The sequence below is a fragment of the Exiguobacterium sp. s166 genome (assembly GCF_018618855.1).
GTDB lineage: Bacteria > Bacillota > Bacilli > Exiguobacteriales > Exiguobacteriaceae > Exiguobacterium_A.
Window position 1 is genome coordinate 515,856 of the sequence record NZ_JACSMU010000002.1, and the last position, 115,343, is coordinate 631,198.

At 45.5% G+C, this 115,343-nt stretch carries 110 protein-coding genes (2 of these 110 cut by a window edge); 30 read left to right on the top strand and 80 right to left on the bottom strand.

The annotated features are described in order from the left end of the window. Nucleotides 1–595, top strand: the 3' portion of a protein-coding gene (locus KNP93_RS07030; RefSeq protein ID WP_131973216.1) for a PTS sugar transporter subunit IIC. Its footprint begins 467 nt before the window's first position; the window shows 595 of its 1,062 coding nt (coding positions 468–1,062); its start codon lies off the left edge, out of view; it ends in the stop codon at nucleotides 593–595. 49 nt (nucleotides 596–644) lie between these two features. Here KNP93_RS07030 and KNP93_RS07035 read toward each other — a convergent pair whose 3' ends face one another. From KNP93_RS07035 to KNP93_RS07045, 3 genes are all read right to left on the bottom strand, one after another. Next, nucleotides 645–1,271, bottom strand: coding sequence for an HAD family hydrolase (locus tag KNP93_RS07035; RefSeq protein WP_131973217.1), 627 nt, complete (start codon nucleotides 1,269–1,271; stop codon nucleotides 645–647). A gap of 12 nt (nucleotides 1,272–1,283) precedes the next feature. Next, on the bottom strand, nucleotides 1,284–1,868 hold the full coding sequence (locus tag KNP93_RS07040; RefSeq protein WP_131973218.1) for a DedA family protein: 585 nt from the start codon (nucleotides 1,866–1,868) through the stop codon (nucleotides 1,284–1,286). Nucleotides 1,869–2,012: 144 nt separating this feature from the next. Then, the gene (locus tag KNP93_RS07045) at nucleotides 2,013–2,447 is read right to left on the bottom strand and encodes a YkvA family protein (RefSeq protein WP_026829007.1); all 435 of its coding nucleotides are present in this window, start codon (nucleotides 2,445–2,447) and stop codon (nucleotides 2,013–2,015) included. Nucleotides 2,448–2,615: 168 nt separating this feature from the next. Between KNP93_RS07045 and KNP93_RS07050 the strand changes: the two genes are divergently transcribed. Beyond that, nucleotides 2,616–3,365: an SDR family NAD(P)-dependent oxidoreductase gene (locus tag KNP93_RS07050; RefSeq protein ID WP_131973219.1), complete on the top strand. Its 750-nt coding sequence runs from the start codon at nucleotides 2,616–2,618 to the stop codon at nucleotides 3,363–3,365. Nucleotides 3,366–3,684: 319 nt separating this feature from the next. Beyond that, complete coding sequence (locus KNP93_RS07055; RefSeq protein ID WP_131973220.1) at nucleotides 3,685–4,941, top strand: murein hydrolase activator EnvC family protein; 1,257 nt, start codon at nucleotides 3,685–3,687, stop codon at nucleotides 4,939–4,941. A gap of 65 nt (nucleotides 4,942–5,006) precedes the next feature. Here KNP93_RS07055 and KNP93_RS07060 read toward each other — a convergent pair whose 3' ends face one another. From KNP93_RS07060 to lepA, 15 genes are all read right to left on the bottom strand, one after another. Then, nucleotides 5,007–6,656 (bottom strand): methyl-accepting chemotaxis protein, encoded by a 1,650-nt coding sequence (locus KNP93_RS07060; RefSeq protein ID WP_214854110.1) that lies wholly within the window; start codon nucleotides 6,654–6,656, stop codon nucleotides 5,007–5,009. Next, a complete protein-coding gene (locus tag KNP93_RS07065) occupies nucleotides 6,653–7,630 on the bottom strand; it encodes a BMP family lipoprotein (RefSeq protein WP_214854113.1) in 978 nt (325 codons plus the stop codon). The genes KNP93_RS07060 and KNP93_RS07065 overlap by 4 nt, the downstream gene beginning before the upstream one ends. 156 nt (nucleotides 7,631–7,786) lie before the next feature. Then, a complete protein-coding gene (gene deoC / locus KNP93_RS07070; RefSeq protein WP_026829012.1) occupies nucleotides 7,787–8,452 on the bottom strand; it encodes a deoxyribose-phosphate aldolase in 666 nt (221 codons plus the stop codon). Nucleotides 8,453–8,528: 76 nt separating this feature from the next. After that, nucleotides 8,529–9,413 carry an EamA family transporter RarD gene (rarD, locus tag KNP93_RS07075; protein WP_131503934.1) on the bottom strand — a complete coding sequence of 295 codons (885 nt, stop codon included), beginning with the start codon at nucleotides 9,411–9,413 and terminating at the stop codon, nucleotides 8,529–8,531. A gap of 22 nt (nucleotides 9,414–9,435) precedes the next feature. Further along, nucleotides 9,436–10,311, bottom strand: a complete 876-nt coding sequence (gene rarD, locus KNP93_RS07080; RefSeq protein ID WP_214854116.1) for an EamA family transporter RarD — start codon at nucleotides 10,309–10,311, stop codon at nucleotides 9,436–9,438. 58 nt (nucleotides 10,312–10,369) lie between these two features. Then, entirely contained in the window at nucleotides 10,370–11,065 is a 696-nt protein-coding gene (gene rluF / locus KNP93_RS07085) for a 23S rRNA pseudouridine(2604) synthase RluF (protein WP_188005226.1), read from the bottom strand. Nucleotides 11,066–11,190: 125 nt separating this feature from the next. Next, nucleotides 11,191–12,525 carry a tRNA (N(6)-L-threonylcarbamoyladenosine(37)-C(2))-methylthiotransferase MtaB gene (mtaB, locus tag KNP93_RS07090; protein WP_131973224.1) on the bottom strand — a complete coding sequence of 445 codons (1,335 nt, stop codon included), beginning with the start codon at nucleotides 12,523–12,525 and terminating at the stop codon, nucleotides 11,191–11,193. Nucleotides 12,526–12,530: 5 nt separating this feature from the next. Continuing rightward, a complete protein-coding gene (locus tag KNP93_RS07095; protein ID WP_131973225.1) occupies nucleotides 12,531–13,277 on the bottom strand; it encodes a 16S rRNA (uracil(1498)-N(3))-methyltransferase in 747 nt (248 codons plus the stop codon). A 4-nt stretch (nucleotides 13,278–13,281) separates the two neighbouring features. After that, nucleotides 13,282–14,229, bottom strand: a complete 948-nt coding sequence (prmA, locus tag KNP93_RS07100; RefSeq protein WP_214854120.1) for a 50S ribosomal protein L11 methyltransferase — start codon at nucleotides 14,227–14,229, stop codon at nucleotides 13,282–13,284. A gap of 24 nt (nucleotides 14,230–14,253) precedes the next feature. Then, nucleotides 14,254–15,360: a molecular chaperone DnaJ gene (gene dnaJ / locus KNP93_RS07105; RefSeq protein WP_214854123.1), complete on the bottom strand. Its 1,107-nt coding sequence runs from the start codon at nucleotides 15,358–15,360 to the stop codon at nucleotides 14,254–14,256. Between the two features lie 133 nt (nucleotides 15,361–15,493). Next, nucleotides 15,494–17,320: a molecular chaperone DnaK gene (dnaK, locus tag KNP93_RS07110; RefSeq protein WP_131503928.1), complete on the bottom strand. Its 1,827-nt coding sequence runs from the start codon at nucleotides 17,318–17,320 to the stop codon at nucleotides 15,494–15,496. A 55-nt stretch (nucleotides 17,321–17,375) separates the two neighbouring features. Beyond that, nucleotides 17,376–17,942 carry a nucleotide exchange factor GrpE gene (gene grpE / locus KNP93_RS07115; RefSeq protein ID WP_131503927.1) on the bottom strand — a complete coding sequence of 189 codons (567 nt, stop codon included), beginning with the start codon at nucleotides 17,940–17,942 and terminating at the stop codon, nucleotides 17,376–17,378. A 24-nt stretch (nucleotides 17,943–17,966) separates the two neighbouring features. After that, on the bottom strand, nucleotides 17,967–19,004 hold the full coding sequence (hrcA, locus tag KNP93_RS07120; RefSeq protein WP_131973227.1) for a heat-inducible transcriptional repressor HrcA: 1,038 nt from the start codon (nucleotides 19,002–19,004) through the stop codon (nucleotides 17,967–17,969). A 317-nt stretch (nucleotides 19,005–19,321) separates the two neighbouring features. Continuing rightward, nucleotides 19,322–20,470 carry a radical SAM family heme chaperone HemW gene (hemW, locus tag KNP93_RS07125; protein WP_214854127.1) on the bottom strand — a complete coding sequence of 383 codons (1,149 nt, stop codon included), beginning with the start codon at nucleotides 20,468–20,470 and terminating at the stop codon, nucleotides 19,322–19,324. A gap of 67 nt (nucleotides 20,471–20,537) precedes the next feature. Then, complete coding sequence (gene lepA / locus KNP93_RS07130) at nucleotides 20,538–22,361, bottom strand: translation elongation factor 4 (protein ID WP_114596442.1); 1,824 nt, start codon at nucleotides 22,359–22,361, stop codon at nucleotides 20,538–20,540. A gap of 233 nt (nucleotides 22,362–22,594) precedes the next feature. Here lepA and rpsT point away from each other — a divergent pair, with 233 nt between their 5' ends. Next, nucleotides 22,595–22,855 carry a 30S ribosomal protein S20 gene (gene rpsT, locus KNP93_RS07135; protein ID WP_012369681.1) on the top strand — a complete coding sequence of 87 codons (261 nt, stop codon included), beginning with the start codon at nucleotides 22,595–22,597 and terminating at the stop codon, nucleotides 22,853–22,855. A 109-nt stretch (nucleotides 22,856–22,964) separates the two neighbouring features. Here rpsT and KNP93_RS07140 read toward each other — a convergent pair whose 3' ends face one another. Both KNP93_RS07140 and holA read right to left on the bottom strand, forming a co-directional pair. After that, entirely contained in the window at nucleotides 22,965–23,396 is a 432-nt protein-coding gene (locus KNP93_RS07140) for a GNAT family N-acetyltransferase (RefSeq protein ID WP_214854130.1), read from the bottom strand. Nucleotides 23,397–23,408: 12 nt separating this feature from the next. Continuing rightward, nucleotides 23,409–24,410 (bottom strand): DNA polymerase III subunit delta, encoded by a 1,002-nt coding sequence (holA, locus tag KNP93_RS07145; RefSeq protein ID WP_131503924.1) that lies wholly within the window; start codon nucleotides 24,408–24,410, stop codon nucleotides 23,409–23,411. A 102-nt stretch (nucleotides 24,411–24,512) separates the two neighbouring features. Here holA and KNP93_RS07150 point away from each other — a divergent pair, with 102 nt between their 5' ends. After that, entirely contained in the window at nucleotides 24,513–24,674 is a 162-nt protein-coding gene (locus tag KNP93_RS07150) for a YqzM family protein (protein ID WP_012369678.1), read from the top strand. Between the two features lie 35 nt (nucleotides 24,675–24,709). Here the strand turns inward: KNP93_RS07150 and KNP93_RS07155 are convergent, their stop codons facing one another. The 15 genes from KNP93_RS07155 to KNP93_RS07225 all read right to left on the bottom strand — a co-directional run bounded on the left by KNP93_RS07155 (nucleotide 24,710) and on the right by KNP93_RS07225 (nucleotide 37,059). Beyond that, complete coding sequence (locus tag KNP93_RS07155) at nucleotides 24,710–26,869, bottom strand: DNA internalization-related competence protein ComEC/Rec2 (protein WP_214854133.1); 2,160 nt, start codon at nucleotides 26,867–26,869, stop codon at nucleotides 24,710–24,712. Continuing rightward, nucleotides 26,869–27,486, bottom strand: a complete 618-nt coding sequence (locus tag KNP93_RS07160) for a helix-hairpin-helix domain-containing protein (RefSeq protein ID WP_131503922.1) — start codon at nucleotides 27,484–27,486, stop codon at nucleotides 26,869–26,871. Before KNP93_RS07160 ends, KNP93_RS07155 begins: the two co-directional genes overlap by 1 nt. A gap of 189 nt (nucleotides 27,487–27,675) precedes the next feature. Continuing rightward, nucleotides 27,676–28,404 carry a class I SAM-dependent DNA methyltransferase gene (locus tag KNP93_RS07165; RefSeq protein ID WP_131503921.1) on the bottom strand — a complete coding sequence of 243 codons (729 nt, stop codon included), beginning with the start codon at nucleotides 28,402–28,404 and terminating at the stop codon, nucleotides 27,676–27,678. Beyond that, nucleotides 28,404–28,751 (bottom strand): ribosome silencing factor, encoded by a 348-nt coding sequence (gene rsfS / locus KNP93_RS07170; protein ID WP_131503920.1) that lies wholly within the window; start codon nucleotides 28,749–28,751, stop codon nucleotides 28,404–28,406. The genes KNP93_RS07165 and rsfS overlap by 1 nt, the downstream gene beginning before the upstream one ends. Then, a complete protein-coding gene (yqeK, locus tag KNP93_RS07175; protein ID WP_131503919.1) occupies nucleotides 28,748–29,323 on the bottom strand; it encodes a bis(5'-nucleosyl)-tetraphosphatase (symmetrical) YqeK in 576 nt (191 codons plus the stop codon). The genes rsfS and yqeK overlap by 4 nt, the downstream gene beginning before the upstream one ends. After that, nucleotides 29,313–29,882: a nicotinate-nucleotide adenylyltransferase gene (gene nadD, locus KNP93_RS07180; protein WP_131503918.1), complete on the bottom strand. Its 570-nt coding sequence runs from the start codon at nucleotides 29,880–29,882 to the stop codon at nucleotides 29,313–29,315. The genes yqeK and nadD overlap by 11 nt, the downstream gene beginning before the upstream one ends. Beyond that, nucleotides 29,879–30,172 (bottom strand): ribosome assembly RNA-binding protein YhbY, encoded by a 294-nt coding sequence (gene yhbY, locus KNP93_RS07185; protein WP_012369671.1) that lies wholly within the window; start codon nucleotides 30,170–30,172, stop codon nucleotides 29,879–29,881. The genes nadD and yhbY overlap by 4 nt, the downstream gene beginning before the upstream one ends. Nucleotide 30,173: 1 nt before the next feature. Further along, nucleotides 30,174–30,959 carry a shikimate dehydrogenase gene (gene aroE, locus KNP93_RS07190; RefSeq protein WP_131973232.1) on the bottom strand — a complete coding sequence of 262 codons (786 nt, stop codon included), beginning with the start codon at nucleotides 30,957–30,959 and terminating at the stop codon, nucleotides 30,174–30,176. After that, nucleotides 30,959–32,065: a ribosome biogenesis GTPase YqeH gene (gene yqeH, locus KNP93_RS07195; RefSeq protein ID WP_026829033.1), complete on the bottom strand. Its 1,107-nt coding sequence runs from the start codon at nucleotides 32,063–32,065 to the stop codon at nucleotides 30,959–30,961. Before yqeH ends, aroE begins: the two co-directional genes overlap by 1 nt. 140 nt (nucleotides 32,066–32,205) lie before the next feature. After that, the gene (locus KNP93_RS07200) at nucleotides 32,206–32,790 is read right to left on the bottom strand and encodes a YqeG family HAD IIIA-type phosphatase (protein WP_012369668.1); all 585 of its coding nucleotides are present in this window, start codon (nucleotides 32,788–32,790) and stop codon (nucleotides 32,206–32,208) included. 151 nt (nucleotides 32,791–32,941) lie between these two features. Further along, complete coding sequence (locus KNP93_RS07205; RefSeq protein WP_012369667.1) at nucleotides 32,942–34,291, bottom strand: ArsB/NhaD family transporter; 1,350 nt, start codon at nucleotides 34,289–34,291, stop codon at nucleotides 32,942–32,944. Between the two features lie 56 nt (nucleotides 34,292–34,347). Beyond that, complete coding sequence (locus KNP93_RS07210) at nucleotides 34,348–35,127, bottom strand: phosphatidylserine decarboxylase (RefSeq protein ID WP_131973234.1); 780 nt, start codon at nucleotides 35,125–35,127, stop codon at nucleotides 34,348–34,350. After that, complete coding sequence (locus KNP93_RS07215) at nucleotides 35,120–35,611, bottom strand: thioredoxin family protein (RefSeq protein ID WP_131973235.1); 492 nt, start codon at nucleotides 35,609–35,611, stop codon at nucleotides 35,120–35,122. Before KNP93_RS07215 ends, KNP93_RS07210 begins: the two co-directional genes overlap by 8 nt. Nucleotides 35,612–35,623: 12 nt before the next feature. Then, entirely contained in the window at nucleotides 35,624–36,757 is a 1,134-nt protein-coding gene (gene iadA / locus KNP93_RS07220) for a beta-aspartyl-peptidase (protein ID WP_188005219.1), read from the bottom strand. Nucleotides 36,758–36,864: 107 nt separating this feature from the next. Continuing rightward, a complete protein-coding gene (locus tag KNP93_RS07225; protein WP_012369663.1) occupies nucleotides 36,865–37,059 on the bottom strand; it encodes a YjzD family protein in 195 nt (64 codons plus the stop codon). A gap of 193 nt (nucleotides 37,060–37,252) precedes the next feature. On the opposite strand from KNP93_RS07225, the gene KNP93_RS07230 reads away from it, so the two are divergent. Next, complete coding sequence (locus tag KNP93_RS07230; RefSeq protein ID WP_214854136.1) at nucleotides 37,253–38,062, top strand: Cof-type HAD-IIB family hydrolase; 810 nt, start codon at nucleotides 37,253–37,255, stop codon at nucleotides 38,060–38,062. Nucleotides 38,063–38,139: 77 nt separating this feature from the next. On the opposite strand, the gene KNP93_RS07235 is transcribed toward KNP93_RS07230, so the two are convergent. From KNP93_RS07235 to KNP93_RS07265, 7 genes are all read right to left on the bottom strand, one after another. Continuing rightward, complete coding sequence (locus KNP93_RS07235) at nucleotides 38,140–38,991, bottom strand: YitT family protein (protein WP_012369661.1); 852 nt, start codon at nucleotides 38,989–38,991, stop codon at nucleotides 38,140–38,142. Between the two features lie 220 nt (nucleotides 38,992–39,211). Next, nucleotides 39,212–41,512 carry a glycoside hydrolase family 65 protein gene (locus KNP93_RS07240; protein ID WP_214854138.1) on the bottom strand — a complete coding sequence of 767 codons (2,301 nt, stop codon included), beginning with the start codon at nucleotides 41,510–41,512 and terminating at the stop codon, nucleotides 39,212–39,214. Nucleotides 41,513–41,758: 246 nt separating this feature from the next. Continuing rightward, nucleotides 41,759–42,787 (bottom strand): LacI family DNA-binding transcriptional regulator, encoded by a 1,029-nt coding sequence (locus KNP93_RS07245; RefSeq protein WP_131973239.1) that lies wholly within the window; start codon nucleotides 42,785–42,787, stop codon nucleotides 41,759–41,761. A gap of 34 nt (nucleotides 42,788–42,821) precedes the next feature. Beyond that, a complete protein-coding gene (locus KNP93_RS07250; RefSeq protein ID WP_131503912.1) occupies nucleotides 42,822–44,351 on the bottom strand; it encodes an alpha-amylase family glycosyl hydrolase in 1,530 nt (509 codons plus the stop codon). Nucleotides 44,352–44,374: 23 nt separating this feature from the next. Then, nucleotides 44,375–45,208 carry a sugar ABC transporter permease gene (locus tag KNP93_RS07255; RefSeq protein ID WP_012369657.1) on the bottom strand — a complete coding sequence of 278 codons (834 nt, stop codon included), beginning with the start codon at nucleotides 45,206–45,208 and terminating at the stop codon, nucleotides 44,375–44,377. After that, complete coding sequence (locus KNP93_RS07260) at nucleotides 45,208–46,560, bottom strand: carbohydrate ABC transporter permease (RefSeq protein ID WP_131503911.1); 1,353 nt, start codon at nucleotides 46,558–46,560, stop codon at nucleotides 45,208–45,210. Before KNP93_RS07260 ends, KNP93_RS07255 begins: the two co-directional genes overlap by 1 nt. A gap of 115 nt (nucleotides 46,561–46,675) precedes the next feature. Then, nucleotides 46,676–47,935 (bottom strand): extracellular solute-binding protein, encoded by a 1,260-nt coding sequence (locus tag KNP93_RS07265; RefSeq protein ID WP_026829045.1) that lies wholly within the window; start codon nucleotides 47,933–47,935, stop codon nucleotides 46,676–46,678. Between the two features lie 477 nt (nucleotides 47,936–48,412). Here KNP93_RS07265 and KNP93_RS07270 point away from each other — a divergent pair, with 477 nt between their 5' ends. Both KNP93_RS07270 and KNP93_RS07275 read left to right on the top strand, forming a co-directional pair. Continuing rightward, nucleotides 48,413–50,200, top strand: a complete 1,788-nt coding sequence (locus KNP93_RS07270; protein ID WP_214854141.1) for a glycoside hydrolase family 13 protein — start codon at nucleotides 48,413–48,415, stop codon at nucleotides 50,198–50,200. 117 nt (nucleotides 50,201–50,317) lie between these two features. After that, complete coding sequence (locus KNP93_RS07275; RefSeq protein WP_214854144.1) at nucleotides 50,318–51,469, top strand: cation:proton antiporter; 1,152 nt, start codon at nucleotides 50,318–50,320, stop codon at nucleotides 51,467–51,469. A 59-nt stretch (nucleotides 51,470–51,528) separates the two neighbouring features. On the opposite strand, the gene KNP93_RS07280 is transcribed toward KNP93_RS07275, so the two are convergent. Next, nucleotides 51,529–52,302: an enoyl-CoA hydratase/isomerase family protein gene (locus tag KNP93_RS07280; RefSeq protein WP_131503908.1), complete on the bottom strand. Its 774-nt coding sequence runs from the start codon at nucleotides 52,300–52,302 to the stop codon at nucleotides 51,529–51,531. Between the two features lie 197 nt (nucleotides 52,303–52,499). On the opposite strand from KNP93_RS07280, the gene KNP93_RS07285 reads away from it, so the two are divergent. The 7 genes from KNP93_RS07285 (at nucleotide 52,500) to KNP93_RS07315 (ending at nucleotide 59,182) form a co-directional block, all read left to right on the top strand. Continuing rightward, complete coding sequence (locus tag KNP93_RS07285; RefSeq protein WP_131503907.1) at nucleotides 52,500–53,882, top strand: MATE family efflux transporter; 1,383 nt, start codon at nucleotides 52,500–52,502, stop codon at nucleotides 53,880–53,882. Next, nucleotides 53,842–54,309 carry a Cys-tRNA(Pro) deacylase gene (ybaK, locus tag KNP93_RS07290; RefSeq protein WP_131973242.1) on the top strand — a complete coding sequence of 156 codons (468 nt, stop codon included), beginning with the start codon at nucleotides 53,842–53,844 and terminating at the stop codon, nucleotides 54,307–54,309. Before KNP93_RS07285 ends, ybaK begins: the two co-directional genes overlap by 41 nt. Before the next feature lie 21 nt (nucleotides 54,310–54,330). Continuing rightward, entirely contained in the window at nucleotides 54,331–55,077 is a 747-nt protein-coding gene (gene pssA / locus KNP93_RS07295; RefSeq protein ID WP_012369649.1) for a CDP-diacylglycerol--serine O-phosphatidyltransferase, read from the top strand. 118 nt (nucleotides 55,078–55,195) lie between these two features. Next, entirely contained in the window at nucleotides 55,196–55,954 is a 759-nt protein-coding gene (locus tag KNP93_RS07300) for a carotenoid biosynthesis protein (protein ID WP_251138685.1), read from the top strand. After that, complete coding sequence (locus KNP93_RS07305; RefSeq protein WP_371819882.1) at nucleotides 55,914–56,621, top strand: lysophospholipid acyltransferase family protein; 708 nt, start codon at nucleotides 55,914–55,916, stop codon at nucleotides 56,619–56,621. The genes KNP93_RS07300 and KNP93_RS07305 overlap by 41 nt, the downstream gene beginning before the upstream one ends. Beyond that, on the top strand, nucleotides 56,618–57,694 hold the full coding sequence (locus KNP93_RS07310; RefSeq protein WP_131973243.1) for a glycosyltransferase family 2 protein: 1,077 nt from the start codon (nucleotides 56,618–56,620) through the stop codon (nucleotides 57,692–57,694). Before KNP93_RS07305 ends, KNP93_RS07310 begins: the two co-directional genes overlap by 4 nt. A gap of 15 nt (nucleotides 57,695–57,709) precedes the next feature. Then, nucleotides 57,710–59,182, top strand: a complete 1,473-nt coding sequence (locus tag KNP93_RS07315) for a phytoene desaturase family protein (RefSeq protein WP_131973244.1) — start codon at nucleotides 57,710–57,712, stop codon at nucleotides 59,180–59,182. Nucleotides 59,183–59,615: 433 nt separating this feature from the next. On the opposite strand, the gene KNP93_RS07320 is transcribed toward KNP93_RS07315, so the two are convergent. The 9 genes from KNP93_RS07320 to addB all read right to left on the bottom strand — a co-directional run bounded on the left by KNP93_RS07320 (nucleotide 59,616) and on the right by addB (nucleotide 75,115). After that, nucleotides 59,616–60,443 carry a phytoene/squalene synthase family protein gene (locus tag KNP93_RS07320; RefSeq protein ID WP_131503902.1) on the bottom strand — a complete coding sequence of 276 codons (828 nt, stop codon included), beginning with the start codon at nucleotides 60,441–60,443 and terminating at the stop codon, nucleotides 59,616–59,618. Next, entirely contained in the window at nucleotides 60,409–61,881 is a 1,473-nt protein-coding gene (locus KNP93_RS07325; protein ID WP_131503901.1) for a phytoene desaturase family protein, read from the bottom strand. The genes KNP93_RS07320 and KNP93_RS07325 overlap by 35 nt, the downstream gene beginning before the upstream one ends. Beyond that, complete coding sequence (locus KNP93_RS07330) at nucleotides 61,878–63,368, bottom strand: phytoene desaturase family protein (RefSeq protein WP_214854150.1); 1,491 nt, start codon at nucleotides 63,366–63,368, stop codon at nucleotides 61,878–61,880. The genes KNP93_RS07325 and KNP93_RS07330 overlap by 4 nt, the downstream gene beginning before the upstream one ends. Nucleotides 63,369–63,472: 104 nt before the next feature. After that, complete coding sequence (locus KNP93_RS07335; protein WP_214854166.1) at nucleotides 63,473–64,471, bottom strand: class I SAM-dependent methyltransferase; 999 nt, start codon at nucleotides 64,469–64,471, stop codon at nucleotides 63,473–63,475. 150 nt (nucleotides 64,472–64,621) lie between these two features. Next, a complete protein-coding gene (locus KNP93_RS07340) occupies nucleotides 64,622–65,002 on the bottom strand; it encodes a DUF1516 family protein (RefSeq protein ID WP_131503898.1) in 381 nt (126 codons plus the stop codon). A gap of 62 nt (nucleotides 65,003–65,064) precedes the next feature. After that, nucleotides 65,065–67,629: an ATP-binding protein gene (locus KNP93_RS07345; protein WP_131503896.1), complete on the bottom strand. Its 2,565-nt coding sequence runs from the start codon at nucleotides 67,627–67,629 to the stop codon at nucleotides 65,065–65,067. After that, nucleotides 67,610–67,987 carry a response regulator gene (locus tag KNP93_RS07350; RefSeq protein ID WP_012369636.1) on the bottom strand — a complete coding sequence of 126 codons (378 nt, stop codon included), beginning with the start codon at nucleotides 67,985–67,987 and terminating at the stop codon, nucleotides 67,610–67,612. The genes KNP93_RS07345 and KNP93_RS07350 overlap by 20 nt, the downstream gene beginning before the upstream one ends. A 148-nt stretch (nucleotides 67,988–68,135) precedes the next feature. Further along, complete coding sequence (gene addA / locus KNP93_RS07355) at nucleotides 68,136–71,687, bottom strand: helicase-exonuclease AddAB subunit AddA (RefSeq protein WP_214854180.1); 3,552 nt, start codon at nucleotides 71,685–71,687, stop codon at nucleotides 68,136–68,138. Beyond that, entirely contained in the window at nucleotides 71,684–75,115 is a 3,432-nt protein-coding gene (gene addB, locus KNP93_RS07360) for a helicase-exonuclease AddAB subunit AddB (RefSeq protein ID WP_214854183.1), read from the bottom strand. The genes addA and addB overlap by 4 nt, the downstream gene beginning before the upstream one ends. A gap of 340 nt (nucleotides 75,116–75,455) precedes the next feature. Between addB and KNP93_RS07365 the strand changes: the two genes are divergently transcribed. After that, nucleotides 75,456–75,836 carry a truncated hemoglobin gene (locus tag KNP93_RS07365; protein WP_188005207.1) on the top strand — a complete coding sequence of 127 codons (381 nt, stop codon included), beginning with the start codon at nucleotides 75,456–75,458 and terminating at the stop codon, nucleotides 75,834–75,836. Nucleotides 75,837–75,895: 59 nt separating this feature from the next. Then, entirely contained in the window at nucleotides 75,896–76,237 is a 342-nt protein-coding gene (locus KNP93_RS07370; RefSeq protein ID WP_014969716.1) for a hypothetical protein, read from the top strand. Between the two features lie 101 nt (nucleotides 76,238–76,338). Here the strand turns inward: KNP93_RS07370 and KNP93_RS07375 are convergent, their stop codons facing one another. From KNP93_RS07375 to KNP93_RS07440, 14 genes are all read right to left on the bottom strand, one after another. After that, complete coding sequence (locus KNP93_RS07375) at nucleotides 76,339–76,776, bottom strand: hypothetical protein (RefSeq protein ID WP_371819883.1); 438 nt, start codon at nucleotides 76,774–76,776, stop codon at nucleotides 76,339–76,341. Between the two features lie 76 nt (nucleotides 76,777–76,852). Beyond that, complete coding sequence (locus KNP93_RS07380; protein WP_131503890.1) at nucleotides 76,853–77,338, bottom strand: competence protein ComK; 486 nt, start codon at nucleotides 77,336–77,338, stop codon at nucleotides 76,853–76,855. 119 nt (nucleotides 77,339–77,457) lie between these two features. Further along, nucleotides 77,458–78,831: a sensor histidine kinase gene (locus KNP93_RS07385; RefSeq protein WP_214854186.1), complete on the bottom strand. Its 1,374-nt coding sequence runs from the start codon at nucleotides 78,829–78,831 to the stop codon at nucleotides 77,458–77,460. After that, entirely contained in the window at nucleotides 78,828–79,490 is a 663-nt protein-coding gene (locus tag KNP93_RS07390) for a response regulator transcription factor (protein WP_131503888.1), read from the bottom strand. The genes KNP93_RS07385 and KNP93_RS07390 overlap by 4 nt, the downstream gene beginning before the upstream one ends. A gap of 128 nt (nucleotides 79,491–79,618) precedes the next feature. Then, the gene (locus KNP93_RS07395; RefSeq protein ID WP_188005206.1) at nucleotides 79,619–79,774 is read right to left on the bottom strand and encodes a hypothetical protein; all 156 of its coding nucleotides are present in this window, start codon (nucleotides 79,772–79,774) and stop codon (nucleotides 79,619–79,621) included. 97 nt (nucleotides 79,775–79,871) lie between these two features. Beyond that, on the bottom strand, nucleotides 79,872–80,306 hold the full coding sequence (locus tag KNP93_RS07400) for a methylglyoxal synthase (protein WP_131503887.1): 435 nt from the start codon (nucleotides 80,304–80,306) through the stop codon (nucleotides 79,872–79,874). 76 nt (nucleotides 80,307–80,382) lie between these two features. Continuing rightward, the gene (locus tag KNP93_RS07405) at nucleotides 80,383–81,927 is read right to left on the bottom strand and encodes a fatty acid--CoA ligase family protein (RefSeq protein WP_131973285.1); all 1,545 of its coding nucleotides are present in this window, start codon (nucleotides 81,925–81,927) and stop codon (nucleotides 80,383–80,385) included. A gap of 125 nt (nucleotides 81,928–82,052) precedes the next feature. Then, nucleotides 82,053–82,940, bottom strand: coding sequence for an SDR family oxidoreductase (locus KNP93_RS07410; protein ID WP_131503886.1), 888 nt, complete (start codon nucleotides 82,938–82,940; stop codon nucleotides 82,053–82,055). A 51-nt stretch (nucleotides 82,941–82,991) separates the two neighbouring features. Beyond that, complete coding sequence (gene lplA, locus KNP93_RS07415) at nucleotides 82,992–83,981, bottom strand: lipoate--protein ligase (protein WP_131973253.1); 990 nt, start codon at nucleotides 83,979–83,981, stop codon at nucleotides 82,992–82,994. 30 nt (nucleotides 83,982–84,011) lie between these two features. Beyond that, complete coding sequence (locus KNP93_RS07420) at nucleotides 84,012–84,695, bottom strand: DsbA family oxidoreductase (RefSeq protein WP_214854189.1); 684 nt, start codon at nucleotides 84,693–84,695, stop codon at nucleotides 84,012–84,014. A gap of 136 nt (nucleotides 84,696–84,831) precedes the next feature. After that, a complete protein-coding gene (locus tag KNP93_RS07425) occupies nucleotides 84,832–86,487 on the bottom strand; it encodes a glycerol-3-phosphate dehydrogenase/oxidase (protein ID WP_131503883.1) in 1,656 nt (551 codons plus the stop codon). Between the two features lie 133 nt (nucleotides 86,488–86,620). Continuing rightward, nucleotides 86,621–88,111 carry a glycerol kinase GlpK gene (glpK, locus tag KNP93_RS07430; RefSeq protein WP_131503881.1) on the bottom strand — a complete coding sequence of 497 codons (1,491 nt, stop codon included), beginning with the start codon at nucleotides 88,109–88,111 and terminating at the stop codon, nucleotides 86,621–86,623. A gap of 34 nt (nucleotides 88,112–88,145) precedes the next feature. After that, nucleotides 88,146–88,970 (bottom strand): MIP/aquaporin family protein, encoded by an 825-nt coding sequence (locus KNP93_RS07435; protein ID WP_131503880.1) that lies wholly within the window; start codon nucleotides 88,968–88,970, stop codon nucleotides 88,146–88,148. Between the two features lie 191 nt (nucleotides 88,971–89,161). After that, nucleotides 89,162–89,725 carry a glycerol-3-phosphate responsive antiterminator gene (locus KNP93_RS07440; protein ID WP_026833733.1) on the bottom strand — a complete coding sequence of 188 codons (564 nt, stop codon included), beginning with the start codon at nucleotides 89,723–89,725 and terminating at the stop codon, nucleotides 89,162–89,164. Nucleotides 89,726–89,899: 174 nt separating this feature from the next. On the opposite strand from KNP93_RS07440, the gene KNP93_RS07445 reads away from it, so the two are divergent. Continuing rightward, complete coding sequence (locus tag KNP93_RS07445) at nucleotides 89,900–90,526, top strand: YczE/YyaS/YitT family protein (RefSeq protein ID WP_131503969.1); 627 nt, start codon at nucleotides 89,900–89,902, stop codon at nucleotides 90,524–90,526. A gap of 58 nt (nucleotides 90,527–90,584) precedes the next feature. Here KNP93_RS07445 and KNP93_RS07450 read toward each other — a convergent pair whose 3' ends face one another. Together KNP93_RS07450 and KNP93_RS07455 are read right to left on the bottom strand one after the other, a co-directional pair. Then, nucleotides 90,585–91,328, bottom strand: a complete 744-nt coding sequence (locus KNP93_RS07450) for an ABC transporter permease (protein ID WP_131973256.1) — start codon at nucleotides 91,326–91,328, stop codon at nucleotides 90,585–90,587. Further along, the gene (locus KNP93_RS07455; protein ID WP_131503878.1) at nucleotides 91,306–92,223 is read right to left on the bottom strand and encodes an ABC transporter ATP-binding protein; all 918 of its coding nucleotides are present in this window, start codon (nucleotides 92,221–92,223) and stop codon (nucleotides 91,306–91,308) included. The genes KNP93_RS07450 and KNP93_RS07455 overlap by 23 nt, the downstream gene beginning before the upstream one ends. Nucleotides 92,224–92,371: 148 nt before the next feature. Here KNP93_RS07455 and KNP93_RS07460 point away from each other — a divergent pair, with 148 nt between their 5' ends. From KNP93_RS07460 to KNP93_RS07470, 3 genes are all read left to right on the top strand, one after another. Beyond that, nucleotides 92,372–92,857, top strand: a complete 486-nt coding sequence (locus KNP93_RS07460) for a GNAT family N-acetyltransferase (RefSeq protein ID WP_214854192.1) — start codon at nucleotides 92,372–92,374, stop codon at nucleotides 92,855–92,857. Between the two features lie 44 nt (nucleotides 92,858–92,901). Then, nucleotides 92,902–94,500 (top strand): sensor domain-containing diguanylate cyclase, encoded by a 1,599-nt coding sequence (locus KNP93_RS07465; RefSeq protein ID WP_214854218.1) that lies wholly within the window; start codon nucleotides 92,902–92,904, stop codon nucleotides 94,498–94,500. Between the two features lie 89 nt (nucleotides 94,501–94,589). Further along, the gene (locus tag KNP93_RS07470; protein WP_214854232.1) at nucleotides 94,590–96,050 is read left to right on the top strand and encodes a sucrose-6-phosphate hydrolase; all 1,461 of its coding nucleotides are present in this window, start codon (nucleotides 94,590–94,592) and stop codon (nucleotides 96,048–96,050) included. Nucleotides 96,051–96,118: 68 nt separating this feature from the next. Here the strand turns inward: KNP93_RS07470 and KNP93_RS07475 are convergent, their stop codons facing one another. Next, nucleotides 96,119–96,613: a GNAT family N-acetyltransferase gene (locus KNP93_RS07475; protein ID WP_131503874.1), complete on the bottom strand. Its 495-nt coding sequence runs from the start codon at nucleotides 96,611–96,613 to the stop codon at nucleotides 96,119–96,121. Between the two features lie 226 nt (nucleotides 96,614–96,839). On the opposite strand from KNP93_RS07475, the gene KNP93_RS07480 reads away from it, so the two are divergent. Continuing rightward, complete coding sequence (locus KNP93_RS07480; RefSeq protein ID WP_188005203.1) at nucleotides 96,840–99,014, top strand: ATP-dependent helicase; 2,175 nt, start codon at nucleotides 96,840–96,842, stop codon at nucleotides 99,012–99,014. Nucleotides 99,015–99,068: 54 nt separating this feature from the next. Here the strand turns inward: KNP93_RS07480 and mscL are convergent, their stop codons facing one another. From mscL to KNP93_RS07515, 7 genes are all read right to left on the bottom strand, one after another. Beyond that, a complete protein-coding gene (gene mscL / locus KNP93_RS07485) occupies nucleotides 99,069–99,458 on the bottom strand; it encodes a large-conductance mechanosensitive channel protein MscL (protein ID WP_114596495.1) in 390 nt (129 codons plus the stop codon). Nucleotides 99,459–99,478: 20 nt separating this feature from the next. Beyond that, nucleotides 99,479–100,372, bottom strand: a complete 894-nt coding sequence (locus tag KNP93_RS07490) for a Cof-type HAD-IIB family hydrolase (RefSeq protein WP_255508424.1) — start codon at nucleotides 100,370–100,372, stop codon at nucleotides 99,479–99,481. A 73-nt stretch (nucleotides 100,373–100,445) separates the two neighbouring features. Then, the gene (gene cls, locus KNP93_RS07495) at nucleotides 100,446–101,906 is read right to left on the bottom strand and encodes a cardiolipin synthase (RefSeq protein WP_371819884.1); all 1,461 of its coding nucleotides are present in this window, start codon (nucleotides 101,904–101,906) and stop codon (nucleotides 100,446–100,448) included. A gap of 136 nt (nucleotides 101,907–102,042) precedes the next feature. After that, complete coding sequence (gene hemG, locus KNP93_RS07500; RefSeq protein WP_188005202.1) at nucleotides 102,043–103,467, bottom strand: protoporphyrinogen oxidase; 1,425 nt, start codon at nucleotides 103,465–103,467, stop codon at nucleotides 102,043–102,045. Then, nucleotides 103,457–104,389 carry a ferrochelatase gene (gene hemH, locus KNP93_RS07505; protein ID WP_131503870.1) on the bottom strand — a complete coding sequence of 311 codons (933 nt, stop codon included), beginning with the start codon at nucleotides 104,387–104,389 and terminating at the stop codon, nucleotides 103,457–103,459. The genes hemG and hemH overlap by 11 nt, the downstream gene beginning before the upstream one ends. Beyond that, on the bottom strand, nucleotides 104,386–105,432 hold the full coding sequence (gene hemE / locus KNP93_RS07510) for a uroporphyrinogen decarboxylase (RefSeq protein ID WP_214854235.1): 1,047 nt from the start codon (nucleotides 105,430–105,432) through the stop codon (nucleotides 104,386–104,388). The genes hemH and hemE overlap by 4 nt, the downstream gene beginning before the upstream one ends. A gap of 143 nt (nucleotides 105,433–105,575) precedes the next feature. Next, entirely contained in the window at nucleotides 105,576–105,878 is a 303-nt protein-coding gene (locus KNP93_RS07515) for a MerR family transcriptional regulator (RefSeq protein ID WP_012369603.1), read from the bottom strand. Between the two features lie 117 nt (nucleotides 105,879–105,995). Between KNP93_RS07515 and KNP93_RS07520 the strand changes: the two genes are divergently transcribed. After that, a complete protein-coding gene (locus KNP93_RS07520) occupies nucleotides 105,996–107,294 on the top strand; it encodes an ammonium transporter (RefSeq protein ID WP_165871663.1) in 1,299 nt (432 codons plus the stop codon). Between the two features lie 63 nt (nucleotides 107,295–107,357). On the opposite strand, the gene KNP93_RS07525 is transcribed toward KNP93_RS07520, so the two are convergent. Together KNP93_RS07525 and KNP93_RS07530 are read right to left on the bottom strand one after the other, a co-directional pair. Then, complete coding sequence (locus KNP93_RS07525) at nucleotides 107,358–108,497, bottom strand: ABC transporter permease (RefSeq protein WP_131503867.1); 1,140 nt, start codon at nucleotides 108,495–108,497, stop codon at nucleotides 107,358–107,360. Beyond that, nucleotides 108,494–109,234, bottom strand: coding sequence for an ABC transporter ATP-binding protein (locus KNP93_RS07530; RefSeq protein ID WP_114596501.1), 741 nt, complete (start codon nucleotides 109,232–109,234; stop codon nucleotides 108,494–108,496). The genes KNP93_RS07525 and KNP93_RS07530 overlap by 4 nt, the downstream gene beginning before the upstream one ends. 332 nt (nucleotides 109,235–109,566) lie before the next feature. Here KNP93_RS07530 and KNP93_RS07535 point away from each other — a divergent pair, with 332 nt between their 5' ends. Genes KNP93_RS07535 through KNP93_RS07545 form a run of 3 tightly spaced genes read left to right on the top strand, consistent with a single transcriptional unit; the run spans nucleotide 109,567 to nucleotide 110,406 of the window. Then, complete coding sequence (locus KNP93_RS07535; protein WP_026829092.1) at nucleotides 109,567–109,818, top strand: GlsB/YeaQ/YmgE family stress response membrane protein; 252 nt, start codon at nucleotides 109,567–109,569, stop codon at nucleotides 109,816–109,818. Nucleotides 109,819–109,869: 51 nt separating this feature from the next. After that, entirely contained in the window at nucleotides 109,870–110,121 is a 252-nt protein-coding gene (locus KNP93_RS07540) for a GlsB/YeaQ/YmgE family stress response membrane protein (protein ID WP_012369598.1), read from the top strand. Nucleotides 110,122–110,154: 33 nt separating this feature from the next. Beyond that, nucleotides 110,155–110,406, top strand: coding sequence for a GlsB/YeaQ/YmgE family stress response membrane protein (locus tag KNP93_RS07545; RefSeq protein WP_012369597.1), 252 nt, complete (start codon nucleotides 110,155–110,157; stop codon nucleotides 110,404–110,406). Nucleotides 110,407–110,481: 75 nt separating this feature from the next. Here the strand turns inward: KNP93_RS07545 and KNP93_RS07550 are convergent, their stop codons facing one another. Further along, nucleotides 110,482–111,552 (bottom strand): TcaA second domain-containing protein, encoded by a 1,071-nt coding sequence (locus KNP93_RS07550; protein ID WP_131973263.1) that lies wholly within the window; start codon nucleotides 111,550–111,552, stop codon nucleotides 110,482–110,484. Between the two features lie 129 nt (nucleotides 111,553–111,681). Between KNP93_RS07550 and KNP93_RS07555 the strand changes: the two genes are divergently transcribed. From KNP93_RS07555 to KNP93_RS07570, 4 genes are all read left to right on the top strand, one after another. Continuing rightward, nucleotides 111,682–112,107 carry an HIT family protein gene (locus KNP93_RS07555; RefSeq protein ID WP_131503865.1) on the top strand — a complete coding sequence of 142 codons (426 nt, stop codon included), beginning with the start codon at nucleotides 111,682–111,684 and terminating at the stop codon, nucleotides 112,105–112,107. Nucleotides 112,108–112,230: 123 nt separating this feature from the next. Continuing rightward, nucleotides 112,231–112,572: a hypothetical protein gene (locus tag KNP93_RS07560; protein WP_131503864.1), complete on the top strand. Its 342-nt coding sequence runs from the start codon at nucleotides 112,231–112,233 to the stop codon at nucleotides 112,570–112,572. 84 nt (nucleotides 112,573–112,656) lie between these two features. Further along, nucleotides 112,657–113,226: an HTH-type transcriptional regulator Hpr gene (locus KNP93_RS07565; RefSeq protein ID WP_012369593.1), complete on the top strand. Its 570-nt coding sequence runs from the start codon at nucleotides 112,657–112,659 to the stop codon at nucleotides 113,224–113,226. 269 nt (nucleotides 113,227–113,495) lie between these two features. Beyond that, nucleotides 113,496–114,410 carry a peptidylprolyl isomerase gene (locus tag KNP93_RS07570; protein WP_131503863.1) on the top strand — a complete coding sequence of 305 codons (915 nt, stop codon included), beginning with the start codon at nucleotides 113,496–113,498 and terminating at the stop codon, nucleotides 114,408–114,410. Between the two features lie 62 nt (nucleotides 114,411–114,472). Here KNP93_RS07570 and namA read toward each other — a convergent pair whose 3' ends face one another. Then, on the bottom strand, nucleotides 114,473–115,343 hold the 3' portion of the coding sequence (gene namA / locus KNP93_RS07575; protein WP_131973264.1) for an NADPH dehydrogenase NamA. It continues 152 nt past the right edge of the window; 871 of the gene's 1,023 nt are visible here — the last part of the coding sequence; its start codon lies off the right edge, out of view; the stop codon is at nucleotides 114,473–114,475.

Below are 115,343 nucleotides of genomic sequence, written 5' to 3' on the forward strand. Positions count from 1 at the left end.
TCCTTATGTCACAAAAATCACTGCCAGTATCGGTCAGTTGATTACTCATTTTACGGTCCTTCAACCTGTGTTGATGGGCATCACGTTAGCCGTCATCTTCTCTGTCCTGATTGTCTCTCCGTTGTCGACCGTCGGAATCGCAACTGCAATCAGCTTATCCGGTGTTGCCGCCGGTGCTGCCAACTTAGGTGTCTGTGCCGCCGGTTTCGGACTTGCGATTGCCGGTTGGCAAGCCAATTCACGGGGTACTTCTATTGCTCATTTTTTAGGATCTCCTAAAATCCAGATGGCAAATTTCATCCGAAACCCTATCATGATTTTACCTGTCATGTGCAGTGCAGCAGTTCTCGGCGGACTGGCTGGTGTTCTTGGGATTCAAGGAACCCCGTTCAGTGCCGGTTTCGGCATGTCAGGCCTGATCGGACCGATCAATGCGTTACATTTAATGACCGGCGGTTGGACATGGGGCAATATCTCGGTTGTCTTCGGACTCTTCATCATTTTACCGATTCTTCTTTGTCTCTTATTCCACCACTTATTCCGTCGTTTCCGTCCATGGACAAATCATGAACAATACCGGCTCGATTTTGATTGATACAAAAAAGAAGCGACGCTGTCAGCATCGCTTCTTTTTTGTATCTTTATTACACGTATTTCAATACGTCCATCGGTGTCTCTAACTGATAATCAGCCGAATTCCACTCCTGTTCCGTTCCGAAACCGAACCGGCAAATCGCAACGGGCATCTGTTGGATCCGTGCTGCTTCGACATCCGATGAACGGTCTCCCACCATCAAATATTCGACCGCTCCGAATTCATCTCGATGGGCTGCTAGAATATCGGCTTTTTGTTTCCCTTGAACCGACTCCAGACATTTCGGACTTGTGAAATACGAGCGAATGTTTTGACTGTCGAGCACTAGATTCAAATAGTGAACGCCACAATTGCTTGCTGTCGAAACGATGTGTCCATGTTTGGTTAACGTTTCTAACGTCTCACGAATCCCGTCAAACAAAACATCCTGTCCCGCCATCGTCTGTTCTAGATGATGGTGACGTTTTTTTCGAATCGCGCGAATATCTTCTTCTGAAGCATCCGGAATCGCTTTTCTCCAAAAAGCATTCCCTGCCAAACCATAACTGGACTGCACACTCTCTTTTGATGGTTTGACAAGATGCGGCATATCTTCCATCGCCAGATGAATTGCCTCCGTCATTTGATTGGTTGAATCAATCAATGTTCCGTCGATATCAAATAAAATCACTGACATATGAACACTCCTCTATTTTTTTAAAGCGTTTTGTTTTTTCATAAGCGTTTTCTTCCGGAAATAGACATATCCGGCTCCGAATACGAATAACCCGATGAACCAAGGTGTATAGTGATGGAGTTCATGATGCCGTCCCATCATACCATGCCCCAGTTTTTTCCCGCCCCAAATGAAAAAGACTGACCAGGCAAAAAAGGAGATTGTCGTGGCAACTGTGAACGTCCACCGTGAAACACCTGTTAATCCGGCCCCGATGGCAAATCCCATCCGCCACATCGGCGACAACAACAGGATAAAACGGCCGCGTGTGTCCATTTGACGTTGAAACTGATTCATCTTCGTTTCAGAAATCCGAAACCATTTAAATACACGGGCAAGCAGACGGTCACTTCCGAGCCGACCAATCGTAAAAAAGATGTTTTGACTAATCACGAAACTGAGTACTGCGACGATCAACATGATAATGAGATTAAATTGCGTCGTATGTACCAGGTAGCCCGCATAAGCTAACGGTACTTCACTCGGTAAAAATGGAAACATTAACGTCAACATCATTCCGAAATAGCCATACGATTCAATCCACGAATGCCAAGCCATGATTCCCCCCCTTTCACTGGATTTTTCTTCTAACTCCAGTGTAACGAACTTTTGAGGTAGCGTACAGAAATCGTGTTCGGTTTCACGGCTAAAAACCCCGTCGCTGACTCCATGTCAGCGGCAGGGTAGGATCAATCCATCCGATTAATACGCATCTTCACTTTGAAGCGGTTGTGTGCTTGCTTTTTGTTGCTCATCTTGCCAGTCACTAAAACGTGTCAATTCTTCAAACACTGTTTTTGTCACGAACAGAACGATGGCGATATCATCCGCAAAACCAAATCCAAGTACAAAATCAGGGACCAGGTCAATCGGAGAAACGAGATAGATCAAAGCACCGATGACTTTCAAAATCGTCGTCCGGCGAATATTTCGATATTCCCCTGATTGGTAAGAGCGAACCATGTCGACAAATAAGCGGACCGGCGAGAACACAACTGATAAACTTGAGTTTTTATTTATTTTATCAATTGCTCGTTTCAGCATCGAATTCGTTTTTTTAGGTTGATTGATGTACGCTTTAGCTTCATCTGCATATTTTTCTTGTTCTGTTTCGAGCTTTTGATTTGATAAATCCATCAAAAATCCCCCATTCAACATAATAGTAGCGTTAGCTACCTTTTATGTTCCCTAATGCCTATCTGGATAATCCTTTCTTCAAGGATCCAGTATGTTTTAATCGATTCATTTTCGGCTATCTGATTATAGCAGTCTACCCAACTACACATTCCCCAGGAGGAATTTACAATGAATCATATCAATCATACTGTCATCATCACAGGTGCCGCCAATGGCATTGGAGCAACACTTGCCAAGACTTATGCCAAGGAAGGCGCATCAGTCATTCTTGCCGACATTGATCAAATGACGGGTGATGACCTGGCAGCAGAAATCGAAGCCGACGGCGGAACCGCTTATTTTTATCATTTGGATGTTCAAGATGAACAAGACGTCAACCTATTGATTGATAAAGCCATCGAACATACCGGTCGAGTTGATATCCTGATTAACAATGCCGGCATCATGGTTCGTAAACCGTTACTTGAATTATCGATCGATGAATGGGACCGTGTTCAACATACCAATCTGCGGAGCATCTTTTTAACGACAAAAGCCGCCGCCCCTTATCTGAAGAAAAACCCGGCCGGTGGACGGATTGTCAATTTGGCCTCCACCCGTGCCTTTATGTCCGAGCCGGATACGGAATCTTACGCGGCTACTAAAGGCGGGATTGTAGCACTGACGCATGCTTTGGCCGTTTCTTTAGGACCCGACCGGATTTTGGTCAACGCCATTGCTCCCGGATGGATTGAAACCGGAAATTATCATGAACTTTCACCAGAAGATCATAGTCAGCACCCGGCCGGACGAGTCGGAAAACCTGAAGATGTCGCCCGGGCTGCTCTGTTTTTGACGAATCCTGATAACGACTTCCTGACGGGAGAAACATTGGTTCTCGACGGCGGAATGACACGAAAAATGATTTACGAAGAATAAAGCAAAACTAATTTTTATAACCTTTTTGTTGATGCATCAAACGCTTCTTTTTTCACTTCTTGTTAATATTACAAAAACATATCACGCCTTTTTTAAAAGTGAATCCTGGTATTCACTTTTTTTATTTTTTCTTCTTCCTGTTTTGCCAACAGTTTTCTCTTTCTTTTGAAAGAATTCAAAAAATGATTTACAAAAAGGAATGTTACTCCCTGATAATTTCCATATAATATTTTTAATGAAACTGTAACGGAGACTTGACCTATTTCTTGTTAGAGTAGAACAGGTAACATTTTAAAAAATGTATCTGATTAAGGAAGGAATGATTGATTCAACTATGAAATCATCTTTAAAACAAACACTCGGTCTGTCCCTCATGACGATGACATTACTCTTCAGTCCACTTGCCCATCCGGTCGGAGCAGCAAGTTCTTATAAAGAAAAACAGCAGCAAAACCAGCAACAACAGTCAAAGCAAAAGCAGGCACTCTCAAAAAAGACAGCTCAATTGTCAAAAGCCCAGCAAAAAGTCTATGCCCTTGATCAACAAATCAATGGATTGACATTGCAGGTCGTTGAAAATCAACAAAAAATTGATCGCAATCGTAAACAGATCAAACGATTGGAACAAAAAATTGATGCCTTGCGCGAAAAGATCAACAAGCAGGAAAAAATGTTAGGAGACCGGTTAGCAGTCCGCCAGTCGAAAGCAGATGAGGATCCGCTTCTCGAAGCCGTTTTCGGTGCCAAGGATGTCGGCGATATGATCAGCCGGTTTAATGCCTTTAATACGATTGCTGAAAGCGATGCTTCTTTATTAAAAGATTACGAACACAACAAACATCAATTGGCACTTGCTCAAAAAGAATTGAAGCAAACCCGTGTCGATTTGATTGATGATCGCACGCTTCTAAAAAAGAAACAACGTGAATTAACGGCAGAAAAAATCAAACGAACAACGTTGCTGAAACGCTTGAAGACAGAAAAACGTTCCATCGAAACGAACATCTTGAGCCTAAAAGATGCAGCCGCTCAATTGAAGGCACAAGAAGCTGCAGCCCGTTCAGCTGCCCGAGCTGCACGACTAGCAGAAAAACAAGCAGCCGCGCAATCGGCGCAACCTGCTTCTGTTACAAAAGCAAGTACAAAAGTCCTCTCCAAAGCAACTGGAAAGTTCATTAAACCGGCTGCCGGTTCCATTTCACAAGGAATGGGTGCTGCCAGCGGAAGTAACGGCTATGCGTATCATAACGGGATTGATTTTGCAGGTCCACTGAATTCGCCAGTCGTTGCTTCTGCGAGTGGAACTGTCATTTTGGCAAGCTCAGGCGGTCCTTACGGTAACCACGTGTATCTGTCGCACAGCATCGGCGGAAAAACGTACACGACCGTTTATGCGCACATGAATTCCCTGACCGTCAAACAAGGTCAACAGGTGAAACAAGGACAACAAATCGGTAACCTTGGAAGTACCGGAAATTCAACCGGTCCCCACCTTCATTTTGAGATTCATGACGGCGGTTATCAATACAATGCCAATGGCCGGACAAACGAACTGAATCCAAGTGACTTCTTTTAACTGTTGATGCAAAATCCCTCACCGGAATAACTCCGATGAGGGATTTTTTGATGTTTCTTTTTGAGTTACAGTTTGAACTGGCTGGTTTGTTGATCGAGTGAAGTCGTCGTTTGTTCCAGTTCCAGCATCAACTGATGGATTTGTTCAAATGATGCTTGTTGGTCACGCATCGACGCTGCGACCTCTTCGTTCCCCGCAGCCAATTCTTCCATCACGCCACTGACTGAACTGACCTGATTGACCACTTGATTGGCCTGGTCTTTCGATTGAAGCAGCTGCGTTGTCATGAACTGAACAGCTTCCGTTACATCCGTCACATGTCCCCGGGTTTCTTCGAATGCTGCTGTCACCTCTGCAAAGTTTTGAACTTGGTGTGCTTGTTCTTTTTCAGATTGAAGTAACGCTTCCTGCAAAATTGCTCCGTCTGCCCGAATTGAACGAACCAAAGAGAAAATAGAGCGGGTTGCTTGATGTGTTTCATCCGCCAGCTTTTTCACTTCACTCGCAACGACAGCAAACCCGCGTCCCGCCTCTCCTGCCCGTGCTGCTTCGATTGCAGCATTTAACGATAGTAAATTCGTTTGTGCCGAGACACTTGAGACGAGTTGTGCCATCTGTTCGATTTGCTGTGTTTGTTGTAAGAATCCAGCCAACTTGCGACCGAGTTCCTGATTTTGGAGAGTAGCCGTCGTCAGTGATTCCGCTTGTTCCTGCATGATGGTGGCACTTTTCCCCATCGTCGTATCGGCGAGCTGTCCTTGACTCAATGCCTGTTGCGCCCGTTGTTCACTTTGTTCGAACAATGTACTCATATCCGTGATCGTACTGACGGTCGTTTGTAAGTCATCTGAGACGGTTTGCGTACCACTGGCCATTTCATTGATGGCATGTGTCATGTTTCCAGATACTTCAACGATATTGGCATTTTCAGCTGTCGCCTGTTCGCTCATCTGATTAATGGTCGTCGACGTTTGGCTAATCGTTCCAATGACGCCATGCAATGTCCCTTGCATTTGGGCAATTGCTGACTCAAGACGGCCAATTTCATCCGTCCGTCCTGATACCTGGAGTTGTTGTGAGACATCCCCTTGTGAAATCTGTTCCGCTGTTTTAACGACCCGGCTGATTGGACGGGTGATGCTCCGAGCAAAGTACCAATTGTAGAGTGCTAATGCAATCAAAAGGATGAATGTCGCGATTAAAACTGAACGCGTCAGATTCAACGTTTTGTCTTTCGCTTCTTGTTGCAGTACATCGTAAAATTCACCGTTCTTCGTATGTAACGTGTATAAATCGCTTAATACCCCTTCCACCTGAGCTGCATGGGAACGGATCGCGATTGGATTGAGCTCATTTAATAATGTCGTCCGTTTCTCTGCTAAGACCGTATACTTCATTTTGGCACGATTCAAATCGGGTTTAAACCGATCAATCAAATAAGTTTTTTGTAATGAATCAACAGCTTTTTCATTTTTTTTACTTAAGGCAAGTGCCTGTTCTTTTTGGTTTTCTGACGGCTGGCTTGCTAACCGGTTCCAGGCCGCCTGCTCATACAGTAACTTGGTCTCCAGTTCTGAAATCTCGACTAATTGTTTTCCATAATCCTCATTGTAGGACTGGATTTGCCGCAGCTCGAATAATGTCCAACCCATCAGGGCGACGACACTGACAATCGTCACGAGCGTCGAAATTAAAAATCGTTTTCGTAACGTCATTGGACCTTCACCTTGCCTTCCAGTATTTCTTGTTTCAATTGTTCGAGTCGTTGCAGTTCTTTTGCTGTAAAGTTGGCATTACGAATCGGTGCTAATTGAATGCCTCCATCTTTGACCCCTAACACGATTTGACCGGATTGAAGACCCGATGCCTTAACGCTGTCGCCAATTTTCGTAATCGCAAGATCGACCTGTTTTAACATCGACGTCATGACTGCGTCCGGTGCAATTGCCGTTTGATCACTGTCGACACCAATGGCCTTATTTCCTTTTTCTTCTGCCGCTTCCAGAACACCACTTCCGGTAAGCCCTGCCGCCGCATATAAAACATCCGCCTCTTTTTTCATTTGAGCGTTTGCCAGTTCCCGTCCTTTGTCCGGCGCAGCAAAGTCTTCCGCATAATCAACGAGGACACGGATGTCCGGATTAATCGCTGTTGCACCGGCCCGGTAACCTTTTTCAAACTTTTCAATGAGCGGTGATTTCATACCGCCGATGAAACCAATCGTTTCACTGTCGGACTGAATCGCTGCCGCTGCTCCCGCCAGATAACTGCCTTCATCCTCTTTAAATGTGACGGATAATACATTCGGTAGTTCCGACACGGCATCAATCAGTGCAAACTGCTGTTTTGGGTACTGTTTGGCGACTTTCTCCAGGTCTGCCTGTCCCATGAAACCGAGACCGACGACAACGGTCGGCTGTTGTTTGGCTAATGTGGCAAATGCCGCTTCATATGACTTTGTTTCACTTAATTCTCTATAATCAATGAACCAGTCTTCTTTTTCACGCAGTAAGGACATGCCGCTCATCGCTGCATCACTGAACGATTGATCTCCTAATCCGACATCGGATAAAACGACTGCCATTTTTCGACGCTCCTTCACTGCTTGTTGCGGATCATCGATGATACTTCCACAACCTGCCAGACCGATTGTCAATACTAGTACGGACAAACTGAATCGTTTTGACATATTTCCACTTCCCTTCACTGTTCTACAATTGATTATCGGAAAGGTTGTCTGACTTCTTAACCTAAAAATCAAATTCAGAATTATCCCAAAATAAAAAAGCATGTCCTGTTCACAACCAAAGTTGTAGAACAGAACATGCTCGATAATCACTTTAAATTAATAATCACTGTCTGAAGAACCGCCTGTGACGATGGCGATTCCGGCAGAAGCACCGATGCGTGTGGCGCCAGCATCGATCATTGCTTTTGCTCCTTCGAAATCACGAACGCCGCCTGAAGCTTTGACACCAATGTCAGGTCCAACCGTTTCGCGCATAAGACGGATATCTTCCACCGTTGCGCCGCCTGTCGAGAAGCCAGTTGATGTCTTGACGAAATCTGCACCTGCTTTAACGGATAACTCAGCAGCTGTTTTAATTTCTTCTTTTGTTAAAAGACAGTTTTCGAAGATGACTTTGACGAGTGTACCGTTCGCTGCTTCAACAACCGCACGGATGTCGCGTTCAACAAGTGAAAGATCGCCGTCTTTCAATGCGCCGATATTTAAGACCATATCGATTTCTGTTGCACCGTTTTTGATAGCATCTTGCGTTTCGAATGCTTTTACTTCTGGTGTGTTTGCACCAAGTGGGAAGCCGATGACTGTACAGACTTTAACTGCGTCATCTGATTTCAAAAGTTCTGCCGCGAGTGCTACGTTTGTCGGATTGACACAGACACTTGCAAATTTGTATTCGAGTGCTTCCTTACAAAGTGTTTCGATTTGAGCACGTGACGTTTCTGCTTTTAAAGCGGTATGGTCGATCATTCCTGCTAAATTCATGATTCATTTCCTCCTTAAGGATATCCCTTAGACTCTGTTTTCATTCTATCACGCAAGAGGTCAGACTTCTATCTTTTTACGCGACTTTTCGTAACTGTTTTTTCCGAATCAATAAACCATTCAAGGTAAAGACCAGGGCAGCCGACCAAATGAATGTAAACGCAATCAAGTGCGTTCTCGTAAAGGGTTCATCGTACAGGAGAACACCGATGGCAAGCGACAATGTCGGAGCAACAAATTGCAGAAAGCCGACGACCGTAAACGGAATCCGCTGCGCTCCAAATCCGAACAATAATAACGGAACAGCGGTAATGATACCTGTCAAAAAGAGTCCGATCATCACAAAGGGAGACGACGTAAATGTCTCTTGTCCACTGATACCCATGTATCCTAAGAACAGGATGGCAATCGGTAACGGAGCCAGTGTTTCAATCGTCAAACTGACCGTTGACTCAAGCGGCCGTTGTTTTTTGACGACACCGTAAAAACCAAAGCTGAAGGCCAACGCCAGCGAAATCCAAGGAAACTTCCCATAACCGATCGTCAGAATCAAGACGCCGATCGTCGCAAGGAGAATCGCGAGCCATTCAATCCGTGACAGTTTCTCCCGGAAAAAGAACACCCCGAAAACGATGCTGACGATCGGATTGATGTAATACCCAAGCGATGCTTCGACAATAAAATTATGATTGACCGCCCAGATGTAGATGAACCAGTTCATGCTGATGATCAGTCCGTTCAGGAAAAAAAGACGACGGGTGAACGGGTTTTTCAATGCCCCCGTAAACTTCGGCAATGCTTTTTGAAGGGATAATAATAACAGTAAGAAAATAAACGACCAGACGATTCGGTGGGCTAATATCTCTTCACTCGAGACGGTCGCAAGTAATTTCCAGTAAATCGGCAACAAACCCCAAATGATATAGGCGGATAATGTTGCGATAAAACCTGATTTATTCATGAATAATTTCCTCTTTTCTCAATCACGATACTTTTTTCATTTTCATTCGTCCGCTTGATATCCCACTGATTGTAAAGACAGCGACGGCCAGCCAAATGAACAGGAACGCGATGAAGTGAATCGGTGTAAAGACGTCATTGAATAAAAAGACTCCGAGAATCAAGGTCAAGGTCGGAGCGATATATTGTAAAATCCCGACATAGACGAACGGGATTTTCGGCATTCCGTATCCAAACAACATCAATTGAATCGCCGTTGCCACTCCTAACATGACGATCGCGAACAAAGCTTCCGTCGGCAAGGCGAGCGGATTCGCTCCCGTTAAACCAAGCGTCAATACGGCAAACGGTAGCGTCACGAGTGTTTCAAGAAATAGACCGGATAACGGTTCTGCCGCTGCCTTCTTTTTCAGAACACCGTAAAAGGCAAATGAGATGGCGAGTGAAAACGCAATGATCGGAAACTTTCCGTACCCGAACGTTAGAATCAGGACACCCGTGACAGCACTGACAATCGCTAGTAACTGGGCCCGGTTCAGACGTTCACCGAAAAATAATAAGCCGAACAAGACACTGACGAGTGGATTAATATAATAGCCGAGTGACGACTCGACGAGATACCCTTCGCCGATTGCGTATAAATACAAGGTCCAGTTTCCCCCAAGGACGAGTCCTGCCGCTAAAACGGTATTCCGTTGACGTTTGCTTCGCCAAAGTTGCTTGACGTGCTTAAACTTCCCTGTCAGTCGCAGTAACAACGTGACAAAGATAAAAGCACTGATGATGCGAATCGAGACGACCGTCCAGGCCGGTATTTGATCCGCAAACAGTTTGTAGATCGGTAACAATCCTCCAATCACATAGGCGACGAACGTCGCACTCATTCCCCGTTTATCCACGATGAACCCCCTTCAATGTATACAAGTAAAGCCGCCATCATCATGGCGACTTTTCAGCTTATTGTTGATCGAGAATCTGGAACAATGTCTTCATTTCCGACTCCGTCAAATCACGCCATTCCCCGATTGGTAAATCACCGAGTTCGACGTTCATGATTCGGACGCGCTGCAGGCGTTTGACACGATAACCGAACTCTTTACACATACGGCGAATTTGTCGGTTCAATCCTTGTGTCAAAACGATTCGGAACGTCCGCGACTCGAGCTGTTCGACGACACATTCCTTCGTCGTCGTTCCCAGAATCTCGACGCCGCTTGCCATTCCTTCGATAAATGTTTCCGTAATCGGTGCATCGACCGTCACGATATACTCTTTATCGTGATTGTTTTCTGCCCGTAAAATCCGGTTGACGATATCTCCGTCATTCGTCAGGATAATCAATCCGTCCGAGTCTTTATCGAGTCGTCCGATCGGGAAAATCCGTTTCGGATGATTGACGAAATCAATGATATTACCTTCAATGTCACGTTCCGTCGTACATGTGATGCCGACCGGTTTGTTTAAAATCAAATACTCGAGTTCCGGCTTTGCTTGAAGCGGATGTCCGTCAATTTCGACGGCGTCCGTTTTTTCGACCTGCGAGCCGAGCTCAGCTACATTTCCATTAATTGTCACACGTCCGGCATCGATGAGCTTATCTGCTGCCCGGCGGGAACAAAATCCTGTTTCACTAATAAATTTATTGATTCGCATAAGTGGATGTCCTCTTTCTCTTTTGTAATCTTTACTCAGTGTAGCGTATCCGTTACCTGAAAACAAAATAATTTATTGGCAGGAAAACAAAATTCGCCTTCCTGTAATCAGAAGGCGAATTCCTTTTAGATGGCTTGCTCTTTTAACGTCTCCATGACGCGAACGAATTGCCCATCGTTCATCGGGTAACCTGCTTTTATGATTTTGACGCGAACGAGTTGACCAATCAATGATTCGTCTCCTTCGATGGCGACACGTAAGTAATTATCCGTATAACCGACGAGACGGCCACCTGCTTCTTCCGAAAATTCTTCCGGAATGATTTCAAGCAGTTCTCCTTCATACTTCGATGCATATTCTTTTGCCAGCTGATCCGACAAGGCAATCAAGCGGGCGACACGTTGTTCTTTGATGTGCTCCTCGACCTGATCATCCATCATCGCAGCCGGTGTCCCCGTACGTTTTGAATACGGGAAAACATGCAATTCACTGAACTTATGGTCGTTGATGAAGTTAAACGTCTCCATGAACTCATCTTCCGTCTCTCCCGGGAAACCGACGATAACATCTGATGTAATTGCACAATCCGGCAAGACTTCTTTTAAGCGGGTAATCCGTTCACCGAACTCCGACATCGTGTATTTCCGGCGCATCCGGCGTAACACGGTATCCGATGCCGATTGAATCGGAACATGGAGATGGCGGACGACGATCGGTGACTCTTTGAGGACGTCTAATACTTCATCCGTGATTTGGCTCGCTTCAATCGACGAAATCCGAAGCCGTTCGAGACCTGTCACGGATTCCAAAGCTTTTAACAATTTCGCCAAGTTGTAGTCTTTGAGATCTTCCCCGTAACCGCCTGTATGAATGCCGGTCAGGACAATTTCTTTGTATCCTGCGTCGACAAGCTGTTGCGCCTGCTTCAGGACATCTTCCGGTTGACGCGAACGCATCAGACCGCGTGCCCAGGGAATGATACAGAACGTGCAGAAGTTGTTGCATCCTTCTTGAATCTTCAAGGAAGCCCGTGTCCGGTCGGTAAAAGCCGGCACGTCGAGTTCTTCGTAGATTTTAGCTTTCATGATGTTACCGACGGCATTGATCGGCATCCGTTCTTCCCGGAACTGTTCGATATAACCAATCATCTTATGACGGTCCTGTGTTCCGACGACGACATCGACTCCTGGAATCGCCATGATTTCAGCCGGTGACGTCTGCGCATAACACCCGGTGACACAGATGACGCTGTCCGGATTTTGACGGATGGCCCGTCGAATGACTTGCCGGCTCTTTTTATCACCCGTATTCGTTACTGTACATGTATTGACGACGTAGACGTCGGCATGATCTGCAAAGTCGACACGTCCATATCCCGCATCCTTGAACAGTTGCCAGACGGCTTCTGTCTCGTAATGATTGACTTTACAACCAAGCGTTTGAAAGGCTACCGTTGCCATTTCACTCACCCTTTCAATTCAAAATGATACGATACGGCGGACAGGACATAGAGTGGTGCCGTTTCCGTCCGTAAAATCCGTCGTCCGAGGGATGCCGGCACGAAACCGCCAGCGGTTAAACGCGATACTTCTGTTTCCGTCAGTCCACCTTCCGGACCAATCACAACCAATAAGGAGTCCCCGGACTGAAGCCGGGACAGCGTAGAAGCGAAAGCTGCCGTCTCCCCTTCTTTCGCCGATTCTTCATAAGCGATCAAACACGCCGTATAATCAGCAGCACGTTGTAGGACTTCATCATACGTCACATACTCAATCGTCGGCAAGTGTGCCCGGTAGGATTGTTCCGCTGCTTCTTTACTGATTTTTTGTAGGCGTTCCAGCTTTTTCGGGATTTTTTTCGCATCCCATTTCGAGACCGAACGGGCCGATTCGAACACAAGCAGACGGCTGATCCCAAGCTCCGTCGCTTTTTGGGCAACGAGTTCGACTTTATCCCCTTTTGGTAAGGCATAAGCAATCGTCACGTGAATTGGAAGTTCCGTCTCAATCGGCAATTCTTCAAGCATTTCTGCGACGGCAGTTTGCTTATCAAGTTGCTCGAGTCGGCAACGGAACAGTCCTGTGCCGTCTAACACTAAAATCTCATCCCCGACATCCATCCGCATGACATTTTTCATATGATGCGCGTCGTCTTTGGGCAGTGTAAAGGTATTTCCCGCACGTGCGGTCTGTTCGACGAAATATCGTTGCATCGGCTTAAGCCTCACGTTTCGCGATAATGGCGACCCAGTCCTCAAGCTTCGTCGTCTCGACGATGGTAAATCCGGCGGCTACCATCGCGTCACGCACCATGTCTTTTTTCTGACCGATGATTCCGGAAGCGATGAAGTGACCTCCCGGCAAAGTCAGTTCATAAGCATCGTTGACGAACAGCAAGATGACTTCGGCTAAGATGTTCGCGACGATCAACTCAACCGGTTCTTTAAGTTCTTTCATTAAATCGCCTTGGCGGACCGTCACTTGCTGACTGACCTGGTTCAATGCCACATTGTCCGTCGCGGAACGAACAGCGACTTCATCCAAATCAAGGGCAAAGACGTCTTTTGCTCCGAGTTTAGCTGCTGCAATCGCAAGCACACCGGAACCGGTTCCGACATCGACGACACGATCATTTTCTTGAAGATAGTTTTCGATTGCCTGGATACAGAGAACTGTCGTCGGATGTGTTCCGGTTCCGAATGCCATCCCGGGATCGAGTTCGATGATTTTTTCATCGGGTTGCGGTGTGTAGTATTCCCACATCGGTACAACCGTTAAATGACGGCTGATTTTAACCGGCTTATAAAACTGCTTCCACGAATGGGCCCAGTCTTCCTCATCGACTTGTGTCAGCGTGACAGTTCCTGCACCAATCGTCAGACCGAATTTCGTCAGCATCTGAATGTCGCGTTCGATTCCTTTGATCGTATCCGTCAAATCACTGCTTTCCGCAAGATACGCTTTGACGAGTACACCGCTGTCCGGATATTCATCGCGCTTCTTCTCATCCCAAATCTCACCGAAGTTATCTTCACGGTGTGACATCATCTCGAAATCTTCGACGTCCTCGATGACGACACCGCTTGCTCCTGCTTCATGTAAGATGTTCGAGACTGCTTCGATTGCTTCTTGTGTCGTATGGACACAGACTTCCGACCATTTCATTTCCTGTCACGCTCCTTTAGTGAATCACCCTGTAAAGAATGTTTTGATGCGGCTGAATACGCCTTCGTGTTGTTCTTCGACACCTTTTTCATCACTGATTTCGTTGAACTCACGAAGCAGTTCTTTTTGACGGTCTGTCAGGTTTTTTGGTGTAATGATGACGACATTGACATACTGATCCCCGTGATGGCCTGAGCGGACGTTTGGCATCCCTTTGCCGCGCAGACGGAACCGTGACCCGGTTTGTGTGCCGGCTGGAATTTTCAAGCTGACTTTTCCGTGAACAGTCGGTACTTCGATTTCATCTCCTAGCGTCGCTTGGACGAACGTGAGCGGCATATCCATGACGATATGATCATCCACACGCTCAAATAATTCATGTTCCCGGACACGGACGACGACATACAAATCACCGAATGGTCCGCCGTTCACACCGGCTTCCCCTTTACCTGCCAGACGAATCTGTTGACCGTTGTCGATCCCGGCTGGAATCTTGACGCGGACATCTTTATTTTTACGGACACGACCGGCTCCGCGGCATGTTTCACACGGTTCTTTGACGATTTGTCCACGACCCTGGCATGTCGAACACGTCGTTTGATTGACGACACGTCCGAACATCGTATTTTGCTCGACGTTGATGTGTCCCGATCCACCACAACGTTTACACGTTTCCGGATGCGTTCCCGGCTTAGCACCCGAACCGTGACACGTTCCGCAGTCTTCTTCGACTGGAATCGTAATGACTTTCTCGACTCCGGAAAAAGCTTCCATGAAGTCGATTTCTTCGACATACTGTAAATCCTGTCCTTTACGTGGGGCATTCGGATCCTGACGACGTCCGCCGCCGAAGAACATATCAAAGATGTCGCCGAAACCTTCCGCTCCGCCGAAGCCACCGCCGCCTTGCGATGGATCCTGGTGACCAAACTGGTCGTAACGGGCACGTTGATTGTCGTCTGACAAGACTTCATAGGCTTCCGATAATTCTTTGAACTTTTGATCGGCATCTGCCTCTTTATTGACATCCGGATGGTAGGTCCGGGCAAGTTTCCGGTAAGCTCGTTTGATTTCTGCTGCTGAGGCATCGCGCGCGACGCCCAACACTTCATAATAATCGCGTTTTTCCACGTGCATTCTTCCTCTCTTTAGGTCCGATTCATTTCATACTGTTTGATTTTACCGAACTTCAGGCGACATGGAAAGAGCCAAAGCGCGGATTACGCTTTGGCTCTCTCTAGCGCCCGAAAAATCGGTCGGTTACTTATTTGTTGTCTTTGTCGTCGACTTCTTCAAATTCAGCGTCCATGACATTGTCGTCTTGTCCGCCTGCTTGCGCACCTTCAGCGCCCGCTTGTTGTTGAGCCATGTTTTCGTAAACTTTTTGCGTCAATTCTTGAACGACTGTTGATAATTCGTCTTTCGCAGCACGAATTGCTTCGATGTCTGTTCCTGCGAGGGCAGCTGTAACTTTTTCTTTTGCTGCTTCCGCTTTTTCTTTATCTGCTGCGTCAATTTGCTCACCGAGATCTTTGACTGCTTTATCTGTTGCGAAGACGAGTTGATCCGCTTCGTTGCGAAGTTCCACTTCTTCTTTACGTTTGTTATCCGCATCTGCGTTCGCTTCCGCATCTTTGACCATTTGGTCGATGTCCGCTTCAGTCAAGCCGCTTGATGATTGGATTGTGATTGACTGTTCTTTGTTCGTACCAAGATCTTTCGCTGATACGTTGACGATTCCGTTTGCATCGATATCGAATTTAACTTCGATTTGCGGCACACCGCGTTGTGCTGGCGGAATGTCTGTCAATTGGAAACGACCAAGCGTTTTGTTATCTGACGCCATCGGACGTTCCCCTTGAAGAACATGGATGTCAACGGCTGGCTGGTTATCAGCAGCTGTTGAGAAGACTTGTGATTTTGAAGTCGGGATCGTCGTGTTACGGTCGATCAGCTTCGTCATCACGCTACCCATTGTTTCGATCCCGAGCGAGAGTGGTGTAACGTCGAGAAGGACAACGTCTTTGACATCCCCTGTTAATACGCCACCTTGGACTGCTGCTCCGAGGGCAACGACTTCATCCGGGTTAACCCCTTTGAACGATTCTTTGCCTGTGAAATCTTGAACTGCTTTTTGAACTGCAGGAATACGAGTCGATCCACCAACGAGGATGATTTTATCGATTTTGTCCGGTGTCATGCCAGCATCGCTGAGAGCACGACGAGTTGGTGCCATCGTCCGTTCTACGAGATCAGCTGTCAAATCGTCGAACTTCGCACGTGACAATGTCATTTCAAGGTGAAGCGGACCTGCTGCGCCGGCCGTGATGAACGGAAGACTGATTTGTGTGGAAGAGACGCCTGAGAGGTCTTTCTTCGCTTTTTCAGCAGCGTCTTTCAAACGTTGAAGCGCCATTTTATCTTGTGCAAGATCAATGCCGTTGTCTTTTTTGAATTCTGCGACTAGATGATCGATGATTTTTTGGTCAAAGTCATCGCCACCAAGACGGCTGTCACCGGCAGTTGAAACAACTTCGAAGACACCGTCTCCAAGTTCAAGGATCGAAACGTCGAATGTACCGCCACCTAAGTCATAGATAAGGATTGTGTGGTCTTCGCCTTTTTCAAGACCGTAAGCAAGTGCTGCTGCCGTCGGCTCGTTGATGATCCGTTTGACGTCAAGACCAGCGATTGTTCCTGCATCTTTTGTTGCTTGGCGTTCTGCATCGTTGAAGTAAGCCGGAACCGTGATGACCGCTTCCGTTACTTTTTCACCGAGGTAGTCTTCCGCTTGTGCTTTGAGTTTTTGAAGAATGATGGCAGATACTTCTTGTGGTGTGTAGTCTTTGCCTTCTACTTCAACTTTATAGTCTGTACCCATATGACGTTTGATCGACATGATTGTGTTCGGGTTTGTGATGGCTTGACGTTTTGCGACTTCCCCGACTTGACGCTCACCGTTTTTGAAAGCAACGACAGATGGCGTCGTACGGTTTCCTTCAGCGTTTGCGATAACGACAGGCTCTCCGCCTTCCATTACTGCGACACATGAGTTTGTTGTTCCTAAGTCAATACCAATGATTTTTGCCATGATAAATTCCTCACCTTCAAATAGTTAGTAGTGTTAAATCAGATCGAAACGTAGATTATTCTGCGACTTTGACCATACTTGGACGAATGACACGATCGTGTAATTTGTATCCTTTTTGGAATTCCGCTGTGACGACACCTGATTCGTGTTCTTCACTCGGCTCCTGAACGACTGCCTGATGCAGGTTCGGATCAAAGGCTTCCCCGACTGCTGGAATCTCGATGACACCTTCATTTTGAAGTGTTTCCACCAATTGGCGTTTGACCATCTCGACACCGGCAAGGACAGATTTTGTCTCTTCGTTGTCCGATTCGATTTGAAGCGCACGGTCAAGATTATCGACTAATGGGAGCAACTTCTCGACGATTGTCTGCGAAGAATATTTCGCACGGTTTTCGGCTTCAATCCGGTTCCGGCGTTTGAAGTTGTCAAAATCCGCACGGAGGCGTAATTCTGATGCTTTCGCTTCTGCGAGTTGTGCCTCAAAGTCAGGTGCCGCCGGCTCTTCGACGAGATCCGCCTGGACGACTTCTTCTTCTGTTACTTCAACTGTTTCTGCTTCTGTTTGTTGCTCGTTTGTTTCTTCAGTATTGAGGTTTTGATTCTGTTTATTTTCTTCCACTCTGAATCGAGCCCCTTTCTATATTCAATCCAAGTTGTTTTTACGCAACTCGGTTTGGAATGCTTGTAAAAGATGAATGATCGAATTGATGCCTCGATTATAATCCATCCGTTTTGGACCAATCAGAGCCAATGTTCCGAGCGAAACGCCGTCAACGGAATAATGGGCACGAATCACACTGCAGTCTTTTAAGGCATCGACGTTATTTTCGCTGCCGATCGTAATCAAAATCTGATTATCGAGACTCGGACTCAAGAAATCGAACAAAGCTTCCTGTTGTTCAATCAATTCGAGGACCGGACGCAGTTTCGCGACATCCTGAAACTCAGGTTGATCAAACATGTTCGCTTTCCCCCCGAGATAAATCAAAGGGCGTTCCTCATGCTGATCCGTCAAGACGATATCGAGTGCTTTTGACAGCAGCGTCGTCTGCTCCGAATGTTCGGAACGGAACCGTCTGATTTCTTCAAGCAGACGGAGACGCAACTGACTGAGCGGCGTTCCGCGTAACGTCTGGTTCAACCGTTCCATCAAGCGACCGGCCGCCTCACGTGAGAGAGCTTCCGCGAGCTGAAGTGTCTTATGTTCGACGTGACCGGTTTCTGTCACAAGAACGATGACGACACGTCCTTCCGCCAAGGGAATCAGCTCTAAATGATGGAGACGTTGTCCTTCTTCTTTTGGACCTAATACAAGCGTCGTATAATGTGTCAATTCGCTCAGCAAGTCCGCTGTATGACGGATTAACCGATCATTTTCATTCACGGAATGGGCAAATAACGATTTTAACGCTTTCGCCTCTTGCGGTGAGATGCTTTCCGGACGAATCAGATGATCGACGTAAAATCGATATCCGAGCTCGGATGGAATTCGGCCGGCAGAAGTATGCGGCTTTTCAATCAATCCCATTTCTTCGAGGTCCGCCATCTCATTTCGAATGGTCGCGGAACTGAACGTCACGTCACTCCGTTTTGAGAGCGTCCGTGAGCCGACGGGTTGAGCGGTTTTGATATAATCATCGACGATTGCACGTAAAATCAACAATTGGCGATCCGTCAGCACCTTCTTCACCACCTTATTTTGTTAGCACTCACTTTTAACGAGTGCTAATTACATCTTTACTATAAGGAATCCTGGAAATGATGTCAACCAATTTGCTGAACCCTTTGAAGACTTTCCCATTCTGCGATACAGTGAAACAAACGACGCAAAGGATGAGGTCTATGCTCGAACTGTTTGCCATGGCCGGTGTATTCGTTTGGGTGTTCATCGCGATCATCGGAACGACCGCCTATTTTTTACGAAAACCGAAAAAATAAAACGGCGTCGACATACTTTCGTATGGACGCCGTTTTCATTCGTACGGTCTTACTATTCTCTTACCCTTCGACTTCCGCTTCCCCGATGAACTCGGCAAACACTTCGTTAGCGAGCGGTACACCCGCGTCCGTTAAACAAAGATGGGTCGTTGTCCGCTCGACGAGTCCGCGTGGTAACAGTCTCGCGATCGTCTGTCCAAACACTTGATCAAGCGAATGCCCGTATTTTTCTTCGAAGTGTCGTTCCGACACCCCTTCTTTCATCCGTAATCCGAGGAACATCTCTTCTTCCATCCGTTCGACTTCCGTCAACGGCGTCTCATTTCGGACCGGTAAACCCTCTGCTTTGATATAGTGCGGAATCGGTGCAATGTTCGCACGCCGTGTCTTGTTGATGTAACTGTGTGAACCGGCACCAAATCCGTAATATTCGTCGTTTTCCCAGTAGACCCGGTTATGCCGGCTTTCCCGACCCGGTAAGGAAAAGTTTGAAATCTCATATTGATGCAATCCACCGGCTTCAATCGTTTCAATCATTAAGCGGTACATATCCGCTTCTAAATCCTGTGTCGGTAACGGCAACTTCCCTTTTCGTTCCTGAATCGCAAAAACCGTATGCGGCTCAAGAATCAACGAATACGACGAGATATGGGTAATCGGTAAACGTAACGCCCGTTCGACATCGTATTTGACTTGGTCGAGCGTTTGATTCGGCAGACCAAACATCAAGTCAACCGAAATGTTGTCAAACCGTTTTGCGGCATGTTCGAGCGTCTCGGCAACTTTGGCTTCCCGGTGCGTCCGGCCGATGCGCTCGAGTAATCCGTCATCAAACGACTGGACCCCAAAGCTGACCCGGTTGACGCCGCCCGCTTTCATGATGTCGAGTTTTTCCGGTGAGACACCGTCCGGATTCGATTCGACCGTATATTCAAGAGCGTCATCCGTCAGCGGCAGGAGATGCTTCGCGATGATATCCATCAGACGTTGCATCTGATCTTCGTTTAAGGCGGTCGGTGTTCCTCCGCCGATAAAGATCGTTTCGAGCCGATCAGTCGGGTACTGTTGTAACGTAAGCTCGATTTCCCGTTCCAACGCATCGAGATACTCGTCGACCGGCTGATTTTTTAAAAAGACTTTATTAAAGTCACAGTAATAACAAATATGCTCACAAAACGGAATGTGGACATATGCGGCGCGTGGAGTCATTTCGCCTCATCCTTTCTTCACTTAAACAGAAAAAGGGTGCGCCAGAAACGCCCCCTTTGTGTCTTCCTTAATCTTCATCCATCGACAGAACCGACATGAAGGCTTCTTGCGGTACCTCTACCGAGCCTACCATCTTCATGCGTTTCTTACCTTCTTTTTGCTTCTCGAGCAATTTACGTTTACGCGAGATGTCTCCGCCATAACACTTGGCGAGAACGTTTTTCCGTAACGCTTTGATTGTCGAACGGGCGACAATCTTCGTTCCGACGGCCGCTTGAATTGGTACTTCGAACTGCATCCGCGGAATGAGTGCTTTTAATTTATCAACGATGACTTTCCCACGTTCGTACGCAAAATCACGGTGAACGATGAAACTCAAGGCATCGACGTTTTCATTGTTGAGTAAGATATCCATCTTAACAAGACGCGATTGCTGATAGCCGATCAATTCATAATCCAGCGACGCATATCCTTTTGTGCTTGATTTCAACTGATCAAAGAAATCATAGACGATTTCCGATAACGGGAGTTCATACGTGATTTTAACACGTGCCGTATCGATGTATTCCATATCAATGAACGTTCCGCGTTTCTTTTGACAGAGCTCCATGATAGCACCGACATAGTCGTTTGGTGTCATAACGGCTGCTTTAACGTATGGCTCTTCGATGAACTCGACTTTTTGTTGTTCCGGCATCTTCGACGGGTTATCGACATGGAGTACTTCTCCGGCCGTCGTCGTCACATGATAGATAACCGATGGAGCCGTCGTGATCATATCGATGTTGAATTCGCGTTCGATCCGTTCCTGAATGATTTCCATGTGAAGCATACCAAGGAATCCGCAACGGAAACCGAATCCGAGCGCCTGTGATGTTTCCGGCTCGAATTCAAGTGCTGCGTCACTCAATTGAAGACGTTCGAGCGCTTCACGCAAATCATTATAGCGTGCTGCGTCAATCGGATACAGACCACAGTATACCATCGGGTTCATCTTCCGGTATCCCGGTAAAGCTTCTGTCGCCGGTTGTTTCGCCAAGGTAATCGTATCCCCGACGCGAACATCACCAACTGTTTTAATCGAAGCCGATAACGTACCGACATCTCCTACCGTCAATTCTTTTTGACGGAGCGGTTTCGGTGTCGAGACCGCGAGTTCCAAGACCTCAAAGTCTTTTCCGGTCGACATCATCCGAATCTTGTCACCGACTTTCACCGTCCCGTTGACGACACGAATCGACGCGACGACACCACGGTAGGCATCGTAATATGAATCGAAAATCAACGCTTCGAGCGGTGCTTCCGGGTCACCCGTCGGTGCCGGAACTTTCGCAACGATTTGTTCGAGGATCTCTTCAATCCCGATACCGGCTTTCGCGGATGTCGGAACCGCTTCAGAAGCATCCAGTCCAATTACGTCTTCAATCTCTTGACGAACACGTTCGACGTCTGCTGAAGGCAAATCAATCTTATTGATGATCGGCAAGATTTCCAAGTCGTTATCCAGTGCCAAATACACGTTAGCCAGTGTTTGTGCTTCGATGCCTTGCGCCGCATCAACGACGAGGACAGCTCCTTCACAAGCTGCGAGGGAACGGGAAACTTCGTATGTGAAGTCGACGTGTCCCGGTGTATCAATCAGATGGAGGATATATTCCTCACCATCTTTTGCCGTATACTTCAATTGAACAGCATTCAACTTAATGGTAATCCCACGTTCACGTTCCAAATCCATCGCATCCAGTGTCTGATCTTTCATCTCACGTGATGTCAAAGCACCTGTTTTTTCTAAAATACGGTCAGCAAGTGTCGATTTCCCGTGGTCGATATGAGCGATGATAGAGAAATTACGAATACTTTTTTGCCGCTTTAAACGATCTGCATTATTCATGTTTATAGTCACCTTACCTTATAGTCAAACGTACATACGCTTCATTATACCAAAAATCACACGGGGTGCACCATCTCGTTTTGTTTTCCAAAAAAACAAAAATCGAAAGAAACCCTAGAGCTGTTATTGCTTTTAAGAAAAACGTTTGCTACAATTGTGTTTGTTCTGTTGAACGATAAATGCAGATATGCGAATATAAATCTCGAATGAGTTTTCTTGGAGGTGAATCATCCATGGCTAACATTAAATCAGCAATCAAGCGTGTTAAAACAGCTGAAAAACGCCGCGTCGCTAACGTACAACGTAAATCGTCTATGCGTTCAGCTATCAAAGCAGTCGAAACTTTCGCTACTGAAGGCAACAAAGAGCAAGCGCTCGTAGCTTTCAACACAGCATCTAAGAAAATCGACAAAGCTGCTGCTAAAGGTCTTATCCACAGCAACAAAGCTGGTCGTGACAAATCACGTCTCGCTCGTCTCGTAAACGCACTTTAATTCTTCTTTGAAGGATACAGTGATCGATCACCTCTCGGAGCCCGCTCCGGTGGTGATTTTTTTGTATCTAAAAGAGGCTGACTTTTGAGTCAGCCTTTTTTCTTTTTTCTCAGAAACGATCTACCATGACATGATGCGGACCGATTCCTTCAATTTCGAATGACTCACTTGCAACTGCCAAACCCAATCGTTCGTAAAAAGGAACGGCATTGAGTCGGGCGTTACACCACCAACCGTCTGCACCTTTTGCTTTCAGTTGATTTCGTGCCTCTTCTAACAATGCTTTTCCATATCCTTCTCCACGGACAGCAGGACTCGATGCCATTCCGCGTAATTGATAGGTCAATTCCGGATACGCCTCATGAGGACGATTGGAGAAAGTACCGATAGCTACAATCCTTCCGTCTTTGACGGCTCCTAAATGAAAAGTGGATTCGAGATCATCGTCCGGATAGACACACATTTCAATCGGCTGGTTGGGACGTAATACTTCTTTTCGAAGTGGAATGACCTCTGTTGCTGAAATGATTCGAATCTCCATCTGCTCTGCCTCCTATAATGTAGCGAGCCGGACAATCAGGGCGTCAAACAATATCCGTTTGTCACCTCGGCCCGTCTTCATACCCTCGTCTGTCGTCGTGATTGCGACCAATGCCTGTTCGAGCTGCGCGAACGTAAACCGTTTACCAGCCTGTAGGGCGAGTTTGATCGCATATGGATGCGCCCCGACTTTGGACGCGATTTGCCGTTCCCCGTACCCTTGTTCCGCCAGACGTTTGGACAACAACATCATCCGGTACTGTCGTGCCATCAGTCCAAGTAACGCCAACACTTCCTGTCCCTGCTTTTCGAGATCGCGAATCAATCGAATCGCCGGTTCAAGTTGACGTTTCATCAGATAATCCGTCAGTTGGAACACATTATCCTCTAACGTCCGCGGCACCAGTAAATTAACATCTTCCAGTTCAATCGTCGGATGATCTCCGGCATAAAGCATGAGTTTATCCAGTTCACGTGTCAGTGTCGCCCACATCTCACCCGTCAGGAAAATCAATCGTTCGATGGCAGGCCGTTCCATCCGGTACCCTTTGTCATTGACCGCATCCATCACGAAACGAAACAGTTCTTCCGTCGTCGGTTTTTTTGCTTCGAGTACGACAGCCCGGTCTTTTAACCGTTTGACAATCGTTTTTCGCTCATCCAGTTTTTCCGCCTCAACAATCAAAACGACAACTGCATAATCCGCAGGTTGGACGATGTATTCAGTCAACCGCTCCACGTTATGTGTTTTCTTGTCTTTTGCACCTGTCAAAAAAGTAGCCGGTTTAGCGATGACGACACGGTAATCACTTAAAAAAGGGACCGTTTCCGCTTCATCGAGTACCGCATCGAGCGGTTGATCGTTTAAATCAATCTTCATGTAATCAAAGCGTTCGCCGTCCGGCAATGCGGCTTTGACGATTTCACGTTCCCATTCTTCCAAAAGATGTCGTTCCGTTCCATATAATAAATAAAGGTTCGCCAGTTTTCCGTTGACAAGCCAAGGTGTTTTCATCTTCCCCACCACATTTCACAGTTTGTTCTTAACTTCATCATAGATAATCCTCTTTTATTCCGCTATACTAGAAGCGGAATCTATTTTTAGGGGGAATGCAGCATGGCACATTCAGTACGTCCACCAAGTGAGAATGCGTTTGAAAACGATATTCAGTCAAAACGTAATGACGCGCTTGACTCAGCGGTCGGTTTTGGCGCATCGTTCGGCTTTTTCGCAGTCTTGTTCATCATTGGCGTTGTCATTAAATTCTTAAGCCTATAATCAGTAAAACAGCAACCTTGGGGGGTTGCTGTTTTTTATTTTAGCATAGGTTCACAGCCTGTTGCAGAACAAGTTATCATTCCCGATTGATCGGTCCGCATGACATTCCGATTCCTTGTCCGCTCCAATACTTCTGCATGAGGGTGACCATACCGGTTATTTCGTCCTGCCGAAATGATGATCAGTTCCGGATCCGTTTTCTGCAAAAGCTGTTCTCCAGTTGACGTTTTTGAACCGTGATGCCCCGCTTTTAAAATGTCGACTTTGGGGACGGACCATGTTTCCTCTTGATTGATACTCGCATCTCCCGTCAATAAGACACGTTTCCCGGCAACGTCAGCAAGTAACACGACCGACCGGTCATTTTCTTCTTCCTCGCTCGCTGCAGGAGCCAATACCTTGAGCCAGGGACGAATCCGTTGTCCTGAACGAATGTATTCAATGCGTGTTCCTGTCGCTTCAATCTGTTCGATCAACGCGTGGCGTTTCGCATCTTGATTGTCGAACTGACCCATATAAATCGTATCGACTTGAATTTTTCGCAAAACCCCTAGCAATCCGCCGATATGATCATGGTCTGCATGCGTGATGACCAGCCCTTCAATCCGCGTTTCTCCCCGCGTATGTAAAAACGGGGCTACGATTTGCCCTCCTGGATCAAACGGACGCAACGGGGGACGAAGTGATAAGGAAAACGTTCCCCCTGTATCAATGACAAACGTTTCTCCTGCTTTTTCGATGATGGTGCTGTCTCCCTGTCCGACGTCAAGAAAGGTGATTCGTTCCGGCGTTTGCTGATCCATATAAAGGCTCGCTGCGAGCAGCCCGACCAGCGGGACAAGATGACCGAACCATTTGCGCTCAGCCAACCACCAGCCTGTGAGGACCACTCCTGCCATAATCAGAAACACAGGAAGCGAAAACAGATGAACCGCAACGGTTGGAACGGGGAGTTTCTCCGCCCAAGTCAATGCTTGATCCAAAAAAGAAGTAGCCTTACCATGCAGACCAATCAGATTATCAGACGACGGAATCAGCACAGTTGCACTGACAAGGAAAGACAGCGGTAGAATCACCCATTCAATCCATCCCCCGATAATCAAATTCAACAGCGGGGACCAAAAGGAAACTTCTGTCTGTTGCGCCAATTGCAGGACTAGACTTGTCATGATTTGCGCCCAAAAGCTAATCAGCAACCAGTTCCAGGGACGTTTGATCGTTTCCCACATCTTGCGGGACAGTAATAAAAAGATCGTCAATCCGACGGTCAGTTGAAATCCGACATCGTACAGATACGTATACGAGACTGCCAATTGAAATGCCCCGATTGTACCGATGACCACCAAGGGATCCGGTCGCCGATTGATCCGGTGACAGAACAGCAGTACCATGGCGACACACACTGCACGTGTGACTGGAGCACTCCACTCCGTCAACCATCCGTACAACGGCAGGGTCATTAATAGAAATTCAAATCTCCGCTCCCGCGTCAACCGCAGTTTTTTTAAAAGCCATAACATCGTCACAATCAAAAAGGCGATATGTGAACCGGAAATAACAATCGCATGGAGCAAACCGAACTTTTTGAAACGTTCCATCGTCGTCTGATCCATCAAACGATCTTCCCCTAATACTAAGGCTTCCACGTACAAGGCTTGTTTGATCGGAAGTTGCTCAATCCGCGTCATCCACTGCTGACGAATACGGCGTCCATTCGCCCCAAGTCCCGGTGTCTCAGTACATTTCCCCCACGTTACGACCTCATACTTCCCTCGTAACTGTTCGATTCGCATCCAACGGACTTCATCAAATCCGCCCAGATTCACTCGAGGCAATACCGGCCGTTCCTCCAACTCGACTTCACACCGTTGCCCGATTCGCTCATAGTCACGGTCTGTTTTTTCATCCAACGTGGCTGCGACAACGATTTGCTGATTTTCGGATTCGGCGAAATAACGGATTCTGTCGCCATTCTGCTTCGCGTCCAGAATATCGATGACCTGAATCGGCGCAGCCAGCTGTTCTGTCGTCATACTCATTAAAAATACAATCGTCAGTCCAACGAGCGACAAAACAGAGTACTTCGACATCGACCAGGATTTCAGTACAAGAATCATCGAACAGACCGCAACCAGCCACAGGGATTCTTTTAAGGCGATGAGTCCGATCATAAAAAATAAAGGCAACAGCGGCATCAGTAGACGATGAGATAAGCTTTCAGATTTTCCAACGTCTTCGGTCCAAATCCTTTCACATCGCCCAGATTCTCATATGTTGCAAAGCCGCCTTTTTCTTCCCGGTATTGTAAAATCGCACTGGCCTTCGCAGGACCGATTCCCGGTACTTCCAACAGTTGTTCTTCCGTCGCTGCATTTAAATCAACTAATCCTTTTGGCACTTCCGCTTGTTCAGACGTTTCGGGTACTGCCTTCTTGGATGTCTTAACCTGTTTCTTAGTCGGAACAATCACTTCCTGACCATCAATTAAACGTGCTGCGAGATTAAGTTGTTTGATATCCGCTTCTGCCGTCACTTCTGCACGTTTAATGGCATCTTGAACGCGATCACCGAGTCGAAAACTGTATGGACCGGGCCGTTTGACCGCCCCTTTGATATCAACCATGATTTTTTTCTGGACGAGCGTCTGATCCGCCGAACGGTCTTCTGCCTGTGCTTCCTGTTCTCGTTCAACGACTGCCGGTTTTTCAACCAATGCCTCGTTCGAACATGAAGGCAGCGGAACAAATAAGACAACGAGCAGTAAGAGAACAACCGCAATCGTTGCTACTTGCTGTAAACGTGGAATCGTCATCCATATCCCTCCTGTCTCATCGACTGTATCAATCTTTCCGTCGCTTCTGAACAGGACTATTCTTTATTATCCGGTGACATGCCCCTCTTTTCGTTTCATTTAGTTTTCCTTGCTTCAACCAATTGCCTTGCTAACCTAAAACAACATAAAAAAACCATCAACATGAGATCCGTTGATGGTTAGAGACGTTTATATTTTTTCAGCAACGAAAAAAATACGTTCGGCTGTTTCAGTCGGTGCATCGGATGTAAAATCACCGGTTACGGCACATACACGAAAACCTGCTTCGCGCAACCAGGTAATGTATTGTTCAGGCGGATACGTCCGTTGATGATGTGTCTCGTCGACACGATCGTACCGGCCGTCCTCGCCTTCAATAAAGAAGGTCAGTTCATGGACAACCGATAACGGTTCTTCACCGGGATCCGCGAACCAGATATACGAACTTTGCTCAGCATGGGTCGCGTACGTTTTCCCGTTAAATAATGTCTCCATTTTATAAGGGGAATGAACATCAAACAACAACTTTCCACCGTTCGTCAACAAACGTACTGCACTGTCGAATGTCTGTTTGACATCTGCTTCCGTCTGCAAGTAATTCAAGGAATCACATAAAATCGTTATCGCATCCACCGGTTCCGGCAATTCCAGTTCCCGCATGTCCTGTACCCAAAAATCAATGTGCCGATTGGTCTCCATTGCTTTTTCTTGAGCAATTTCAAGCATCTCTTCCGATAAATCGACGCCGGTGACTTCATAATGGTCAGCCAGTAACAAGGTTGCCGTTCCGGTCCCGCAACCGATATCTGCGATTCTTTTGCCGGGCTCGACCTGTTCAAGTACCCACGCGACCCATTCAGGATACGGGACATCTTGCATTAGTTCGTCATAGACATACGCAAACTGTTCGTACGCCATTAGTCGATCTCGACTTCGACTTTAGGAGCATCTGCCCATAGTTTCTCAAGGTTGTAATAATCACGGTCATCACGGTGGAAGACATGTACGACGACGCTCTCAAGATCCGCGAGGACCCAGCGCGCTGCATCCATTCCTTCTAGTCGTTTGATTGGTAATTCGTTTTTGTGGGCGACTTCTTTCACTTCACGCGCGATGGCTTGAACTTGTTTTTCCGAGTTCCCTTCACAAATCACGAAGTAATCCGCGATCGGCGAAATACTCGACATGTCGAGTACGACGATGTCCTCGGCACGTTTATCATCAATTGCATTTACGATTAATTTTAATTCTTGTTCGACTGTCATAGGACGGTCCCCTTTCGTTTTTCCGGAACGAACGCATTATACGTCTCAATCGTCAACGGAAAAATCACTGTTTGTTTTTTGCATAAAAATGAAATCGTCTGGACAAGTGTCGCAATGACAGCTTGCGTCAAATCTTCCTGCGCAATCTGCCGAAGCTGTTCGACACCCGGATACTGACGATTCGGCTCAATCGCATCTGCGACAAAAATGATTTGATCGAGCAACGGCATATCCGGAGCGCCCGTCGTATGATGAGCAATTGCTTGATAAATCTCCATGTCCTCGATGCCGAGTTCTCGCTTGACGAGTTCTGCCCCGACCGGTGCATGCAACAATTCTTCATCATAATTGAGTAATTCATCCAGTCCAAGTTCCACTGCTACACGCTGCATCTCGGACACATTCCGATATTTCGCATAATCGTGCAACATGGCTGCCAAAGCAGCTTTATCTTCCTGAACCCCGTATTGTCGTGCCATTTGAATGGCGGTCTCGACTACGCCGAGTGTATGGATGTAGCGTTTTTCGGGCAACGTTTCCTTAATGATTCGTTTCGCTTCTTCAAGTCGCATAGAGGTTCCACTCCTCGATTAATTGTCGGACCGGTTCCGGAACAAGATAACGGATGCTGCGTCCTCTCGCCATCCGTTGACGGATGTCAGTCGAAGAGACTTCAAGCAACGGCATGTCGACTGCCGTGACACGCGCGCCTTCCGGAATCAAATAACGACTTCCCGGACGTGCAACTGCCCCGAATTCGATTTCCTTATACAATTCTTCCGACCGGTGCCATGTCCCTAAACTGACTAATGAATCCGCACCGATCAGGAAAAAGAATGCATGCTCGGGATAACGTCTCTTCAGTTCCCGGATTGTATCAAACGTGTACGATTTCGTTTCCCGTTCGAACTCAATCTCGGAGACTGAAAAATCCTGATTGTCCCGGACGGCTTCTCGGACAAGTTGCAGCCGTTTCGCCGCACTCGTCACGGTCGATTGTTTGTGCGGCGGCAGTTTTGCCGGCAAAAACCAGACCGCATCCAGTTGAAGTTGCTCTTTCGCTTGTTCGGCAATCAGCAGATGACCGATATGGGGTGGATCAAATGTTCCGCCCATCAAACCGATCTTCATCGTGGTAATTGAAGCGTCTTATTCTCTTTCGATTCCTTGTAGAGAACGATGACTTTTCCGATGACTTGAACGAGTTCGGCATTTGTTCCGTCAACGAGCTCAGCCGCGACATCTTTCGGAGCGTCAGCACAGTTTTGAAGAACTTGAACTTTCAAGAGTTCACGTTTTTCAAGTGCATCCATCAAATCTGCACACATCGCTTCACCAACACCGTTTTTTCCGACTTGGAAAATCGGGCTTAAGTCGTGAGCCGTCGCGCGTAAATACCGTTTTTGTTTACCTGTTAACATATTATGATTCCTCCAATTGCTTTCTAATCACCTGCTCGCCGAGTGCGAGATCAGGTTTATGACCGGTGAAGCGTTCAAACGCTTCAGCCGCTTGTAGTACAAACATTAAAACACCATCTAGTGTATCAAGCCCGTTTGCGGTCGCTTCCCGCAAAAGACGGGTCGGGGTCGGTCGATAAATAATATCACAAATCAAAGCCGTCGTCGCTGTCAATTCGATCGGCGTCTGATCAATCGCGGGCGCCATTCCGACAGAAGTCGTATTGATGATGACATCATACGGCATCAAATCCAGTGTGCTCGACCAAGGAACAGCAGATTGCCCGAATTCAGCAGCCACCTGTTCAGCCGTCTGATTCGTCCGGTTCATGACAGTAACATGACCGGGAAGCATTGGAATGATGCCGCGGGCCGCTCCGCCTGCTCCAATCACTAAACTGTTTTTCGCATTCGTTCGTGTCGCAAGGGCGCGGGCAAATCCGGTTCCGTCCGTATTGGCACCGACCAGTTCCTCCCCGTCCCAATAGACGGTATTGACGGCACCGGCGCGTACTGCTGCCGGCTCCAGACGATCAAGAAAAGGAATGATCGCCGACTTATGCGGAATCGTCACATTGATTCCATCAAACTGCCGTTTTCTTACCTTCTGAACGAACGCTTCCAATCCGTTCACTTCGACATCTACCGTGGTATAACAACCGAAAAGCCCAGCCGCCTTCAGCCATGTTTCATGCAACATGGGTGAAAGCGAATGGGCAATCGGATGACCGATGACAGCAAATTGCATCAGACAAGCGCCTCACGTAATGAGACAGCAACACCTTTTGGTGCGTAGGCAGCAACTCGTCCGCCTTTTCCGTGAACTGCCACCCAACCGAGTCCACTGAAAACGATATCCGTTTTCATGTTGTCGCGTAGACTGAACTCGTGTCGAACGAGCGGCGGAAGCATCTCAAGCGTCTTCTCATTCGGCGGTGATAACAATTCTCCGTTATGATTCGCATACAGATCGTCTGCTTTATCGAGCTTCGTCCGGTGTACTTTCAAGTCATTTGACATATAGATGACGAATGACCGTTTGTTGCCTTCCATGTAGTCAAGACGAGCCAGACCACCGAAGAACAATGTTTGTTGTGGATGAATTTGGAACACTTGCGGCTTGATTTCTTTTTTCGGCGTAATCAACTTCAAGTCTCTTGCATCCACGTAATGTGCCATTTGGTGATGATTGATGATTCCTGGTGTATCGTACAGATTACAGTTATCGTCCAACGGAATATCAATTAAATCAAGTGTCGTTCCCGGGAAGTGACTGACTGTGATGACCGCCTCTTCTTCTTCCCCGAATCGTTTAATGACTTGGTTAATCAATGTCGACTTACCGACGTTCGTACAGCCGACGACGTAAACGTCGCGTCCTTTGCGGTAATAATCGATTTTCTCTGCCAGTTCATCCACACCGTGTCCTTTTTTCGCACTGATCAGATGCACGTCGACTGGACGTAAGCCCAGCTCTTTTGATGTTTGGCGCATCCAGTTCATTAAGCGATTCGGATTAAGTGATTTTGGTAGCAAGTCGGCTTTGTTTCCGACGAGCAAAACATCATTTTTTCCGACGAAACGGTGTAATCCGGGTAACCAACTTCCATTAAAATCAAAGATATCAACAATTTTAACGACTAATGCATCTTTTTGACCGATTCCATCTAAGATTTTGACAAAATCATCGTCCGTTAATGCGACGTCTTGAATTTGGTTGTAATGCTTCAGTTTAAAACAACGTTGGCAAATGACCATTTCCCGGTCAAGTGCAGATTTAGGCGCATAACCAGGTGCTTTCGGATCCTCTGTTTGGATCGCGACACCACAGCCTGCGCAATTGATTTCTTCCATGTGTGTGTTGAGCCGCATCGGGACTTTCCCTTCTCTATTCAACGTAGCGCCCTGCACGCCACTCCAAGAGCGTAACTTCCGACCTTTTGCCGTACATGTTGCGACTGCTGCCTATCCTTTCATCTACCGGTATGACAGGGTCATTGCTGCTTATCTTGACGAAGGGTCTCAATCGGGTGTTTTAACACTGCCGGATCTTCTTTGACACGTTGCGTCAATTTGTAGATCCCTTTGCGTTTCATCCGACGGAAAATCAACCGTTCCATCAAGCGATTAAATTTTGTGACGACACCGTCTGTCTTGACGACGGGTTGAACGTGAATTACTTCGATACCTACTGAATTTGCGCCTAACACATCTGTAAACAATTGATCTCCCAGGAAGACAACTTCCTTCGCGTGATAACCAAATTCCGTCAACGCACGTTTGAAACCAATCGGTAAAGGTTTACGGGCCGGTGCAATATAATGTAAGCCAAGTGGATCCGCAAATTTCTTGACTCGATCGCCGTTATTATTCGAGACGATGATGACGTCAAATCCGTATTGGTTATTCACCATATCGAGCCATGACACCAATTCGTCTGGAGCATCGGCAATATTCCAAGCAACAAGTGTATTATCAAGATCCGTCAAAATTGCTTTGACACCGTTTCGTTTTAACATCTCTAAGTCGATATCATAAATCGACGCCACAAAATGTTTTGGATAAAGTCGTTTAAACAAGAATAAAACCTCCAGATAATGGTCTAGCTCTATAGTTAAGTTTAAGAAACAGTTATGTTCTTATCGTTCGATTATAGCACAATCCATTTGATAGAGCGACGACCAAAAGAAAACGAAAGAGTACATGTCTCTTCCGTTTCAAAAATTTTCTTCAATAATAGCGGATCCATAAATAAAGTTGCGAAATAATCAGCGTTACGATGGTGATCGGAGCCCCGTAAAGTAAGAATCTTCCGTAGGTGAACTTCTCCCCTTGCCGCGTAGCTAATCCCGCGACAATCACATTGGCTGACGCGCCAATCAATGTTCCGTTCCCTCCAAGACATGCTCCGAGCGACAAGGACCACCATAAGACGTCGACTTGTTGACTGTCGGGTGACAATCCAATTCCTGTCGCCACATCATTGATCAATGGAATCATCGTCGCGACGAACGGAATATTATCAATCGTCGCACTGGCAATGCCGGATAACCAAAGAACAGCGGTTGCTGTCGTCTGGATGTCTCCCCCTGTCAACGTGATTGTTTTTTCTGCCAAGAAACGGATGACGCCCACTTCCTGAATTCCGCCGACTAAGATAAACAGTCCCGCGAAGAAAAAGATTGTCGTCCACTCTACCCGGGCGAATACTTCCTCCAATTGGTGGTTGTTTTCAATCGTCAGCAGCATTAAGATAGTCGCTCCTAGGATTGCGATGGCAGGTGCTTCCAAATGAAGACCGATTCGACTCAGTAACGGATGAATGACGAACAATGCAATCGTACTTACCAGGACGATACTGCTGCGCGTGACTAATTTACGGCTGACGATGTAGCTGTTTTCGTCAATCTCCATCAATTTTTGTTGGTCTTCCGGTTCCACGTGTAAGTGTTTGCGGAAAATCATATACAAAATACCGATTGTCACGATTGTAATCAGCACAATCACAGGTGCGAGGTTCAATAAGAAGGCATTGAACGTCAAATGCGGATTAGCGGCTCCAATCATGATGTTCGGAGGGTCACCGATCAATGTGGCCGTTCCACCGATGTTGGCAAACAGGACTTCCGCCAGTAAAAATGGAAACGGCTTGATTTTTAAGACCTTCGTAATCGAAAACGTAATTGGAACAATCAACAGGACCGTCGTGACATTGTCTAAAAAGGCAGATCCGAGTGCCGTCAATCCGGATAGTAAAATCAAGATTTTTACCGGATCTCCCTTTGTTTTTTTAGCCGCCCGAATGGCAATGTATTCAAACAATCCGGACTGATTGGCAATCGTCACTAAAATCATCATCCCGATCAATAAGACGATTGTTCCCCATTCAACGTATTCAAACAAGGCAGATTCCAACCGGACGATGCCGAATATCACCATTGCTAATGCACCTAACAGGGCGACAATTGCCCGACTAATTTTTTCACTGATGATAAATGCATAGGTCACTAAAAAAATGAATAAGGCCCCGTAAATTTGAAGCGACGAACCCGATGCTCCCGTAAACATTAAAACCTGCATGATAGCTTCCTCCTAAGCATGACGAAACGCTCCCTTCGTAACGGGAGCGTCTCCATTCATGAATTCCAATAACCGATGCGTTGCCCCATCAAAACCGGACCTTTGATGTCCGTTTCTAATGTGATGGCATCTTTCGGGCAAATCAAGACGACTGTTGAGCCGAATGAAAAATAGCCGAACTCATCGCCCCGTCTGACTTCTCGGTTTTGATTCGTTTGGACGATGGTGTTCACGTTCAAGGCACCGACCATGACATGTTCAAGTGCGTGTTCCCCATGTGTGATACGTGTGACCCGACGGTAATTCCGCGTCAAAGGTCGTTTCCCATAGGAAAGACCGAGATCGTTGACCGGTGCCGAATCACGGCCGAGCGTGTAACTGGTCCGGATTGTCCCATCAACCGGTACATGAACACGATGATAATTTTGCGGACTGAGGTAAAAAATCAATACCCGTCCTCCGATGTAGTGATCGGCTTCGTGATGCGAACCGAGCAACTCGGAAACTGAATACGTCTGTCCTTTGACGGTAAAACGACTTTCTTCCGTCAAATCCTCGACAACGGATAAAACGCCATCACACGGGCTGACGACAGCCTGTTCTGACCCGTCAATCGGACGAACCGTTTCTTTTAAGTTTCGAACGAACAATTCATGTAACGACTTATACGATTCAAGCGGCTGATTGGCCTCATGCATTTGTAAATCATACATCTTAACGAACGGTTGAATCAGCGGTCGACTGACCGGACTCATCGCAAAGCGACGCAGTTGTTTCGCGACGGTTGGATGACCGTTCAGTTCAAACAGTTGCGTAAAGAACCATTTTTTAATCATTTAAATCACCTGACGACTCTTCTTCAGAATTTTTAACGGCTTTACCTGCGAAAAATTCTTTATAGGCGTCTTCTGTCTGCTCACCGGATACCCGGCTGACTTCTTTCCCATCTTTGAAATGAACGACAGTTGGCGTCCCTTCGATGGCAAACGTATCCCAAGCCGACTGTTCAACTGCCAGATCAATTTGTTCAAATGGAATGTCCTGTTTCTCACCGAGTGGCACTAAATACGGTTTTACTTTCTCACAGTGTACGCATCCCGTCTGATAAAAATACGTGTAAAATTCATCGCCGGACTTCAGCTTATCCGCCACTTGACCGGCCGTTAAATTACCGTTTTTCGATGCAGAATCCTCTCGATCCGTAAACAGTAACATCGTCGCCCCGATTAAGACGATCAGCGCGATCACACCAGCTGTAATCCAGTTGGCTTTCGATTGCGGTTTTTTTGTTGGTTTTACACGGTTAGATTTCTTTGACACAGTATCCCTCCGTCATTTTGGCAACAGCCATTTTTTCTGAATCATTATAGCACGCCCTTCTGCAAGAATCGTATCGATTTGCAAAGCGTCATCAATCAGTAACAGATCAGCACGCTCGCCTTCCTGGATGAGTCCTCCGGAAATGCCATATGCTTCTGCGACGTTTGATGTAACAGTTTGGATCGCGTCCTTTAACTGCACGCCATGTTTCACCGCATCACGGACCGCATCCAAAATCGATGTCGGCTTTCCGGTCTCAAGACGAAGCAGTTTCCCGCTTTCATCAAAGGCGGGTAAGCTGGCCCCGGCGTCACTCGACATCGTAATCTGACGTAACGGGATACCGGCAGCAAGAGCACGCTGTAGTGCCTGACCTGCTGGTATCTCCCCTTCTTCAATGAACGTTTCCGTCGTACAGGTCGTAAAATCAATCCGTCCGCCTTGTTTCGCCCAACGTAAACCGGCGTCAAATATCCGTTCGCTGCGGTTGATATGGGTCGGTAAAAATTGTGTAATCGGAATATCGGTCGTTTCGACCACTTCGTTGAGCAGGTCAAGCGCATGTTTTCCGTCCCCGATATGAACATTCATCGTCCCCCGGACCCCCTTTAAAAGACCGGCAATCCGTGCTTGCGAAGCAAGTCGTGCCACCTCAGGAACAGTCGGATGTGTCGAACGATGGTCGTTGATGGCAATCTCACCAATCCCGATGACTTCGTTAATCAACAGGATATCTTCCGCAATTGACTGCGTAATCGAAACCGGAGGGACCGCGTAACTGCCTGACAAGAGGAAGGAACGGATACCTTGACTCATATAGCCGCGCATGTGCGCAAGCAGATCGATTCCAGTCCGCGTCCATCCATCTGTTCCCAGTAATCCAACGACAGTCGTGACGCCGGCTTCCAGAAAATCAGTTGCCAAAAGTGGCAGCGTCCGTGTCGAAAAACCACCTTCCCCGCCTCCGCCGATCGGATGAACATGTCCATCGAGTAATCCTGGGACCAATTGTTTGCCTGATCCGTCAATCGTCTGCGTAATCAGCCGTTCGTCCATTGTATAGGAACCGATTGCGAGAATCTTTCCCCCACCAACCCATACATCCGTTACTCCCCCGGCTAGGGTCACATTTTTAAGTACAATCATCACTTGCCTCCTAAACTTTGAACTACTCGTCACTAAAGTCACGAGTGTTCTCAGCTAAATCATAAAAAGCGAGCCTATCGTCCGAATGACGATATCTCGCTTTTACCTTATTCTGCCTTTGTCCCTTGACCAAGACCAAGATCTTCGTTGACTGCATCAAGTGCGAAGACGACAAGTGAAGTCACGACTGACATAGCTGTCGCGAATCCGAAGTTATACGTGACTGCATCGACCGCTGATACGATGAACACAGCTGTGTTCACGAGTAAGAACGACCAGAAGAATGTAACGAGAAAACGCATTCTTCCCCCTCCATTTCTTAACTTACTTTTTAATGTCCTACGTTTCGTAGTATATCATTTTTTAGGACCATAGACAGCTTTTCTCCGATTTTTTTAAACGCTTTCCTGAATTCAAAAAGCAGGCAATTTCAGATATTTTTCAGCCGATTATGCTACAGTAAGCGTAATGAATCCAGAGTGGAGTGAGTATCCTATGCAACGTCATCTGATTGCCGTCGATTTGGACGGGACATTATTACGCGACGACAAAACCATCAGTCAGGCCAACTTACATGCGTTAAGAACTGCACGCGACAACGGTCATGAAATCGTCATCGCGACAGGGCGTCCTTTCCGGCACGCCAAACGCTATTACGACGAACTCGGATTGACGACACCGATCGTCAATTTTAACGGCGGACTTGTTCACCATCCGCAAGACCGTCATTTTGAAGTCAGCCATCATCCGATTCCGCTGAAAACTGTTCAGCACATCTTGGAATCGGTAGCGGACTCGAAAACACAAAATATCGTCTGCGAAGTGACGGATCATGTTTACTTCCAGAACGATCCGACCGGTATTTATGAATTCTACACGGATCATGCCTTATCCGTGACGACAGGTGATTTACGGAAGGTCTTGCAACATGAACCGACATCCCTGCTGATTCATGCGAAAGGCGAACATGTCCAGGAAATCCGGTCCGAACTTTCGAGCATTCATGCCGAAACGGTCTTAAACCGCCAGTGGGTCAAACCGGAATATATGGTCGAGGTCATGCGAAAAGGTACGAGTAAAGCCATAGGTTTACAACAAGTCTCGCGTCATCTCGGGATTGAACAAAAACAGATCATTGCTTTTGGTGATGAAGAAAATGACTTGGAAATGCTCGAGTATGTCGGGCATGGCGTCGCGATGGGCAATGCCATCGGCGCGTTAAAACTGGTTGCTAACGGCAAAACGAAGTCGAACCAGGAAGACGGGATTGCCTACTACCTGAAACATGTCCTCGGTCTGATTTGATGTCATTAAACAAAGCCGGCTTCTCTGTCCATCAGACAGAAAAGCCGGCTTTGTTGTTGTGCCCCCCTAATTTTCAATCATCCTTTGCGGAAGTATCCGACTACAGAATCTGTCGCAACGACGTTGATGAACACCGTTTCGTCTGCATCGCGGCAAATGCGCTCGATATCGCGCAACTCGTGCCGTTCGATGACCATCATCAGCGTCGACTTCTCAGCCCGTGAATACGTACCGATTGCCGGCATCTGGGTGATGCCTCGAATGATGTGTTGGTGAAGTGCCGTCGTAATATCGTCGGCATGATTCGTAATGATGAAAATCGTCAACCGTTGATTGCTTGTATGGATTTCATCGACGACTTTTGAAGTGACATAAATGAATACAATCGTGTACAGTGCCGTTGACCAACCAAACAACGCTCCAGCGAGGATTGCAATCAGGAAGTTCAACACAAACAGGTATAATCCGACGCTACGGTCAGAGAAACGCGCGAAAATCAACGCAACGATATCAAAACCACCCGTCGATGCCCCGAATTTAATCGTAATCCCCGTTCCGATCGCCAGCAAGACACCACCGAACACGGCATTGAGTGTCTGATCACCCGGAATGACAGCATACTGAGGAATAAGTCCGATAAAAATCGTTGTCGCCAAAACGGAAATCAATGTAATGATGGTAAAACTGCGTCCGAGCATAATCCATGCCAAAACAATCAAGGGCAAGTTCAAGACTAAAAACCAGACGTTTTCCCCAAAAGCAAACGCCGTTCCTTGCAAGACCTGCGTTAAAATTTGGGCCAGTCCTGTAAATCCTGTCGAGTAAACACCACTTGGAATCAAGAACCAGTTCATCGCTACTGCGATGACGAACCCGCCAATCGAGGCGACAATCACTTTTAACATACTTTCCTTTACAACCGCTGTCACACCTTGTTCTCCTCTCATTCGTAAACTATCTTGGAACACTTTAGCACATAACAATTGTGTCCGGATAGTCAAGATGAAGAAAGAATTATATTTCTTTTTTTGATAACGTTCTCATTTTCAGAAGTTGAACACTTTCTTCTTCAAATGAAAAAGGCGGCAGATATGAAATCTGCCACCCTGATTCATATAAAACTTACGGTTTTGTCTTTTCTCGATTTTATCAGACGGTCATGGAAGCCGGGATTGTAACCGCACCTTCTGCCGGGACTTCAACTGTTTCGCCATGAAGCTGTAACGTGAATGCTCCACCCACATTTTGTTCGATACACACTTCTGTCTGTTTGACCTGAACCAAGATATGATGTCCGCGCCATTGCATCCGGAACGAATAACTGGTCCAGCCCTTCGGCAACATCGGTTTGAAGGACAGCGTTCCCTGCTCGACACGAAGTCCGGCAAACCCGTGAACGATCGACATCCACGATCCGACCATCGATGTGATATGGAGACCATCTTCTGTATCATTGTTGTAATTATCAAGGTCAAGCCGTGCGGAACGCTGATAAAGTTCCATGGCTTTTTCTTCATAACCGACTTCTGCCGCGATGATGGAATAGATACACGGTGAAAGGGATGACTCATGAACCGTCCGCGGTTCATAAAAATCAAAGTTTTTCTTCTTCTCTTCGATTGAGAAACGATCTGTCAGGAAATAGAGTCCTTGCAGGACATCGGCCTGTTTGATGAAGACAGAACGCAAGACACGGTCCCATGACCAATTTTGATTTAAAGGAAGATGTTTTGGATCAAGATCCGCGACCATAATCTGTTCTTTATCCATAAAACCGTCTTGCTGCATGAACACATCCGGAACGGAATCGTCTTTCGGATAATACATTTTCTGATCAATATCGGCCCAGTGAGCTAATTCTTCATCCGTAATAGCCAATTGATGAATCAATTCTTCCAGACGTGCCGGTTCCTCTTGCTCAAGATGACGGTAGACGGTCTGCGCGTACTCAAGACACCAGGCAGCCATCAAGTTCGTATACCAGTTGTTATTGACGTTATTTTCGTACTCATTCGGTCCTGTGACACCAAGAATCATATAGACATCTTTATGCGGGACATAATTGACGCGACTCGCCCAATAACGTGCGATTTCAACAAGTACTTCAAATCCGTATTGCCCGAGGTAGGATGTATCTCCTGTGTAGTTCGTATAGTTATAGATTGCATGGGCAATCGCACCATTCCGGTGGATTTCTTCATGCGTGATTTCCCACTCATTGTGGCACTCTTCCCCGTTCATTGTCACCATCGGGTATAACGCACCCTTCATGCCAACATTCTTATCCGCATTTTCTTTCGCTTGCGGCAATTGGTTATGACGATACTTCAATAAGTTCCAAGCCACGTCAGGCTTCGATGTCGCAAGATAGAAGTTCAGGCAGTATGCTTCTGTGTCCCAATAGGTCGCGCCACCGTATTTTTCCCCGGTAAATCCTTTTGGTCCAATGTTCAGGCGGGAATCTTCGCCTGTATATGTTTGGAACATATGGAAGATGTTAAAACGAATCCCCTGTTGCGCTTCAACATCGCCTTCGATCTTCACATCCGCTTCTTCCCAGTGCTTCAACCAGGCCGCTTCATGCGCTGCAAGCACTCCATCAAATCCGGTTTCAAACGCGTCGTTAACACGTTTCATCGCCTGCGCCAATAAGTCTTCAATTTCATAATCACGATTCGTCACGAGTGCTACTAATTTTTCAGTTGTCACCGCTTCGCCTGCCGGTACCTGTTTCGTGAAACGATTCGCGACATACTGTAATGTACTTTCAAGCACTTCACATCTCGCACCCTCGACATCGGTAATCATGGCCGCTGTGACGTGCCAATCCAGTTTCTTCGTTTTAGAAGTAACATAGGCAAATCGTTCTTCCGCTCCGTGCTCTACAGGAAGCCAGAATTTCTCATCATAGTTGGAGTCTTCGTTTTCGACGTCAGCGTCCAGGTATGATTCGATGACCACTTCCGCATCAAAGTTGACGGGTGTGACTGTATATCGAAGTGCAGCCAGTTCTTTATCGACGATCGAGAAGAAACGTTTTGATTCAATTTTTGTTTCCTCCACACCATTTCTGATCAGCATCGTCCGTGTCAGAACTCCATGCTGCATATCGAGTTCCCGTTTGAAGTCGACAACTTCCCACTCGTTCAGATCGACATTTTTTCCATTGATCGAAACACGAAGTCCCATGATGTTCACCGCATTCAAAACTTTTGCGAAATATTCCGGATACCCGTTTTTCCACCAGCCGACCCGTGTTTTATCTGGGTAGTAGACACCGGCGACGTACATCCCTTGATGCGTGTCTCCCGAGTAATCTTCTTCAAAGTTTCCGCGCATTCCCATATGGCCGTTCCCAATCGCCGTCATCGATTCAGCAAGGCGGTTATCCTCCGGATGAAAACCCTGCTCCGTAATTTTCCACTCATTAATATCAAACAATCGTTTCATTATAAGTCGCTCCTTTATTATTAATCACATAGATGCTCAAGCACCTTTTTTGTAAGCGTTTTTATTTTCTCTACATTCTTTATTCTACACATAATCATCGTTAATGCAATCGTTTGCACGAAAATAAAAATCTTTTTCGATTCGCACGGTCATTTCGTGTTCCTGATTGGTTTACGGTTCTTTTTTCTTCAAAAGAAAACACCACTTTTCCTGAACGGAAAAGTGGTGTTTCAGGATGGTATTCAATTATTTTACCGTGCCGCCACAAGATTGACGCACAACTAAATAATGAGGAACAATGACACGTTTGCCATAGGGTGTCGCCTCTTCGTTCATTTGTTCAATCAGACAGTTCGTTGCTTCAAATCCTAAACCGAAGATGTTGATTTCAACCGACGTCAACGGCGGACTGGAAAACTCCGCGATGAATAAATTGTTGAAACTGACGACGGCCATTTGATCAGGCACACTGATTTCCATCTCATTCAGCGTACTCATGACACCAAGCGCCATCATGTCATCACTGACGACGACAGCCGTCGGCGGGTGTTCCAGCGACATCAACCGTTTGACGGCGTCCGCTCCTCCGGTCGTCATGAATGGTGCACTGACGATATAAGATTCATGGATAGGTAGTCCCTCTTCCATTAAAGCTGTCTTATACCCACCGACCCGTTCTTGCGTGACCGCTAAATCCTGCGATCCTCCGACAAACGCGATGCATTCGTGTCCGAGTTGATGTAAATACTTCGTGACTTCTCGTCCTGCAAGATAGTTGTCCGTATCAACGTATGTGACATGTGAGGAATCACTAAATGGTTTCCCGACAACGACGAACGGAAACTTCGAATCTTGTAAAAATTGAACGACCTTGTCGTCTGTTCGGGAATACAAGACAATGACGCCATCCACTCGACGACCCTGAACCATCGAGACAACGCCTTCGTAAACTTCTTCTTCCGAAACCCCCGTCGTCATATATAAGGAATAACCGTTTTGATGTGCTTTCGTACTAATGCCGCGAATCACTTCCGAGAAAAATGGATTTTGCAGTGTTTTCGTTGCCGCACTCGGCATGACAAGACCGATCGCTTGAGTCGTTCGATTGGCAAGACTCCGGGCATGGACGTTCGGATAGTAGCCTAACTCTTCCATTGCCTGGCGGACACGTTCTTTTGTTTTTTGACTGATGCGCGGACTGTTGGCAATTACACGCGAGACCGTTGATGGTGCAACGTTCGCTTCTCTTGCGACATCCTTGATTGTTACTTGCATCCCTTTCACCTCATCATTTCCCTACAAATGTATTTTAGTGTGTTTCCTTTGTCCGATTGATCCGTCGTCGATGGACGAATAAAATGATTAAGGCAAGGATTGGAGCGATTGATCCAATCGCAACGAGCGAGACCCAGTTGACCTGTGAACGTTCCACGACATAGCCGTTCGCGCTGCCTGCATCGAGCGTCACTTCATAGGCATCTCCGTCTTGACGTACCACGTCAGAGAACAATAATCCCCGAAGGCGTTGATCGTCACCGATTTCTGCTGCTTTCACACGCAACGTCGTTTTCTTTTCCCCTAAATTGATGGCATATAAGACAGACTGATCTTTAGTTTTTCGTTCGAAGACGGCCATATGATCGGTTTTAGCCACCAGCCGTTGTTTCCCTGTTTCGAAAGCCGGATAGTTATTACGCATCTTATTTAACGTCTGTACATATTCCTGCATCTTATCGTTTTTATCGAATTCCATCATCATTCGATTTCCCGGATCTTCTCCACCAGGCATCGCGATCTCTGTCCCTTGATAGACGATCGGCATACCGGGTGCTGCATACAAGGCGAACAACGCTAAACGCAGTTGCCGTTCCTCATCAGCGGCTCCGCCAATCTTGGCTTCCGTAATGAAGCGTTTTAAATCATGATTATCAATAAAGTTCGCTAATGATATCGCTTTCGGATTAAACGTAGTATCTCGATTATAAACTGAATCGAGCTCTTCCGCTGAACCATTTTTGCGGGCGAACTGATCCTTGATCCCGTAGTAAAACGGGAAGTTCGTCACGGAATCAAATCCTAATTTAGAATAGGTCGCAATCTTACGCGGATCGCCGTCAAATACTTCTCCGAGTAAAAAGAGATCCGGATGTTCTTTTTTGACGGCCGGGATGAAGGTTTTCCAAAAATCCGATGGCACATGACGAACTGTATCGAGTCGGTAACCGTCGATTCCGGTCTCATCCACCCAGTAGTTCGCGACATTAATCAAGTACTTCACGACTTCTTTATTTTCTGTATTAAAGTCCGGTAAATCAAACAGCCAATTGTTCTCGACTTCCGCTTGATTGTTCCAGTTCATGATCGTCTGTTCTTCATGGAACCAGTCCGGTTTTTCTTTTACGAGCGGATGGTTCGGACCTAAATGGTTGACGACTAAATCGAGCACGACTTTAAGGTCACGTTTATGTGCTTCTTTGACCAGTGCTTTAAATTCTTCTTTTGTTCCGAAGTGCGGATCGATTTCGTAATAATCGTCCGTCCAATACCCATGATAACCATTTGGTCGGTTCTTAAAGATTGGTGTCAGCCAAATCGATGTGAACCCTTCATCCTTGATGTAATCCAAACGTTTCGTGACACCCGCCAGGTCACCGCCCTGAAAAGCTTTCGGATCGTTTGGATCGGCCTCTAAATCATTGCTTTTGTCACCGTTCTCAAACCGGTCGACCATAATGAAATACATTCGTTCTTTTTCCCATCCTGCAGCTTCGCTTGTCTGTGGAAATATTCCGATAGACAAGAGAAGCGGCAAGAGGAGAAGCATCACGCCTCGTCTCATGCCGCTGATTCCCCCTTGATTGATTAACCTTTCGTTCCACCTGCCGTCAATCCAGACACGAAGAAACGCTGGAAAGCGAAGAACAGAAGAACGATTGGTACTGCTGATAATACAGCACCTGCCGCAAACAATGTGAAGTTGTTGTCGAATTGCTCTGAAACCATGTTGTACAGTCCAACAGCTAACGTTTGTTTTTCCGGCGAACGGAGAACAAGTGACGCCAGGATGAAATCGTTGAACGGTGCCATGAAGTTGAACAACGCAATAACAGCAACCATTGGTTTTGCAAGTGGAAGAATGATTTGCCAGAAAATCCGTAGATGTCCTGCTCCATCCATCCGCGCTGCTTCATCCAGTTCTTTTGGTATTGTATCAAAATATCCTTTTGCAAGATACGTGTTCATTGGAATCGCTCCCCCTGCATACAGAAGAATCAATGCCAAGTGCGTATCAAACAATTGCAACATGTTCAACAGGACGTAAATCGCGATAATGGCAACGAATTGCGGCACCATCTGCAGCACGAGGAACAAAATCAGTGAATTTTTACGGCCGACGAACCGGTACCGTGAAAAAATGTAACCCGTCAACGTAATCAATGCCACTGAGACAACCATCGTAATGACAGCGATTTTGATGGTGTTCAAATACCACATCCCGTAATCCGTTTGTGTCGCATCAAATAAATCAAAGTAATGGATTAATGTCGGATTGCTTGGGAAGATGTCCGAGGTGATGCTTTTCCCCGGGTTGAGCGATGTGCCGACAACCCATAAGAGTGGATACACGATAATTATTGAGGCGATCGTCAAAATGAGGTATGACAACGCCATGTTGATTCGGTTTTGTTTTCTCATTAGATCATATCCTCATCTTTGAATGATTTTGAACGTTTAAACTGAATGACGGCAATCGTCATGATGAAGAACGACAGCACAAGTGTAATCGCTGCGGCAAATCCGTATTGCGGATTCGAACCAAGCGAGAGTTTGTAAATCCAGGAGATCAGGATATCCGTTCCGCCGGCCGATTGACCCGGAACAGCCGGTCCCCCGTTGTTAAAGAGATAGATGATATTGAAGTTGTTGAAGTTAAACGTATATTGCGTGATCAAGATTGGTGCTGTTGCAAACAGGATCATCGGTAGTGTGATCAGGCGGAATTTTTCACCTGAAGTCGCACCGTCAATCGTTGCTGCTTCGTACAAATCTTCTGGAATCGACTGCAGAATCCCTGTCGTCAATGTCATGATGTACGGGAAACCGAGCCACCACTGAATTCCGATCAAAGCAAGCTTGGTATATGTCGGATCCGTCATCCACTCGACACCGCTGTCAAGGCCGATGGCAGGAAGCAATGTCGTATTAAAGACACCAAACGTCTCATTGAACATCGAACGGAAAATCAAAATCGTGATGAATGCCGGTACAGCCCATGACAGGATTAAAATCGAACGGAAGAAACGTTTTCCTTTTAATCCTTTTTGATTTAACAAGACCGCAAGACCAATTCCAATCGCAATGACACCGGTTGTCGAAGCAACTGTCCAGACGAGCGTCCATCCCAAGACACTGACGAACGTGTCACGGAAGATATCGACCGTAAAGATGTTCAGGAAGTTTTGAATCCCGATCCAGTCGACAAGCTTTGCAGGCGGTGAGTTGTTGAACTTATAGTTCGTAAAGGCAATCAAAAACGTGAAAATCAACGGTAAGACGACCGTGAAGACGAGGAGAACCAACGATGGAATCAGCATCGCGTACGGGAATCCATTGTCCCGGAAGTTCCGCAGCTGCATTTTCAAAGAAGGTACTTCTAATTCCAAATCACGAAGTTTACCGATTCGATACGCATCGATAAAGTTCCAGACGTAAATGGCGATACCAAACACAAGCAGAATCAATGCAATGATTCCCTCGACCATCAAGAAGATCGAGTGATCCCCCCTTACGCCTGGTACCTCACCGAGTGTAATCAATCCCCAGATCGCTCCACGATCTCCGGGACCGTTCCCGGCACCTTTAAAAAACAGCTCGAAATTTACTAAAAAATATGACAGAACGACGATAAAGAATGTCGCACCTTTTAAAAATTGTTTATTGTACAGTTGCCCCATCCCTGGAACGATCGATATCGCTGCTGCAATCGTCCGGTGATTCGTTTTTGGCTTTGGTGTTTTCGTCGGTTGTGGTGTCGCAATGGCCGCCATCGTCTGTTCTCCTTTCCAAAGGTCATGTCTGACCTCAGGCTTCTCTTCCAACCATAAAGATAAGGGGGAATCCAAGATCCCCCTTTCTTTAATTCTGTGTCAGTGATTCAGTTGATTATTGATTGTTTGCTTCGATTTGTTGCTTGATTTGTTTTACAGCGTCATCAGCTGATTTTTGTGCGTCTTGTTTGTTTGTAGCAACGAGTTGAAGTGCTGCTGCCATCGGCTCCCAAACTTGACCCATCTCAGCGATGTTCGGCATTGGTACACCGTCTTTAGACTGTGCGAAGACAGCTGCTGCCACTTCGTTATCTTTGATTGTTGCATCTTCTTGAAGTGAAGTGACCGGTGGGATTTCATTGTATTTCTCAAACATCGCTTTCGCGTTTTCTTCGCCAGTCAGTGACGCAAGGAACTTTTCTGCCCATTCTTGATTTTCAGAGTAAGCTGAAACAGCATACGTCTTAACACCTACGAATGTTTTGATTGCTTCCCCGTTTGGAAGTTTTGGAAGTGCTGAAGCACCTAAGTTGATGCCTTTTTCTTTATAACTTGCGACTGCCCATGGTCCGTTCATGACTGCGACTGCTTTCTTGTCGCCAAACAATTGGTCCATTGCTTGACCACCGCCACCGCCGATTAAACCTTTCGGGAAGAGACCTTCTTTGTACCATTTACCGATGTAGTCCATTCCTTCAACTGCACCCTTGTTGTTAAGACCGATGTCAGCAGGATCAAGTTTTCCACCGTTTTCTTTGAAGACGTATCCGCCGTATCCACCGATTGGACCGTGTGCGAAGTAGAAGTTATCCCAAAGTGCGAGGAAACCGTATTTACCGTCTTTTTTCTGTTCTGTTGAGATTTTGTATAAGTCGTCCATTGAAGCAGGTGCTTCTTTTAACTCATCTTTGTTGAAAAGAAGGATTGGTGTTTCGACTGCTTTAGGATATCCGTAAACTTTACCGTCAAATGTAACAGCTGATTTCGCTGTATCGATGAAAGGTTCGAGTGCTTTTTCACCGTCTTTGAGTTCAGCAATCAACCCTTGGTCAACGACTGTTCCGATTTGGTCATGTGGAAGAAGAATGATGTCCGGACCTTTTCCTGCAGGACCATCAAGAGCGACTTTCTTTTGTTGATCCGTCATTTTAACTTCTTTGACTTCAACTTTGACGCCTTCTTTTTCTTCAAATGCTTTAGCAGCGGCTTTCGTTGTTTCCGCTTTTTCTGTATCTTCCCAAATCACGATTTTCGTTGGTTTTTTACCGCCTTCTGAACTTGTATCAGAAGAACCTGAATCCGTTCCGCCGCCACATGCTGCAAGAGCACCGATTGCCATGACAGATACTGAAAGACCTGCTACTAATTTTTTGATTTCCATGTTCGAAAATTCCTCCCCAAGTTAACGTACGAATGATAAGTTCTGATGCACAACGTTTGCATAAAGGCACAACCATTTTCTCATGATAACAACCATTTTCTCATGATAACAACCGAGTGGTTGTAAGCGTTTTATGAAAACGTTTGCATCACCTTTACATTTTTATTATACAATCTAAAATCCTTTTGACAAGTCCTTTTCTTTAAATATTTCCTTACATTCAAAAAAGATTTTCGAAAAGTATTCTTAAAAATCAATTGGATGCATTAGTTAAATCATTTTAAAAAGAAAACGTTTACATTAAATCGATTTGCACAACTACGTGCAATCGATTGCGCTAAAATAAAAGAATTCCCTATCACCTCTTGTTTTTTCTGGAATTCCAATTGACTTTAAGAAAGCGCTTCACTATTCTTAGGTCGAAGACTATTATATTAGAATGCAAGCGATTGCACATAGGGAGTGACCAAAATGCTGAAAGAAGCTGTTTTCCACCGCGCGATGTCACCGTTCGTCTATAAGTATGATGACAAAACCATTCATGTCCGATTGCAGACAAAAAAAAATGATGTGGATCACGTCGATCTTATCTGGGGAGATCCATATGATTGGCATACCGAAAACCCGGACGATACCGATTGGAATTTTGATCCGTCCAAATCGAATTATTGGAATACATTCGAAACACCTATGAAACGGAGTGGTTCAGACGAATTGTTCGATTATTGGTTCATCGATGTCGTTCCTCCTTTTCGTCGTCTGCGCTACGGATTCCGACTCCATGACGGACATTCGAGCCAGGTGCTTACCGAGCGTGGTTGGTTTGATGAAAAACCGTTGGATGACACCGGGTACTATTTCTGTGTACCTTATTTGAACAAAGTCGATGTCTTCCATGCTCCGGATTGGGTCAAGGATACAGTATGGTATCAAATCTTCCCCGACCGCTTTGCCAATGGGGATTCAGCCAATGATCCGGCCGGTACTCTTCCTTGGAACAGTACTTCACCTACAACGACAAATCTGTTCGGTGGCGATTTCCAAGGTGTCATTGATAAAATCGATTACTTAGTTGATCTTGGAATCACCGGTATTTATTTTTGCCCGATTTTTGAAGCCAAGTCCAATCATAAATATGACACCATTGATTATTTAGAAATCGATCCCCAATTCGGAACAAAAGAAAAGTTCAAGGAAATGGTTGATTTGCTTCATGAAAACGGAATTCGTATCATGCTCGATGCCGTCTTTAACCATGCCGGTTTCCACCATAAAGCATTTGCTGATATTCGGGAACACGGTAGTAATTCTTCTTACCGCGATTGGTTCCACCTCCGTAACTTCCCGCTCGTAACCGAGCCGATGCCAAACTACGATACGTTTGCCTTTGTTCCTGAAATGCCGAAGTTCAATACGGAAAATCCGGAAGTAAAAGCATACTTACTCCATGTCGCCCGTTACTGGGTCGAAGAATTCGGAATCGACGGTTGGCGTCTCGATGTTGCGAACGAGGTCGACCATGCTTTCTGGCGTGATTTCCGTTCTGTCGTCAAAGAAGTGAATCCCGAGACGTATATTCTTGGAGAAATTTGGCATGATTCACAGGAATGGTTGCTCGGAGATCAGTTCGATGCCGTCATGAACTATCCGTTCACGAATGCAGCGCTCAATTTCTTTGCACTCGACAAAACATCCGCTTCTGCCTATGCGAATGATATGTCGCATGTCTTATTCTCGAATACGATTAACGTTAACGAAGTGACGTTTAACTTGATTGGCTCACATGATACGCCACGTGCCTTGACGCGTGCCGGAAACGATAAAAATAAGATGCGGCTGCTGTTGTTATCAATGCTGACCTTTTCCGGAAGCCCGGTCATCTATTATGGCGATGAAATCGGACTAGACGGTGATCAGGATCCGGGTTGCCGAAAATGTATGCCGTGGAATCCGGAAGAGCAGGATTTAAATCTACTGATGTATACGAAACATTTACTTCAATTGCGAAAGCAGCATAAGACACTTGCCAATCACGGTCATATCTCATTCGTCCATGCCGACGACGAAACCAATACCATTGTCATGCGCCGGATGAGTCAAGACGGGACGTATTACGTCTACTTCAATAACTCCAATCATCAAGCTACAATCCCCGCTCCTCAGTCTGGTCAAGGAATGGATCTCTTTTCAAACACACCACTTCCTTCATTAGAGATGACGCTCGCTCCGTATACCGGAACAATCATTCAAGTAATTTGATTTTCAGACAGCCTTTTTGCTCAAAAGCAAAAAGACTGTCTTTTTTCATTTCTGTGACAGGCCCCTTAAGGCTTTTAAATTAGGGTAAAGAGAAAAGAAAGGAGGGAATACTCTCTCATGGAATTATTTCTGTATGCGGGATTGATTCTGATTGGCTTGTTCGTCGTCAGTTATCTCAGTGAAAAGTTTCATCTCCCGAGCATTCTTGCCTTTATTCTAATTGGAATCATACTTGGTCTTTATTATGATTTACCGGAAGAATTAAAGCTCGGTGGAGAAGCCGGCATCATCGTCTTGTTTTTCCTGCTGGGTCTAAAGTTTTCTGTCGCTGATTTGTTAATCCAGTTTCGCAACATCTGGAAAGCGGGACTGATTGATCTTCTGTTATCGTTTGGCGGTACCTTCCTTTTGACTTTGGCTTTCGGATTTTCGGTACCTGAGGCATTTTTAATTGGTTGTGTTCTTTATGCGACAAGTTCGTCGATTTCGGCCCGCCTGCTCGACCGCGAACCGGATAAACACAAAGACGTGAATCGGTTTGTCCTTTCGTTACTTATCTTTGAAGATTTGGCGGCTCCTCTCTTATTGACAAGTGCCCCGTTTGTTCTCGGAACACAGGAGTTCACTTTCGTAAAAGTCGGAACGATTTTTCTTGGCTTTATTTTCTTATTCAGTGCCCTGATTTTTTTAACGGTCTTCATCCGCCAAAAATCGAGAGTTGTTGACTCCCTTTACCGGCACCCTGACGCCGGAATCGGTATCATCGGATTAATTTTGACGTTCTCAGGAATCGGTATCATGTTTGGTTTGTCCGAAGTGCTGGGTGCATTCATCGTCGGGATTTTATTGACGGAAATTAAAGAGACACGTTATTTAAAAAGATTGGTCACACCATTTCAAGATTTGCTTTTACCGTTATTCTTCATTTCGTTCGGGATGTCATTTGAAATGACGGAAGGACTTCCATTAGACTGGTTTTTCGTTGCCCTGGTTGTCTGGGGACTTTTGTCGAAGTTCCTTGTCGGCTTTCTCGGTGGACGAGCTTTTGGACTTTCCAACTATCATGCGATTGAATCCGGATTTTGTTTAGGACCACGTGGAGAATTCTCGATTCTCTTCATCACGCTTGCCAGCGGAGCTTTCGTCACGTTGACCGGATTGTATATTTTCGTTTCCGCCTTTCTTGGAATCATACTATTTCGAATCTCAACTGGCCTAACGAATCGGACTCATGCGACCGCTCAAAAGATCAAACAAAAAATCAAGTGAATCACAATAGGACCTTCCGGCAGATTGCCGGAAGGTCCTATTGATCGTTCACACTGTCATCAGCGACCGCTGAAAACGGGTGCTTTTTTCTCTAAAAAAGCCTGAACCGCTTGCTGGTGATCTTCTGTCTTTCCGGCACGGGATTGATAAATAATCTCCTGAGCCAGCATATCCTCGAGTGTTGATTCGGAGCTCGCTGTTTGCAACTGTTTGATATACCCGATGACTTTCGTCGGGCGATTGGCAAGAAGCTCGGCAAATGATGCCACTTCCTGTTCAAACCGTTCAGCGTCAATATTTTTTGTCACCAAATGATAGTCGTATGCTTGTTGTGCCGTAATCGTTTCACCTAACAGAGCCAGTTCCAACGCTTTGGCCGATCCAATCAGCCGGGGTAAGAAATACGGAGCACCGGCATCCGGAACCAATCCGATATTGATGAAGCCAAGCGATAATTTTGCATCCTCCCGTACGATTCGGAAATCACATGCTAATGTCAGCGATAACCCTGCTCCCGCAGCGACACCATTAATAGCTGCAATGGTTGGTTTCTTCGTCGTCGCAAGCGCTCGAATGACCGGGTGATAGTATTGTTTTAAGTATTCGCCATGATCCATGCCAGGTTGAACGGTTTTTAAATCTTGTCCCGCACAAAATCCACGTCCGGACCCTGTTAAAATAATGACCCGAACGTTATCATCCTGATTTGCCTCTTCGATGGATTCCGCCAATTCTGTTAAGAGTGTTGCAGTAAGTGCATTTAGTCGTTCCGGACGTGATAATGTGATAGTCGCAATCTGCTCTTCGACGGTATAACTGACTTCAGTTTTCATTCCATTCCCCTCCATTCCAAAAATGAACATCCATTCATTATGATGTATTCGTGATGTTTTATGAAAATCCTTTTAAATACCTTCTTTTTTTATGAAAGCTCCACTTTTGCTCTTTCATTATGAAAATTGAAGGCGTATAGTTTCCAAAAGATACAGAAAGACAATACGTTTTAAGGACTTAAAGGGGAATTAAATTTATGAAAACAGTTAAACAACAATCATTATTCCAAATTACATGGCCGCTATTCATTGAAATCGCGCTTCATATGAGCCTCGGAATCATCGCTACATTGATTCTTAGTTACTATTCAGACAGTGCAGCAGCTGCTGTAGGTGTTTCAAATCAGGTGCTTAACATTTTCATCATCCTGTTTAACATCACATCCGTTGGAGCAACAATTATCATCGGTCAATATTTAGGTGCAAAACGGATCCAAGATGCCCGCCAGACCGCACGATCTGCTTTTTCGATTAACCTATACATCGGTTTGATCATTTCCGTACTTGTCGCCTTGTTCGGAAAACAATTGCTCGGATTCTTCTCTTTAGAAGGAGAAACATTAGTATATGGCGAAACGTTCTTAAAGATTGTTGGTCTCTTTTTATTCTTAGAAGCCATCTCTCTTACACTCGGTGCCATCTTACGCAGTCACGGTTTCACAAAAAATGCTATGTATGTCACGTTACTGATGAACTTCGTCAGTGCTTTCGGTAATGTCATCGCTGTCCTCGGATTATTTGGTATTCCAGTCCTTGGAGTCGCCGGAGTCGCCTGGTCCATCGTCATTGCCCGAACAGTGGCAGTCGTTTTACTCTTTTTCGTTGTTTACCGGAAACTGTCTTTACGCTTTAAATTAAAAGATTTGGTTCAAATCAATCGACGTGATATTAAAAGCATCATGAATATTGGAATTCCTTCTGCTGGAGAAGGTGTCTCATATCAATTTTCTCAATTAATCATTACCGGCTTCATTGCCACAATCGGAGAGTCTGCTCTATCGGCACGTGTTTATGTCTCGAATATCACGATGCTTTGTTTCTTGTTTACATTAGCTATCGCACAAGGAACACAATTGTTAGTCGCCCGCCAAGTTGGGGCGCAACAATTTGAAGCAGCGCATACACGTGCTGTAAAAACGCTGAAAATCGCTGTTTTTGCAAGCTTCGTCTCTGCCGTTGCCCTTGCATCAGTCGGCACATCTATTCTGTCAATGTTCACATCTAGCCCGGAAATCATCGCCATCGGTATTCCGTTATTATGGGCAAGTGTCATTCTTGAACCGGGACGTGCGATGAATATCGTTCTGATGGGAACATTGAAATCAGCCGGAGACGTTCGTTTCCCTGTCGCGATTGGTATTCTCTCAATGTGGGGAATTGCCGTCGTTCTTAGTTACACACTCGGCTTGCAATACGGACTTGGTTTACTCGGTATCTGGATCGCCTTTTCTGCAGACGAATGGTTCCGTGGCATCTTTGCCTTGAAACGTTGGAACAGTCGGAAATGGGCTCAATACGCTGTCGTCAAAGGAGACCAACATGACCACAACGAACGTCGCGAGACTTCTGAAGCAGTCTGACATCCCGTTTGATATGCTTTCCTATCCTGTCGATGAACAGGATTTATCCGCTCAAAATGTCGCTAGAAAGATTAATTACCCGCTTTCGTCTATTTTTAAAACATTAGTTTTAGAAACAGACTCCCATCAACATGTGTTTGCTGTCATTTCCGGCGAAGAAGAAGTCAGTTTAAAAGCCGTCGCCCGCACAGTGTCTGCTAAGAAAACACATTTGGTACCAATGAAAGACTTGAAGCAACTAACGGGGTACATCCGAGGGGGTGTCGCCCCGATTGGTGCGAAAAAACCTTTTCCGGTTCTTTTGTCGGATTCGGCTCTGAATCAAGAATTCATCATTATTTCGGCTGGGAAGCGTGGTCTGCAAATCAAACTCGCTCCTGATGATTTTCTGCGCTTCACGAATGGAATTGTCTTCATGAACCGCTGATATCTACCAGTTGTTTATGATATGATGGATAGTATCGAAGAAGTGGCAGGAGGAATCATTTTGTGGAAAGAACGTGTACGTAACTCTATTCCGAACCTCTTTACGTTCGGAAATTTATACTGTGGTTTTCTTGCCATCGTCATGGCGGCGCGGGGAGATTTTCAAAATGCGACCCTACTGATCGTCATCGCAATGATGCTCGACAGTTTGGATGGTCGGATTGCCCGGATGCTTGGTGTCGCGGGTGACTTCGGAAAAGAACTGGACTCGCTTGCTGATGTCGTGACCTTTGGTGTCGCTCCAGCCATGATGGCATATTACACTTATTTTTATGACTTTGGAGAAATCGGTTTGCTGATTGCGGCTTTGTTCCCTCTATTTGGTGCCTTTCGCTTAGCCCGTTTCAATCTTTCAGCTACCAATGTAGCTTCAGCTTATTTTTCCGGTGTCCCGATTACAGCGGCTGGAGGTATTTTAGCTGTCGTCACCCTGTTCAGTGGACGTATGAATGATTTAATGGTGCCGCTCGTCTTTACGGCTCTTGCTTTTTTGATGGTAAGTCGAGTCAAGATTCCGAGCTTCAAGGATATTCCGGTACCGAGACACACATTCGTCATCACATTTACACTGCTGTATGTAACTTATGTGATGATTGCCCGCAGCAACGAGTGGTCGACCTTCTGGTTCGTCGCAGTTCCGTTGTATATCGCTTTTTTATTATTTTCCTTCATCAAAAAGAAAAAACAAAAAAATCATCAAATCGATTAAGCAGACCGCTGCATACGGTCTGTTTTTTTAATACTATGAATTCCACCTCCATTCTGGCTCGGCGCCCTTTCCTACAGGTATACTAATATCAGAATAAATTAAGATGGAGGACACACTTATGATGGATCGATTTCAAAAAAAACTTTGGTTATTTTTCACGATTTGGTTTTTCATCGGACTGATTTTAGTCGGTTTCTCGTTACTGCCCCCTTGGCTTGAGTGGGCGAACGCCGTGTTTTTATTTGCATCCGGCTTATATGCTGCTCTTTATCTTTGGGATGCCCTGCCAAAAGGACGCTTCATCATTCCGGTGATTTTCTTCGGTTCAATTCTTATCGAATCCATCGGCGTCCATACGGGGTGGCCGTTCGGTACATACGCCTATGAAGCAGATTTTGGTGTGCAACTGCTCGGTGTACCCATTACGATCGGTGCCGCCTGGTTATCCGTCATGGGAGCAAGTCTTGCCTTCTCACGCCGGTTTCCATTTCGCTTCAATACTGTGATTCTGGTGCCGCTGTTTGCCGTTTGGTTGGATTTAGCGATCGATCCGGTAGCAGCTAACGTCAAATCGTATTGGATCTGGCAAAATGGTGGATTGTATTATGACATCCCAACCCAAAACTTTTTGGGCTGGTATGGAACGGCACTTTTCTTTGCGCTTCTGATTTCCCGGTTCGAACAGCAGGTTACCATTACGGCACTTGAACGAAACAACCAGTATCTGTTTTTAATGCTCCATACGCTGTTCGGTCTGACGGCAGGTGTCGCCGGTCTTTACGGTGTCACGTTGATCAGCCTTCTCGCAGGTGTCACGTATTGGCTTACACAAGGAGGTGTTCCTTTTGCAAAAAGCAAACAAAAACAAGTTGGCTGAATACGCTTTTCATCTATACGTCAAAGAACGTTTAATCAGAAAACAATTCCACCGGATTCTCTACCGGGCGGATGATTTACCGACCCCCGGCTTGATGCTCGCGACGCACGGATCGTGGTGGGACGGCATGATTTTGTTTCATCTCGATCAAACGGTTTTGCGTCACGACCCTTACGTCATGATTGATGAGCAGGGACTGGAACGTTTTCCTTTCTTTACTCGACTCGGCGGCTTTTCCATTGATCGGAGTTCGTTTGCGGAAATCAAACAAAGCCTGCAGTATGCAAAAAATCAACTCGCAAACGGTAGCAGTGTCTGGATGTTCCCTCAAGGAGAAGAGCGGCATCAGGAAGAACGGCCGCTTCAGCTCAGCAGCGGAGCAACACATCTGGCAAAATCAGCCCGCTCCATCTCCCTGTTTTCGTTTTACTATTCCTTCAGTCATGAACAACAGCCGGACGTCTATATCCGGACCCGGATGATCCAGCTGCCCGATTCACGAAGTTCGGAGCAGTTACGTTATCTAACGAATGCGATGACCCGACTGTATGATGACGTCCGGACTGACGCAATCGAAGAACGGATTGAATCATATCGTGTATTGACTACGAGAAAGGAGCCGCTCCCCGCTAAAACGGAACAGTGGTTACAGGCGATCCGTTCATGATGGTAGTACTGTTCGTCATTGCAACTTTTGTTTGTCTCTACACGTTCATCAATCTGTCCTTTTTACCGAAATTAAGTGAACCTGTTCTTCCGCCAAGTCTTGCAATCTGTATTCCACTTCGAAATGAAGAACGGAATGTCGAGAAACTGATTCGTTCGTTACGACAAGCGCTTCATCCGAATATGCATGTCTATTTATATGAAGACCGCTCGACTGATCAGACACGTGATTTGCTAGTCCGCCTTGTCGGCGGAGAGGACCAGTTCACAATCATCGATGGTCTTGATTTACCATCTGGCTGGGCTGGGAAAGTCCATGCTTGTCATCAACTCGCGAGTGCGACGGATGAAGAGTACCTGTTGTTCTTAGACGCTGATATTACTTTGGCAGCAGATACGATTCCCCGGCTCTATGCGACATTGCAAAAAGAACAGGCTGTGTTCCTGTCGGGCTTCCCGTCATTCCCCGTTCCGACCTTTCTCGGAAAGTGTCTGATTCCGATGCAGCACGTCTTGATTGCCCAACATCTGCCGATTGCCTTTCGGAAGGTCAAACATCCTGCCTTTGCAGCGGCAAACGGTATGGTCGTGCTCGTCGAAAGGCAAGCTTACGAACACGTCGGTGGACATCAAGCCATTCAAATGGCACTCGTCGACGATTTGGAGCTGTGTCGTGCTTTTAAACAAAATGGTTTTACTACGACACTCGTTCATGTGGCTCCCTATGTTAGCTGTGACATGTATGCGACTAACCGCGATGTCTGGCAAGGTTTCCTGAAAAACGTTTTCCGCGGTATGAACGATTCTTATGCAGTAGGCAGCTATTTCCTGTTGTTTTACCTTGTCCAAGCCGCCGCTTTACCACTCGTGTTCATATTCCCGTCGATTTGGACACTCGGAGCTTTTCTTTTGATCATGATTGCCCGCTACCGCATTGACCGGAAGGCAATGATTTTTCATGCCTGGCTTTGGCATCCACTTGCGGTCATTCTTTATGTCGTCCTGCTTGCGACGGCGATGATTCGAAGATTCAATAAAAGGGAAATCAGTTGGAAGGGTCGGACATATTCTTAAGGAGGCTTTATTGTTATGAAGCATATCGCAGTCATCGGAGCGGGGCTTGGCGGTTTGAGTGCCGCCATCTCACTGGCTTCAAAAGGGTTTAACGTTACTGTCATTGAACGCAACGAACACATCGGTGGAAAGATGATGCCGATTACGTCTGAGGGACACCGGTTTGACTTCGGTCCCAATACCATCACGATGCCTGAAATCTTTCAATCCGTCATTTTAGAGTCAGGAGCAGATCCGGATGACTACTTTACGTTTGAAAAATTGCCACGTCATACCGTCAATCACTTTCCGGATGGACGTTCGTTAACGTTCGCCAGTGGTCGTGAGGCGATGCGGACTGAAGTCGACCGCTTCACGAATGGTCAGCTTGTTAAAAATGACATTACGGGCTACCAGGACGAGGTTAGAGAACTGTACAACATCGCTAAACAACAATTTTTCATCAATATCGACTCTTATTTCAATTTTTCCTTATTACGCGACATGATCAAGGTTCACCCTTTAAAGACACTTCATGGACTGCACAAAAAATATTTTAAGGATCCCCAGCTGATTCAAGCACTTGACCGCTATGCGACCTACATTGGAAGCAGTCCGTTTCAAGCACCCGCTACATTCGGTTTGATTGCCCATCTCGAGTTAAATGACGGTGTGTATTTCACCCGTGGCGGAAATACGACCATCGCCGAAGGATTTGCCCGTCGTGCCCGTGAACTTGGTGTTACTTTCCGGTTAGGAGACGAAGTGACACAGATTGAAGTGACGAATCAGTTGGCAACAGAAATTGAACTCAATCACGTAGATTATCTGTCTGTTGATTTCATCGTTTTAAACGGGGACTTGCTGACACAGTATCCACGATTGATTTCAGAAACCGTCCGGCCTGACTTCAAAAATCCAACACCTTCACAAATGGAGCCGTCGATTTCTGCTTATGTCCGGTGTATCGGACTTGGACGCCGTATTGATGGACTCGCACATCACAATGTCTTTTTCTCTTCTGATTATGAAGCTGAGTTCGAGGCTTTGTTCAATCAAAATCGTTATGCAGAAGAACCGACCATTTACATCTCGAACTCTTCGGTCACTGCACCGGAAATGGGAGAAGCCGGCGATAATCTGTTTGTTCTTGTAAATGCTCCAGCTACTCATAAAGGGTCTGCCATTGATTTTGATACGTATGATAAAATTATCAATCAACGTCTGCAACAGTTCGGAATCGATATCACGTCTGATGTTTTATTCGAACAGCGGATCACTCCGCAAGACATTGAACAAAAATTTTCAGCATATCATGGTTCGCTGTATGGTCTTTCTTCAAACGGCACACGTGGCGCTTTCATGCGTCCAAGCAACCGTTCAAAGAATGTTCACAATTTGTTTTTTGCCGGCGGATCGACGCATCCCGGTGGCGGTAGTCCAATGGTAACGCTTTCAGGAAAACTGGCAAGCGAACGAATCGTGTCCGCTGTCGCCTCCACCCTGTGAACGTTATGTGAATTGCATATCAATTACTTGTACGGACAACTTAGATTTGATACGATTACTTCGAGTTCAAGAGGTAGTGATTGACCCCACATCCTCAATCAAGCGCATGGTGACTTCCCCGAGTCAAAAGCGTTTAGGAACTTAACATATCTGTTTTGTCTCAATCATTTGTTCAAGACCCACTTGTTCAATAGATACACCACCGTAAACTGTTTGGCATGACTTACGACGTTCCCCCTTAGATCGTCTCATCCCAATCAGTTTACAGATGGCTCAATCATTAACAGATCCATCCCCGTGGATCGCGACCTGTCTTGTTGGAACTATGTATCTGATTTTGTACAAACAGATTTCAGTTTAGACTCCCCGGTCTAAACTCCATAAAAAAAAAGACCTTGGTCCCCGCCAAGGTCTTTTTTTTATGGGGTTTTCGTTAAATCGTAGCGAGTAACTTCATCTTTTGCCACCGGCTGACATAGGCACGTTTTGTGAACACATCATATTGATTATCCCGTGCCGCGTCCAGAATCCCCCGGTAAAGTAAGGACGCCACTTTCAGCGCACGGCGACTTTCTTTCGGGTAGCGATCAAACGAAGGCGTTGCTGCATCATATAAATGTTCGGCTCTTAACGCCAGTGCTTCCCACAATCCAGCAAAATCACCGGAAGGGGTTCCCGTCAGCAACGATTCCGTCGTCACACCATACTGATCCATCCAGTCTTTCGGTAAATAGACGCGTCCTCGTTTTGCATCCTCGCCTACATCGCGAAGAATGTTTGTTAATTGCATCGCGATTCCTAATTGAATGGCTGACTCCCGTAAATCATTTTGTTTGGGTGCAAGAATCGGCAACAACATCAAACCAACTGTACTCGCGACGTAATAACTGTACTTTTCCGTCTCTTCCAGTGATTGATATCGGTTTTTCTCGATATCCCACCGCATGCCTTCTGCCAGTTCTAAAAATGGCGTTTCATCCATCTCATATCTTTTAAAGACATCTGCGAGTGCAATCCATAATGGTTTATTAATCGATTGACCGGATCGAAATAAACGAAACTCTTCCAAAAATTCCGCTAAACTTTCTTTTGGAGTCGCTGATTCATCTACCGTATCATCAAGATGACGACAAAACGTATAGATGGCGTATACTGCCATTCGATCCTGTCTCGGCAATAAAGAGAAGGCTTTATAAAAGGTTTTTGATCCATCTTGAATCGTTTGTTCACATATTAGATATGCGTTCGTCACTGTATCCATTTTTCCACCTCATCTCTTGTTCCATTCGATTGACAAGTAATGTCGCTCCCATCATGACGATCGGAACGCCTCCACACGGATGGACAGATGCGCCTACTGCATACAACCGATCAATATCAGCATAAGGTTTGGCTTGTGTTTTCAAGGCGGCTGATTGACGAATCGTCGGTGCAATACCAAAACTTCCACCTTCATACAACCCAAAATCTTGTGCGTCTTGAGGTGTGCGTATTTTCATTTCTGTAACTTTACTTTGGAAACCAGGTAGATGCTGCTCGATTTTTTCTGAAATCTGATCAATAAACCCGTGCGCTTCATAGTTCTCTTGATTAAATCCGCGTGGTGATGGCACTAATGCATAGACGACACTTGTACCTGATTCCGTCAGCGAGTCATCAATCTTGCTTGGATTAAATAAATAGACAGCAGGATGTTCTGGCAACTCATTTTTTTTGAAGATGGACGTCATCAACGGTTTTAAATCACTTGGCATTAAAAAACGATGAACCGGTAAATCGACTTTCCCGTCAATTTTAAAGTACAACAGTAATGTTCCGCCGGATGGCACATACTTTTTCGGTTGCTTACCTTCTACCAGGTATTCCATCAATGGAAATTCACCGTTCAAGACAACGGTATCATACGTGTATTCTTGCCCTGCAGCGACAAGTCCCTTCGCCTGACCTTGTTGTATCAAAACACGGTCGACCGGTTGATTGAACTTGAACGTAACCCCTCGCTCGACTAATACTTCGTACATCCGCTCCGCTAAAGAGAAGTATCCGCCTTTAACGTACCAGACGCCCTCTTCTTGTTCCCGATAAGGAATCAGTCCATAAATCGAAGGTGTCGTATAAGGATTTCCTCCAATATAAAAAGTCGGAAAACTGTAAGCCATTCGCAAGTGTTTACTTTTAAAGAAACGTTTTAAATGATCATGTGCTGTTTCCATCGCATGCATCTTTACTAAAGGTGCTAACATATCCGGATGTAACAAATCACGTTTACGGAAATAGGTCCGCTCTAAAAATTTCGATACGCTAACGTCATAATCCTTTGCTTTTTGTTGCATAAATTCTTGGAATCCGCGACCTTCTCCAAATTGACGCTCAATCGCAATCGTTTGATCGACCACATCCGCTTGTTTTGTCACAATCGTTCCGTCATCAAAATGCAGATCATACAACGGGTCAATCCGCTCCAGCTCAACACCTTCCAGACCAGCTTCTTTCAGTTGTTCCTGGAGTTTTCCAGGCATCAAGACGATTGTGGGACCCTGGTCAATTCTTCCGCCTGTCTCGAAATCAACAGATGCGAGTCGACCACCTGCACGTGACTCTTTTTCAAAAATTGTGATTTCCACTTCCGGGTATCGTTTTGTTAACAATAACGCGGCGTGTAAAGTTCCGACACCTGCTCCGACGAATCCAATCTTCATTTTCCGACACCTACTTCACTTGTCAATAAGTCCGCCGTGATCCGAGCTGATTCAAAGATGGTCGGAAGTCCACTTCCAGGATGTGTTCCGCCTCCCACTAAATAAACGTGATGCAGTTCTTCAAAACGATTGTGTGGTCTAAAGTACATCATTTGTGTTAATTGATGTCCCAAATTAAATGTTGCCCCTTGGTGCACGCCCATCGCTTCCCAGTCATCTGGTGTAAACATCTCTTCCACTTCAATTGCTGCTTCGACACCTTTATATGGAGAACGGTGTTCCAGTGCATCGAGGACACGACGACGCAGTTTAGGTCCTTCAATTGCCCAGTCAAGTTCGGAATAATTATTCGGAACGGGTACTAAGACGTACAAAGATGATTTCCCTTTCGGTGCAAGTGTTCCGTCGATGATTGATGGATTTTGGACATAAAATGAAAAGTCATCTGATAATTCCAATGTCTGAGTCATCTCCCGGACATTTCTTTCATAATCATCAGCAAAATAAATCGTATGGTGCGGGGCATCAAATGATTTATTGACACCTAAGTACAGCATGAACGTCGAACAAGAGAACCTTTTACGATCAATTTTCGGACGCGACCATTTTTTTAAAACACCTTCAGGAACAAGATGATTCATCGCATGCGCAAAGTCTGCTCCGACAACGACATCATCGTATAGAACATGTTCACCCGACTCGAGGATGACTCCTGTCGCGGTCGTCCCTTCCAAAATCAATTGACTGATCCCTGTATTAAGATGGACGGTTCCCCCGAGTTCTTCCACTGCCCGTTTCATCGCTTCTGGGATTTGATTCATTCCACCGATTGGATGATGGACACCGTAAGCATGTTCCATATAAGACAAGATAGAAAAGCCACCCGGGCACTCCCAAGCTGACATGCCTAAATATTTAGCTTGGAACGTAAAGGCATATTTCAATTCTTCACTCGTAAAATAATCGGACAGGACATCATATAAAGAACGCCCAAGAGAAAGACGCGGAAGTGCCGTAATGACGCGTGGAGACAGATAATCCGTTAGTTTATCGTGCTTCGTCTGCAGTATCGGCATCAGTTTCGCCAGCTTCAAGGCTTGTTCTGCCATGAAACGGTCATACCCTTCCCCATTTCCAGGGAAATGCTGCTCAATCGTTTGTTTCATCCGATCACGATCCGTCGTCATCGTAAAGTGATCTTTTCCCCCGTTAAAATAGAGCGTGTACATCGGATCCAGCGCTTTCAAATCCAAATAGTCCTTCATATCCAGACCGATACTTGTAAACAAATTTTCTAAAATGTGCGGCATATTTAAAAAGGTAGGACCACGGTCAAATTGATAATCTCCGACCTGTACGCGAGACGTTCGTCCCCCAACGATCGGTTGTTTTTCATATACGGTGACATCTATTCCTCTACCTGCCAGCAACATCGCACAAGCGAGCCCTCCAGGTCCTGCTCCAATAACGGCTACACGCTGCTTCACATGAATCTCTCCCTTTTCTCTACTCGTTTTAACTATTATACTAATCACATACTACTCCCCACAAATCTGAACTGTCCTGAAACTGTAAAAACGCCAAGCTTCCTTTAGGAAGTGGCGTTTGCAGTTACGATATACCAAGCTCCTTCTTTTAAAAATGGTGAAATCGACACATTTTTAAAACCGGCAGCATGAAGTTGTTCTGTCAATTCTTCTTTCCCCGGCAACGGGTAAAGATTTTCATGTAACGTCATGAACGCATTGAATGCCGCGGAGAATGGTGCACCATGTTCACTGTCGCGTAATGGTGTGACCAAAATGACCGTCCCGTCATCTTTAAGGAAACGCCGGACACCTTCTAAAAGACGAAGCCGTTCTTCTTTCGGGAAATAATACAAAATGTTGTTCATCATGACGCCGTCATATGTTTCTTTGACGTCGTATGTTTTAATATCCCCGACAGTAAAATCAATTTCTCCGGTCGTATCCCGTCGTTTCGCTTCCGCGATGACCGATTCCTCGATATCAATTCCTGCCAGTCGTAGTTCAGGCAATGCTTCGTGAATTTTACGTAAGTAACCACCGTAGGCACAGCCGATATCAAGTAGTGATGTCACATTTTGACTGCGGATGATGTGACGGACAGCAGGAAATGCAACAGTTTCCACCAACGCAGATGTTTCTGCTACGATGTCGCCGTGTTCTTCGCCATCAAACTTTTTTTGTTGACCATGTTCTAAAAATTGCGGATAAGAGAATAAGGCAGGCAGATGAAGTTCCATCAACTCGGATAACATAAAACCGATGCTTCTCTCATCTGTTTTTGATAATTCAGGTAAAACATGACGTGTCGCTGTATAGCGCAAGTCTTTCTTTTTTAAATGTCCTACCGCCAACCCGACTTCAAACCAACGGGATAAGGCTTCTGTCGTCAACGGCTGCTTAAGACGGACTTGTGCTTCGGCCCGTGTCGCCCCTGATCCTAAAACATCAAACAGACCATACTTATATCCAATATAACCGTGCCATAACGGTAAAATCGGTTCTGCTCGCTTCATCCACTTTCTTGCCCGGAAAACTTTTGTCCATTCTTTCAACTGTGCCACAAGCGTTCCCCTCTCGACTGCGTAATATATCCCTTTTCCCAAATAACAACAGATTGTAAACACAAAAAAACACACGTTCCTCTCTATCATGAGAAACGTGTGTAAACCAAACAAACAGATTATTTTTTTGTCGTTTTGATTAAAATCGATTTAGAAGAATTGCATGCCGTATGGTAACGAGTAACCAAGGAAAATTGTTACGAGAACCAGCACTCCAAATCCAAGTAAGAAACCAGAATAAGATTTTCCTTTTTTCAAACGAACGAGTGTCAACTCACCCAAAATCAAGACGAGGAGACCTGCTGTAATCTTAGCGTGATACAAACCATCCGGATTAGCGGACATACCCATGATTTTGATGTAAAGATAAAGTCCGGTCGCAAACGTCAAGAGCAACAAGAGACGAAACGCCATGTGAACACCTTTGGCAGCACTTTTTCCATTTTTGTACATCGAGAATGCAACAAAAAATGTAACGAGCAGTAAAACCCATAATAAAACGTGTGTGTGTACAAATGCAGTAATCGGCATTTGAATTCCCCCTTTATTCATTCTCCATTCATCGTATCTGATTTTAAGCTTCAGATATAGTGTTATTTTCCTGACATATCAATTCCGTCAGAAATAACGGCGTACTCCGAGACGTGTGTCGGTAGCTTCACAGTAAACGTGCTGCCCTGCTTTTCAATCGACTCGACCGTAATCTCTCCGTCATGTCCTTCGACGATTTCCTTACAAATTGCAAGACCCAGACCTGTCCCGCCAATTTTCCGGCTGTCTGAATTATCCACCCGATAAAATTTGTCGAATAACTTCGCCAAAGCCGATTTCGGAATTCCGATTCCTTCGTCTCGTACGGCAAACTGGACATGGTGTCGATTTGCTTCCAACACGACTTCGATATTACCGCCTAACGGAGAGTACTTGACGGCATTGTTCAATAGATTATTCATCAACTGCTTCATTTTTTCCTCATCCGCTTCAATCAGCGGACAAATGTCTGTTAAGGAATGGAACGTGATCGTATGGTTTGTTGTCGACGCCGCATAGAATTGAGTCGTTTCTTCTAAAAGCGGTTGTAGATTAAGTAATCCTTTTTGATAGGATTGAATTCTCGCTTCCATCCGTTGAACATCAAGAAAATCATTGACGAGATTCGACAAACGTTCCGTTTCTGAATGGATGGTTTTTAAATACTTGTCTTGTTTTGAAAGATCCATCTTCCGGTTCAACATCAGTTCCGTAAAACCATAGATGGAAGATAACGGAGTCCGTAATTCGTGGGAGACAGTCGAGACCAACTCCGATTTCAGACGGTCCATCTCTGTTTCCTTCGTCACATCACGCAAGACGAGCATCGTTCCTTTTCGAATTCCTTCGACTTCAATCGTTTCTACATAAAACTGAATAAAGACGACTTGTTGATGGATTGAAAACTGGAGACTGTCTTTTGGAACTTCGCCTCGTAAGATACCTTCCATATAGCGTGCAAACACTTCCGGTTCATCCACGACAGCATGAATGATATCGAGACACCCTTGAAGGGTTTCGTTTTTTGTCGCTCCATATTGAAGTTCTGGAAACAGATCATACAAAGGACGATTGACGAATACTTCGTCTTTTCCCGGTTCGATATAGATGACGGCTTCACGAATTGAGTCCAGAATCCGTTCTGTTTTCGTCTTCTCACGGTTCATTTCATCAAATAACCGCATGCGGAGCAACGACAGAGACAGCTGACGTGAAAATGACATGATGTCACGCATCTGTTCATTCGTAAACTGGTCCCGGTAACGAACCAGATAAATGAACGCGATTGCTTCTTCCGACGCCGGATCGAGAATCGGGACTGCCGTCTCATACATATAGTATGGATACGGTAACGGATGATCACTTGCGACCTGTTTAGAGGAATGGACGGCTTTTTTCAATGACTCAGCCCGTTTCAATAAAGAAAGATCGCTTCCTAACAACCGCTCCGAAAGTTCATCTGTCATCCCGTGTGTCACAATCGAGTAGGCAGATTCTTCATCGACGAAGACAAGCGCTCCGATTTCCGAATCCGTGATGGCAATTAACTTTTCAATGATTTCCGGATAAGCCGTCAACGCTTCCCTTGCTGCCAGCGTTTCAGTCAAATCATTACGGTATTGCAGGTGTTGTTCGTTGCGCATCGTCAACTCGAGTGCTTCCTCCAGTTCCTGCTGCTGCGCCTGCAATTCTTCCTGTTGCGCCTGCAGTTCTTCCTGCTGTGCCTGCAATTCTTCGTTTTTGGCTAAAAGATGTTGTTTATTTTCGGAAATCGAGCTCGCCATTTGATTGAAGGACAAAGCTAAAATTCCAATCTCATCTTTCCGTCCAGAAACTTTGACATGTTTGATGTCTTCACCACCGGCTAGACGTTGGCTATTTTTGACGAGTGATAACAACTCTGCTGTAATTTTACGAATGAACGGATAAACGAAGAAGATCAATACACCGACTAATACGATGATGTTCGACAGCCAAATCAGTTGAGTCGTCTGAATTTCCCGCTCCAACTGTCCGCTTGTTTTTTCTGACCAGTCTTCTAAAAAGTCTCGATATCCGCCAAGTGCTAACTCACTTTTATTGATTTCCGACAAGACATCAATGTTTCCAGAAGTGTCTAGCTTGATTCGTCCATTCGCCTGCAACTCTTTTCCGAGCGGTAAGGAAGTTAGTGTCTTCCCTTCCAAAAAAGATTCCGTGACCGTTCCGGATTCCTTCGCTTCCACATACGATTGGATCAACGGCAAAATCGACTCGAAGTAGTACGCATAGAGTTCACGTGAAGAACGTGCATAATCTTTTCCTTGTTGATAAATTGCATTTTCTTCAAACCAGCGTGTTTGTTCATCAATGGTTTTCCGTTGATTGACCATCTTCTGATAAATTTCCTGATCACCAATCAGCGCATAGCCCCGCATGTTAAACTGCAGGTCCTGCCATTCTTCCCACAGTGCGCCGGCACGGGCACTTCGTTCTCTTATGTCTTCTAGCTTCAATCGGGTTTCTTGTAATTTCGTATCGGTATAATTGTAGACAATCAGTGAAGAAATCATAAGTGTCGTTAAAACGATATAAAAGGAGGCCATTAACTGGCGTCCGATTTTTCGATTAATCCACTGGATGATCACTCAATATTCCTCCTACGACATCAATCAATTCGAGTGGACTAAACGGTTTAGAAAAGAAATAATTCGCTCCAATTTCTTCTGCCCGTTCCCGATCAGATTGTTGGCTTTTTGCTGTTAACATCATGATTTTTAAATTTTGTTTGTCCGGATGACGTCGTACCTTTTCGATGACTTCAATCCCCGTCATTCCCGGCATCATATAATCGAGCAAAACAAGATCATAATGCTGACTCATGATTTTCTGATAGGCTTCATCACCATCTGTCGCTTCATCAATCGTATACCCTTCATCTTCTAATGTATCGAGCACCAACATGCGTAACACATCTTCGTCTTCCGCTAATAAAATACGTGCCATCTATAAAACCTCCTACGGTATCTGGTTATTCTTTTTACATACCTTTTCATTTTACACAGTTCTTTCATATTTAGAAATGAAAATCGTCTAACGAATTGATTCCGTTCCCTGAACAGGTGACAGAATCAATTCGTCAGACGTGAGGTAATCAGTAAATTTCAATCACTTCTTGGAGCGCAAACGCATAAATTAATTTCCGGCTGATTTGAATGTCTAAGATGGCTTCCAACGCTTCTTGATATAAATTCAACTGTGTTGCATAACGTGTTCGCAATATCTCTGCTTGATCCTGACCGTCAATCGTTTCAAAAACTTGGTCCGATTTATAATCGAGCAGAATATATGTTTCGCCGTCGTGAATCAGACAGTCGACAATCCCCTGCATGACGGCCTGATCACTTGGACCATGCCAGTCTGTCCGGAATCGGGCTGAATCAATCTTATAGGTGAACGGCAATTCACGGTAGACATCTCCCGTCACAAGACGCTGCTCAAATAATTGTCCGATTTCTGAAGCAAAGAACATCGTCAATTCAGGCATAGCTTCCCGCATCGTCCGGGCTTCCAAGTCTGAAACGCGTTCCGCCTGTTGCCAGTCGAGGATCTGCTCTTCAAGGGGACGACCGGACTCGTACAACTGCATCGCTAAATGCAAGACTGTTCCGCGTTCGGCTCCCGTTAATGTCGGACCTAAAAATTGGGGTGTCCGGTAATAGGTCGATTGCCGGTAGGTCGATTCAAAAGCAGCCCGTTCGAGTTGTTCTGTCCGCTTCAACTCCGTAACGGTTTGTTTCGCAGCGGTATCCGTCGCGACTTGATACGGATAGTGATACGCAAAAGCAGATTCAATCTGCGCATTCAGCGTCTCGTCACCCGCATAATCAATTTTCTCAAGGACACGGACGTGTTCGAGTTGCTCGACCATCTTGGTCAGTTCTTGATAAGGAGCAATCTCGTCATGTGCAATGACCCGGAATGCCCAGCGTTGTTCCTGTTCGTTCAGTAGGAAATTACGCAGGACAGCTGGTGCCACCCAGTCCGCATAGGTCTTAGCATTTCGGCGATCCAGTTCCGGCAACAAAAGCTCATCGAACGGTTGATCCTGCCATTTGGCAAGCTGATCTTCCAGACCTTTGATTGCCCCTACAAGAATCAGCTTTTCTTTCGCCCGTGTCATTGCAACATAAAGAACACGCATCTCTTCCGCTTTCATTTCACGGTCCATTTCCCGGCGGATGACTTCTTTCAGAAGTGTTCCGGAACGCAGGCGTTTAACGGGATCAATCGCATCCAGCGCAATGCCATACGTCTTATGCAGTTGAATCGCTTGGATTTGATCCTGTTTATTAAACTGCTTACCTAACTGGCTGACGATCGTTACCGGGAATTCCAGTCCTTTTGATTGGTGGATTGTCATGATTCGGACGACATCTTCGTCTTCCCCTAACGAACGGGCTTCTGAAAAATCTTCCCCGCGTTCGACTAAACGATGAATCAAACGTAAGAAGCGATACAATCCCCGATAACCGGAGGCCTCATACTGATGGGCTCGTTCGTACAGAGCATTTAAATTCGCTTGCCGGCTCCGTCCCCCGTTCAGACAACCGACGTATTCAAAGTAACCGGTTTGATCAAACAAGGAACGAATTAAGCTCGCAAGCGACTTCCCGCGTGCTTCCGTGCGCCAGTTTTGCAACTGATTGAGCGCTTCACCGACACGCAAACCAAGCGGTGTTTGTTCTTTCGCCACAAGAGTAGCTGCTTCGTAGAATGACCCGTCTTTCGATTTAGCACGAATCCGTCCTAAATCCCGATCCGTCAATCCAAAAATCGGTGATCGCAAGACACTGGCAAACGGGATATCCTGCAACGGATTATCGATTGTCTTCAAGAGCGCCATCATGATTTGAATCTCGGTTGCTTGAAAATAACCGCCCGTCGTATCCGCATAGACAGGAAGTTCGTACTGTTCAAAGACGTCGACCAATGCCTGGACCCGTTTTCCTCTCGAACGTACGAGGACAACGATATCACGGTATTCACATTTACGGAAACGCTTTTGTTTTGCATCAAATACGAGGTAGGGATTTTCATCATTCACCATCTCGATGATGCGTGTCGCTATGACTTGAGCTTCCAATTCTTCTTTATTCGTGTCTGTCTGGTCCACTAACAGCAATTCAGGATTGACTTGGGTTGATTCGACATATCCGAGATTCCCTAGCCGCAAATAAGCTGCTTCATCATAATCAATTTCTCCGACGGCTTCGTCCATGACTTGACGGAAAATATGATTGGTACCATCCAAGACTTCTAAACGGCTTCGGAAATTTTTCGTCAAATCAATTCGTGTCCCGACTTCTGTTTGTTGGAATCGTTTAAACTTATTCAAAAACAATCCGGGCTCGGCATGACGGAATTTATAAATCGATTGTTTTACGTCACCAACCATAAACAGATTTCCGGTTGCTTCATCTGATTTTGAAACAAGCCGCAGAATCCGTTCCTGCACTTCGTTTGTATCCTGATATTCATCCACTAAAACTTCAATGAAGCGTTCTTGGAGCAAACGAGCGACATCCGTTGCCTCTCCGTCCTGTTCCAAGATGGCTAATGCAAAATGCTCAAGGTCGGAAAAATCAACGATGCCCCGCTGCTGCTTCGCTTCAAGATAGGCTGCCGAGAAACTTCGAACGAGCGTGACGATCATCTGGACATGCCCCAGTTGCGAACGTAAATCTTCCAGATAATCAACCCCGTCCTTCTCAACGAACAAATCACGCATCTTTTTGAGATCACCGACGAGACGCGTCCGTTCGGTCTGGAATTTCTTCATTTCCTCGTCTCCGCGGATTCCTTTCCAGCGGCCGAATTCGACGGCCTGAAAAGCAAGGGCGACGGTCGTCCAGCGGTCCTGTTCCGGATTAATCCGCCGGATCGGTGCGACGTCCTGCACCAACATGTCTGCCATCTCGTCATATCCGGCTTGTCGCAGACGATACGATAATTCCATATACCGGTTGATGACCGGCGCGACACGTTCCCATTCGAGTTCAAATAATCGTGTCAACAAACTGGACTCATCCGGATCAATCGGTTGATCGTACTGCGCAATCAAGTGGTCATAAAATGCTTCCGGATCCGGGAGTGAACGAGAAAATCGATATAAGTTCGAGATTAAGGTCAACATTGCTTGATCGTCCCGGTCTGATGTGTAACTATCAATCAATTCATAAAACGCCGGATCTGCTAAAGCATAGTAGTTCTCAAACACTTCTTCCAAAACATCATCCTGCAGCAACAACAGCTCTGCTTCTTCCGCAATGCGAAAAGCTGGATCAAGACCAATCCGGTAATAGTTTTCGCGTAAAATCGATAAACAAAAGGAATGGATCGTCGTGATTTGAGCACGGTTCATCATTTGCCGTTGTTTTTTTAAATAAAGGTCATCTGGAGCATCTTTAATTTTTGCTTCGATTGCTTCGATGACACGTGTCTTCATCTCTTTAGCTGCTGCGTTCGTAAACGTCGCGACAAGAATCCGGTCGGCTGTCAACGGATCTTCCTGATTGATGACACGTTGCGTCAACCGTTCGACGAGTACGGCTGTCTTTCCTGAACCAGCGGCAGCGGATACTAAAATATGTCCACCTCTCGCATCAATTGCCCGTTGCTGTTCATCTGTCCACTGCACACTCATTCCGTCTCCTCCTTCAACCGTTCCAAGACTTCTTTTTCCGACAACGGTTTCAATTGCCGGTAGTCGTTTCCGAGAGATTGATCAAACTGGCAGACGGAACGGTACTCACAAAATGTACAAGGTATCCGTTCCTGGTAATCAAACGGATCAATCGCAATATCTCCTGCATACATCGATTGGCTGCTCGTCTTCAATTCATCCCAGGCGTGATCCATCAGTGCCGTCAATTCTTCTTCTTTGACGACACCTTTCGTGTGCGACTTATGAAGACCGGTTTTCGTGAATGTCACTTTGACGAGCGGTGACTTTTGACGTTCATCGTACGCAATCTGATCCATTGCCCGTAATACTTCATCATTTTCAACGATGATGCCTTGCATTTGATACGATTCGAGCAACAACCGGTTCCTTTCGATTTCATCCGCCGATAAATCTCCACGCATCATTGGGTTTTTGACGTGGAAATACAAGGCACCGGCCGGTTTTGCCTGCTGATTAAACAGAACTTCCGACTGTTCAACGACTGTTTTTAGATACAACAGCATTTGAATCGCCAAACCATAATAGATTTCGGCAAAATCCAACTCTTTAGCACTCGATTTATAGTCGACGACCCGGACGTACAATTGATCGCCAATTGTCGCTTGATCCACCCGGTCAATTCGACCGGTGAATTCGATTTCGGTACCATCCGGTAATGTGAAGCGAAGTGGTGGAAACATGGCGTTCCCAAAACTGATTTCAAATAAATCAGGTTCGAATTCAGAACGTTCCGCTTGTTTGACGAGCATTTTTGCAGTTTGCTCGACGACGTCCGTTAATTTTTTCTTGATGTATCCAAAACGGTTCGAACTCATCAAAATCGCATTTTGAATTTCCGGTGTCACCTTCTCGACGGCTTCTTTCGCGAGATTACTGCACGATTGGTCATCCAGTTCACGCCAGCGTTTTCCCGAGGCTTTGATATTCATCGATAAATCATTGAGTGCTCCGTGGAATAGGTTCCCGATGTCCGGCGCTTCGAATTTATATAATTTCCGTTCTTTTAACCGCAATCCATACCGGGCAAAGTGTTTATAAGAACAAGCATTGTACGTCTCAAACCGGGAGACGCTGGCTTTGATGGTGTCACCATACAGGTTACGCGCCAAATCATCCGGTAACGGCTCTGCATGATTTTGATAAAACAAGGCACTGGAAAACAGCGCCATTCGTTCGCGGCCCCGACCGTTTTCGAGCAAACGATTGTACACATCAAACCAGGACGGTTGAATCGGATAACGACGTTGCAGCCGTCTCAACTCGATTGCCGCTGCCGCTGCCGCCCGTTCCGGACTCGTCACGAACTGAAGTTGATCATCCGGTGCATGATCACCGGCTTCTGCAAAGGATGTTTTCACAGGGCGATCCTGCAACAGTTGATGTTTGATCTGCTTGATGATGGATGCCGGCTGAAGGGCTTTGCCGTCCTCGTCAACCAGCGCATAACTGATATGCAACGCTTCACTTGGCGCTGTCACCCCTTGATAGAGGTAATACAATTCGTCGTCAAATACGTCCAAAGAGGCTTTACCGACCGGAATGCCTTGATCGTGGAGGAAGTCATGATCTCCTTCTGACAGCAATTTAGACTGGTCTTCCACGAGTGGAATCAATCCGTCATTGGCCCCGAGTAAAAAGACCACTTTCACCTGTTGTAAACGTCCCCGGACGTAATCCGTCGCAATCACTTGATCGAGCGAAGGCGGAACAAGGGAGAAGCGGAGACTTTCAAGTCCAGTCTCGACCATCTGGACGAATAGTTCTGTCGTCAATGTGGCTTCCGGTGCCGCAGCTTCCAACTGTTCAAAGAGATGCAGTACCGCTTCGTACACCTGATCATGTTCTCTTGCTTGGCTGAGTTCATTGACTTCGAGTGCTTGTTGCTTCCAAACCGTTAACCGGTCCGTCAAATGATGTTCTTCCAAGAAACGGTATAACGCCCGTGTGTATTCACTCATCGTCTTAGATGCTTTGAATCGCTTCTCCAGTGGTTCAATGGCTTCGACCAGGAATTGACGCCATTCGTTCAGTTCCTGTTCTTCTTGTAACTCAGCATCCGTTAAACTGATTTCATCAGCTAGACGTCGCTTCAATTGCCAAGGTTTTTTCCACATCGAACCTTTGATTCCCCGCTCCAGGACAAATGTTTCCAGACGATCAAGTGCTAATCGTGAATCCTCTGCCGGAAGTGGAATCAGCTCTGTTTTCAGCAGACGAAAAATAGATTCTTCCCGATATCCCGTCATGACGATTTCAAGGACGGCATGGACTAATTCGACAATCGGATGATGGACCATCGATTCCCGTTGATCCAGGAAGTACGGAATGTCATACAGTTGAAAAGCACGTTCTAAATGATCGGCGTACGGTTCAAGGTGGCGGACAAGAAACGCGATGTCCTTGAACCGATACCCTTCATGGCGTACCAGTTGAATCACCTTTCTGACAGCCGCTTCTGCTTCAACTTGACGATTAACTGCGGCAGAAAGCGTCAACCCGTTCACTTCGTCATCCGTCGCCGGGTATCCGGGCGACAGTAACGCTTGTTCAAGCATCTGTAACCCTGTTGTCTGAAATTTAACGGTCTGTGTGTAATAGATGTCTTCATGCGCAATCTGTCGTTTTTTCATCTGTTCGATCAACTGCATATAGCAGCGTTGTGACACACCAAACTCAGACTGTTTCGCATAGACGTCTTCGACATCCAGTGTAAAACTAAGATGCATCTCTTTCGTCAATTCCATCAATCGCAGTAAGACCTGTTGTTCCTGTAACGAAAATTCATAAAATCCATCAACGAAGACTGAAACGTCACTTAAATCAGCTTTCGGTAACAGCTCAATCAATGTCGTGAAATAATCGTCCGCATGAAGCGCCTTATTTGAGATTCGTTCAGTAAAGCGCTCGTAAATCAGCGCTAAATCATTTAATTTCGGTGAACGTTCGGGAGATGCACTGCTGATTTGACGCAACATATCCGGATTTACCAAAGAACGTTTAAACGAGGCAATCAATTCGTCCAATCCTTTGTAGAAGCCGGGCATATTTTTCGTCCGTTTAAAAATCTTCAATTCTTCTTCCGCTTCTTCGACAACTTGACGCAGTAACAACTGTGTCCCGGTCTCGTCTAAAAAGGGAATCGCCTGGTTTCCATGATCCCGGATGATATGGAAAGCAAACCGGCGTAAACTCATGACTTCCATCCGGACAAGACCCGACAGCCGGGGATCCGTCGCGATACGACGTTCCATCTCAAAAGACATCTGATCCGGTACGATGAAATAGATGGATGGACCAAGCGGTTGCTCAGCTAACCGGTCAATTACCTGCTCAATTAATGTTGTCGTCTTGCCTGTACCGGCACGACCTAAATGCATGTAATTCATTGTGTCAGATCAGCTGACACCTGTTTTCGTACCATCAGGTGGGCTGATCTTCACCTCCTTTAATTAATATCGATGAGCTTTATGCTGTCTTTTTTCCGCTCATATGAGATGAGTATTGAAAACAAAAAGCGCGCTCATCTATAAGGATGATTATATGTACTATTATCTCATAAATACGAACAAACGTCCGTTTTTCAATCCAGATAACTTGTTTTCTTTTTCGTCCTCTTCCTTGTCCATTTTAAATCATTTGTCGATCGGTTTGTGTGGAGTTGCAAAAAGCGGGTAAAGATTGAGATAATGATTGTCTTCATCAGCTGGAACAGAAAGAGGGACAAGTATGCTATACGAAGACCTTGGTCAAAAAGACGCACTCGAACAACTTGTCACACGATTCTATAATCGTGTGTATACAGATGATGTTCTCCGTCCGTTATTCCCGCCGGACCGCCAACGTGTCGAACAAGCACAAATCCGATTTTTGATTCAACTCACAGGTGGTCCAAAACAATACGATGGACAGGATGAACGGATGAATCTGGCGATGATTCATCGCCTTTTGCCCATCAGAGAAGTACACGCTGTGCGATGGATTGAATTGATGATGCTGACCATTGAAGAGACCATCGAGGACACAGAGGCAGCCACGCGTTTAATTGAGCGCCTACGAATCGGTGCCTTCAATGTGCTACGCATTTGTGATGCCCATCAGAACGGATGAGGGATTTTCCTTTCTCATCGGTACGTTTCAATGTAAAATAAGAACTGGAGGCGATAACTATGACTGAAGAACAAGATAAAAAGAGTGAATTGGTAAAAAGCGCACTCGAACAGGCTGAAGCAGCTAAAACGACAGAAGAACCTGTTGAAGAAGAAAAGTCAGATGAACAAAAACGTTTAGAACATATTCGGGCACTTGTGACGCTTGAACGTGGCTCTGATTATTACCGGGTTGTCTTCTACGATGATCATAAACATTTGATTTTCAAAGAACTCGATTACGATCGAGTCGAATTCGTCGGCCGATTCTACAATGACAGTTTTGATCCAACCAATCAAAAAGAACTAGAAGAAATTTCTGAGAAGGCTCTTGCGACATCGATTCGTAAACGTTTTTTATAAGAAACTGCAGTCTTCCTCACATAAAAGCCGTGCTACCCTCATTCATTCATGGGGAGAGCACGGCTTTTACTATATCCAGACGATTCGTCATCTGTTTTAGGTTATAGCTGTTCTTTTGTATTTCGTTTTTTCCGGCGCATAACGTACGCCAATACTCCACCGGCAACTGCCAATCCTGTTGCTGCCAGTACAGGTAATAGTACTTTTTTCGACGTCAGTTTTTGTTTCACTTGCTCCAATCGAGATTCCGTGACCTCTTTCTGAGCAACCGATGCACGACGGTTGATGGTCATGTGTTTTGCAGCATCCGTTACAACGATTCGTTTCGTCACCCACCGTCGATTTCCTGACTCGTCGACGACAAGCTGCCGGGCGCGTTTGACACCTTTGACTCTTTTACCCGGCGTATTTTCAGGACGAACAATCCGTGAACTGATAAAACGCCGTCCACCGTTCACACCAAATCCAGGTTGTAATTTTCTACGGTTTAACCATTCATATGATTCATTCATCGTGTAGCGGTCTTTCGACCGCTTCACCTCCCTTTAATTCTCTCTCTCGCACTTTACTGTCTATTCGCTGTATTAAGTAGTGATTCCTGTTAGATTGTTCCACTTATCGCGCTTTATTAAACGTCGTCGGTCGTTCTTCTTGAAATCTCCGTTGCATTTCGTAAGCCAATTCCAGTGTTTTAATCCGTTGCCGTTCGATGCTGTAAGCCGAAGCATCAGTGTCAATCCGTTGTCCTGTTTGAAATTCCACTTGAACGGTATCCCCCTTTTTTTGAACGGTTTTCATCTGCTTGAAATTAATCCAAATACATTCCGCCTTCTCCTTCGCAGTCGTCGGGAAGAAAATCGTTTGCGCCTTCCAATCGATTAAGACCGGTGTTTTCCGATTCGGCCCCAGGATATGTCGAGCCGCTTCAATTCTTCCGCGCATCGACGAACCAAAATACAAACAAGATTCTTCAATCAACTTGATCGGATGACCTTCTAACACGACTTCTGACTGTTCTTGAATAAGTAAAGTTTGCGGTTCACCGTATGGACCATACTTTGGTACAAGGGCTAATGTTTCTTCCGTAATTTTATGTCGCATCCTGATTTCCCCTTTCTTGTATTAGTATGGTTATATCAAATTCAAAATGACTTTGTCTGAACGACCTCATTATTTCCCGAAATAAAAAACGAGATACGGCTATCTCGTTTTTTAAGATCTTATTTTTTTCCGGCTGTTTCTTCCTCAAAATGTCTTGGAAAATTAAATTTTACGCAAACTTTATTTTCTTCATTTCCCGCAATCAGATTATCAATTGTCACTTCTCCTTCGTGCCGTTCGACAATCCGTTTAACGATGTATAACCCAAGACCAAACTTGCCTTCTTTTCCACGAGAAAATTGATGGAACAGCGGAGAGGACGTTTCTAACGGCGGACCGTCATTCAGGATTTCGACTGTCGCCGACTGCCTTGTGCCGGACAGGCGAATCTCAATCGTGGACTCGGCATAACGAATCGCATTATCCAATACATTTTCCAATGCCACACGTAATTGTTCCCCTTCGCCTAACACAATGCCCGCTTCCCCGGAAATTTTCCATGTCAATACTTTTGTGCCGACAAACCGTTTTTGAAGCAAATGAACCATGCGGTCCAAATCCACATGATCCCATGTTGAACGATCCAGTTCAAAATAATCAAGTTTTGTTACATATAACAAAGCTGCGACTTTTTTCTCCAATCGTTCCGCTTCTTCTTCGATGACGGAAACAGAACCGGTCAAATCACCGTCCGGATAAATTCCGTCCGAAATCGACTGGGCATAACTGCGAATGACCATGATCGGTGTTTTTAAATCATGTGAGATATTTTGAAGCAAGGATTTTTGAGCTTTATCCTGTTTTTCCAAGTCCATTCGCATCGCATCAACTGACCTGGCCAATCGTCCGATTTCATCGCCACGGTCCAAAGGAAGAGGTGTATCCCACTTCTGAGCTGCAATCTTACCGACCGCCCGCTCAATCTCGATTAAAGGATGGGTCAGTCGTCTGGCTAGCCAAAAGGCAATGAATAAGGTCAAGATACTGACAATCGCAACGACCCAGCCAATTTTCGAAAATAACTGAGTGATGAGTTCCTGCCGATAGGCATCCCAAACGTATGAAACACGGTAATAGGTTTCCCCTTTAATCTCCATCTTTAGGATACTGTAGTAGACATCTTCCTTATCAAGACGGGTCGTGTATTTTTGCATTTCTTTTTCTTGATCGATAGCATCACGATACATTTGATTGACCAGCTGTTGCGGTGCCCCGCCATAGTATAACTTTCCATTTTTCGATAACAATAAGACATTGACCGAGCGTGACTCCTGTTTCCGTCGATCGAATTCAATCGGATTGTCTTGTAACATCTCGATGACAGAGGCATCTTCCGAAAAAAAGACTTCACTGTTTTCTAATGTCGCATAGACTTGCTCATCGATGAAGTTACCAATCGACGACCGCATGACGACTAATATGACAATGGAGAGTGTTGCAATGACCAACAGGAACATCGCCCAGATTTGAAAACCCAGACTCCGATTCTTCATGCAGCCACCAAACGGTATCCGATTCCGTAAATCGTTTCAAGTTCTAGTTTGGAAAGTTTTTTTCGTACACGGCGTACGAGATCATCGACGACACGGTCTGATCCGAAATAATCGTCGCCCCATACGCTCACTAAGATTTGTTCCCGGGACATCGGTGTTCCGATTTGCGTAGCAAACAGAATCAGTAAATCATATTCTTTCGAGGTCAAATCAATCTCTTGACCATTCTCTTCGATAACTCGCTTTTCCGGATAAATCGTATAATCCCCGTACCGGATGAGACCGGTTTTCGGTGTCGCATACGCACGTGCTAAAATTTTCTTTACACGAATAACCAGTTCGCGCGGTAAAAACGGTTTAGCGATGTAATCGTCCGATCCCATCTCCAGTCCAATGATTTTATCAATGTCTTCATCCCGGGCCGAAATGAAGATGACCGGCGTCGTTTCGTCGTGCGCTTTAATCCGTTTGATCAACTGAAAGCCGTCCAAGTCCGGCAACATGATATCAAGTATCCACAAATCAGGTTTTTCAATGATGGCAGATGCCGCCGCTTCCCCGGATGTAAACGATTTTACTTGCCAACCTTCCTGTTCCAAATACTTGACCAAAACGCGGTTCAAGTTCACCTCATCGTCAACTAAATAAATCGTATGCATCTTCATCACTCCTGCTTAAGTTCTTTTTTTCAGTGTAACAAAGGATTTCCGCAGAATTATGGGAGAATCTAAAATTATACAAAAAAACGCTCTTTTCTGAAGAAAAGAGCGGCGTTCAGTCCAACTAATTATTTTACAAGGCGCAACGACGGATATGTCGCACGTTCTACATGTGTTTTTGTGTTTGCCGATACATGACGACGTTCCGTTTTCACTACGTGTGTCAGGAACGTGGCGCCGCCACCAAGTAAGACGGTTACACCAGCCATTAAAATAATTTCCATTGTTTTCGCCACCCTTTTCTATCGCAATTGATAATCAGTATCATCCTCAAGATGACTATATCATGCTTGATAGAAAATGAGAAGCATTCTCAGAGAATTAATCGGTTAAAAATTTCCGTTGTTCTTCTTCATGACGTTTCCGAATGATTTCACGCCATTGAAACTCGCCCTGTTCCAATCCGTTAATCAAGATTTCGGCGGTTCCGACATTTGTTGCAAGCGGTAAATCATAGACGTCACATAATCGAATCAAGGCCGATACGTCGGGCTCATGGGGTTGGGCTGTAAGAGGATCACGCAGAAAAATGACGATATCAATTTCTCCCCGGGCGACCATCGCACCGATTTCCTGATCTCCTCCAAGCGGTCCCGACTTACAGCGGTGGACCGTTAATCCTGTCGCCTCCATGATCCGTTGCCCTGTCGTACCCGTGGCATATAACGTATTTTTGGCAAAATAAGCTTCGTATGCTCGTGTAAACATCATCATCTCGTCTTTTTTTTCATCATGCGCAATTAAAGCAATATTCATTTTATCTCCCCCTCCTTACCTATATGCACACAAAAAGAACTTCAGAAACCTGAAGTTCTTTTTTTCTATATTGAAATCATGAACTGGTTGGTTGTTTTTTCAAGACAGTCCGTAAGATCTTACCCGTTGTATTTCGTGGCAATTGTTCAATAAATTCAATTCGTGTCGGGCACTTATACTTAGCGAGTGAGATGGCACAGAAGTCGAGGACTTCCGTTTCCGTCAACGGTTCACGTACGACAACAAATGTTTTTACCGCTTCGCCCATTTCTTCGTCGGGTACACCGATGACGGCGGCTTCGACAATCGATGGATGTTGATATAAGATTTCCTCGACTTCACGTGGATAGACATTATATCCGCCAACGATAATCATATCTTTTTTCCGGTCGACGATATAGAAGTATCCATCCTCATCTTGTCTTGCTAAGTCGCCGGTGTAGAGCCATCCTTCTTTTAACGTCGCTTGCGTTTCTTCCGGCATTTTATAGTAACCGGTCATGATGTTCGGACCACGTACGATTAATTCTCCGACTTGACCGATTGGTACTTCCTGCCCGAGTTCGTCGACGACCCTGTTTTCGACATCGATGATCGAAGGTCCGATCGAGCCCGGCTTTTGTACTCCGTCCAAAGGATTGAAGCATGTGACGGGAGACGCTTCGGACAGACCGTATCCTTCAAGGATATGACAGTTAAAGGTTTGATCAAAGGATTGAAGCAACGGTACCGGTAAACTCGCTCCACCTGAAACGAATAAACGGATGGATTCAAACGCATTCGTATATTCCGGATGCGCCTTTACTGTCTGTAGCAGGAAGTTATACATCGTCGGCACACCCGCAAAAATCGTGACCTGTTCTTTTTTCGCCAGTTCAAACGTCTCCTGTGGTGAAAAGCGGGCAGCAATGACAACCGTTGCCCCGTGTGCCAGTGACGCATTGACCACGACCGTCAAACAAAAGACATGGAACATCGGTAACACAGCGAGTGTCCGGTCCTGTTCCGAGACATTTAAGTATTCCCCGATGGAACGGGCATTGGAAGTCAGGTTTCGATGTGATAACATCGCTCCTTTTGGTTTCCCTGTCGTTCCGCTCGTATACAGGATAACAGCGGTCTCATCCATTTCATACGTCACTTCCTGAATCGGATGTTCAATCTCTAACCACCGCTCAAGCGTCGTGAACTGAACATTTCCAAGTCGTTCTTCCGGACCGACTTGACCGTTAAACGGAACGGAGACGACGACAGAAAGATGCGGTAAATGAACCAATCGCTCTTTTGCTGCTTCGACAAGCGGTGCGATTCCTAAAATCCCTTTAACATCGCCGTTCATTAAGATGTAACCGAGTTCATCCGGCGTATAGGTCGGGTTGATTGGGATGGCAACTGCCCCCTGCTTCATGACAGCATAATACCCAATCAAAAAAGCCGGACTATTTCCAAGTATTAGAGCAACGTGATCCCCTTTTCGAATTCCATGTGACTCGAGTGCTCCGGCGGCCCGGTGAAACTTCTCAACAAATTCATGATAACTGACTGCGACATCTTCAAATACGTAGGCGATGCTATCCGGACGTTGCCGAGCTGTTTCTTCCACCGAATGAATCAATCCCATCATAACTAGCTTCCCCCTTCGAATGAATAACCGTTCATTTTTAATGCAAAAAAAATCCATACATGACGTGTCCGCCTGTATGGATAGTGTAGCATTTTATGGAAACGTTTTCACGTTCTTTCTTTTTAACCGTTGACGATGACGCCACCGTTTAGATGCAGGACTTGACCCGTCATATAACTTGAATCGTTACAAGCTAAGAAGACGTAGGCCGAAGCCATTTCTGCCGGTTGTCCCGGACGATCCATCGGTGTGTTTTTACCAAACGTTTTGACCGATTCATCCGGGAATGTATCTGTGATCAATGGTGTCCAAATTGGACCTGGAGCAACGGCATTGACACGAATCCCTTGTTTCGCAAGATTCATTGACAGACTACGTGTGAAGCTGACGATGGCTCCTTTTGTCGACGAATAATCGATTAAGAGGGAGTTTCCTTCGTATGCTGTCGAAGACGTCGTATTAATGATGGCCGAGCCGAGTGTCAAGTGAGGTAAAGCCGCACGTGCTAAGCGCATCATCCCGAAAATATTTGTTTTGAATGTTTTTTCCATTGACTCGTCTGTAATGTCGAGCAACGAATCTTCCGGTTTTTGCATACTCGCATTGTTAACGACGATATCAAGACGACCAAAACGGTCGATGGTTTTTTGGACGAGTTCTTCACAATACGCGCCGTCTCCGATGTCTCCTTGCGAAAGTAACACTTCGCCACCAAGTTCTTCGAGACGGGCTTTTGTTTCTTCTGCACCTTCTTGATCACCATAAAACGCGATGACGATTTTAGCACCTTCTAATGTATAGGCAATCGAGATCGCACGCCCGATTCCTGAATTACCACCCGTTACGATAGCCACTTTGCCTTTTAATTTCCCGGCAGCACGGTAATCGTCCCGTTCATAATACGGCAACGGTTGTTGATCTTCCGTTTTCGGTAAGCCTTCCGAAACTTTTTCAAAATTGATGAAGTCGTTTAATGTACCCTCTAAAAAGTTATCTTTATTGTAGCCCATGAAAAAAGCTCCCCCTATGCAAGTTGATAGAGAGAGTTTTCCCAAAAAAGCTTATGCTAAAACGTCAAGCACTTCGTCCAGCTCCACGGCACCAAAATATTTCTTTAATTCGTACTGACTCAAGACTTCGCGTAACGAAGACCGGTCATACCGTTTGCCTTCCAATGCCCGTGCGATTTCCTCGGCATCCTCGACTCCGAAGAAATCGCCGTAAATTTTCGCTTCTTCGATGACTCCCTTTTTCACATTCAAGCGGAAATCAATCGTTCCAATCGGGAAACGTTTTTTATGGATCACATCAAACTTCGGTGATTTACCGAAATTCCAATCCCAGTTCCCGTACCGTTCTGCTGAAATCGCATGGACTTTTGCCCAGTCTTCGTCCGTCAAGACATAACGTTCCATCTCTTTTCCTTCATAAATCGATTCAAGGAGATGTTCGACGAACTCATCCATCGTCAACGGCTCTGTTAAAAATTCAGAGATGTTTGCGACCCGGCTGCGGACCGATTTAATTCCTTTTGAACGCATTTTTTCTTCACTGACGACCAACGCATTGACAACTTCCTCAATGTTTGAATCAAGCATCAATGTACCGTGGCTGAACATCCGGCCTTTTGTCGTAAACTGGGCGTTTCCGCTGATTTTCCGGGTTCCGACATGAATGTCATTACGACCGGACAGCTCTGCTTCGACACCCAATTTGTGCAGTGCTTTTACGACCGGCTCCGTGAATTTTTTATAGTTATTGAACGAATCTCCATCATCTTTTGTCAGGAAACTGAAGTTCAGGTTTCCGAGGTCGTGGTAAACGGCACCACCGCCTGATAAACGACGGACAACATGAATGCCGTTTTCCTCAACATATTTTAAGTTGACTTCCTCGTTCGTGTTTTGGTTTTTACCGACAATAATCGACGGACCGTTGATGTAGAACAGGAAATAATCTTCTTCGCTGACATTTAAATTGTTCAAAATAAAGTCCTCGACAGCAAGATTGATCCGTGCATCGTGGATATCTGGATGGAAAATGAATTTCATAAGTTTCATGTACTCCTTTAACAATCAAATTTAGTTACAGCCGTCGACTCCGCAGGCATCACCTTCAGCTACGATTTCTACTTTTTGTTCTTGTTGCACCCGGTCCAATACTTGGCTGAATGCTTCAACAGGCTGCGCTCCTGAAATGGCATATTTCCGGTCAAATACAAAAAACGGCACACCGGTCACACCGAGTTCACGAGCCATATCTTCTTCCTGACGCACTTCATCGGAAGACTCGTCAGATGCGAGGAAGGTTTCTACCGTTGTTGGATCGAGTCCAACAGTAGTCGCAATGCGCATCAAAATCGAATCGTCGTTTAAGTTCTCACCATTCATGAAATAAGCTTGGAATAACTCTTCTGATACTTCATCCATTTTATCATGCTTTTTCGCAAGTTGAGTCAGGCGGTGAGCCTTAAATGTGTTTGCCGGAACAACGCGGTCCATCTCATAGAACAGACCATCGGTTTTCGCCGCATCGACGACACCTTGCGACATCGATCGAGCTTGATCAACAGATGTCCCGTACTTTGATGCTAAAATTTCGTACAATCCCATCGTTGGTGTTTCCGGTGCTGACGGATCGAGTTCAAAACTTTTAAATTCAACTTCGACGTTTGTCGCTCCATTCTCCTGAATCGCTTTTTCCAAACGTTTCTTACCGATATAACAAAATGGGCAGGCATAATCTGACCAGACTTCAACTTTCATCGTGTTCCATCTCCTTCATGTAGTTATCATGTATGTTTAGCATAATCGCCCGGGCGTTCGCTTGCAATGAATCTGATTTCATAGGACAGTAAAAACTCCTTCGCCGAAAGCAAAGGAGTTTTTGTCGAACAAGTATTTATTCTGTGACGAGTGCGTGAGCTGCGTCCTCAATTTCGATCTCAAGTTCTTTTGTATATTCTGCTGTTTGTGCAGCTGTCCAGTTCAAGTGACGGGCCATCTCTTTGATGACTGCTTCTTTATGCTGACGTGCCCAAGCAATATCGAAGAAGACGGCGCCGGTCCGACGGATGAAGAAGTCGATTGGACGTGCCACCATTTCGTGGTTGATTCCGTAATGAAGCTGTGCATAGACATCACGCGGTAATTCTGTTTCCGCCGCATCATACGATGCCGCATATTCAAGAACGACCGGTATGTTCGAACCGTATCGTTTCGCAAGGAATAACACTTCTTCTGATGTTAATCCGTTTGCCGGTGCTTGTGATTTCAAGAACTTCGCGTACCCGGCTGCCCCTCCGACATGGCCACCTGAAATCGGCATGTTTTTTGTCGCACAACGTGTATAGGCACGGTTTGTTTCTTGTTTTAATAATTTGGCGACGAGATCAACGACGTGCTCACCCATTTTACGGTAGCCTGTCAGTTTTCCGCCGGCAATCGTAATCAAACCGGATTCAGACTGCCATACTTCGTCTTTCCGCGAAATTTCAGACGGGTCTTTTCCTTGTTCATAAATCAATGGACGAACACCGGCCCAGCTTGATTCCACATCTTCCGCTGTCACTTTCACTTCAGGGAACATGTAATGAATTGCATCGAGAACATATTCCTGGTCTTCGACTGTAAATTTCGGATGTGATGTGTCTTTGTCAAAGAACGTATCCGTTGTTCCGACATACGCTTTTCCGTCACGTGGAATGGCAAAAATCATCCGGCCATCCGGTGTATCGAAATAGACAGCTTGTTTCAGCGGGAATTTTGACTGGTCGATGACGACGTGAACCCCTTTTGTCAAACGCAGTTGTTTGCCGACTTTCGAACCGTCTTTTTCACGCAATTCATCGACCCAAGGACCCGTTGCGTTGACGACTTTTTTCGCACGAATTTCATGTACGTCTCCTGTCGCAAGATCCGTCACACGCATTCCGACGACTTTTCCGTTTTCATACAGAATTTCTTCCGCTTTCGTGTAGTTGACGACACGTGCTCCGTGAGCAACCGCTTCTTTCATGACTTCGATCGTTAAACGGGCGTCATCTGTCCGGTACTCGACGTAGTAACCGCCGCCTTTTAGACCGTCTTGTTTTACAAGCGGTTCTTTTGCCAATGTTTCTTTGGCTGACAACATTGAACGCCATTCTGAACGTTTAACGCCTGCCAGGAAATCATAAACACGTAATCCGATTGACGTACTGAACGGTCCGAATGTACCGCCTTTATGCATCGGTAACAACATCCATTCCGGTGTCGTAACGTGTGGTCCGTTTTCATACACGATTGCCCGTTCTTTCCCGACTTCGGCAACCATTTGGATTTCGAATTGTTTCAAATAACGTAAACCACCATGTACCAATTTCGTTGAACGGCTTGACGTTCCCGCTGCAAAGTCCTGCATCTCAACGAGTCCAATCTTCATGCCACGTGACGCAGCATCAAGAGCGATTCCTGCCCCCGTGATTCCTCCACCTACGACAAGTAGATCGAGTTCTTCACGCGTTAATCGATTGTAGACCTCTGCACGGTTTTTGCTTGAAAATTGCTGGTTTGCCATGAATAGTTCCTCCTGTTTAGGTTCGAAAAAAAAGAGACCACAACAAACAGACTGACGGTGTCAACTGTTGCTGTGGTCTCTCCATATTCTCCGACCGGTTTATTAACTTGTTGTTACTATAACATATGTCACATCATTTAAACAACATCGTCGCTTGAACAGCTTTTTTCCATCCACCGTAAAGATCTTCGCTTTCCGCTTCCGCCATGTTCATCTCAAAGCGACGATCCATCTTCCAATGCGCCGAAATTTGTTCTTGGTTTTCAAAGAATCCGACAGCCAGACCAGCGAGATACGCCGCGCCAAGAGCCGTTGTCTCATTGATTTCAGGACGCTCGACCGGTGCCTGAATGATATCACTCTGGAATTGCATGAGGAAATCATTTTTGACGGCCCCGCCGTCGACACGTAAGGCAGACATTTCGATTCCGGAATCCTGTTCCATCGCCGTCAAGACATCACGCGTCTGATAGGCGAGTGACTCAAGTGTCGCCCGGATGAAGTGCTCTTTTTCCGTTCCGCGCGTCAGACCGAAGACTGCACCACGGACATCGCTGTCCCAGTAAGGTGTCCCGAGACCGACGAAGGCAGGAACAACGTAAACACCGTCTGAAGAAGTCACACGTGTCGCGTAAGCTTCTGTTTCCTTCGCATCGTTAATCAGGCGAAGACCATCCCGTAACCATTGAATCGCTGAACCGGCCACAAAAATACTGCCTTCGAGCGCATACTGGACTTTTCCGTCGATTCCCCACGCAATGGTCGTCAAGAGACCGTGTTCCGATGTCACAGCTTTGTCGCCTGTGTTCAGTAGCATAAAACAGCCCGTTCCGTACGTGTTTTTCGCCATTCCTTTTTCAAAACAAGCTTGACCGAATAAAGCAGCCTGCTGATCTCCGGCAGCACCGGCAATCGGAACTGATTCACCGAAGAAATGATAGCCAGCTGTATGGGCATAAACTTCAGAAGACGGACGGACTTCAGGAAGCATCGCTTTTGGAACATCGAGAAGCTGAAGTAATTCGTCATCCCATTTCAGTTCATGGATGTTATACATCAACGTCCGGCTGGCATTGGAGTAATCCGTGACATGGGCTTTACCGCCTGACAACTTCCAAATCAGCCATGTATCAATTGTTCCAAACAATAGTTCACCACGTTCAGCCCGTTCCCGTGAACCTTCAACGTGATCAAGAATCCACTTCACCTTTGTTCCGGAGAAATAGGCATCAATCAATAAACCTGTTTTTGCACGGAATAGTTCGGCATGACCGGCACTCCGCAACTCGTCACAAATCTCAGCTGTTTGTCTCGATTGCCAGACAACTGCATTATAAATCGGTTTTCCAGTCTCTTTCTCCCAGACGACTGCTGTTTCCCGTTGGTTCGTGATACCGATTCCGGCGATTTGTGTCGCCTTAACGTTAGCTTCCGTTAGACAGGTTGCAACAACTGCAAGGACACTTCCCCAAATTTCATTAGCATTGTGTTCAACCCAACCCGGTTTTGGAAAGTACTGCGTAAACTCACGTTGTGCGGAATGAACGATTTCTCCAGAACGGTTGAATAAAATCGCCCGTGTACTCGTTGTTCCTTGGTCTAATGACAAAATGTAGTTCTCCATCTCTTCCCCATCCTTTGTATCTAGTAAGTTAAGCTTAAGCTGACTTCGACTTCACTGACGTTGATTTATTCGGACGAACACCGAATTTATAGCATAAACCTAATATGATGATTGTCACAAGTCCGACAATCACAAATGCCGGTGTATCTTTCCCGGAGAAGACAGATCGGTAAAACAATCCACCGAGACTTCCACCAAGAACCGGACCAAGTACCGGAATCCAGGCATAACCCCAGTTAGAAGAACCTTTTCCTGCAATCGGCAAAATAAAATGCGCAATTCGCGGACCTAAATCACGTGCCGGATTCATTGCGTATCCTGTCGTCCCCCCAAATGACATTCCGAGACCGACAATCAAGACACCGACAACCAATGGATTCAGACCGTCTGAAAACGTATTGGCTCCAATCGATAAAATTCCAATGACGAGCAAAAATGTCGCAATCAATTCACTCATGACATTCGCAAATGTATGTGGAATCGCAGGTGATGTCGCGAAAACACCCAGTTTTGCCGCCGGATCTTTCGTTTCTGCCCAGTGCGGTAAGTAATGAACGAATACGATACTCGCTCCGGCAATTCCACCTAATATTTGTGCCACGATGTATCCCGGAACGTCCGCCCATGCAAATGATCCGTCAAAAGCAAGACCAAGTGTTACGGCCGGATTCAAGTGGGCGCCACTGAATTGACCCACCGCATAGGCAGAGAGCGCTACCGCAAACCCCCAGGCTAACGTAATGACGATCCAGCCGGCATCTTTTGCGTAGGATTTGGTTAATGTAACACCTGCTCCGACACCATTCCCGAATGCTACGAGAAGCGCTGTTCCTAAAAATTCTGCTAGTACCGGTGACATACGTATTTCCCCCTTTGTATGTGAAAAAAGCAACAAAAAAAAGAGATTCGCGCCTCGGCTTTTTGAATGTTCTCAAAAAGCATGAAAGCGTGAATCTCCGATTTCTCCGTCACTTCGTATCAACTTGTTTTCACTATAACAATCGATGAAAACGCTGTCAAACGATTTACGTGATCTTTATCATAGCGTTTTCATTTGTTTGGTTCAAAGTATTTCCATAACTCTTTATTGGATGTCGTAATACTCGATGCTCCAGCCGCGATTGCCTGTTCTACTTCCTCAACGGTATCAATCAATCCACCCGCGAATACCAGTTTGCCGGTTTTTCGTTTGACCTCTTCGATATACTTCGGCATCAATCCCGGTAATACTTCGATATAATCAGGTTGCGTCCGCTCCATCAGATGATAACTTTTTTCAAGCGAACTGGAATCAAGTAAAAACATCCGTTGCATCGTCTTGACCTTTTTTTGACGGGCTTTTAAGATGACACTCGCTTTTGTCGATATGACCCCATATGGCTTTAATTCCTGGCAGACATATTCGGTCGCAAATTCATCGTTTTTTAACCCTTGGACTAAATCCATATGCAAAAACATTTTTTTATCATACCGGTGTGCCAATTCATAAACGGCCTTTAAGCGCGAGACGTGCATCTCGAGTAGTACACCGTATTCATAAGGACTTTTCAACATTTTTTCAAAGTCTTCCAACTTTCTTACAGACGGTAGAATCTTTTGACCAAAGTACGTCATATAGCGTCCTCATTTCTTTGATTTGTTCTTAGTATGTCGTCTCCGCAATGTTTTCCGCAATCCTCTTTTTATGAAAACAAATGAAAAGAACGATTAAATTAGGGTATAGCTTAACGATACTGATTTGAAATGGAGGTGAGAAGCATAGGGAGAAGCTTTTCCCCTGTGCCTCGCATGAGTCAACAAAAAAGAATCATCATTTATTTATTTTCCATCCTTATTAACGCCCTCGGCAACAGCTTCATGGTCACGGCCGCCATCGGGAGCGCCCCGTGGACATCTGCCAGTGAAGCGTTAGCCCGAATTTCGCCGTTGACCGTCGGACTCGCCATCGTCGTCCTGCATGTTTTTGCGCTGATCAGTGCTTTACTCCTTGGCAGCCGTTTCAGTTGGTGGACGATTTTACTTAGTTTTTCCCTTGTCGTCCTGTTCGGGACAGCGATTGATTTCTTCTTATCGATTCACCAGCTCCTTTATACACCGGTCGCCTTGTGGGCGCGTATTTTGTATATGATCATCGGGATGCCGTTGATTTCGCTCGGACTTGCCCTGTATCTGCAAATCGGTTTCGTCCTGATGCCGCCCGATTACTTGATGAAATCATTGATCAGCCGATTCAACAGTACTTCGATTGGTGCAACGGTCAGCCTGGCGATTCCATTTTTGATTGCCAGCATCTTGTCGTTCGTCGAACACGAATTGATTGGGATCGGTGTCGGAACGTTCGTCTTTCTGTTGTTAAATGGTCCACTGATTGAATTTTTCCAAAAGACATTTCCGATCACCCGTCGTGTCACCTGACGCAGAAAATCCTGTCCGCGCTGTGAATGTCACAGTGGAGACAGGATTTTTTTTAGATTTAAAGATATGATTTTTTTTGGAAAATCAAAATTGATCCGCCGAATAACACCAAGATGTGTGCCAGAACGAAGATGACAGAAAACGTCAATGTCGTTCCCATCGGTTCTGCCGTTCCATATGTCAAGGCGCCTTTGAAGTACATCGACCAGTCCAAATGCATCAAAACAATCCATTTCGCGATTTCCGGTTTGAAGGCGAGTAACACATTCCCGACAATCGACGTAAAGAACTGGGCGAGCACGGTGAAGCCGATAATCATCCCGACAGAGCGGAAGATAAGTGAGAAGAATAACGTCATGAAAATTGTGAAAACCGGACTAACGAGCGACAACACGGTATCACGCCACTGGATGCTGTCACCGGCTTCAGAAAAGGCAAACGAAGCAGCGTACGTAATGACCGCGATGAAGATGAATTGTCCAAGCATGACTAAAATTGAGAACAACAGCTTTGAAAAATAAATCATCATCCGCGAATACGGACTCATCAATAGGTGTTTCATCGTATCGTAGCGGACTTCATTCCCAACGGTTTCCGCCGTGAAGACAATCGTAATGATGCCAAGCAAGCCGAATAAAATTGTCGAAACCAACGTATAATAATCACTGCGCGTCATGTCAAAATCATTCATTTTCGTAATAATGACAAGTCCAACGACGATAACGACGTATAGAGCTAAGACGATTTTTGATTTTTTCATCGTCCACCATTTCATCCATTCATTTTGTATGAGCGAAAGCATGTGAATCCCCCTCTTTTTTCGTCACTTGCAAGAATTGTTCTTCCAGTGTCATTCGTTTTACAGTCAGTTCATGTAAATCAGCAATCGGGACGATTAATCGGGCGATAGCCGGTGTCTCGGTTTCAGGTGCCGTGATGACGATTTTATCGTTCAAGCGTTCGGCCGGATAGTTGGCAACCCGCAATGCTTCAATGACGTCGCGTACATTATTTTCCGGAACACGAATCATGATTTTGGCTCCCGTCTCATTTCGAACAGACTCGACCGATTTGATGACCCCTTGGTCGATGATCGCATACCGGTCACTGATTTGTTCCATCTCACCTAACATATGGCTGGAAATCAAAATCGCAATATCCTGCTCGCGTGCCATTGCCCGGAGATATTCGCGCAGTTCGGCAATCCCGGCCGGATCCAGTCCATTCGTCGGTTCATCCAAAATCAAAACCCGCGGATTATGTAACAAGGCCCGGGCAATTCCAAGACGTTGTTTCATCCCGAGTGAATATTCACCGACTTTTTTCGACAGTTTTCCTTCAAGACCAACGAGTTTCGCTAATGCCTCATAGTCAACCTGAGTCAGACCCGGAATCAGATTCTTGGCATGAACAAGATTTTGCTTGCCCGTCATGTAGGTGTAGAATGCCGGATTTTCGACGATAGCACCGATTTGTGTCAATGCTTTTGAGCGTTCATGGACGACGTCAAAACCATTGACGGTGACTGTCCCCTCATCCTGTTCCATTAGTCCTGTAATGATTCGGATGGTCGTTGTTTTCCCTGCCCCGTTTGGTCCAAGAAATCCAAACACTTCTCCTGGCGACACTTCAAAGCTGACATCCTTTAAAATCTGTTCTTTGCCTAAACGTTTTGATACGTGTTCAATTTTCAGCATCTTTTTTCCTCCTCTTGCTGTTCTTCTTACTTCAGTGTACGTGATTCAACGTAAAAAAGTTCCTATCCTTACAATTATGTAATCCATTTCCAATTCAAAATCGTATACTAAAAGATGTTCACTACTCTATTTAACTGTAGGAACCCTGATGCCACTTCAATTTGTTCCTGTGACAAAAATAGATTTTCCAACCATTCAATCCATCTATGCTGAACACCCGCACTATGTTCAACTGGAAGGTCGATTACTTCCTTTATCAGAACACGAATTAGAAGCAGAATTTTTAAATCACGATACGATTAGCCTCCTTTGTCTTGACGGGGAAGATATACTTGCCCTCATCGATTATTTACCGGAACACCTAACCGATCATTCCACCTGGATCGGGTTGTTTTTAATGCCCGAACGGCTTCATCGCCAGGGCATCGGTTCGATGATTTTCCGTCTTTTCCACGAACAGTATTTACATGATTGTCCTGTCATTCGTCTAGCCGTCCTACCTGAAAATGTATCAGGACGTCGCTTTTGGGAAGATCTCGGTTTCCGCTTCGAACGATATGGAATATCCAATCACAATCAACCCGTCGAAGTTTTCATCAAAATGAAATCATGCGATGATCGTATGCTAAAATAATGAGAAGAATCCTGTTTATCTCATTAATAGAATTGGAGTTTATTATGAAGAAATTTTCTATCCGTTTTGATGTTTTACTCGCCTTATTGATTGCCGGTCTTTTTTTCGTCATGACACTTTCCTTGACGTTTTTAATCAGCAATCGTGCAACAGACCGTCTACAGGATGAAGTAGGAACGACTTTGTCTGCCACTGCCTATCAGTTATCCGATAAACTGGATCACTATATGTGGTCCCGTACCGCTGAAGTCAACGTCTTACGGACGTTACCGACGATTCGTGACGAACAAAATCCGGCTGAAACACGCAATACGCTTGAACAGTTGCAACAACAAATCCCTGACTTTTCATGGATTGGCGTCATGGATCCTGATGGACAAGTCGTTGCGTCGACAGGGAAAATTCTAGAAGGTCAATCAATCAAAGCGCGTCCTGTCTTTCAGGAAGCACAAAAAAAACCGTTTATCGGAGATGTGCATGATGCTGTTTTACTGGCCAAATTACTTCCCAACCCGAGCGGCGAACCGTTACAGTTCGTCGATATCAGCACACCGCTATTTATAAACGGAAAAATGAGTGGCGTCCTCGCCGCACATCTCAGCTTTGAATGGGCCAAGGAAATCGAACAAAGCTTCCAAAGTTCTACCGCACAGATTAAAAATGTCGAATTCTTCATCGTCAGTAAACAAAACCGGACGGTCCTTCTCGGTCCGAAACAGTGGCGCGGGAAAAACTTACCGTCTGCCTGGTTAGCCGGAAATCAAAAAGGATACCGGATTTCCGACTGGGAAAAAGGGCAGGAATACTTAACCGGTGTCGCCAAAAGTAAAGGCTATAAAAACTACGACGGTCTCGGCTGGACCGTTCTCGTCCGCCAACCGAGTCAAGTTGCCTTTTCAGATGCAAGCACTCTGAGAAATTACATCTTGATTGCCGGATTGATTGCTTCTTTGCTGACAGCCATCATCGGTTGGTTCGTAGCCCGATTGTTGACTCGCCCCTTAAAGAAAATCACGCAGGCAGCAGAAGCCATGCAACACGATCGATCAAAATCGATTCCGTCACATACCGGGATTCGTGAGATAGAAGTACTGTCCGTCGCGTTACGCGAACTGACGACGAAATTGACCCATACCGAGCAAGAACGAACGACCTACGAGTCACTCGCCCTTCATGACGCTTTGACCGGACTGCCGAACCGGAATGGTTTATCTGATTATCTGGATGAACTGTCTCGTAAAACGCATGATCAGATTTACCTGTATCTTGATTTAGACGGATTTAAAGCAATCAATGATCAGTATGGTCATGCGATGGGTGATTTATTGTTAATCGAAGTTGCCGACCGTCTTCAAAAATCCTTACGCTATGAAGGGATTACGGCACGGCTTGGCGGGGATGAGTTTCTGATTATCCTCAACGAACAGATTTCGACGGAAGATATCGACCGGTACGGCAAGGACATCATCCACACGCTTTCGTATCCGTATCTTCTGAATCAACAAACTTTGTTTATTGGAGCCAGCATCGGAGTCGCCGTTCGTTCGACCGAAGAATCGATCGAACAAGTCATTCACCGTGCGGATCTTGCTTTGTATGATTCCAAACACCGGGGCAAAGGATGCTTGACCTTCCATCATTAAGAGGCTTCATTGACAAGATCACCGCTTCTCCGTAATGTGAACGCATAGAAGAAGCAATCCCCAACTACTTACAACAAGGAGCTGACAACATGAATCAGTGGACACGCGAAGCACGCTATCGCCCGCTTTCCGATCTTGCACCGGAAGTGTATCAACTCATGAAAGAAGAAGTACGCAACTCACCTTGGCGGTTTTCTTTCCACATTCAACCCCCAACCGGTTTGTTGAACGATCCGAACGGATTTGTTTATAACAACGGCACGTATCATCTTTTTTACCAATGGTTCCCGCTCGGCCCCGTTCACGGATTGAAATACTGGTACCACATGACTTCAAAGGATTTAGTGCACTGGTTTGATGAGGGAGCAGCCCTTATTCCAAACGATGATCCTGATTCACACGGTGCTTACTCCGGAAGTGGTTTCATTAAAAATGATCAGATCCATATCATGTATACAGGAAACAAACGGGATGCAGATTGGAAGCGACACACGAGTCAAATCGTTGGTCACCTTCGTTCGGACGGCCGGATTGACAAGCATCTGCCCCCTGCCATTCCAACCGTTCCAAATGGCTATACCGAGCATTTCCGGGACCCTAAAGTGTTTCAGCATCACGGTACATGGTATTGCATCATCGGGGCTCAACGTGACGATCTGACCGGCTGCACAGTAATGTATCAATCCGAAGATGCGGAGAGCTGGACCTTGATGGGCGAACTCGTCACCCGTTACGATCAATTCGGTTACATGTGGGAATGTCCTGATTATTTTGAACTGGACGGAAAAGGACTATTACTGTTCAGTCCGCAAGGGATTGCTCCCGCAGGAGATCGTTACCAAAACATCTTCCAGTCGGGATATTTGATGGGACAACCACTCGCCCTTCCCGAGCTTGCTTTCCAACATGAGGATTTTGTGGAACTTGATTTCGGATTTGATTTTTATGCTCCCCAGACGACACTTGCAGCAGACGGACGCCGGATTCTTGTCGGCTGGATGGGGTTACCTGACATCTCGTATCCAAGCGACCGTTATAACTGGGCACACGGTTTGACGTTGCCGCGAGAACTGACACTCGAAAATCAGCAGTTGCGTCAAAAACCCGTTCAGGAACTAACGTCACTCCGTAAAGAAACGTTGTACGAAAAGGAACTGAAGTTGGTCCGTGAAGTCCTGCCTGCACAAGCAGAAATTTTCGAGCTCGAGTTGTCCCAGTTGCAACTTTCTTCCGACCAATTGGAAGTGAAGCTTCGGGTCAGCGAGCAGGAAGAAACCGTTCTGCGATACGATCAACAAACGAATCGATTTACCATTGATCGCGGACAATCAGGGGCAGAGGTGCCAGCACTCGAATATGGTACGACTCGTTCTACCGTATTGACCGAACCATTGCATACCTTACGGGTGTTCGTTGATCGTTCGTCAATCGAAGTATTTCTAAATGACGGGGAAGCCGTTGCTTCCGCCCGGATTTTCCCGAAAACGACGAGCCAAGGCATCGTTCTGACAGGTGACGCGACGGCTCAGCTGGCCATTTACAGCCTGTAAGCCGTTGATTCTTTTTTATTCCTGCAAAAAAAGCACATTCCTCACAGATCAGCTGTGGAATGTGCTTTTTATTGAGGAGCTGTTTCTTTTTGAAGATCAAAGGCTAATATGTGTTGTTCGCCAATCGGACCCATGACAGATTGTAACGTGTCCACATAACCTGTTTTAAAGTACAAGGATTTTGCCGCGATATTCTTTTTATTGACCGCTAACGTAATCGCCGTTACTTCTGGAAAATGTTCATTCACGAATGCAGGTAATTGCATCATTGCTTCTTTGGCATAGCCTTGTTGCTGATGTCTTGCATCAATCGAAAAAGCCCGCAACAGGACACTGCGTTCATCTGTCCGGTATGTTTTCGGTGGATTTAAATGCAGGATGAAAAATCCGACGACTTCCATCTCTTTTTTTATGACGACCGGAAACTTGTCCGGATTACTTACCGCTTCCGACACGACTTCGGTCGGAAATGTCGTAAATTGGATTTGTTCTTCCGGAAGAATAAACGCATCACATTGTTCATAATGTTCATTGGTATACATAAACAGCTTTACTTGAGACATACTTTTTTCCGCCTTCCATTAGTCAAGGAGACCCAACACTCCCCTTACATCTATTTCCATTTTACATGTTCTAGATGTTTTAGCCAATGATTCAGGAACGTTCCTGTAAAAGATTTTATCTTTACTTATATTCCACTTCTTGTGTAGACTTAATCAATTGTCCGGCTGAAAATGCTAAACTAAGAAAAGAAAATTGAGTTTACAAAGGTAAGAGGTGAATAAACCGATGTCCCCAGACTTTTTTGAACGCATGGAGATGGAAACCGGGACCAAACTAAATGCTGTCCAGCGCCAAGCGATTGAGCACGATCGAGGTCCGCTCCTATTACTCGCTTCCCCGGGTTCAGGAAAAACCACAACATTGAACTTTAAAATTGCCTATTTGATTCTCGAAAAAAAGGTGAATCCCCGGTCTATTTTAGGATTAACTTTCAGCAAAGCCGCTGCTCATGAGATGGCAGAACGTTTTCATGATTGGTTTCATCATTTAATCGGGACGACGGCTTCCTTTTCGACGATCCATAGTTTTGCCTTTCAAGTCGTCCGTGATTATGCGGCAACACGTCGCCTTCAGTATACGATTATCGAAGGAGCCGTTGAAAAATCGGCAACACATCGTCCGGAACAGCCGTTGCATAAACGAATGATTCTTCGCCGGATTTTCCAAGAAATTAACCGGAGCGTCATTACGGAAGATCAGATGGATGAATTACTGCGAATGATTTCTTTCGTTAAAAATCGGTTATTGGTAACGAAGGATGTTGAAACATTAAAAACGACCATTAAACATTTTCCGGAGATTTACTCAGCTTATGAACAATTTAAACTGCGGGATCCCCTCCATCCGCTGATGGACTTTGATGACATGTTGACGTATGCCAATACGATTCTGTCAGAAGATGCCGCACTGCTTAGATCGTACCAACGGCGTTTTGAGTATATTTTAACGGACGAAAGTCAGGATACGTCTTTAGTTCAGCATCAACTTGTCGAAAAACTGGCACTGCCTCACAATAACCTTTGTGTCGTCGCCGACGATGATCAAACGCTGTACAGCTGGCGCGGTGCGGATGTATCAAAAATCATCCACTTTAAAGATACGTATCCCGATGCGACCGTATTGTACATGGAACAAAACTATCGTTCCTCTAAAGAAATCGTCGAGACCGCCAATCGATTCATTCAGCGTAATAAGGTCCGTTACCCGAAGAAAATGTATACGGAAAATCCGTCGTCCCGTGCCATCACCGTTGAAACGTTACCGGCGTACGAAGACCAAACGCGGTATGTCATTCGTCAATTACGTGAGGAAACGAATTTTAAAGAAGTAGCGATTTTATACCGTAATAATTCGTCCTCGATAAACATCATGAATGCTCTTGATCTAGCCGGCATTCCTTTTTATATCAAGGACGTCGACCATAAATTCTTTAGCCATTGGGTTTTAAAGGATATCTTACATTTCATCGAATTGGCAAACGACCCTTCCGATGTGGATGTTTTGGCGCAAATTCATACGAAATTTGCAGGGTATATCTCAAAAGTTCAATTACAGCGTCTGTACGAATTACGGAACGGAGAAAACGTGTTTGATTTGTTGCTTCATCATGTCGAGATGAAGTTTTATCAAAAAAAACAACTCAAAACCATTAAATCGGTCTTTGCTGCCATGCAAACTGCCCGTCCTGCTGCCGCATTGGCACTGATTCGTAATGAACTGGGCTATGAAAAAAACCTGAAAAAAATGAGTGACAGTCTTGGATTCAGCATTGATTTTTTACTTGAAATGCTCAATACGATTGAAAATGTTGCAAGTGATCTTCCGACGTCCCTTGCCTTTAAAGAACGGATTTTGCATCTCGAACAATTAATGCGTCAAGCGAAGTCCAATAAACATCAAAATGCCGTTACCTTATCGACTTTCCACAGTGCCAAGGGACTTGAGTTCGATCGTGTCTTCATGATTGATCTGATCAACGGTGTTCTTCCGTCGTCTGATAACATCAAATCTTACAAAGACGGACAACTCGAAGAAATGGAAGAAGCAGTCCGCCTGTTTTATGTCGGTATGACACGGGCACGGCACGATCTTCATCTTTTGTCTTACCGGTATAAGTCAAAGCCGGTCGAAGAATCCTTATTCATCGCAAATATCCGACAGATTCTCAATCCGGATCAAAAGGCACAAAAAGAAGCCCGCTATGCTCCGCGTTTGAACGATACACCGGCAGGACCGCTTCTTGCCGTCGAGAAGAACATGCGAATTCGTCATAAATCCTTCGGCGAGGGAACGATTGTTCATTTGATGGACGACGTTCTCGAGATTCAGTTTGATAAGGGCATCGATAAGCAACTGTCCCTCCAAGTCTGTTCCGAAAATCATCTGATAACGATTCTTTAAAAAAGACTCATTTTTCACCGGACGAGCTCCAGTGGAAAATGAGTCTTTTGTTGATCATGTCATGCGTTCATCATTTTGACGGACCAGTGCATCACGGATTTCCGTAAGCAGTTTTTCTTCCGTCGTCGGAGCTGCGACTTCTTCCGTCGTCTCCTCTTTCCGACGAAAAGCATTGATGCCTTTCACAAACAAAAACAAGGCAAATGCAATCAAGATGAACTCAATGCTCGCTTGCAGGAATTGACCGTATAACAAATTAGCATTTCCGACCTCGACGGACAATCCTTTGACATCAATTCCACCGATGATAATGCCGATCAACGGCATGAAGATACTGTCGACCAAAGATTTGATGATGCCACTGAAGGCAGCCCCGAGGATGACCCCTACTGCCAAATCAATGACATTTCCGCGAAACGCAAACTCCTTAAACGCTTTGAACAATGCCTGTTACCCCTCTCTTGTTACGTCCATGCCCGATCAGCCAACTGACGAATCGCATAGCCGACCCCATTTTCATTATTTGTTTTCGTCACTTGATGCGCAATCGCTTTTGCGTCGTCATGACCATTCCCCATCGCTATCGCCATTCCGGCGACTTTGAACATCGGAACATCATTTAAGTTGTCCCCGATGACGGCGACCTCTTCGATTGACACTCCAAGGTGCTTTGCCAGTGTTTTGACCGCTGTTCCTTTATCGGCACCAAGTGCCATGACTTCAATGTTGTCATGACCGGACGACGTCACATAAATTCCGTCCACTTTTTGTTCGATTTCTTTCCAAATCTTTTTCATCAACTCCTGATCAAAAGAGAAGGAAATGAACTTAAAGACCTGCCCTGCTTGGTTACGAATGAATGAGCGGAATCCATCAATCATCTTGACATCTTCATTGACGTAATAACGATTGTGGAAAAAGTCGAGCACATCCTTTGCCCGGTCGCTTTCCTGACTCATTTCCTTGAGCGAATCATAGGCGGCGTCAATCGTTGATCCTTGTGCCGTGACGAGACCTTGGTCACAAAACATCTCAAAAAATACTTCGTATTGGCTGATGATGCCGTAAATTTGTTGCGCTTGCTCAGTTGTCAGCGTCGTCGCACTCAGTTCTTCCCCGTCAACGGTCAAAACGCGCGCTCCGTTCGACGCGATGATCGGACATGTGATCCCTGCCTGATCCGTCAATTCTTTTGCATTTAAGTAGTTTCGTCCTGTCGCAATCGCAAAATCAATGCCTTGTTCTTTTGCAGCTTCAATGGCTGCAATCGTTTCCGGTTCTATTTTCTGTTTACTGGATAACACCGTACCATCCATGTCTGAGATCAATAATTTGATTGCTTTTGCCAAAACGTTCACTCTCCTTTATCTTTTTCCATTTTACTATACCATTTTCAGCATGATATTCCTGTTCCGACCCTTTTGATTCCGCTCAAAGGATCGGAGACAACAATCGGGAAATACTCTCTTTAAACTTAATGAGTCGGGATCGTTTCGCATATTTTTCAGCCGTCAGTTGCTCACAGACGAGACAGTCTGCTTCAAACAGACGGGCCAGTTCTTCTGCAACATGCTGATCGTAGACGATCGAGTTCATCTCAAAATTCAATCTGAAGCTCCGGGCATCGATATTCGTCGTTCCGACGGATGCGATTTCCTGATCGACGACAATCGTTTTCGCATGGAGAAATCCAGGTTCATACGTATAGATTTTTGCTCCATAATCAATTAGTTCCCCTGCTGCCGCTGTCGTCGCCCAGTAGACGAACGGATGGTCCGGCTTGTTCGGAATCATAATTCGGATTTCGACACCTGCCAGTAACGCCATTTTGCAGGCGTCCATATAACTGGTATCCGGAATGAAATAGGGCGACTGGATATAGATCGATTCTTTCGCGGATGAAATCATTTTAATCAGCAGATTTTTGAGATATTCCGTTTTTGAATCCGGACCCGACGTCACAATCTGCATCGGCAGCTCCTGTTCAATCGAATGGGCGCCATAATAAAAAGCATTTTTTGCCGTATAGCTGTCACTGGCCTGATTCCAGTCCAAAATGAACCGGTCCAGTTGATCATGGACGACTTCTCCTTCTAACCGGAAATGCGTGTCGCGCCAGTAGCCGAATTTTTCGTCGATCCCTAAATACTCCGTTCCGACGTTAAAGCCGCCGATATAACCAATCTTCCCGTCGACGATACATGACTTCCGATGGTTTCGGTTGTTGAGACGGAAGTTGATCAAACCGATTGTCGGCGGAAAAAAAGCGAACACTTCCCCGTTGTATTTCATCAATTCCTTAAAGTCGGACCGTTTCAAATCACGGGAGCCGACCGCATCATAGAGCAACCGGACTTTGATTCCTTGTTTCGCTTTATTTGTCAAAGCGGCAATTAACGCTTGTCCAAGCGAATCCTTTTGAATGATGTAATACTGGATGTTAATTTCGTGTTCCGCATTTACGATGTCGGTCATCATCCGATTAAATTTTTGCTCACCGTCCGATAAAATGACGACCTCATTTTTAAAACTGAGCAACGCATCGTTCGACACTAAATTCATCCGGATCAGTTGGTCATACCGGACGATAGCAGGATGACGCTGTTGTGTCTCGAATTTATCCAATTCGGTTAATTGAAGCGTCACGCGTCGTGATTGTTCTTGTTTTTCCGTTTGTTCGACGTGATAAAAATTTGTTTTTTTCAAGAGACGTCCAAAAAATAAATAAATCAGAAACCCGATCAACGGAACAAAATACAAAATCAGAACCCATGCCCATGTTGCGCCAATGTCTCGTCGTTCCAAAAAAATAACGGTGACGACCGCCAATAAATTCATGATAATCAAGCCGTAAGCCAATATAACGAGCATCGTACTCAACACGTCAAGCACTGGATCTCCTCCTTTGTTCTACCTGTCACCTTTTCCCGCTGCAATGTATAAGGTATTCCTTATTTTCAAAGTAAATAAAACAAAAAAGTGCAGGAAACTCCTAAAAAAGATGGAGTTTCCTGCACTGGATAAGATTTTATGATTCATTGACGGATTCATCCGCGTGGGATTGTTCCAATTCAATTGATTCAACCATTGTTTTTGCACTGGCTACACAATCCGGCAATCCTACCCCGTCATAGGCAAGTCCTGCGAGATAAATGCCGGGATATTGTGCCAATACTTCCTCCCGGACGCGCTGAATTCGATCGGCATGACCGACTGTATATGCAGGAAGACCATCTACCAACCGGCTGATGATGACTTGTTTCGGTTCTAATGCCCGTCCACAAATCTTCTCTAAATCCTGCAACACAGCTTGTTGCAGAACTTCATCTGATTCATAAACCAAATGATCATTGCCCGGTCGACCGACGAATGCACGCAGGACCGTATGATTTGGAGCGGAATGATTCCATTTTTGATCAATCGCCGTACAGGCCGTGATGGAGTACGGTGCCCGTCGATTGACGACAAAACCTGTTCCTTCAATCGGTAACGACTCTTGTTGATCAAAAATCATCGTAATCGTCGCCGTCGAGTGCGTCGTCAACTGTTCAAGCTCCGGCAAGTGGGCATCCGGCAACAATTTGACGACTTGAGGATGCGGAATCGTCAAGAGTACGTAATCTGCATACTCCGGACCATGATCCGTTTTCAACCGGTAGCGTCCGTCTTCACGTGAAATCTCAAGCAATGGCGTTTCCAGCCGCACTTCCGAACGTTCGAGCATCTCTTCCAATCGTTCAATCAATGATTCAAGTCCTGTTTCGAGCGATAAAAACTGTCCCGTCGCTTTGATCGTTGTTTGCGGAGTCTGCGGCAATTGATCGAGCGGACGCATTAAACGCATCCCTTCAAACAATGAACCGGCTTTTTGTTCGTTCGCGACGAATTGGGGATACGTCGCAAACGTACTCATCTGATCGATGTTACCGGCATAGATACCGGACAGCAACGGTTCAATCAATTTTTCCACTAATGCATCCCCGAGTCGCGGACGTAAATACTCTCCGAGCGGAATGTCCTGTTCCGGAATCCTTAACTCATCAGACGGATGCAACAACAAGTCAGCGACTTCCTGTTTTTCCTGTTCTGTCAGTAACGTCGTTTCCCGAAACAGATCAAGATCCGTCGGAATTCCCATGACCGCACCCTTAGGAATCGGGTGAAGGCCACCCGTATCCAAAATAAATGCTTGGGACGTGTTATTTCGGACCAGTTTTTCACCCAGTCCGATTGCTTCAATCAAATCCGTCAAAATATGTTTTCGGGCGACGTAAGAATCCGGTCCGCGTTCAATCGTAAAACCATCTTCTCGGTACGTCGCGACTTTTCCGCCCAGACGTTCTCCGGCTTCAAGCAACGTGATGTTCAAATCAGGAAAAGTACGTTCTGCGTAATAGGCAGCGGCAAGACCAGTAATACCACCGCCGACGATGACGAGACGTTTACTTGACATAACTGCCGACCTGTTTCGAAACAGCCTCGGTGACTGCTCTCATGAAGGCAGGATCTGCATTCGGCATAATCGGACGTGCGTAATGAATACCCAGTTCGTCACAGACGACTTTACACTCATAATCATTATCGAACAGGACTTCCAAGTGATCGGCAACGAATCCGACAGGAACGTAGACGAATGCTTCATACCCTTTTGCTTCATAAACGTCACGCGTCAAATCTTGTACATCTGGTCCCAGCCAAGGTTCTGGCGTTTGTCCGGCTGATTGCCAGCCTGTGATCATATGTTTGACACCGGCACGTGCCGCAATCAGGTCTGCTGTCTCTTTTAATTGTTCCGGGTACGGATCACCGTTCGCGATGATTTTTTCCGGTAAACTGTGTGCGGACACGACCAAGACCGCTTTTTCTTCCGGTACCGGTAATGCATCAAACGTTTTCCGGATTTCTTTACCCCACCAGTCAATGAACGCTTCTTCTTTGTACCATGACTCAACAGAAGCCAAATGAATGCCGTGTTTATCTGCCACTTCTTTCGCCCGACCGTTGTATGAACGGATGCTGAACGTCGAGTAGTGAGGTGCAAGTACGACAGTGACTGCTTCTGTGATGCCGTCTTTCGCCATTTGTTCTACAGCATCTTCGACGAATGGTTCGATATGCTTCAGACCCAAATACAGCTTGAATTCGATTTCACCCGCATATTTTTCCGACAATTGGCGGTGTAATTCTTCCGCTTGATCAATCGTGACTTGCGCCAGTGGTGAAACACCACCGATTGCTTCATACCGTTCTGTCAGTTCAGCCAATGCTTCTGGAGACGGTTTGCGTCCACGACGGATGTGTGTGTAATAACGTTCGATGTCTTCCGGTTTATACGGCGTACCATACGCCATGACGAGTAATCCTAATGTTTTCATTTCGCTACCTCCATTTTTTCTTTCGAGTAATCATGGATATATGCAGTGAGACGTTTTAAGACTTCCGGATCCACCTCCGGGAAAATTCCATGTCCTAAGTTAAAGATGAAACCGGGACGTTTCATTCCCATATCAAGGATTTCTTTTGTTTTTGCTTCGAGAATCTCCCATGGGGCAAGCAGGTAAGATGGATCAAGATTTCCCTGTAAGGTTTTCGTCAGTCCGCGTTCACGTGCTGCATCTACCGACAACCGCCAGTCGAGTCCGACGACATCCAGCGGCAGATCGTGCCACTCTTCCGCCAAATGACTTGCTCCAACGCCAAACATGATCATCGGAACGCCCGTTTCTTTCAATTCCGTGAAAATACGCTCCATCGTCGGTTTGATATACAGAACATAATCATTCCGGCTCGTCGTACCAACCCACGAATCGAAGATTTGGAATGCCTGGATGCCGGCATCGACTTGTGCTTTGATATAATCGATGACCATATCTCCGAGTTTCTCCATTAAAGCATGCCATACATCAGGATGACCATACATCAATGCTTTCGTTTTATGGTAGCCTTTTGACGGACCACCCTCGATCATATAGCTGGCCAATGTAAACGGCGCCCCCGAAAAACCGATTAACGGAACTTCGAGACGTTCACGCAACAGTTTAATCGTCTCGAAAATGTAGGGAATATCTTCTTTTTTAAATGGTTGGAGCGCTTGAACATCGTCCATTGTCCGAATCGGATTTGCAATGACAGGACCAATGCCGCTTTTAATCTCTACTTCGACACCCATCGAAGGCAATGGCGTCATAATATCTTTATAGAGAATCGCTGCGTCGACTCCCAACTGCTTCACTGGTAGTTCTGTGACATATGCGCATAACTCAGGATCATGTGTAATCTCAAACAGTGTCCGTGTCTTCTTGATTTCACGATACTCCGCTTGATACCGACCTGCTTGTCGCATATACCAGACCGGTACATGGCTTACCTCTTCGCCACGAATGGCCCGCAAAAATGTATCATTAAATTTTTTCATCATAACTACCCCTTTATACTCGTTCTAACGCCCCAAAATAACGCACGATAAGTTTGTGAACACAGAAACATTATATCTGAAATTCAGAACGGTGTGCCAATAAATCGTTTACAAAATTACAGTTCTGTTACCCGTTCATCAAATGTTCACCGTTTCTTATAGAGTCCGAAAGCAGCATTCAACTGTCCACGGATCAAATCCGAACGTTGTTGTTCCGTTACTTTCCGTTCTTTTTCACGGATTTCGTGTGTCCGCCATCCGTCTTCGATCTTTTCCGCAACTTCTACCAATCGTTCAATGTCTGTAAACGAGTACTTTCGTGTTTTTCCGTTCGTCCGCTCTGGAAAAATCAATTTCCGTTCTTCATAGTAACGAATTTGACGTTCCGACAAACCGGTTAATTCGCAGACAATCCCAATCGTCATCACCTTCTTCTCCCGGTAATTCATCTTCGTCACTCCTTTCCTTCAAAATACCATGTCAGATTTTCTGACACAAGACGTTTCTTGGAAAGGATTTCCGTCTAAAGTAAACACATACTTTAAATTGATAAAGGAGGAACGATGATGAATTTAGAAGAAATGTTAGTTTCGGTTGATACGTTTTATGTCTTATTCGCTACCTTACTCGTCTTTACAATGCAGATTGGATTTTTATTACTCGAAACAGGAATGTTGCGGGCTAAAAATGCCGGGCATGTCGCGGTTAAACAATTAATCAGCTTCTCCGTTGCCGCCCTTGCCTTTTGGGCGATCGGCTTCGGACTGACGTTCGGAGATGGTCCAGGTTTAATCGGAACAGAAGGATTCTTCCTTCAAGGAGGGTTTTCAAGCCTTGACTGGTCAAATGTAACAATCGATGTCAAGTTCCTCTTCCAACTGTCATTTGTCGCCGTATCCCTCGCGATCGCTTGGGGTGGTTTTGCGGAACGGGCAAAACTATCCGTCTACTTGTTGTTCGGGACGTTCTTCGTCGCCATCATCTATCCGATCATCGCCCGTTCGGTTTGGGCCGGCGGCTTCCTTGGTTCTCTCGGAATGCAGGATTTTGCCGGTTCGACCGTCGTCCACTTACAAGGTGGGATTGCCGCTCTCGTCGCTGCTCTGATCCTGAAAAAACGGATTGGTGCGGAACAAACACCTTTACTCGGTCATAACGTCATCTACTCCGTCGTCGGGGCTTTCATTCTTTGGTTATGTTGGTTTGGATTCAATGCCGGTTCGACGTTAACGATCGCTGACGGATTCTTCAGCTATGTCGCCTTGACGACATTACTTGCGACAGCTGCTGGTGCTCTTGGTGCGCTCGCCATTTCCTTTTGGCACCGCCGGGTCGCAGATATCCCGTCGATCATCAACGGCGTCTTAGCCGCCCTTGTTGCCATCACTGCGGCTTGTGCCTTCGTCGAGCCCTGGGGAGCCGTCGTCATTGGCTTCCTGGCCGGAGTCATCACGTACGGAACAAGCATCCTGCTTGCCCGTCGTGTCGATGATCCATTGTGTGCTTTCTCTGTTCACGGTGTGGCCGGAATTTGGGGCACACTCGCTACCGGATTCTTCGCTTCGCCGAGACTGGTTGAAATCACAGGAATTGGACAAGCCGGACTGTTTTACGGCGGTGGATTTACACAACTTGGGGTTCAAGCCCTTGGTGTCGTCTTCGCAGTCGTCGTAGTCAGTGTCTTAAGTTATGCCTTCCTCAAGTTGCTCGACGTAACCATCGGTCTCCGGATTACACGGGAAGACGAACTGCGTGGACTCGATGTTGCCGAGCACGGACAGGCTTCTTACGACCTTCCTGCACCGGTCAACAAAGAGTTGCACCCTGAGTATGAACAGGAAGAATCGACCGAAAAAGTCAATTGAGCGGTATCCTCAAATCCCCCTTTGCCGTAATGGCAGAGGGGGATTTTTTCTTTGATACTACAGTTATTTTTTTCTGGCGTAATATTCAGCAACAACGAGTGCCAAAACAGCACCTGCGACGACGGTCGGAAAACCGCTGATCAGATACCCGATCAATGTCAAAATCAACACTTGTAAAAACGACATAATCCGAAGAACTTTCCGTTTTGAAGCCGTCGCATCTCCAAACGGCAGTAAGCGGGTCAACAGATGCGAGTCGATCGCCCGTGTAAACGGAGCCAATTGAAAGCTCGTCAGTCCGCTGAAGGCTGGTACAGCAAGAACGACTAACCATTCATTGTCTTTTCCAAGCCACATAAAGACGGCTCCGATTAAGGTCAAACGAACAATCAAACCGATCCCGTCCGTGCTTCGAATGAATTGTTTCATGTACAGATAGTCAAATGTCCGGTTACGGTCAAACCCGATTTTTTCTACCAAAAGACTTAGGAGACGTCGGCGCTTATATGTCGTCGACAATCGTGGGACATCGACAAACCAGTTTGCGATGCGGTAAAAACGGTCACGTGATTCCTGTTCCAGTGCAATCCAGTCCATCAACGGTAACTGATCCTGTTTTTTCAAATGAAGTGTCAGCAATAACAAACTCGTCACCACGATGCTGAATGAACCCATTCCCAACATGACGAGAACGCCGGCACCGGTTGCATATAAGAGGACTATTCGATGACCGACCCCTTCGAGTTTCGATAAGTTAGCTGCGGCACCAATCATGCTTAGGGCTGCAAACAAACTGAACAATCCGATCGGTGAAGTTTCTTCTGTCCGAACGTATAAGACTGCGACAGCGAGAAACGGGATGACTGCCCGGATCATGCCAAATAGAGCATTATAGGTTCGAACCCGCTTCATGTAACCGGTAAGATGTGGCAGACTCGGAAGCAAAAAGACTTGGTCCGCTTCGGTTAAAAAGGTTCGTGTCGAGCGATAAAAGGCTAAGAAGATGAACAGACTTCCCATGACCAGATTTCCGGGGAATGACGGATCCAGTTGATCTAAAAATCGTCCGTACACGACAAGGCCGTACAAGACGACGAAATAGACGGTAAACAGCAACCCGCCGTTCGCCATATACCGGGTATATTTTGTCATTTCCGCCATAGCAGCCTGGTATCGTGTACTCCATAAAACGGAACTTGTCATCGTTCGGCCTCCTCGATGGCCGCGACATAGATATCATCAAGGGAGCCGTCCTTCAAATCGTACCGGTCTCGAAGTTCTCCGGTTGTTCCTTCTGCAGCGATTCGCCCTTCATGCAGTAAGATGAACCGATTGCAATGACGTTCTGCCGTCTCCAGGATATGCGTCGACATCAGGATTCCTTTCCCATCTGCTTTTAATTCACTGAAAATCGTTAACAATTCACGAATGGCGAGCGGATCCAGTCCGACGAACGGTTCATCGACGATCAACAACTCACTGCCCGTCACCAAAGCGCAGAGAATCATTGCTTTTTGTTTCATCCCTTTGGAAAAAACACTCGGAAACCACTCTAACTGTTTAGTCATTCGAAGCCGGGTTGCATAATGATCGATTCGTTCCTGAGCTTTTTTTTCCTCAACTGCATATCCTTGCGCCATCAAGCGCAAATGTTCACGTAAAGTCAATTGTTCATACAACATCGGTTGCTCTGGAATGTAGGCGACTTGTTTCCGGTATGTTTGTTCATCCTGTTCTAAACTGACACCGTTGATCAAGATTTCTCCTGACTTGACCGGCAACAAACCGAGGATATGTTTAATCGTCGTTGATTTTCCGGCACCGTTCAGACCGATTAAGCCGACCAGTTCTCCTTGGTTTACCGATATATTGATATCATGGAGGACTTTTTTTGCTCCATATCCTCCTGATAACTCATTTATTTTTAACAACACTCTCATCGACTCCCTTCATTAACCATCCTAGACAATTCAATCTCACTTTTCTAGTTTGAGTCATTTTTTTATTAAGAAAAGGTTTGAATACATCTTTTTACGGTAATTACTCTAAGTGTAATCGTTACATCAATATATGAAAACGACTTACAAAAATTGAAAGTAGCATTTTAAATACGAGTTTCTCTAAGAGGTAACTGGTATAATCGTCTAGCCATTTTAATTTTAACGTTTTTACCTCGCTGGTTGAAATGATTATTTTAAATGCTTTTATCTTTCAATGTGTTTACAACTGCCTGAAAACAGGTAAATCTAAAGTAAGAAAAGGAGGGTTCCAAATGGGATTCTTATGGGCTTTAATCGTCGGTGGATTAATCGGTTGGGTAGCTAGTCTAATCATCGGAAAAGACGTACCAGGTGGTATCATCGGTAACATCGTTGCTGGTTTTGTCGGAGCAATGATCGGTCAAGCAATCTTCGGTACAATGGGACCAGATATCGCTGGTTTCGCTATTATTCCAGCTATCTTAGGTGCTATCATCTTAATCTTCATCGTGTCATTGATTCTTCGTTCAGTACGTCGTAAATGATTTATTGAAATAATGATTAGTATGTAAATTTTATTGAAGGAGTGTTTTTAAATGGGATTCTTATGGGCTTTAATCGTCGGTGGATTAATCGGTTGGATCGCTAGTCTAATTATTGGTAAAGATGTACCGGGCGGCATCATTGGTAACATTATCGCAGGTTTTGTTGGTTCAATGATCGGACAAGCTATTTTCGGTTCAATGGGACCTACTATCGGCGGATTTGCAATCATTCCAGCTATTCTTGGTGCAATCATCTTAATCTTCATCGTATCGTTGATTCTCCGTTCAGTACGTCGTAAATAATTTAAACTACTAAAACTAAAAGGAGTGTTTTAAATGGGATTCTTATGGGCTTTAATCGTTGGTGGTATTATTGGTTGGTTAGCAAGTCTTATTCTCGGTAAAGATGTACCAGGTGGAGTTATCGGTAACATCATCGCAGGTTTTGTCGGTTCAATGATCGGACAAGCTCTTTTCGGAAGTTGGGGACCGTCAGTTGCCGGTTTCGCAATCGTACCAGCTATCCTTGGTGCAATTATCTTAATCTTAATCGTTTCGTTCATCCTTCGTGCGGTCAACAAACGATAATCTGATTTACTGCAAAAAAAACCACTAAAGACGTCATGTCTCTAGTGGTTTTTTTGTTTGATCTGCGGATTTTTTTTAGTTACGTAACTCCAGCCACATTTTACCTGATCGTTCAATGACACGTTTTTCTGACTTGATATTCAACCACCCTAACAAATCGTCAAAAAAGCTTGATGGGTATTTCCAGACCGTCCCGACTGATTCCGTCGATTTAGATTCCGGCTTGCCGGCGACTGCTTCGAGCTCAGACGTTGTTTTATTCAAATCAATTAAGATACTTTTGACTTCATGATTCTCATACACCATTTCAAATCCGTCATATATCGTTTTGTTGGCCATCTGGTTTGTCGGAGGGCCAAATGATTTTTCTACTTCGGATTGGCTTCGGCCGATATAATCCGTCATCTGTTCGACCGTCTTACCGGTTCTTGCCTTCACTTCCGCTTCGAGCAGCTTCTCGATATCGACACCGTATTGTTCCTTCTTATCCGGTGCAATCTGTTGTGCCAGTTTAAAGACAACCGTTGTCGTTCTCTGATCTCCTATTTGAACGGTCTCAGTCGCCTGTCCCGTCTTTCCGTTCGCTTCCACGCGGGCTGACACCTCATACTCGCCCGGAAAACGTTTAATGGTTAAGGGAGCCTCTTGATCCGCATTACCTGCTGGCGCATCATCGATTGAAATGGACGCCGTTTCCGTATCAACCTTCACTTCCAATGTCTGTTTATTCAAATGCAAAGTGTACGTGTCGAACCAAAATCGTCCCGGCTGTTTTTTCAATGAAAATAAATCTTGTTGCTTAGTTCGTTTTGTTTCTTTCGGATAATTGTTTTGATCAGATTTAATTTCGGCTACAGTTCGTTCAAGCCGTTCCGGGTCTGCCTTAAACCATTTCATGAGCTGATTTGTTTCCGCAAGCTTTAACGGTTTGTTGTTGAGATACACTAATTGTTGAAACGTTTCCCGGTCTTGTTCCTGTACCGTTTTTTGAAACACTTGATCTGTCTGTTGCCGTTCGGCAGCCGGTTTGATTTGACTCCATCCAATCCAAGCAATCAGACCAGCGAGTACAATAATTCCCACGATGAGTCCGATTCGCTGATTTCGTCTTTTCTTTTTTTCATATACAGTGATGCGAGACGGCATCTTCGTTTCCCCTACCTTCTTTTTTAGGATTTCCTTTAGTTTAGAAACCCTTCATATCCTTGTCAATTGCCCGCAAGACCGATTCAGTCGAGTATACTGAAGCTATATCCATCTGAAGGAGTGAGTCCATTGCAAAAAGAAAACTGTATTTTCTGTAAGATTGCCAACCATGAGATCCCAAGCCATAAAGTTTTTGAAAATGAAGAAGTTTTGGCTTTTCTCGATTTATCACAAGTAACGAAAGGTCATACGCTTGTCATTCCAAAACAGCACGCTGATAACGTCTACGATTTATCCGCAGAAAGTGCACAGGCTGTTTTTGCAACCATTCCGGAAATCAGTCGTGCTTTACAACAGGAAACAGGCGCTGCCGGAATGAACCTTTTATCGAACACCGGGAAAGTTGCCGGACAATCTGTTTCTCACTTCCATCTCCATCTCATTCCGCGCCACGACAAACACGATGGCTTTGGTGCGAAATGGGAAGTGCACAATGAAGAGTATACGGCTGAAGAATTGGCAACAATCGCCGAATCCATTAAAAATCGTCTCTGACGGTACCCAAAACCGTTCAATTACTGACTCATTTTAGAAATATTGCCGAAATAGGTTTCTAATATCGAATTTTCGGTAAAATAATACGAAACAAATATTTTAATATCAAAAGGAGGTAAAACTATGTCGAAGCGTCCCCATCGTAACTGGGTCGCTTTTGGTGCTACGCTGTCGCTTGTGACTTTTTACGGTTTGAAGGCGCTTCGCCAAGGTACTAAAAGTGACTCTTCGAATGGTAAACAACGTCGAAATTCTTATTCTACAATCGTAACGAACGTGCAGGATTTGACGCAAGAGGGAAAGAATCTAATAGAGACAGCCAAACTTTCTGGTACGACTTTTAAAGAGGAAGTTACAAGAGATGTCTCCCAGTATCAGTCAGAGGTTCAAGAATCACTCGCACGTCTTCAGAAATTTGCTGATGAGGCAAAACAAGACGTCGATCATCTTACTCCCCAACAATAACGGTCCGCTGCTTCGATTTGTTTTTGTATAGTTTGCATTTTGCGCGTTTGAGCCATTGTCACCTTTCGAAAGGATGAGTCAGATATGGAACACGAAAAATTATATCCTGGACAAGAAGCACTGTTATACAGTCATAAAATTGTCCAATTGAGCAAAGCACTATGGAAAACGGTAGAAAAAGATTGGCAAAATTGGATCAAACCCTTTGATTTAAATATTAATGAACACCATATTTTATGGATTTCCCATGCACTGGGTGGTGCCTCGATTTCTGAAATCGCCAAATACGGTGTGATGCACGTCTCGACTGCATTCAACTTCTCTAAAAAATTAGAAGACCGTGGACTTTTGACGTTTTCAAAAAAGGAGACGGATAAACGAAATACCTACGTCCAACTGACCCCGGAAGGCGAAAGTCTGTTACTTGAGACGATTCAAGCATTCCGCCCAGAAGAGAACGGTGTTTTCCGTGCTTCGTTACCACTCCAGGAACTTTACGGTAAATTCCCAGAGCTGACAGACATATCAGCAATCGTTCGCCGTCTTTACGGCGACAGCTTCATGGACATTTTTGCCGAGACATCAAAAATGATTACAGAAGAAGCAGACCGGCGTCCACAAGACCCGGTGATCGACTCGATCAAAAAAGCATGACCTTTGCATGAATTCTTCGAGTTAACGTTCTAAGCCTTGAGGCCTAGGACGTTTTTTCTGTCTTTTGAAAGTAACGTTCCCTTTACCGTTCTGTCTCAAAACGTTGCGATGCCTCACAATTTCCCACAAAAATAGTCCTCCCCTCCTGTACTTGATGTGATAGCATGGTGTAAGAGCAAATCACTTTCGATTTTGCGGAAAGCTGTCAAGATAACGAAGATATGATATGATAGAACGGTTGAAATAAATGGTAAATTAGGGGTGTATGTATGAAAAAGAAACTTTTAAGTGTAGCAGCAGTGGCAAGTGTATTCACATTAGCAGCATGTGGTTCAAATGACGAAGCTGTCATCAACTACAAAGGTGGAGAAGTCAATAAAGCGGACGTCCAAGACGAGGCGTACCAAAAAGCAGGTGCACAAATTGCTTTCCAACAAACGATGAACAAACTGCTTGAAAAAGAATACGGTAAAAAAGTAACAGATAAAGAAGTAGAAGCTGAAGTCAAGAAAACAAAAGATCAGTTCCCAGATAAAGAACAGTTCAATACGACACTTCAAACAGCCGGTATTAAAAGCGAAAAAGAATTCGAAAAAGTGCTTCGGACACAAATGCTCTTAACAGAAGCAAAATCAGCAAAATCAAAAGTTACGGATAAAGAAATCGAAGAGCGTTTCAATCAGGAAAAAGTGGAAGTAAAAGCGAGCCACATTCTTGTTGAAAAAGAAGCAGATGCAAAAGCAATCAAGAAACAACTTGATGAAGGCGGCGATTTTGCTAAAATCGCTAAAGCTAAATCAACGGATACTGGTAGCGCAACAAAAGGTGGAGATCTTGGATACTTCACAAAAGGTAAAATGGTCGAGGAATTCGAAAATTATGCGTTCAAGGATGGCGTTGAAGGTAAAATTTCTGACCCGATCAAAACACAATTCGGATATCACATCATTAAAGTAACAGACCGTAAAGAGAAAAAAGACTTTACGCTCGAAAAAGAATCCGATCGAATCAAAAAGGCATTAGCTGAAGAAAAAGCAGCTCAAGTCAATCCAAACGACATCTACCGTTCATTGATGAAGAAGTACGACGTTAAAATCGAGAACAAAGACTTCAAGGATGCGTTTGACCTCGATAAGCAAGAACAACAACAAATGCAACAACAGATGCAACAGCAACAACAATAAGCGTAAAAATCCCTGCTTCCATCATGGAAGGCAGGGATTTTTTGGTTATGCTTTTATTCCTATTAACGAATCGGAGCCCGTTCATATTGTTTCGGTAAACTGACCTCGTCTTTGAGTTCTGCTGCCGCATGGTAGACCCAGTACGGTTGACGCAAAAGTTCACGGGCAAGCAGGATGACATCCGCCCGTTCACTGCGAATGATTTCTTCTGCAAGCGTCGCCGTCGTAATCAGACCGACGGCTCCTGTCTTGATTCCAGTGGCTTGTTTGATTTCAGCTGCATACGGCACTTGATAGCCGGGATACACATCCGGAACTGCATTGGCAACAACCGCTCCAGAACTGCAATCGAGCAAATCGATCTTTCGTTTTAACAGTTCCTCGGCTAACGGAATATAATCCGTCGCCGTCATCCCGCCTGTTGCATGGTCTGCTGCTGAAATCCGGACCCATAATGACAAGTTGGTTTTTGCTTGAACTTCATCAATGATTTCAAGCAAAAAGCGCATCCGATTTTCCATTGATCCACCGTATTGATCTTGGCGTTTATTCGACAACGGGGATAAGAATGTATTAATCAAATAGCCGTGCGCTCCATGTAATTCGATGAAATCATAACCCGCTTGTTCGACACGAAGTGCCGCCTCGACGAATTGTTGTTTGATGACATCGATTTCCTCCACAGTCAGTTCATGCGGATGGTCGTATGAATCATCAAATCCGATTGCTGATGGTGCGACAGGCGGTTTAGCCGTCGTACTTTTCCGCCCGGCGTGCGCCAGCTGAATGCCTGCTTTTGCCCCCGCCGCTTTCACTTGATCTGCAATGCGACGAAGTCCGTCGATATGTTCATCCGACCAAACACCTAGATCACCTGCTGAGATTCGTCCGTCCGGTGTGACAGCCGTTGCCTCTAAGATGACACCTCCAACG

Excerpts from the sequence above, each read along its gene's own strand:
- KNP93_RS07035 (WP_131973217.1), bottom strand. The coding sequence starts at position 1,271 with ATGTCAGTGATTTTATTTGATATCGACGGAACATTGATTGATTCAACC.
- KNP93_RS07040 (WP_131973218.1), bottom strand. The coding sequence starts at position 1,868 with ATGGCTTGGCATTCGTGGATTGAATCGTATGGCTATTTCGGAATGATG.
- KNP93_RS07045 (WP_026829007.1), bottom strand. The coding sequence starts at position 2,447 with ATGGATTTATCAAATCAAAAGCTCGAAACAGAACAAGAAAAATATGCA.
- KNP93_RS07050 (WP_131973219.1), top strand. The coding sequence starts at position 2,616 with ATGAATCATATCAATCATACTGTCATCATCACAGGTGCCGCCAATGGC.
- KNP93_RS07055 (WP_131973220.1), top strand. The coding sequence starts at position 3,685 with ATGATTGATTCAACTATGAAATCATCTTTAAAACAAACACTCGGTCTG.
- KNP93_RS07060 (WP_214854110.1), bottom strand. The coding sequence starts at position 6,656 with ATGACGTTACGAAAACGATTTTTAATTTCGACGCTCGTGACGATTGTC.
- KNP93_RS07065 (WP_214854113.1), bottom strand. The coding sequence starts at position 7,630 with ATGTCAAAACGATTCAGTTTGTCCGTACTAGTATTGACAATCGGTCTG.
- deoC (WP_026829012.1), bottom strand. The coding sequence starts at position 8,452 with ATGAATTTAGCAGGAATGATCGACCATACCGCTTTAAAAGCAGAAACG.
- rarD (WP_131503934.1), bottom strand. The coding sequence starts at position 9,413 with ATGAATAAATCAGGTTTTATCGCAACATTATCCGCCTATATCATTTGG.
- rluF (WP_188005226.1), bottom strand. The coding sequence starts at position 11,065 with ATGCGAATCAATAAATTTATTAGTGAAACAGGATTTTGTTCCCGCCGG.
- mtaB (WP_131973224.1), bottom strand. The coding sequence starts at position 12,525 with ATGGCAACGGTAGCCTTTCAAACGCTTGGTTGTAAAGTCAATCATTAC.
- KNP93_RS07095 (WP_131973225.1), bottom strand. The coding sequence starts at position 13,277 with ATGCAACGATATTTCGTCGAACAGACCGCACGTGCGGGAAATACCTTT.
- prmA (WP_214854120.1), bottom strand. The coding sequence starts at position 14,229 with ATGAAATGGTCGGAAGTCTGTGTCCATACGACACAAGAAGCAATCGAA.
- dnaK (WP_131503928.1), bottom strand. The coding sequence starts at position 17,320 with ATGGCAAAAATCATTGGTATTGACTTAGGAACAACAAACTCATGTGTC.
- hemW (WP_214854127.1), bottom strand. The coding sequence starts at position 20,470 with ATGACTCCACGCGCCGCATATGTCCACATTCCGTTTTGTGAGCATATT.
- lepA (WP_114596442.1), bottom strand. The coding sequence starts at position 22,361 with ATGAATAATGCAGATCGTTTAAAGCGGCAAAAAAGTATTCGTAATTTC.
- rpsT (WP_012369681.1), top strand. The coding sequence starts at position 22,595 with ATGGCTAACATTAAATCAGCAATCAAGCGTGTTAAAACAGCTGAAAAA.
- KNP93_RS07140 (WP_214854130.1), bottom strand. The coding sequence starts at position 23,396 with ATGGAGATTCGAATCATTTCAGCAACAGAGGTCATTCCACTTCGAAAA.
- holA (WP_131503924.1), bottom strand. The coding sequence starts at position 24,410 with ATGAAAACACCTTGGCTTGTCAACGGAAAACTGGCGAACCTTTATTTA.
- KNP93_RS07150 (WP_012369678.1), top strand. The coding sequence starts at position 24,513 with ATGGCACATTCAGTACGTCCACCAAGTGAGAATGCGTTTGAAAACGAT.
- KNP93_RS07155 (WP_214854133.1), bottom strand. The coding sequence starts at position 26,869 with ATGCCGCTGTTGCCTTTATTTTTTATGATCGGACTCATCGCCTTAAAA.
- KNP93_RS07160 (WP_131503922.1), bottom strand. The coding sequence starts at position 27,486 with ATGACGATTCCACGTTTACAGCAAGTAGCAACGATTGCGGTTGTTCTC.
- KNP93_RS07165 (WP_131503921.1), bottom strand. The coding sequence starts at position 28,404 with ATGGCGTACGAACAGTTTGCGTATGTCTATGACGAACTAATGCAAGAT.
- rsfS (WP_131503920.1), bottom strand. The coding sequence starts at position 28,751 with ATGACAGTCGAACAAGAATTAAAATTAATCGTAAATGCAATTGATGAT.
- yqeK (WP_131503919.1), bottom strand. The coding sequence starts at position 29,323 with ATGCGACTTGAAGAAGCGAAACGAATCATTAAGGAAACGTTGCCCGAA.
- nadD (WP_131503918.1), bottom strand. The coding sequence starts at position 29,882 with ATGAAGATCGGTTTGATGGGCGGAACATTTGATCCACCCCATATCGGT.
- yhbY (WP_012369671.1), bottom strand. The coding sequence starts at position 30,172 with ATGTTAACAGGTAAACAAAAACGGTATTTACGCGCGACGGCTCACGAC.
- aroE (WP_131973232.1), bottom strand. The coding sequence starts at position 30,959 with ATGCAATTTGCTGTCATCGGTCATCCGATTGCCCATTCGCTTTCACCC.
- yqeH (WP_026829033.1), bottom strand. The coding sequence starts at position 32,065 with ATGGAAGAAATCAATTGCGCAGGCTGTGGTGTCGCGATCCAAACAGAG.
- KNP93_RS07205 (WP_012369667.1), bottom strand. The coding sequence starts at position 34,291 with ATGCAGGTTTTAATGTTTACGGGAGCATCGGGTTCGTCGCTTCAAATT.
- KNP93_RS07210 (WP_131973234.1), bottom strand. The coding sequence starts at position 35,127 with ATGATTAAAAAATGGTTCTTTACGCAACTGTTTGAACTGAACGGTCAT.
- iadA (WP_188005219.1), bottom strand. The coding sequence starts at position 36,757 with ATGATTGTACTTAAAAATGTGACCCTAGCCGGGGGAGTAACGGATGTA.
- KNP93_RS07225 (WP_012369663.1), bottom strand. The coding sequence starts at position 37,059 with ATGCGTTTTCTCGTTACATTCTTCTGGTCGTTCTTACTCGTGAACACA.
- KNP93_RS07230 (WP_214854136.1), top strand. The coding sequence starts at position 37,253 with ATGCAACGTCATCTGATTGCCGTCGATTTGGACGGGACATTATTACGC.
- KNP93_RS07240 (WP_214854138.1), bottom strand. The coding sequence starts at position 41,512 with ATGAAACGATTGTTTGATATTAATGAGTGGAAAATTACGGAGCAGGGT.
- KNP93_RS07245 (WP_131973239.1), bottom strand. The coding sequence starts at position 42,787 with ATGCAAGTAACAATCAAGGATGTCGCAAGAGAAGCGAACGTTGCACCA.
- KNP93_RS07250 (WP_131503912.1), bottom strand. The coding sequence starts at position 44,351 with ATGAGACGAGGCGTGATGCTTCTCCTCTTGCCGCTTCTCTTGTCTATC.
- KNP93_RS07255 (WP_012369657.1), bottom strand. The coding sequence starts at position 45,208 with ATGAGAAAACAAAACCGAATCAACATGGCGTTGTCATACCTCATTTTG.
- KNP93_RS07260 (WP_131503911.1), bottom strand. The coding sequence starts at position 46,560 with ATGGCGGCCATTGCGACACCACAACCGACGAAAACACCAAAGCCAAAA.
- KNP93_RS07270 (WP_214854141.1), top strand. The coding sequence starts at position 48,413 with ATGCTGAAAGAAGCTGTTTTCCACCGCGCGATGTCACCGTTCGTCTAT.
- KNP93_RS07275 (WP_214854144.1), top strand. The coding sequence starts at position 50,318 with ATGGAATTATTTCTGTATGCGGGATTGATTCTGATTGGCTTGTTCGTC.
- KNP93_RS07280 (WP_131503908.1), bottom strand. The coding sequence starts at position 52,302 with ATGAAAACTGAAGTCAGTTATACCGTCGAAGAGCAGATTGCGACTATC.
- KNP93_RS07285 (WP_131503907.1), top strand. The coding sequence starts at position 52,500 with ATGAAAACAGTTAAACAACAATCATTATTCCAAATTACATGGCCGCTA.
- ybaK (WP_131973242.1), top strand. The coding sequence starts at position 53,842 with ATGACCACAACGAACGTCGCGAGACTTCTGAAGCAGTCTGACATCCCG.
- pssA (WP_012369649.1), top strand. The coding sequence starts at position 54,331 with ATGATGGATAGTATCGAAGAAGTGGCAGGAGGAATCATTTTGTGGAAA.
- KNP93_RS07300 (WP_251138685.1), top strand. The coding sequence starts at position 55,196 with ATGATGGATCGATTTCAAAAAAAACTTTGGTTATTTTTCACGATTTGG.
- KNP93_RS07310 (WP_131973243.1), top strand. The coding sequence starts at position 56,618 with ATGATGGTAGTACTGTTCGTCATTGCAACTTTTGTTTGTCTCTACACG.
- KNP93_RS07315 (WP_131973244.1), top strand. The coding sequence starts at position 57,710 with ATGAAGCATATCGCAGTCATCGGAGCGGGGCTTGGCGGTTTGAGTGCC.
- KNP93_RS07320 (WP_131503902.1), bottom strand. The coding sequence starts at position 60,443 with ATGGATACAGTGACGAACGCATATCTAATATGTGAACAAACGATTCAA.
- KNP93_RS07325 (WP_131503901.1), bottom strand. The coding sequence starts at position 61,881 with ATGAAGATTGGATTCGTCGGAGCAGGTGTCGGAACTTTACACGCCGCG.
- KNP93_RS07340 (WP_131503898.1), bottom strand. The coding sequence starts at position 65,002 with ATGCCGATTACTGCATTTGTACACACACACGTTTTATTATGGGTTTTA.
- KNP93_RS07350 (WP_012369636.1), bottom strand. The coding sequence starts at position 67,987 with ATGGCACGTATTTTATTAGCGGAAGACGAAGATGTGTTACGCATGTTG.
- addA (WP_214854180.1), bottom strand. The coding sequence starts at position 71,687 with ATGAGTGTGCAGTGGACAGATGAACAGCAACGGGCAATTGATGCGAGA.
- addB (WP_214854183.1), bottom strand. The coding sequence starts at position 75,115 with ATGAATTACATGCATTTAGGTCGTGCCGGTACAGGCAAGACGACAACA.
- KNP93_RS07365 (WP_188005207.1), top strand. The coding sequence starts at position 75,456 with ATGCTATACGAAGACCTTGGTCAAAAAGACGCACTCGAACAACTTGTC.
- KNP93_RS07370 (WP_014969716.1), top strand. The coding sequence starts at position 75,896 with ATGACTGAAGAACAAGATAAAAAGAGTGAATTGGTAAAAAGCGCACTC.
- KNP93_RS07380 (WP_131503890.1), bottom strand. The coding sequence starts at position 77,338 with ATGCGACATAAAATTACGGAAGAAACATTAGCCCTTGTACCAAAGTAT.
- KNP93_RS07385 (WP_214854186.1), bottom strand. The coding sequence starts at position 78,831 with ATGAAGAATCGGAGTCTGGGTTTTCAAATCTGGGCGATGTTCCTGTTG.
- KNP93_RS07390 (WP_131503888.1), bottom strand. The coding sequence starts at position 79,490 with ATGCATACGATTTATTTAGTTGACGATGAGGTGAACTTGAACCGCGTT.
- KNP93_RS07395 (WP_188005206.1), bottom strand. The coding sequence starts at position 79,774 with ATGGAAATTATTTTAATGGCTGGTGTAACCGTCTTACTTGGTGGCGGC.
- KNP93_RS07400 (WP_131503887.1), bottom strand. The coding sequence starts at position 80,306 with ATGAATATTGCTTTAATTGCGCATGATGAAAAAAAAGACGAGATGATG.
- KNP93_RS07405 (WP_131973285.1), bottom strand. The coding sequence starts at position 81,927 with ATGGGATTGATTCATTCGGTGGAAGAAACAGCTCGGCAACGTCCGGAT.
- KNP93_RS07410 (WP_131503886.1), bottom strand. The coding sequence starts at position 82,940 with ATGGGCTACAATAAAGATAACTTTTTAGAGGGTACATTAAACGACTTC.
- lplA (WP_131973253.1), bottom strand. The coding sequence starts at position 83,981 with ATGAAATTCATTTTCCATCCAGATATCCACGATGCACGGATCAATCTT.
- KNP93_RS07420 (WP_214854189.1), bottom strand. The coding sequence starts at position 84,695 with ATGAAAGTTGAAGTCTGGTCAGATTATGCCTGCCCATTTTGTTATATC.
- KNP93_RS07425 (WP_131503883.1), bottom strand. The coding sequence starts at position 86,487 with ATGGCAAACCAGCAATTTTCAAGCAAAAACCGTGCAGAGGTCTACAAT.
- glpK (WP_131503881.1), bottom strand. The coding sequence starts at position 88,111 with ATGGAGAACTACATTTTGTCATTAGACCAAGGAACAACGAGTACACGG.
- KNP93_RS07435 (WP_131503880.1), bottom strand. The coding sequence starts at position 88,970 with ATGTCACCGGTACTAGCAGAATTTTTAGGAACAGCGCTTCTCGTAGCA.
- KNP93_RS07440 (WP_026833733.1), bottom strand. The coding sequence starts at position 89,725 with ATGACGTACTTTGGTCAAAAGATTCTACCGTCTGTAAGAAAGTTGGAA.
- KNP93_RS07445 (WP_131503969.1), top strand. The coding sequence starts at position 89,900 with ATGAGTCAACAAAAAAGAATCATCATTTATTTATTTTCCATCCTTATT.
- KNP93_RS07450 (WP_131973256.1), bottom strand. The coding sequence starts at position 91,328 with ATGCTTTCGCTCATACAAAATGAATGGATGAAATGGTGGACGATGAAA.
- KNP93_RS07455 (WP_131503878.1), bottom strand. The coding sequence starts at position 92,223 with ATGCTGAAAATTGAACACGTATCAAAACGTTTAGGCAAAGAACAGATT.
- KNP93_RS07460 (WP_214854192.1), top strand. The coding sequence starts at position 92,372 with ATGCCACTTCAATTTGTTCCTGTGACAAAAATAGATTTTCCAACCATT.
- KNP93_RS07465 (WP_214854218.1), top strand. The coding sequence starts at position 92,902 with ATGAAGAAATTTTCTATCCGTTTTGATGTTTTACTCGCCTTATTGATT.
- KNP93_RS07470 (WP_214854232.1), top strand. The coding sequence starts at position 94,590 with ATGAATCAGTGGACACGCGAAGCACGCTATCGCCCGCTTTCCGATCTT.
- KNP93_RS07475 (WP_131503874.1), bottom strand. The coding sequence starts at position 96,613 with ATGTCTCAAGTAAAGCTGTTTATGTATACCAATGAACATTATGAACAA.
- KNP93_RS07480 (WP_188005203.1), top strand. The coding sequence starts at position 96,840 with ATGTCCCCAGACTTTTTTGAACGCATGGAGATGGAAACCGGGACCAAA.
- hemG (WP_188005202.1), bottom strand. The coding sequence starts at position 103,467 with ATGTCAAGTAAACGTCTCGTCATCGTCGGCGGTGGTATTACTGGTCTT.
- hemH (WP_131503870.1), bottom strand. The coding sequence starts at position 104,389 with ATGAAAACATTAGGATTACTCGTCATGGCGTATGGTACGCCGTATAAA.
- hemE (WP_214854235.1), bottom strand. The coding sequence starts at position 105,432 with ATGATGAAAAAATTTAATGATACATTTTTGCGGGCCATTCGTGGCGAA.
- KNP93_RS07515 (WP_012369603.1), bottom strand. The coding sequence starts at position 105,878 with ATGAATTACCGGGAGAAGAAGGTGATGACGATTGGGATTGTCTGCGAA.
- KNP93_RS07520 (WP_165871663.1), top strand. The coding sequence starts at position 105,996 with ATGAATTTAGAAGAAATGTTAGTTTCGGTTGATACGTTTTATGTCTTA.
- KNP93_RS07525 (WP_131503867.1), bottom strand. The coding sequence starts at position 108,497 with ATGACAAGTTCCGTTTTATGGAGTACACGATACCAGGCTGCTATGGCG.
- KNP93_RS07530 (WP_114596501.1), bottom strand. The coding sequence starts at position 109,234 with ATGAGAGTGTTGTTAAAAATAAATGAGTTATCAGGAGGATATGGAGCA.
- KNP93_RS07535 (WP_026829092.1), top strand. The coding sequence starts at position 109,567 with ATGGGATTCTTATGGGCTTTAATCGTCGGTGGATTAATCGGTTGGGTA.
- KNP93_RS07540 (WP_012369598.1), top strand. The coding sequence starts at position 109,870 with ATGGGATTCTTATGGGCTTTAATCGTCGGTGGATTAATCGGTTGGATC.
- KNP93_RS07545 (WP_012369597.1), top strand. The coding sequence starts at position 110,155 with ATGGGATTCTTATGGGCTTTAATCGTTGGTGGTATTATTGGTTGGTTA.
- KNP93_RS07550 (WP_131973263.1), bottom strand. The coding sequence starts at position 111,552 with ATGCCGTCTCGCATCACTGTATATGAAAAAAAGAAAAGACGAAATCAG.
- KNP93_RS07560 (WP_131503864.1), top strand. The coding sequence starts at position 112,231 with ATGTCGAAGCGTCCCCATCGTAACTGGGTCGCTTTTGGTGCTACGCTG.
- KNP93_RS07565 (WP_012369593.1), top strand. The coding sequence starts at position 112,657 with ATGGAACACGAAAAATTATATCCTGGACAAGAAGCACTGTTATACAGT.
- KNP93_RS07570 (WP_131503863.1), top strand. The coding sequence starts at position 113,496 with ATGAAAAAGAAACTTTTAAGTGTAGCAGCAGTGGCAAGTGTATTCACA.